The 112,349-nt window shown below is 69.3% G+C and carries 107 protein-coding genes, 2 tRNA genes, 1 pseudogene and 2 riboswitches (2 of these 112 cut by a window edge); of the genes and pseudogenes, 71 read left to right on the top strand and 39 right to left on the bottom strand.

What is annotated here, in order from left to right:
* Positions 1-985, bottom strand: the 5' portion of a protein-coding gene (locus ACZ6O0_RS27705; RefSeq protein ID WP_465767905.1) for a class I SAM-dependent methyltransferase. Its footprint begins 302 nt before the window's first position; 985 of the gene's 1,287 nt are visible here — the first part of the coding sequence; its start codon is at positions 983-985; its stop codon lies beyond the left edge, outside the window.
* On the bottom strand, positions 982-2,361 hold the full coding sequence (locus ACZ6O0_RS27700) for an FAD-binding oxidoreductase (protein WP_465767904.1): 1,380 nt from the start codon (positions 2,359-2,361) through the stop codon (positions 982-984). The genes ACZ6O0_RS27705 and ACZ6O0_RS27700 overlap by 4 nt, the downstream gene beginning before the upstream one ends.
* A 76-nt stretch (positions 2,362-2,437) precedes the next feature.
* On the opposite strand from ACZ6O0_RS27700, the gene ACZ6O0_RS27695 reads away from it, so the two are divergent.
* From ACZ6O0_RS27695 to ACZ6O0_RS27675, 5 genes are all read left to right on the top strand, one after another.
* Positions 2,438-3,370, top strand: a complete 933-nt coding sequence (locus ACZ6O0_RS27695; protein WP_465767903.1) for a 2-hydroxyacid dehydrogenase — start codon at positions 2,438-2,440, stop codon at positions 3,368-3,370.
* A 13-nt stretch (positions 3,371-3,383) separates the two neighbouring features.
* On the top strand, positions 3,384-4,478 hold the full coding sequence (locus ACZ6O0_RS27690; RefSeq protein ID WP_465767902.1) for a WD40/YVTN/BNR-like repeat-containing protein: 1,095 nt from the start codon (positions 3,384-3,386) through the stop codon (positions 4,476-4,478).
* On the top strand, positions 4,475-4,738 hold the full coding sequence (locus ACZ6O0_RS27685) for a MoaD/ThiS family protein (RefSeq protein WP_465767901.1): 264 nt from the start codon (positions 4,475-4,477) through the stop codon (positions 4,736-4,738). The genes ACZ6O0_RS27690 and ACZ6O0_RS27685 overlap by 4 nt, the downstream gene beginning before the upstream one ends.
* A gap of 58 nt (positions 4,739-4,796) precedes the next feature.
* Positions 4,797-5,330 carry an AAA family ATPase gene (locus ACZ6O0_RS27680; protein WP_465767900.1) on the top strand — a complete coding sequence of 178 codons (534 nt, stop codon included), beginning with the start codon at positions 4,797-4,799 and terminating at the stop codon, positions 5,328-5,330.
* A gap of 178 nt (positions 5,331-5,508) precedes the next feature.
* Entirely contained in the window at positions 5,509-7,770 is a 2,262-nt protein-coding gene (locus ACZ6O0_RS27675) for an MMPL family transporter (protein ID WP_465767899.1), read from the top strand.
* On the opposite strand, the gene ACZ6O0_RS27670 is transcribed toward ACZ6O0_RS27675, so the two are convergent.
* Both ACZ6O0_RS27670 and ACZ6O0_RS27665 read right to left on the bottom strand, forming a co-directional pair.
* Positions 7,767-8,669, bottom strand: coding sequence for a 5-aminoimidazole-4-carboxamide ribonucleotide transformylase (locus ACZ6O0_RS27670; protein ID WP_465767898.1), 903 nt, complete (start codon positions 8,667-8,669; stop codon positions 7,767-7,769). The two genes, ACZ6O0_RS27675 and ACZ6O0_RS27670, sit on opposite strands and share 4 nt — an antisense overlap.
* A gap of 16 nt (positions 8,670-8,685) precedes the next feature.
* A riboswitch (ZMP/ZTP riboswitch) is annotated at positions 8,686-8,768 on the bottom strand.
* 5 nt (positions 8,769-8,773) lie between these two features.
* Positions 8,774-9,145, bottom strand: a complete 372-nt coding sequence (locus tag ACZ6O0_RS27665; RefSeq protein ID WP_465767897.1) for a nuclear transport factor 2 family protein — start codon at positions 9,143-9,145, stop codon at positions 8,774-8,776.
* A 36-nt stretch (positions 9,146-9,181) separates the two neighbouring features.
* Between ACZ6O0_RS27665 and ilvD the strand changes: the two genes are divergently transcribed.
* The 7 genes from ilvD (at position 9,182) to serA (ending at position 18,916) form a co-directional block, all read left to right on the top strand.
* Positions 9,182-10,849, top strand: a complete 1,668-nt coding sequence (gene ilvD / locus ACZ6O0_RS27660; protein ID WP_465767896.1) for a dihydroxy-acid dehydratase — start codon at positions 9,182-9,184, stop codon at positions 10,847-10,849.
* Between the two features lie 280 nt (positions 10,850-11,129).
* The gene (locus tag ACZ6O0_RS27655; protein WP_465767895.1) at positions 11,130-12,878 is read left to right on the top strand and encodes an acetolactate synthase large subunit; all 1,749 of its coding nucleotides are present in this window, start codon (positions 11,130-11,132) and stop codon (positions 12,876-12,878) included.
* Positions 12,878-13,513 (top strand): acetolactate synthase small subunit, encoded by a 636-nt coding sequence (gene ilvN, locus ACZ6O0_RS27650; protein WP_465767894.1) that lies wholly within the window; start codon positions 12,878-12,880, stop codon positions 13,511-13,513. Before ACZ6O0_RS27655 ends, ilvN begins: the two co-directional genes overlap by 1 nt.
* Before the next feature lie 51 nt (positions 13,514-13,564).
* Entirely contained in the window at positions 13,565-14,584 is a 1,020-nt protein-coding gene (gene ilvC, locus ACZ6O0_RS27645; protein ID WP_465768290.1) for a ketol-acid reductoisomerase, read from the top strand.
* Positions 14,585-14,698: 114 nt separating this feature from the next.
* On the top strand, positions 14,699-15,889 hold the full coding sequence (locus tag ACZ6O0_RS27640) for a S1 family peptidase (protein ID WP_465767893.1): 1,191 nt from the start codon (positions 14,699-14,701) through the stop codon (positions 15,887-15,889).
* Positions 15,890-15,969: 80 nt separating this feature from the next.
* Complete coding sequence (locus tag ACZ6O0_RS27635) at positions 15,970-17,202, top strand: S1 family peptidase (RefSeq protein ID WP_465767892.1); 1,233 nt, start codon at positions 15,970-15,972, stop codon at positions 17,200-17,202.
* A gap of 115 nt (positions 17,203-17,317) precedes the next feature.
* Positions 17,318-18,916 carry a phosphoglycerate dehydrogenase gene (gene serA, locus ACZ6O0_RS27630; RefSeq protein ID WP_465767891.1) on the top strand — a complete coding sequence of 533 codons (1,599 nt, stop codon included), beginning with the start codon at positions 17,318-17,320 and terminating at the stop codon, positions 18,914-18,916.
* A gap of 109 nt (positions 18,917-19,025) precedes the next feature.
* Here serA and ACZ6O0_RS27625 read toward each other — a convergent pair whose 3' ends face one another.
* On the bottom strand, positions 19,026-19,592 hold the full coding sequence (locus ACZ6O0_RS27625) for an O-methyltransferase (RefSeq protein ID WP_465767890.1): 567 nt from the start codon (positions 19,590-19,592) through the stop codon (positions 19,026-19,028).
* 308 nt (positions 19,593-19,900) lie between these two features.
* Here ACZ6O0_RS27625 and ACZ6O0_RS27620 point away from each other — a divergent pair, with 308 nt between their 5' ends.
* The 7 genes from ACZ6O0_RS27620 (at position 19,901) to ACZ6O0_RS27590 (ending at position 25,910) form a co-directional block, all read left to right on the top strand.
* Positions 19,901-20,950: a 3-isopropylmalate dehydrogenase gene (locus ACZ6O0_RS27620; RefSeq protein WP_465767889.1), complete on the top strand. Its 1,050-nt coding sequence runs from the start codon at positions 19,901-19,903 to the stop codon at positions 20,948-20,950.
* A 71-nt stretch (positions 20,951-21,021) separates the two neighbouring features.
* A complete protein-coding gene (locus ACZ6O0_RS27615) occupies positions 21,022-22,113 on the top strand; it encodes a branched-chain amino acid aminotransferase (RefSeq protein ID WP_465767888.1) in 1,092 nt (363 codons plus the stop codon).
* Between the two features lie 83 nt (positions 22,114-22,196).
* Positions 22,197-22,604, top strand: a complete 408-nt coding sequence (locus ACZ6O0_RS27610; protein ID WP_465767887.1) for a hypothetical protein — start codon at positions 22,197-22,199, stop codon at positions 22,602-22,604.
* A 312-nt stretch (positions 22,605-22,916) separates the two neighbouring features.
* Positions 22,917-24,506 carry a citramalate synthase gene (gene cimA / locus ACZ6O0_RS27605; protein ID WP_465767886.1) on the top strand — a complete coding sequence of 530 codons (1,590 nt, stop codon included), beginning with the start codon at positions 22,917-22,919 and terminating at the stop codon, positions 24,504-24,506.
* Positions 24,503-24,739, top strand: coding sequence for a hypothetical protein (locus ACZ6O0_RS27600; protein WP_465767885.1), 237 nt, complete (start codon positions 24,503-24,505; stop codon positions 24,737-24,739). Before cimA ends, ACZ6O0_RS27600 begins: the two co-directional genes overlap by 4 nt.
* Positions 24,740-24,790: 51 nt before the next feature.
* Complete coding sequence (locus tag ACZ6O0_RS27595; protein ID WP_465767884.1) at positions 24,791-25,243, top strand: MarR family winged helix-turn-helix transcriptional regulator; 453 nt, start codon at positions 24,791-24,793, stop codon at positions 25,241-25,243.
* A 91-nt stretch (positions 25,244-25,334) separates the two neighbouring features.
* Complete coding sequence (locus ACZ6O0_RS27590; RefSeq protein WP_465767883.1) at positions 25,335-25,910, top strand: isochorismatase family protein; 576 nt, start codon at positions 25,335-25,337, stop codon at positions 25,908-25,910.
* A 112-nt stretch (positions 25,911-26,022) separates the two neighbouring features.
* Here the strand turns inward: ACZ6O0_RS27590 and ACZ6O0_RS27585 are convergent, their stop codons facing one another.
* From ACZ6O0_RS27585 to ACZ6O0_RS27570, 4 genes are all read right to left on the bottom strand, one after another.
* Positions 26,023-27,090, bottom strand: a complete 1,068-nt coding sequence (locus ACZ6O0_RS27585) for a ribonucleotide-diphosphate reductase subunit beta (protein ID WP_465767882.1) — start codon at positions 27,088-27,090, stop codon at positions 26,023-26,025.
* Positions 27,087-29,945 (bottom strand): ribonucleoside-diphosphate reductase subunit alpha, encoded by a 2,859-nt coding sequence (locus ACZ6O0_RS27580; protein ID WP_465768289.1) that lies wholly within the window; start codon positions 29,943-29,945, stop codon positions 27,087-27,089. The genes ACZ6O0_RS27585 and ACZ6O0_RS27580 overlap by 4 nt, the downstream gene beginning before the upstream one ends.
* A gap of 142 nt (positions 29,946-30,087) precedes the next feature.
* A riboswitch (cobalamin riboswitch) is annotated at positions 30,088-30,243 on the bottom strand.
* A gap of 78 nt (positions 30,244-30,321) precedes the next feature.
* Complete coding sequence (locus ACZ6O0_RS27575) at positions 30,322-30,903, bottom strand: DinB family protein (RefSeq protein WP_465685139.1); 582 nt, start codon at positions 30,901-30,903, stop codon at positions 30,322-30,324.
* Between the two features lie 88 nt (positions 30,904-30,991).
* Positions 30,992-32,278: a Fic family protein gene (locus tag ACZ6O0_RS27570; RefSeq protein WP_465767881.1), complete on the bottom strand. Its 1,287-nt coding sequence runs from the start codon at positions 32,276-32,278 to the stop codon at positions 30,992-30,994.
* A gap of 287 nt (positions 32,279-32,565) precedes the next feature.
* Between ACZ6O0_RS27570 and ACZ6O0_RS27565 the strand changes: the two genes are divergently transcribed.
* The 4 genes from ACZ6O0_RS27565 to ACZ6O0_RS27550 all read left to right on the top strand — a co-directional run bounded on the left by ACZ6O0_RS27565 (position 32,566) and on the right by ACZ6O0_RS27550 (position 36,092).
* Positions 32,566-33,471: a class I SAM-dependent methyltransferase gene (locus tag ACZ6O0_RS27565; protein ID WP_465767880.1), complete on the top strand. Its 906-nt coding sequence runs from the start codon at positions 32,566-32,568 to the stop codon at positions 33,469-33,471.
* A gap of 310 nt (positions 33,472-33,781) precedes the next feature.
* Complete coding sequence (locus tag ACZ6O0_RS27560) at positions 33,782-34,303, top strand: RNA polymerase sigma factor (protein ID WP_465767879.1); 522 nt, start codon at positions 33,782-33,784, stop codon at positions 34,301-34,303.
* Complete coding sequence (locus ACZ6O0_RS27555) at positions 34,300-35,409, top strand: hypothetical protein (RefSeq protein WP_465767878.1); 1,110 nt, start codon at positions 34,300-34,302, stop codon at positions 35,407-35,409. The genes ACZ6O0_RS27560 and ACZ6O0_RS27555 overlap by 4 nt, the downstream gene beginning before the upstream one ends.
* A 50-nt stretch (positions 35,410-35,459) precedes the next feature.
* A complete protein-coding gene (locus ACZ6O0_RS27550) occupies positions 35,460-36,092 on the top strand; it encodes a class I SAM-dependent methyltransferase (RefSeq protein ID WP_465767877.1) in 633 nt (210 codons plus the stop codon).
* 3 nt (positions 36,093-36,095) lie between these two features.
* Here ACZ6O0_RS27550 and ACZ6O0_RS27545 read toward each other — a convergent pair whose 3' ends face one another.
* From ACZ6O0_RS27545 to ACZ6O0_RS27535, 3 genes are read right to left on the bottom strand one after another with little or no spacing between them, the layout of a single operon-like run.
* Complete coding sequence (locus ACZ6O0_RS27545) at positions 36,096-36,290, bottom strand: hypothetical protein (RefSeq protein ID WP_465767876.1); 195 nt, start codon at positions 36,288-36,290, stop codon at positions 36,096-36,098.
* A 9-nt stretch (positions 36,291-36,299) separates the two neighbouring features.
* On the bottom strand, positions 36,300-37,151 hold the full coding sequence (locus tag ACZ6O0_RS27540) for a 3-methyladenine DNA glycosylase (protein WP_465767875.1): 852 nt from the start codon (positions 37,149-37,151) through the stop codon (positions 36,300-36,302).
* Positions 37,148-37,630, bottom strand: coding sequence for a GNAT family N-acetyltransferase (locus ACZ6O0_RS27535; RefSeq protein WP_465767874.1), 483 nt, complete (start codon positions 37,628-37,630; stop codon positions 37,148-37,150). The genes ACZ6O0_RS27540 and ACZ6O0_RS27535 overlap by 4 nt, the downstream gene beginning before the upstream one ends.
* A 41-nt stretch (positions 37,631-37,671) precedes the next feature.
* Between ACZ6O0_RS27535 and ACZ6O0_RS27530 the strand changes: the two genes are divergently transcribed.
* The 5 genes from ACZ6O0_RS27530 (at position 37,672) to ACZ6O0_RS27510 (ending at position 41,245) form a co-directional block, all read left to right on the top strand.
* Entirely contained in the window at positions 37,672-38,460 is a 789-nt protein-coding gene (locus ACZ6O0_RS27530; RefSeq protein ID WP_465767873.1) for a fumarylacetoacetate hydrolase family protein, read from the top strand.
* The gene (gene gltX / locus ACZ6O0_RS27525; RefSeq protein ID WP_465767872.1) at positions 38,453-39,976 is read left to right on the top strand and encodes a glutamate--tRNA ligase; all 1,524 of its coding nucleotides are present in this window, start codon (positions 38,453-38,455) and stop codon (positions 39,974-39,976) included. Before ACZ6O0_RS27530 ends, gltX begins: the two co-directional genes overlap by 8 nt.
* Positions 39,973-40,902 (top strand): lysostaphin resistance A-like protein, encoded by a 930-nt coding sequence (locus ACZ6O0_RS27520; RefSeq protein WP_465767871.1) that lies wholly within the window; start codon positions 39,973-39,975, stop codon positions 40,900-40,902. Before gltX ends, ACZ6O0_RS27520 begins: the two co-directional genes overlap by 4 nt.
* A gap of 117 nt (positions 40,903-41,019) precedes the next feature.
* A tRNA-Gln gene (locus ACZ6O0_RS27515) sits at positions 41,020-41,091 on the top strand.
* A gap of 78 nt (positions 41,092-41,169) precedes the next feature.
* Positions 41,170-41,245 (top strand) — tRNA-Glu (locus tag ACZ6O0_RS27510).
* Positions 41,246-41,311: 66 nt separating this feature from the next.
* Here ACZ6O0_RS27510 and ACZ6O0_RS27505 read toward each other — a convergent pair.
* Positions 41,312-42,400, bottom strand: a complete 1,089-nt coding sequence (locus tag ACZ6O0_RS27505) for a helix-turn-helix domain-containing protein (protein WP_465768288.1) — start codon at positions 42,398-42,400, stop codon at positions 41,312-41,314.
* 15 nt (positions 42,401-42,415) lie between these two features.
* Positions 42,416-42,775, bottom strand: a pseudogene (locus tag ACZ6O0_RS27500) (PucR family transcriptional regulator ligand-binding domain-containing protein); the annotation flags it as partial.
* Positions 42,776-42,890: 115 nt separating this feature from the next.
* Between ACZ6O0_RS27500 and gabT the strand changes: the two are divergent.
* On the top strand, positions 42,891-44,225 hold the full coding sequence (gabT, locus tag ACZ6O0_RS27495; protein WP_465767870.1) for a 4-aminobutyrate--2-oxoglutarate transaminase: 1,335 nt from the start codon (positions 42,891-42,893) through the stop codon (positions 44,223-44,225).
* 22 nt (positions 44,226-44,247) lie between these two features.
* Here gabT and ACZ6O0_RS27490 read toward each other — a convergent pair whose 3' ends face one another.
* Positions 44,248-44,430, bottom strand: coding sequence for a hypothetical protein (locus tag ACZ6O0_RS27490; RefSeq protein WP_465767869.1), 183 nt, complete (start codon positions 44,428-44,430; stop codon positions 44,248-44,250).
* Positions 44,431-44,610: 180 nt separating this feature from the next.
* Here ACZ6O0_RS27490 and ACZ6O0_RS27485 point away from each other — a divergent pair, with 180 nt between their 5' ends.
* Complete coding sequence (locus tag ACZ6O0_RS27485; RefSeq protein WP_465767868.1) at positions 44,611-45,822, top strand: serine hydrolase domain-containing protein; 1,212 nt, start codon at positions 44,611-44,613, stop codon at positions 45,820-45,822.
* 31 nt (positions 45,823-45,853) lie between these two features.
* Positions 45,854-46,921 carry an agmatinase gene (gene speB / locus ACZ6O0_RS27480; protein WP_465767867.1) on the top strand — a complete coding sequence of 356 codons (1,068 nt, stop codon included), beginning with the start codon at positions 45,854-45,856 and terminating at the stop codon, positions 46,919-46,921.
* Positions 46,922-46,940: 19 nt separating this feature from the next.
* Here speB and ACZ6O0_RS27475 read toward each other — a convergent pair whose 3' ends face one another.
* Both ACZ6O0_RS27475 and ACZ6O0_RS27470 read right to left on the bottom strand, forming a co-directional pair.
* Positions 46,941-48,509, bottom strand: a complete 1,569-nt coding sequence (locus ACZ6O0_RS27475) for an APC family permease (protein ID WP_465767866.1) — start codon at positions 48,507-48,509, stop codon at positions 46,941-46,943.
* Positions 48,506-49,951: a gamma-aminobutyraldehyde dehydrogenase gene (locus tag ACZ6O0_RS27470; protein ID WP_465767865.1), complete on the bottom strand. Its 1,446-nt coding sequence runs from the start codon at positions 49,949-49,951 to the stop codon at positions 48,506-48,508. Before ACZ6O0_RS27470 ends, ACZ6O0_RS27475 begins: the two co-directional genes overlap by 4 nt.
* 138 nt (positions 49,952-50,089) lie before the next feature.
* Here ACZ6O0_RS27470 and ACZ6O0_RS27465 point away from each other — a divergent pair, with 138 nt between their 5' ends.
* Positions 50,090-52,057, top strand: a complete 1,968-nt coding sequence (locus ACZ6O0_RS27465) for a primary-amine oxidase (RefSeq protein ID WP_465767864.1) — start codon at positions 50,090-50,092, stop codon at positions 52,055-52,057.
* 83 nt (positions 52,058-52,140) lie between these two features.
* Here ACZ6O0_RS27465 and ACZ6O0_RS27460 read toward each other — a convergent pair whose 3' ends face one another.
* Both ACZ6O0_RS27460 and ACZ6O0_RS27455 read right to left on the bottom strand, forming a co-directional pair.
* Positions 52,141-54,684 (bottom strand): ABC transporter permease, encoded by a 2,544-nt coding sequence (locus ACZ6O0_RS27460; protein ID WP_465767863.1) that lies wholly within the window; start codon positions 54,682-54,684, stop codon positions 52,141-52,143.
* Between the two features lie 3 nt (positions 54,685-54,687).
* Positions 54,688-55,437: an ABC transporter ATP-binding protein gene (locus ACZ6O0_RS27455; RefSeq protein WP_465767862.1), complete on the bottom strand. Its 750-nt coding sequence runs from the start codon at positions 55,435-55,437 to the stop codon at positions 54,688-54,690.
* Positions 55,438-55,654: 217 nt separating this feature from the next.
* On the opposite strand from ACZ6O0_RS27455, the gene ACZ6O0_RS27450 reads away from it, so the two are divergent.
* Both ACZ6O0_RS27450 and ACZ6O0_RS27445 read left to right on the top strand, forming a co-directional pair.
* Positions 55,655-56,944, top strand: a complete 1,290-nt coding sequence (locus tag ACZ6O0_RS27450; protein WP_465767861.1) for a GAF domain-containing sensor histidine kinase — start codon at positions 55,655-55,657, stop codon at positions 56,942-56,944.
* Position 56,945: 1 nt separating this feature from the next.
* Complete coding sequence (locus ACZ6O0_RS27445; protein WP_465767860.1) at positions 56,946-58,961, top strand: hypothetical protein; 2,016 nt, start codon at positions 56,946-56,948, stop codon at positions 58,959-58,961.
* On the opposite strand, the gene ACZ6O0_RS27440 is transcribed toward ACZ6O0_RS27445, so the two are convergent.
* From ACZ6O0_RS27440 to ACZ6O0_RS27425, 4 genes are all read right to left on the bottom strand, one after another.
* Entirely contained in the window at positions 58,921-59,295 is a 375-nt protein-coding gene (locus ACZ6O0_RS27440) for a response regulator (RefSeq protein WP_465767859.1), read from the bottom strand. The genes ACZ6O0_RS27445 and ACZ6O0_RS27440 overlap by 41 nt on opposite strands.
* A 92-nt stretch (positions 59,296-59,387) precedes the next feature.
* Positions 59,388-60,068, bottom strand: a complete 681-nt coding sequence (locus ACZ6O0_RS27435) for a response regulator transcription factor (RefSeq protein ID WP_465767858.1) — start codon at positions 60,066-60,068, stop codon at positions 59,388-59,390.
* Between the two features lie 43 nt (positions 60,069-60,111).
* Entirely contained in the window at positions 60,112-60,705 is a 594-nt protein-coding gene (locus tag ACZ6O0_RS27430; protein ID WP_465767857.1) for an HdeD family acid-resistance protein, read from the bottom strand.
* Between the two features lie 27 nt (positions 60,706-60,732).
* Positions 60,733-61,452: an IclR family transcriptional regulator gene (locus tag ACZ6O0_RS27425; RefSeq protein ID WP_012922430.1), complete on the bottom strand. Its 720-nt coding sequence runs from the start codon at positions 61,450-61,452 to the stop codon at positions 60,733-60,735.
* A gap of 108 nt (positions 61,453-61,560) precedes the next feature.
* On the opposite strand from ACZ6O0_RS27425, the gene leuC reads away from it, so the two are divergent.
* From leuC to ACZ6O0_RS27400, 5 genes are all read left to right on the top strand, one after another.
* Positions 61,561-62,991 carry a 3-isopropylmalate dehydratase large subunit gene (leuC, locus tag ACZ6O0_RS27420; protein ID WP_465767856.1) on the top strand — a complete coding sequence of 477 codons (1,431 nt, stop codon included), beginning with the start codon at positions 61,561-61,563 and terminating at the stop codon, positions 62,989-62,991.
* A 14-nt stretch (positions 62,992-63,005) separates the two neighbouring features.
* Entirely contained in the window at positions 63,006-63,605 is a 600-nt protein-coding gene (leuD, locus tag ACZ6O0_RS27415) for a 3-isopropylmalate dehydratase small subunit (RefSeq protein ID WP_465767855.1), read from the top strand.
* 256 nt (positions 63,606-63,861) lie between these two features.
* Positions 63,862-65,019, top strand: a complete 1,158-nt coding sequence (gene corA, locus ACZ6O0_RS27410) for a magnesium/cobalt transporter CorA (protein ID WP_465767854.1) — start codon at positions 63,862-63,864, stop codon at positions 65,017-65,019.
* 29 nt (positions 65,020-65,048) lie between these two features.
* Positions 65,049-65,234 carry a hypothetical protein gene (locus ACZ6O0_RS27405; protein ID WP_465767853.1) on the top strand — a complete coding sequence of 62 codons (186 nt, stop codon included), beginning with the start codon at positions 65,049-65,051 and terminating at the stop codon, positions 65,232-65,234.
* A 203-nt stretch (positions 65,235-65,437) separates the two neighbouring features.
* Positions 65,438-66,022, top strand: coding sequence for an HU family DNA-binding protein (locus ACZ6O0_RS27400; protein WP_465767852.1), 585 nt, complete (start codon positions 65,438-65,440; stop codon positions 66,020-66,022).
* A gap of 128 nt (positions 66,023-66,150) precedes the next feature.
* Here ACZ6O0_RS27400 and ACZ6O0_RS27395 read toward each other — a convergent pair whose 3' ends face one another.
* Positions 66,151-66,357, bottom strand: coding sequence for a hypothetical protein (locus tag ACZ6O0_RS27395; RefSeq protein ID WP_465767851.1), 207 nt, complete (start codon positions 66,355-66,357; stop codon positions 66,151-66,153).
* A 1-nt stretch (position 66,358) separates the two neighbouring features.
* Positions 66,359-67,030: a 2-phospho-L-lactate guanylyltransferase gene (gene cofC, locus ACZ6O0_RS27390; RefSeq protein ID WP_465767850.1), complete on the bottom strand. Its 672-nt coding sequence runs from the start codon at positions 67,028-67,030 to the stop codon at positions 66,359-66,361.
* Between the two features lie 16 nt (positions 67,031-67,046).
* Here cofC and ACZ6O0_RS27385 point away from each other — a divergent pair, with 16 nt between their 5' ends.
* From ACZ6O0_RS27385 to ACZ6O0_RS27375, 3 genes are read left to right on the top strand one after another with little or no spacing between them, the layout of a single operon-like run.
* Positions 67,047-67,841 (top strand): lysophospholipid acyltransferase family protein, encoded by a 795-nt coding sequence (locus ACZ6O0_RS27385; RefSeq protein ID WP_465767849.1) that lies wholly within the window; start codon positions 67,047-67,049, stop codon positions 67,839-67,841.
* Positions 67,838-68,842, top strand: a complete 1,005-nt coding sequence (locus ACZ6O0_RS27380) for an NAD(P)H-dependent glycerol-3-phosphate dehydrogenase (RefSeq protein ID WP_465767848.1) — start codon at positions 67,838-67,840, stop codon at positions 68,840-68,842. Before ACZ6O0_RS27385 ends, ACZ6O0_RS27380 begins: the two co-directional genes overlap by 4 nt.
* Complete coding sequence (locus ACZ6O0_RS27375) at positions 68,839-69,753, top strand: aminoglycoside phosphotransferase family protein (RefSeq protein ID WP_465767847.1); 915 nt, start codon at positions 68,839-68,841, stop codon at positions 69,751-69,753. The genes ACZ6O0_RS27380 and ACZ6O0_RS27375 overlap by 4 nt, the downstream gene beginning before the upstream one ends.
* On the opposite strand, the gene ACZ6O0_RS27370 is transcribed toward ACZ6O0_RS27375, so the two are convergent.
* Positions 69,729-70,856, bottom strand: coding sequence for an ROK family transcriptional regulator (locus ACZ6O0_RS27370; RefSeq protein ID WP_465767846.1), 1,128 nt, complete (start codon positions 70,854-70,856; stop codon positions 69,729-69,731). The genes ACZ6O0_RS27375 and ACZ6O0_RS27370 overlap by 25 nt on opposite strands.
* Before the next feature lie 74 nt (positions 70,857-70,930).
* Here ACZ6O0_RS27370 and ACZ6O0_RS27365 point away from each other — a divergent pair, with 74 nt between their 5' ends.
* Together ACZ6O0_RS27365 and ACZ6O0_RS27360 are read left to right on the top strand one after the other, a co-directional pair.
* On the top strand, positions 70,931-72,025 hold the full coding sequence (locus ACZ6O0_RS27365; RefSeq protein ID WP_465767845.1) for a Gfo/Idh/MocA family protein: 1,095 nt from the start codon (positions 70,931-70,933) through the stop codon (positions 72,023-72,025).
* Positions 72,026-72,043: 18 nt separating this feature from the next.
* Positions 72,044-73,051 carry a sugar phosphate isomerase/epimerase family protein gene (locus tag ACZ6O0_RS27360; protein WP_465767844.1) on the top strand — a complete coding sequence of 336 codons (1,008 nt, stop codon included), beginning with the start codon at positions 72,044-72,046 and terminating at the stop codon, positions 73,049-73,051.
* 2 nt (positions 73,052-73,053) lie between these two features.
* On the opposite strand, the gene ACZ6O0_RS27355 is transcribed toward ACZ6O0_RS27360, so the two are convergent.
* Both ACZ6O0_RS27355 and ACZ6O0_RS27350 read right to left on the bottom strand, forming a co-directional pair.
* Positions 73,054-73,515, bottom strand: coding sequence for a GNAT family N-acetyltransferase (locus ACZ6O0_RS27355; protein WP_465767843.1), 462 nt, complete (start codon positions 73,513-73,515; stop codon positions 73,054-73,056).
* 13 nt (positions 73,516-73,528) lie between these two features.
* Entirely contained in the window at positions 73,529-74,272 is a 744-nt protein-coding gene (locus ACZ6O0_RS27350; protein ID WP_465767842.1) for a MerR family transcriptional regulator, read from the bottom strand.
* Between the two features lie 48 nt (positions 74,273-74,320).
* Between ACZ6O0_RS27350 and ACZ6O0_RS27345 the strand changes: the two genes are divergently transcribed.
* Positions 74,321-74,572, top strand: a complete 252-nt coding sequence (locus tag ACZ6O0_RS27345) for a hypothetical protein (protein WP_465767841.1) — start codon at positions 74,321-74,323, stop codon at positions 74,570-74,572.
* Here ACZ6O0_RS27345 and ACZ6O0_RS27340 read toward each other — a convergent pair.
* Entirely contained in the window at positions 74,569-75,732 is a 1,164-nt protein-coding gene (locus ACZ6O0_RS27340) for an MFS transporter (protein ID WP_465767840.1), read from the bottom strand. The genes ACZ6O0_RS27345 and ACZ6O0_RS27340 overlap by 4 nt on opposite strands.
* A 52-nt stretch (positions 75,733-75,784) precedes the next feature.
* Here ACZ6O0_RS27340 and ACZ6O0_RS27335 point away from each other — a divergent pair, with 52 nt between their 5' ends.
* Positions 75,785-76,546 (top strand): DeoR/GlpR family DNA-binding transcription regulator, encoded by a 762-nt coding sequence (locus ACZ6O0_RS27335; protein WP_465767839.1) that lies wholly within the window; start codon positions 75,785-75,787, stop codon positions 76,544-76,546.
* Positions 76,543-77,712 (top strand): MFS transporter, encoded by a 1,170-nt coding sequence (locus ACZ6O0_RS27330; RefSeq protein ID WP_465767838.1) that lies wholly within the window; start codon positions 76,543-76,545, stop codon positions 77,710-77,712. Before ACZ6O0_RS27335 ends, ACZ6O0_RS27330 begins: the two co-directional genes overlap by 4 nt.
* On the opposite strand, the gene ACZ6O0_RS27325 is transcribed toward ACZ6O0_RS27330, so the two are convergent.
* Both ACZ6O0_RS27325 and ACZ6O0_RS27320 read right to left on the bottom strand, forming a co-directional pair.
* Complete coding sequence (locus ACZ6O0_RS27325; RefSeq protein ID WP_465767837.1) at positions 77,696-78,808, bottom strand: trans-sulfuration enzyme family protein; 1,113 nt, start codon at positions 78,806-78,808, stop codon at positions 77,696-77,698. The genes ACZ6O0_RS27330 and ACZ6O0_RS27325 overlap by 17 nt on opposite strands.
* Entirely contained in the window at positions 78,798-79,529 is a 732-nt protein-coding gene (locus ACZ6O0_RS27320; protein WP_465767836.1) for a TetR/AcrR family transcriptional regulator, read from the bottom strand. Before ACZ6O0_RS27320 ends, ACZ6O0_RS27325 begins: the two co-directional genes overlap by 11 nt.
* Before the next feature lie 228 nt (positions 79,530-79,757).
* On the opposite strand from ACZ6O0_RS27320, the gene ACZ6O0_RS27315 reads away from it, so the two are divergent.
* Positions 79,758-80,888: a D-alanine--D-alanine ligase family protein gene (locus ACZ6O0_RS27315; protein WP_465767835.1), complete on the top strand. Its 1,131-nt coding sequence runs from the start codon at positions 79,758-79,760 to the stop codon at positions 80,886-80,888.
* A 79-nt stretch (positions 80,889-80,967) separates the two neighbouring features.
* Here ACZ6O0_RS27315 and ACZ6O0_RS27310 read toward each other — a convergent pair whose 3' ends face one another.
* From ACZ6O0_RS27310 to ACZ6O0_RS27295, 4 genes are all read right to left on the bottom strand, one after another.
* A complete protein-coding gene (locus ACZ6O0_RS27310; protein ID WP_465767834.1) occupies positions 80,968-82,167 on the bottom strand; it encodes an RNA polymerase sigma factor in 1,200 nt (399 codons plus the stop codon).
* A gap of 5 nt (positions 82,168-82,172) precedes the next feature.
* Complete coding sequence (locus ACZ6O0_RS27305) at positions 82,173-82,589, bottom strand: YciI family protein (RefSeq protein WP_465767833.1); 417 nt, start codon at positions 82,587-82,589, stop codon at positions 82,173-82,175.
* 119 nt (positions 82,590-82,708) lie between these two features.
* Positions 82,709-83,164: a DUF3515 domain-containing protein gene (locus tag ACZ6O0_RS27300; protein WP_465767832.1), complete on the bottom strand. Its 456-nt coding sequence runs from the start codon at positions 83,162-83,164 to the stop codon at positions 82,709-82,711.
* A 28-nt stretch (positions 83,165-83,192) separates the two neighbouring features.
* Entirely contained in the window at positions 83,193-83,429 is a 237-nt protein-coding gene (locus ACZ6O0_RS27295; protein ID WP_184806149.1) for an Lrp/AsnC family transcriptional regulator, read from the bottom strand.
* A 138-nt stretch (positions 83,430-83,567) separates the two neighbouring features.
* Here ACZ6O0_RS27295 and ACZ6O0_RS27290 point away from each other — a divergent pair, with 138 nt between their 5' ends.
* Genes ACZ6O0_RS27290 through ACZ6O0_RS27280 form a run of 3 tightly spaced genes read left to right on the top strand, consistent with a single transcriptional unit; the run spans position 83,568 to position 85,970 of the window.
* On the top strand, positions 83,568-84,530 hold the full coding sequence (locus ACZ6O0_RS27290; RefSeq protein ID WP_465767831.1) for a thiamine-phosphate kinase: 963 nt from the start codon (positions 83,568-83,570) through the stop codon (positions 84,528-84,530).
* Position 84,531: 1 nt separating this feature from the next.
* Positions 84,532-85,335, top strand: coding sequence for a bifunctional hydroxymethylpyrimidine kinase/phosphomethylpyrimidine kinase (gene thiD, locus ACZ6O0_RS27285; RefSeq protein ID WP_465767830.1), 804 nt, complete (start codon positions 84,532-84,534; stop codon positions 85,333-85,335).
* On the top strand, positions 85,332-85,970 hold the full coding sequence (locus ACZ6O0_RS27280; protein WP_465767829.1) for a DinB family protein: 639 nt from the start codon (positions 85,332-85,334) through the stop codon (positions 85,968-85,970). The genes thiD and ACZ6O0_RS27280 overlap by 4 nt, the downstream gene beginning before the upstream one ends.
* Here ACZ6O0_RS27280 and ACZ6O0_RS27275 read toward each other — a convergent pair.
* The gene (locus tag ACZ6O0_RS27275) at positions 85,967-87,124 is read right to left on the bottom strand and encodes an ROK family transcriptional regulator (RefSeq protein ID WP_465767828.1); all 1,158 of its coding nucleotides are present in this window, start codon (positions 87,122-87,124) and stop codon (positions 85,967-85,969) included. The genes ACZ6O0_RS27280 and ACZ6O0_RS27275 overlap by 4 nt on opposite strands.
* Before the next feature lie 48 nt (positions 87,125-87,172).
* Between ACZ6O0_RS27275 and ACZ6O0_RS27270 the strand changes: the two genes are divergently transcribed.
* The 3 genes from ACZ6O0_RS27270 (at position 87,173) to ACZ6O0_RS27260 (ending at position 90,115) form a co-directional block, all read left to right on the top strand.
* Positions 87,173-87,799: an HAD-IA family hydrolase gene (locus ACZ6O0_RS27270; protein ID WP_465767827.1), complete on the top strand. Its 627-nt coding sequence runs from the start codon at positions 87,173-87,175 to the stop codon at positions 87,797-87,799.
* On the top strand, positions 87,796-89,091 hold the full coding sequence (locus ACZ6O0_RS27265) for an MFS transporter (RefSeq protein WP_465767826.1): 1,296 nt from the start codon (positions 87,796-87,798) through the stop codon (positions 89,089-89,091). The genes ACZ6O0_RS27270 and ACZ6O0_RS27265 overlap by 4 nt, the downstream gene beginning before the upstream one ends.
* Before the next feature lie 178 nt (positions 89,092-89,269).
* Positions 89,270-90,115 (top strand): SMP-30/gluconolactonase/LRE family protein, encoded by an 846-nt coding sequence (locus ACZ6O0_RS27260; RefSeq protein ID WP_465767825.1) that lies wholly within the window; start codon positions 89,270-89,272, stop codon positions 90,113-90,115.
* 50 nt (positions 90,116-90,165) lie between these two features.
* Here ACZ6O0_RS27260 and ACZ6O0_RS27255 read toward each other — a convergent pair whose 3' ends face one another.
* Both ACZ6O0_RS27255 and ACZ6O0_RS27250 read right to left on the bottom strand, forming a co-directional pair.
* Positions 90,166-91,743, bottom strand: coding sequence for a GxGYxYP domain-containing protein (locus ACZ6O0_RS27255; RefSeq protein ID WP_465767824.1), 1,578 nt, complete (start codon positions 91,741-91,743; stop codon positions 90,166-90,168).
* Between the two features lie 88 nt (positions 91,744-91,831).
* Entirely contained in the window at positions 91,832-92,446 is a 615-nt protein-coding gene (locus ACZ6O0_RS27250; protein ID WP_465767823.1) for an HAD family hydrolase, read from the bottom strand.
* Positions 92,447-92,601: 155 nt separating this feature from the next.
* On the opposite strand from ACZ6O0_RS27250, the gene ACZ6O0_RS27245 reads away from it, so the two are divergent.
* The 5 genes from ACZ6O0_RS27245 to rpmB all read left to right on the top strand — a co-directional run bounded on the left by ACZ6O0_RS27245 (position 92,602) and on the right by rpmB (position 98,007).
* A complete protein-coding gene (locus ACZ6O0_RS27245) occupies positions 92,602-93,879 on the top strand; it encodes an ABC transporter substrate-binding protein (RefSeq protein ID WP_465767822.1) in 1,278 nt (425 codons plus the stop codon).
* Position 93,880: 1 nt separating this feature from the next.
* Complete coding sequence (locus ACZ6O0_RS27240) at positions 93,881-94,876, top strand: carbohydrate ABC transporter permease (RefSeq protein ID WP_465767821.1); 996 nt, start codon at positions 93,881-93,883, stop codon at positions 94,874-94,876.
* Positions 94,866-95,693, top strand: coding sequence for a carbohydrate ABC transporter permease (locus tag ACZ6O0_RS27235; RefSeq protein ID WP_465767820.1), 828 nt, complete (start codon positions 94,866-94,868; stop codon positions 95,691-95,693). Before ACZ6O0_RS27240 ends, ACZ6O0_RS27235 begins: the two co-directional genes overlap by 11 nt.
* Positions 95,694-95,717: 24 nt before the next feature.
* On the top strand, positions 95,718-97,700 hold the full coding sequence (locus tag ACZ6O0_RS27230; RefSeq protein ID WP_465767819.1) for an aldo/keto reductase: 1,983 nt from the start codon (positions 95,718-95,720) through the stop codon (positions 97,698-97,700).
* Between the two features lie 85 nt (positions 97,701-97,785).
* Complete coding sequence (rpmB, locus tag ACZ6O0_RS27225; RefSeq protein WP_130449155.1) at positions 97,786-98,007, top strand: 50S ribosomal protein L28; 222 nt, start codon at positions 97,786-97,788, stop codon at positions 98,005-98,007.
* Positions 98,008-98,094: 87 nt separating this feature from the next.
* Here the strand turns inward: rpmB and ACZ6O0_RS27220 are convergent, their stop codons facing one another.
* The gene (locus tag ACZ6O0_RS27220; RefSeq protein WP_465767818.1) at positions 98,095-99,039 is read right to left on the bottom strand and encodes an SAM-dependent methyltransferase; all 945 of its coding nucleotides are present in this window, start codon (positions 99,037-99,039) and stop codon (positions 98,095-98,097) included.
* Between the two features lie 86 nt (positions 99,040-99,125).
* Between ACZ6O0_RS27220 and ACZ6O0_RS27215 the strand changes: the two genes are divergently transcribed.
* The 12 genes from ACZ6O0_RS27215 to ACZ6O0_RS27160 all read left to right on the top strand — a co-directional run.
* Positions 99,126-100,739: a DAK2 domain-containing protein gene (locus tag ACZ6O0_RS27215; RefSeq protein ID WP_465767817.1), complete on the top strand. Its 1,614-nt coding sequence runs from the start codon at positions 99,126-99,128 to the stop codon at positions 100,737-100,739.
* Positions 100,736-102,976 (top strand): ATP-dependent DNA helicase RecG, encoded by a 2,241-nt coding sequence (gene recG / locus ACZ6O0_RS27210; protein WP_465767816.1) that lies wholly within the window; start codon positions 100,736-100,738, stop codon positions 102,974-102,976. Before ACZ6O0_RS27215 ends, recG begins: the two co-directional genes overlap by 4 nt.
* A gap of 43 nt (positions 102,977-103,019) precedes the next feature.
* Positions 103,020-103,580 (top strand): 16S rRNA (guanine(966)-N(2))-methyltransferase RsmD, encoded by a 561-nt coding sequence (gene rsmD / locus ACZ6O0_RS27205; protein ID WP_465767815.1) that lies wholly within the window; start codon positions 103,020-103,022, stop codon positions 103,578-103,580.
* Positions 103,573-104,043 (top strand): pantetheine-phosphate adenylyltransferase, encoded by a 471-nt coding sequence (coaD, locus tag ACZ6O0_RS27200; RefSeq protein WP_465767814.1) that lies wholly within the window; start codon positions 103,573-103,575, stop codon positions 104,041-104,043. Before rsmD ends, coaD begins: the two co-directional genes overlap by 8 nt.
* 129 nt (positions 104,044-104,172) lie before the next feature.
* Positions 104,173-104,694 carry a YceD family protein gene (locus tag ACZ6O0_RS27195; RefSeq protein ID WP_465767813.1) on the top strand — a complete coding sequence of 174 codons (522 nt, stop codon included), beginning with the start codon at positions 104,173-104,175 and terminating at the stop codon, positions 104,692-104,694.
* A gap of 67 nt (positions 104,695-104,761) precedes the next feature.
* Positions 104,762-104,953: a 50S ribosomal protein L32 gene (rpmF, locus tag ACZ6O0_RS27190; RefSeq protein ID WP_077012766.1), complete on the top strand. Its 192-nt coding sequence runs from the start codon at positions 104,762-104,764 to the stop codon at positions 104,951-104,953.
* Positions 104,954-104,966: 13 nt separating this feature from the next.
* On the top strand, positions 104,967-105,698 hold the full coding sequence (rnc, locus tag ACZ6O0_RS27185) for a ribonuclease III (RefSeq protein ID WP_465767812.1): 732 nt from the start codon (positions 104,967-104,969) through the stop codon (positions 105,696-105,698).
* The gene (gene mutM, locus ACZ6O0_RS27180; protein ID WP_465767811.1) at positions 105,699-106,553 is read left to right on the top strand and encodes a bifunctional DNA-formamidopyrimidine glycosylase/DNA-(apurinic or apyrimidinic site) lyase; all 855 of its coding nucleotides are present in this window, start codon (positions 105,699-105,701) and stop codon (positions 106,551-106,553) included.
* A 189-nt stretch (positions 106,554-106,742) separates the two neighbouring features.
* Positions 106,743-106,898, top strand: a complete 156-nt coding sequence (locus ACZ6O0_RS27175) for a hypothetical protein (RefSeq protein WP_233712037.1) — start codon at positions 106,743-106,745, stop codon at positions 106,896-106,898.
* Positions 106,899-107,189: 291 nt separating this feature from the next.
* Entirely contained in the window at positions 107,190-110,753 is a 3,564-nt protein-coding gene (gene smc / locus ACZ6O0_RS27170; protein WP_465768287.1) for a chromosome segregation protein SMC, read from the top strand.
* A gap of 70 nt (positions 110,754-110,823) precedes the next feature.
* Positions 110,824-111,390, top strand: a complete 567-nt coding sequence (locus ACZ6O0_RS27165) for a TetR/AcrR family transcriptional regulator (RefSeq protein WP_465767810.1) — start codon at positions 110,824-110,826, stop codon at positions 111,388-111,390.
* A gap of 76 nt (positions 111,391-111,466) precedes the next feature.
* Positions 111,467-112,349: the 5' portion of a zinc-binding dehydrogenase gene (locus tag ACZ6O0_RS27160; protein WP_465767809.1), read on the top strand. The gene runs 140 nt beyond the window's last position; only the first 883 of its 1,023 coding nucleotides appear in the window; the start codon lies at positions 111,467-111,469; the stop codon falls past the right edge of the window.

Here is a 112,349-nt window from a genome sequence, read left to right as displayed (position 1 = left end):
GCTCGCCGTCGGGGAAGATGTAGCGGTCGATGAACGCGCCGGTCGAGCGGAAGCGGTTGTCCGGCCGGGTGATGCTGTGGTTCAGCAGCCGGCCACCGGGCTTCAGCCGGTCGAGCAGGAAACCGAAGTACGACGGGTAGTTGCGGACGCCGATGTGTTCGGTCAGCCCGATCGAGCTGATCGCGTCGAAGTCCCGCTCGGACACGTCGCGGTAGTCCAGGAACCGTACCTCGGCCCGGTCCTCCAGTCCCTCACGCTTGATCGCCTCGGCCGCCCACTCGGCCTGCGCCGACGACAACGTGACGCCCAGCGCGGTCACGCCGTATTCGCGGGCCGCGTGCCGGACCATGCCGCCCCAGCCGCAGCCGACGTCGAGCAGCCGCATCCCCGGCTTGAGGTCCAGCTTCCGCGCGACCAGGTCGTACTTCTCGTACTGCGCCTGCTCCAGCGAAGCGTCCGCCGTCGGGTAGACGGCACAGGTGTAGGTCATCGACGGCCCGAGGATCCACTCGTAGAACGCGTTGGACACGTCGTAGTGGTGGTGGATCGCGGCCCGGTCCCGGGCCTTCGAGTGCCGGAGCCCTTCGAACGTACGGCGCCACTTCGGCAGGTGCTCCTGCGGCGGTGGAGGCGGCGGCTTCAGGTGACTCCACCCGAGCCCGCGGACGATCCGCAGTGCCTCGGCCGTCGTCGGCCGCTCGAAGTGCAACTGGTTGAGCATCATCCGCATCAGTTCGTACGGGTTGCCCGGGTGGGCGCCGGTGATCTCCAGGTCGCCCATCACGTACGCGCGGACGAGCCCGAGGTCACCAGGGGCCGTGAGGACGTACGACAGGCCGCGCTCGGAGGCCAGGTGCATGTGGATCGGCGAGTCCTCCGGGCCGGTCGCACTACCGTCGTACGCCGTGAACCGGAACGGCAGGCCGTCCGGAGTCACCGTGGTCAGTGCGTCAGCGATCGATACCCGGGTCGCGAGCGTCGTCATCGGCGCGTCACCGCCTTCTCGTAGAGCCCGGTCAGCCGGGCGTTCGGGTCGTAGCGTTTCTTCACCTCGGTCAGGGCCGGGACGTTGTAGAGCCGGTCGAACGTGTCTCGGTCGTAGTAAGCGTCGGAGTACAGCGACTTGTGCCCGCCGAAATCGGTCACCGCCGTCTCGATGTGCCGGTTCACATCACCGTCCACAGCGCCGGGAGCGATCGGCACAGTGCCCCAGAAGCCCACATTCACGTAGGTCTGGCCGGGTTGGAGCGGGTAGAGCGGCCAGGCCGCCGAGCCGCGCAGCCGCAGGGGACACAGCCACACCGGCCGCATGCCCACGTGGGCGTCGAACCAGCGCAGGAAGCCGGCCAGCTTGCCGACCGGGATCTCCACATCCTGGACAACGCGTTCGCGATCCGGCTGGCCGCGGCGCCGGCTGATCCGCGCCGCGACGTGATGGCGGTTCTCGAAACCCACGATCTTGTGGAACACGTCGCTGCGCCGCCAGCGTTTGGGCCACAGCCGGCGTACCAGCGGCTTCTGGGCGCCGAACGCGGCCGAGCACCAGAACCAGTCGGTGTCCCAGCGCCACAGGTAGTCGTGCGCGGTGAGGAAGTCCGTCTGCCGGTGCTGGATCGAGCGGTAGTAGATCTGCTGCCCGGTGTAGTCGCTGGTCCGGACGGCCGCGTCGCTGTTGCGGCCGAGGGTCAGGTAGGCCTCGGCCGGGCTGAACGCGACCCCGTCGACGAAGTGCACCGGCTCCCCGTCGTACGTGCCGGAGGCAACGATCTCGTCGATCGCCGGGCCCAGCTCGTCCAGGCCCAGGCGGACGTGCCGGAGGGCGACGTATGGCGAGATCCGGTCGAGCTCGATCTTCAGCCGGGTCGCGTAGCCGAGGGTGCCGTAGGAGTTCGGGAACATCCGGAACAGGTCCGCGTGCTCACCGGAAGGCCGCGCGGTGACGAGGTCTCCGGCGCCGGTGAGGATGTCGAGCTCGAGCACGGACTCGTGCGGCAGGCCGGCCCGGAACGACGACGACTCGATGCCGAGCCCGGTCACCGCGCCGCCGAGGGTGATCGTCTTCAGTTGCGGCACGACCATCGGGGTCAGCCCGTGCGGGAGAGTCGCCGCGACCAGGTCCTCGTACGTGCACATGCCCTGGACGTCGGCGGTCCGCGCGGCCGGATCGACGCTGATCACCCCGGTCAGCTTCGACACGTCCAGCCCCGGGCGCTCGACCTCCGTTCGCGGCCGGAACAGATTCGAGCTGCGCTTCGCCAGCCGAACGGGCTCGCCTGCGGGGATGCGCTGGTACGACTCCCGCAACCGCCCTACGGCTTGATCATGCTCGAGTGTCGCCGCCAGATCCGATGTCGAAGGCACCGATCCAGAGTACGACGACGCCCAGCCTGTGGCACGGGAGTTCAAAACTGTCCTGGGAGCCGAGTAGGTTCGGGGCATGGCTGATGTGGTGAAGGCATGGCTGCCCTGGGAGGACCCCGGGACCTTCCTGGGCGGGTTGCCCGCGGGCTTCGACGTCGACTGCTTCGACGGTGGCGAGCTGCCGGCGTCGATCGGTGAGGTGGAGTTCTACGTGCCCGGCTACATGGGCGGCCCGAAGGTCGCCGAGGTGGTCCGGGACATGCCCGCGCTGAAGGTGGTGCAGCTCCAGACCGCCGGCTTCGAGAACGTGCTGCCATACCTGGCCGAGGGCGTCACCTTGTGCAACGCGCGCGGGGTCCACGACGCCTCCACCGCCGAGCTCGCCGTCGGCCTGATCCTGGCGTCGTACCGGCGCCTGCCGCGGGCCGTTCGCAACCAGGAGCGCCAGATCTGGCCCTCGTCGTACGACGAGGTCGACGACTCGCTCGCGGATCGGACCGTGCTGATCCTCGGGTACGGGTCGATCGGGGAGGCGCTGGAGCGGCGGCTGAGCGGGTTCGAGTGTGACGTGATCCGGGTCGCTAGGCGGGCGCGGGACGGCGTCCACCCGATCGCCGAGCTGCCGGAGCTGCTGCCGCGGGCGGACGTCGTCGTACTGCTGACGCCGGCGACGCCGGAGACCACCGGGATGGTCGACGCGAAGTTCCTGGCCCGGCTGAAGGACGGAGCCCTGCTGGTGAACGTCGCGCGCGGTGTCGTGGTGGACACCGAGGCGCTGCTGGCCGAGCTCGGCACGCGCCGGATCAGTGCCGCGCTGGACGTGACCGATCCCGAGCCGTTGCCCGCCGGACATCCGCTGTGGTCTGCTCCGAACGTGCTGATCAACCCGCACCGGGGCGGTGCCTCGACGGCGTTCCCGCCGCGGGTGGCCCGGCTGGTTCGTGCGCAACTGGAGCGCTACGCGGCGGGAGAACCGTTGATCAATGTGGTGGCGGGGCCGCCACGCTAAGAGGAGGACGACGATGTCCGAGGCCGTACTGCTGATCGGAACCAAGAAGGGGCTCTGGATCGGCCGGAGCGATGCCGCCCGGCAGCGCTGGACGCTGGACAGTCCGGTGCCGGAGTTCGAGATGCAGGGGGTGTACGCCGTCGGGATCGACACCCGGGGCGAGCGGCCGCGGGTGTTCGCCGGCGGGACCAGTGAGCACTGGGGTCCGGCGGTCTTCCACTCCGACGACCTCGGCGCGACCTGGGCGGAGCCGCCGGAGGGATCGATCGGGTTCCCGGCCGACGCCGAGGCCTCGCTCGAGCGCGTCTGGCAGATCCAGCCCGGTCCGGCCGGGCAGCCGGGCGTCGTGTACGCCGGGACCGAGCCGTCGGCGCTGTGGAAGTCGACCGACGGGGGTGTGACGTTCGAGCTGGTCCGTGGGCTGTGGGACCACCCGCACCGCAAGGAGTGGGGCGCAGGGTTCGGCGGGCAGGCGATCCACACCGTGCTGCCGCACCCGACCGACCCCGATCGGGTCAATGTCGCGATGTCGACCGGCGGGGTCTACCGGACCGCCGACGGTGGTGCGTCGTGGGAGCCGGCGAACCAGGGGATCCAGGCGAAGTTCTTCCCGGACCCGTATCCGGAGTTCGGCCAGTGTGTCCACAAGCTGGCCGCGCATCCCGACGTGCCCGAGCGGATGTTCGCGCAGAACCATCACGGCGTCTACCGCTCCGACGACGGCGGGGCGATCTGGAAGTCGATCGCGGACGGGTTGCCGTCGGACTTCGGGTTCCCGATCGCGGTGCATCCGCACGAGCCCGACACCGTGTACGTCTTCCCGCTGGTCGCGGACGCGAACCGGATCCCGACCGAGGGCAAGTGCCGGGTCTACCGCTCGCGGGACGCGGGCGCGACCTGGGAGCCGCTGACCACGGGCCTGCCCGACGTGTCGTACGTTCCGGTCCTGCGCGACGCGCTCAGCACCGACACGGCCGGCTCGGCTGGTGTGTACGTCGGCACTCGGGACGGCTGCGTCTACGCCAGCGCCGACGCGGGCGACACGTGGGTCGAGGTCGCGCGCCACCTGCCCGACGTACTCACGGTCCGCGCCGCGGTGGTCGGATGATCGCGGTCCGTCTGCCGACCGTGCTCCAGCCGTTCGCGTCCGGAGCCGACCGGGTGGAGGTCGACGGCGGCACGGTCGGCGAGGTCTTCGCTGCCCTCGACCCGGTGCTGCGCCGCCGCTTGACCGACGAGCAGGGCGCCCTCCGGCGCCACGTCAACATCTACCTCGGCAACGACAACATCCGCGACCTGGACGGCCTGCACACCAAGGTCTCCGACGGCGACGAACTCCTCGTCCTCCCCAGCGTCGCCGGCGGCTGACGCTCGCCGGAAAGAAAAGACTGCAGTTTGCCGCTGCGCTTGGTTAGCGTTCCGCGGCATGAGCGAAGTACTTCTCCTGACCGGTTCGCCCGGCGCGGGCAAGACGACCGTGGCCGCTCTCCTCGCCGGTGACGCGGCTCGCCCGACCGTGCACCTGACGACCGACGAGTTCTTCCGGGCGATCCGGACCGGCTTCGTGCCGCCGTACCTGCCGGGGGCTCAGCGGCAGAACGAGGTGGTTGTCGACGCGGTGGTGGCGGCGGTCGCGGTGTACGCGCGGGGTGGGTACGACGTGGTCGTCGACGGGATCATCGGGCCGTGGTTCCTCCCGCCGTACCGCGCGGCCGCCGCGGCGGGGGAGTGGACGATGTCGTACGTCGTACTCCGCCCGGATCTGGACACCACGCTGGATCGGGCCCGGCAGCGCGCCGACACCGAGTTGAAGGATGTCGACGCGATCACCGGACTGCACGGGGCCTTCGCGGACCTCGGGGAGCTGGAACCGCACGCGCTCGACACGAGCCGGTTGGACGCCGCCGGTACGGCGGAGGTCGTCCGGGAGGTGGTGCGCTCCGGGCGGGTTCGCCTGTGAGGACAGGCGGTTGGGCAAACGTTTGAGGGCCGTTGGCAACTGAGTGCGATGGGCCGGTGGCGGAGGGCGTGCACCGGGATCGAAGGGTTGTGACGGGGCAGGCCCGGCTTTACTGTCGGGCGGAGGGGCCGACGGCTCGGCCGTCGCCTGGGGGGCGCCTGGGGGAGGGGGCGCCTACATGCATGCGTTTCTCGATCGGCTCGGACGGGGGGCCGCTCGCCATCACTGGTTCGTGATCGCGGGCTGGGTGGTGCTGGTCGTCGGACTGTTCGTGCTCCGGTCGGCTTTCGGCGGCACGTACGTCAACAACTACACCGTGCCGGGCAGTGAGTCTTCGGCCGGTCTGAATCTGCTGAACAAGGACTTCGCCAAGGCCGGCGGCTACTCCGGCTCGATCGTGTTCCACTCGACGTCCGGAACGGTCTCCGCACAGGCCGACGCGGTCAAGACCACGATGGCCGACGTCGGCAAACTGCCCGACGTCGTCTCGGCCTCCGACCCGCTCGCGACCAACCAGACGGCCTATATCTCCAAGGACGGAACGGTCGTCAACGCACCGGTCTCGTTCTCCGTGGTGCCGGCCTCGCTCGACAAGAGCTACCTCGACTCGCTGAACGCCGCGGTCGAGCCGGCGCGGTCCGCCGGCCTCCAGGTTGAATTCGGTGGCGGCGCGGGCCAGATCGGCAAACAGGCCGACGACGCCGTCTCGGAGGCGATCGGTCTCGCGCTCGCTTTGCTGTTGCTGTTCTTGATGTTCCGCTCGATCGTGGCCTCCGGACTGCCGCTGGTCGCGGCGGTCTTCAGCGTGGGCGGCGGGTTGGCCGTTCTCGGCCTGCTCGCGGCCGTGAAGGACTTCCCGGTCTCGGCGCCGACCGTCGCGACCCTGCTCGGCCTCGGCGTCGCGATCGACTACGGGTTGTTCCTGGTCTCGCGGCACCGAGAACAACTGGACGACGGGATGGGTGTCGAGGAGTCCGTCGGCCGCGCGGAATCGACGTCCGGTGCTGCGATCCTGGTCGCCGGCGGGACAGTCGTGATCGCGATCCTCGGCCTCTACGTCTCCGGCGTACCGTTCGTCGGTGCTCTCGGCCTGTCCTCGGCGATCGTCGTCGCGGTCACCGTCCTCGCGGCCCTCACGCTGATCCCGGCCCTGCTCGGCCTGGCGAAGCTCCTCGTCCTCAACCGCAAGGACCGGCACCATCTGGCCGAGGAGCGCGAGCTCGAGGCCGGACTCCCGGACGAGCAGGCCATCGCGCAGCACCGCGCGGAGGAGCGCGAGCAGCGCGATCTCAAGCACGAGCAGAGCGCCTTCGCCCGGTGGGGCCGCAGGGTCAGCGACCGGCCGTGGCCGTACGGCATCGTCGCCACGCTGGTGCTGCTCGTCCTCGCCATCCCGCTGTTCTCGATGAATCTGGGCCAGCTCGACGCGGGCACCGATCCCGCCGCGGATTCGAGCCGGAAGGCGTACGACCTCGTCGCGCAAGGGTTCGGCCCGGGGGCCAACGGTCCGCTGACTGTCGTCGTACAACTCCCGTCCGGGAAGAGCGCGGCCGACAACCAGAACCTGCTGACCGGGCTGGCCTCGACGCTGCAGAAGACCGAGGGCGTGGCCGCCGTCCAACCACCGAGCACGAACGGGGCCGGTACGACGGCGATCATCAACGTCATCCCGACCACCTCGCCGTCGGCGGCGGAGACCGAGGACCTGGTCAACCGGATCCGCGACGACGTCCTCGCGGGGCAGCAGGAACCGACGTACGTCGTCGGGACGACGGCCGGGTACGTCGACTTCACCGAGAAGGTCGCCGGCCGGATGCTGTGGCTGATCGGCGCGGTCGTGCTGCTGGCGTTCCTGCTGCTCACGGTCGCGTTCCGTTCGCTGCTGATCGGGGTGAAGGCCGCGATCCTCAACCTGCTATCGGTCGGGGCCGCGTACGGCGTCATCGTCGCGGTTTTCCAGTGGGGCTGGGGATCCTCCCTGGTCGGGATCGACGAGAAGGTGCCGATCCCGTCGTTCGTGCCGATGCTGATGTTCGCGATCGTGTTCGGGTTGTCGATGGACTACGAGGTCTTCCTGCTGTCCCGCGTCCACGAGGCCTGGCTGGCGACGAACGACAGCCATCGCGCCGTGGCCATCGGGATCGGCGCGACCGCCCGGGTGATCACGACCGCGGCGGCGATCATGATCGTGGTCTTCCTGAGCTTCGTCCTGGACGACGATCCGACGGTGAAGATGCTCGCGGTCGGCATGGCCGTCGCGGTCCTGATCGACGCGAGTATCGTCCGGATGATCCTCGTCCCGGCGGTGATGACGCTGCTCGGCGACCGCGCCTGGTGGCTGCCGAAGTGGCTCGACCGCATCATCCCCGACATCCAGCTGGAAGGCGGCGAGCCGCCACCGGCCCCCGAACCCAAACCACGCGAGACGTCCCCCGTCTAGTGCCGGAACAGGCGTACGCCGGTCTGCGACAAGCTGATGCCGCGCTCGGCGCACGCCGCCATGACCTCGTCCGAGCGGATCGACCCACCCGGCTCGGCGATGTGGGTGACGCCGTACCGGTGCGCTTCCTCGATGTTGTCGACGAAGGGGAGCGCACCGTCGGACACCATCGACACACCCGTGAGTGGTTCGGCTGATCGGCGCGCCCACCACGCGGCGGCCTTCTCACCGGCCAGCCGCGTGCAGTCCACCCGCGACTGCTGCCCAGCGCCCACGCCGATCGTCATGCCGTCCTTGACCATCACCACAGTGTTCGACTGGGCGTAGCGAGCAACGATCAACCCCAGCACCAGGTCCCGGGCGGCCGCATCCGGCACCGCGGGATCCAGCAGCTCACGCGTCAGCGGTACGTCGTCCCGCCGCTGCGTCAGCCGCAGTCCGTAGAACTCGCGCACCTCCTCCACGGGTGGCTCGAACGCCGGGTCGGCCTCGAGCACCAGGTACCGCCCACCCTTCTTCGCAGCCAACGTGTCGACCACGCCCTCGTCGTACCCGGGCGCGATGATCCCGTCCGACACGACCCGCTTGAGCACCCCCGCGAGCTCCGCGTCGACCGGGTGCGAGACGGCAACGAAGTCGCCGTACGACGACTTCGGATCGGCATCGCGAGCCCGCACATAAGCGGTCTCACCCAACGCCACCCCGGCCGGCGACACATGCTTGTACGACGCGGCCGCCGGCACACCGAACGCCTGCGAAGCCTCCCGCACGAGCTGCCACCCGGTGAGCGCGTCCAGCACGTTGATGTACGACGGCGCCCCCGCAACAACGGTGAACGGAGCGCGCGACCCGATCACCGCCAGGCCCGCGGTCTGATGGGGATTCATGCCATAACGCATCAAGCACCTCCGAGATCGGAGGCGCCCAGGCGGACGACGCCTTACTGGTTGATTCCGCTCCCCGGTGGTACTCCACCCTCGCCAGTCGCGGTCTGCGCCACAGCTTAGTCCCGCCAGGTGCCGGTCCAGTCGTACAGCGGTGCGGTGGTCGCGTACTCGCGGAGATAGCCGATGCGCCCGTCATCGATCCGAGCGACGGTCGAGCCGTCGAACGCACCCGGCGAGCCCTTCCACGTGCACTCGAAATGCCACTCGGCCACCAATACCTCAGCCGCGGTCGCCGACGACGTGATCTCCCAGCCGTCCACAGTCCCACCGGCCCCGAACCACGCGTTCATCCACTCCTCGACCCGTGCCCGGCCGCGATAGACCGGCCCGTAGCACTCGATCACCACGCAGTCGTCGGTCAACGTCTCCAGGACGGCCGGGATGTCGTGCCGCCGCCACCCGTCGATGTACGCCTCGAGCTGGTTCACCTGGCACAGCGTAGGCCGGGGAATAGAGTGAGCGGCATGGTCGACGTGAAGCCTCGTAGCCGGACAGTGACCGATGGGCTGGAAGCCACCGCCAGCCGGGGGATGCTCCGGGCGGTCGGGATGGGGGACGACGACTGGGCCAAGCCGCAGGTCGGGGTCGCCTCGAGCTGGAACGAGATCACCCCGTGCAACCTGTCCCTCGACCGGCTCGCGAAGGCGGTCAAGGAAGGTGTGCACGCGGCCGGCGGCTACCCGCTCGAGTTCGGCACGATCAGCGTGTCCGACGGCATCTCGATGGGCCACGTCGGCATGCACTACTCGCTCGTCAGCCGCGAGATCATCGCCGACTCGGTCGAGACGGTGATGGAGGCCGAGCGCCTCGACGGCTCGGTCCTGCTGGCCGGCTGCGACAAGTCGCTGCCCGGCATGCTGATGGCCGCGGCCAGGCTCGATCTGGCGTCGGTGTTCCTGTACGCCGGCTCGATCATGCCGGGCCGCCTCGGCGACAAGGACGTCACGATCATCGACGCGTTCGAGGCGGTCGGCGCGTGTGTTCGCGGCCTGATCACCCGGGACGAGGTCGACGCGGTCGAGCGGGCGATCTGCCCCGGTGAGGGCGCCTGCGGCGGGATGTACACCGCCAACACGATGGCCGCGTCCGCCGAAGCACTCGGTATGTCGCTCCCCGGCTCGGCCGCTCCGCCGGCGGTCGACCGGCGCCGCGACGGCTACGCCCGCAAGTCCGGCGAGGCCGCGGTCGGCCTGCTGCAGAAGGGAATCACGGCCCGCCAGATCCTCACCAAGGAGGCGTTCGAGAACGCGATCGCCGTGGTGATGGCGCTCGGCGGCTCGACGAACGCCGTCCTCCATCTGCTCGCGATCGCCCGCGAGGCCGCGGTCGATCTCACCCTGGCCGACTTCAACCGGATCGGCGACCGGGTGCCGCATCTCGGCGACCTGAAGCCGTTCGGCCGCTACGTGATGACCGACGTCGACCGCGTCGGCGGCATCCCGGTGGTCATGCGGGCCCTGCTCGACGCCGGCCTGCTGCACGGCGACTGCCTGACCGTCACCGGGAAGACGATGGCCGAGAACCTCGCCGACATCGCGCCGCCCGATGTCGACGGCACGATCATCCGTGCGCTCGACAAGCCGATCCACGGCACCGGCGGCATCACGATCCTGCACGGCTCGCTCGCGCCGGAAGGTGCGGTGGTGAAGAGCGCCGGCTTCGACTCGGACGTCTTCGAGGGGACCGCGCGGGTCTTCGACGGCGAACGCGGTGCGATGGACGCGGTCGGCTCGCTGAATCCCGGCGACGTCGTCGTGATCCGGTACGAAGGCCCCAAGGGCGGTCCCGGTATGCGCGAGATGCTCGCCGTCACCGGCGCGATCAAGGGCGCCGGCCTCGGCAAGGACGTCCTGCTGCTCACCGACGGCCGCTTCTCCGGCGGTACGACGGGACTCTGCGTGGGACACGTCGCACCCGAGGCGGTCGACGGCGGCCCGATCGCGTTCGTCCGCGACGGCGACCGGATCACCCTCGACGTGAAGAACCGCACGCTCGACCTGCACATCACCGCCGCGGAACTCGAACGCCGCAAGCAGGGCTGGACCCCGAAGACCCCGGCGATCACCAAGGGCGTGCTCGGCAAGTACACCCGGCTGGTCCGTTCGGCGTCCGAGGGGGCGGTCTGTATCTAAAGACGGCCATCTCACAAAATGAGACAGCGTGGAGCTGAACTTGACCCGATCGCGGTCCCGAGGCGAATAATGCCTACATGCGATCGATTCTCCTCGTACTTGTGCGGCGCGCCGACTGACGCGACCACCGAGTCGAGCGCGCCCCTTCAGCCAACCCGGCGGAAGGGGTTTTTTGTTGCCAGGGCGACTACCTGAGACCCAGAGACGACCTGGAGACAACCACAAGCGAGGATGGATCGGTCGCCACAAGCCATCACGTGACAGGACAAGGAAGGCACTCATGAGTGAGCAGCTGACCGGGGCACAGGCTCTGATCCGCGCACTGGAACATGCCGGGGTGGACACCGTCTTCGGCATCCCGGGCGGCGCGATCCTCCCGGCGTACGACCCGATGCTCGACTCGACCCAGATCCGCCACATCCTGGTACGTCACGAGCAGGGCGCCGGCCACGCCGCCCAGGGGTACGCCGCCGCGTCCGGCAAGACCGGGGTGTGCATGGCGACCTCCGGCCCCGGCGCCACCAACCTGGTCACGCCGATCGCCGACGCCTACATGGACTCGGTCCCGCTGGTCGCGATCACCGGCCAGGTCGCGAGCGCCGCGATCGGTACGGACGCCTTCCAGGAGGCCGACATCCGCGGCATCACGATGCCGATCACCAAGCACAACTTCCTGGTCAACGACCCGAATGACATCGCCACCACGGTCGCCGAGGCGTTCCACATCGCCTCCACCGGCCGGCCCGGCCCGGTGCTGGTCGACGTGACCAAGGACGCGATGCAGGCCAAGGTCGACTTCCAGTGGCCGACCGAGCTCTCGCTGCCCGGCTACCGGCCGGTGACCCGCCCGCACCCCAAGCAGGTGCGTGAGGCGGCCCGCCTGATCGCCGTGGCCGAGAAGCCGGTCCTGTACGTCGGCGGCGGCGTGATCCGGGCCCAGGCCCACGCCGAGCTGAAGGAGCTCGCGGAGCTCCTCGGCATCCCGGTGGTCACCACGCTGATGGCCCGTGGCGCGCTGCCCGACACCCACGAGCTGCACTTCGGCATGCCGGGGATGCACGGCTCGGTGTCCGCGGTCGGCGCCCTGCAACGGTCCGATCTGCTGATCTGCCTCGGCGCGCGCTTCGACGACCGGGTGACCGGCAAGCTCGACTCGTTCGCCCCGGAGGCGAAGGTCATCCACGCGGACATCGACCCGGCCGAGATCGGCAAGAACCGGGCCGCCGACGTGCCGATCGTGGGTGACTGCAAGGAGGTCATCACCGACCTGATCGCGGCGCTCCGCACCGAGATCGCGAGCGCCGGCCGGACCCCGTCGTACGACAGCTGGCGCCACCAGCTCGAGGCGGTCCGGGCCAAGTACCCGGTCGCGTACGACGAACCCGAGGACGGCACGCTGTCCCCGCAGTACGTGATCGAGCGGATCGGCCGGATCGCCGGCCCGGACGCGATCTACACCGCGGGCGTCGGCCAGCACCAGATGTGGGCCGCGCACTACCTCCCGTTCGAGAAGCCCCGCCACTGGCTGAACTCCGGCGGCCTCGGCACCATGGGGTACGCCGTTCCGGCCGCGATGGGAGCCAAGGTCGCCCGGCCGGACAAGACCGTGTGGGCGATCGACGGCGACGGCTGCTTCCAGATGACCAACCAGGAGCTCGTCACCTGCGCGCTGGAGGGCATCCCGATCAAGGTCGCCGTGATCAACAACCAGTCGCTGGGCATGGTCCGGCAGTGGCAGACGCTGTTCTACGACAAGCGGTACTCCAACACCGACCTGCACTCGGCCCGGATCCCGGACTTCGCCAAGCTGGCCGAGGCGATGGGCGGCGTCGGCCTGCGCTGCTCCGACAAGGACTCGGTCGACGCCACCATCGACAAGGCGATGTCGGTCACGGACCAGCCGGTCGTGGTCGACTTCGTCGTACACCGCGACGCGATGGTCTGGCCGATGGTCGCGGCCGGCACCAGCAACGACGACATCCAGATCGCCCGCGACATGGCGCCCAAGTGGGACACCGAGGAACTCTGATGAGCAAGCACACATTGTCGATCCTGGTCGAGAACAAGCACGGTGTGCTGGCCCGGGTCGCGGCGCTGATCTCGCGCCGGGGGTTCAACATCGACTCCCTCGCGGTCGGCCCGACCGAGCACCCCGAGGTGTCCCGGATGACCATCGCGGTCAGCGTGGACGAGCAGCCTCTGGAGCAGATCACCAAGCAGCTGAACAAGCTGGTGAACGTGATCAAGATCGTCGAGCTCGAGCCCAGCCAGACGGTTCAGCGTGAACTGCTGCTGGTGAAGGTCAAGGCCGACACCCTGACCAGGGGACAGGTGCTGGAGACCGTCCAGCTGTTCCGTGCGAAGGTGGTGGACGTGGCTCCGGACGCGATCACGATCGAGGCGACCGGCAATCCCGAGAAACTCGAGGCCATGCTCCGGGTGCTGGAACCCTTCGGCGTCCGCGAGCTGGTGCAGTCCGGCATGGTGGCGATCGGCCGGGGCAGTCGCTCCATCTCCGACCGCACCCTGCGGCCGGTCCCGGTGCCACCGCCGCACGTCGCGCCGGGCACCCCGACCGTGCAGGCGCAGCCCGTCGACCGGGCCCACCACCCGGTCCCGGCGCCGCCGCCGGGCCGACCCGTGGCCCCGGCCCGCCAGGCCTGAACGCCGTACCCGAATCACTACAGAGGAGAAGAGCCCACAGTGGCAGCTGAAATGTTCTACGACGACAACGCCGACCTGTCGGTGATCCAGGGCCGCCACGTGGCCGTGCTCGGCTACGGCTCCCAGGGCCACGCCCACGCGCTGTCCCTGCGCGACTCCGGCGTCGACGTCCGGGTCGGCCTGCCGGAGGGCTCGAAGAGCCGGGCCAAGGCCGAGGCCCAGGGCCTGCGGGTCCTCACCCCGGCCGAGGCGGTCGAGGAGGCCGACGTCATCGTCGTCCTCGCGCCGGACCCGGCCCAGCGCAAGCTCTACAAGGAGGCCATCGAGCCGAACCTGGTCGACGGCGACGCGCTCGTCTTCGGTCACGGCTTCAACATCCGGTTCGGCTACATCAAGCCGCCGGCCGGTGTGGACGTGTTCATGGTCGCCCCGAAGGGCCCGGGCCACCTGGTCCGCCGCGAGTACTCCGAGGGCCGCGGCGTACCCGTGCTGGTAGCGGTCGAGCAGGACGCCACCGGCAAGGCGTGGGACCTGGCGCTGTCGTACGCCAAGGGCATCGGCGGCCTGCGGGCCGGCGGGATCAAGACCACCTTCACCGAGGAGACCGAGACCGACCTGTTCGGTGAGCAGGCCGTCCTCTGCGGTGGCGTGTCGGCGCTGATCCAGTCCGGGTTCGAGGTGCTGACCGAGGCCGGGTACCAGCCCGAGGTCGCGTACTTCGAGTGCCTGCACGAGCTCAAGCTGATCGTCGACCTGATCTACGAAGGCGGCATCGCCAAGCAGCGCTGGTCGGTCTCCGACACCGCCGAGTACGGCGACTACGTGTCCGGCCCGCGGATCATCGACGCGTCGGTGAAGCAGCGGATGAAGGAGGTCCTCGGCGACATCACCGACGGCACCTTCGCGGCCCGCTTCATCGCCGACCAGGACGCGGGCGGCCCGGAGTTCGCCGAGTTCCGCAAGCAGAGCGAGTCCCACCCGATCGAGGCGGTCGGCAAGGAGCTGCGCGGCCTGATGGCCTGGGTGAAGTCCCACGACGACGACTACGTCGAGGGCTCCTCAGCTCGCTGACACACGACCCGAAAGGGCCCGGTCCGTCCCTGGTGGATGGCCCGGGCCCTGTCTTTTGACACAATGTGTGACGATTGCGGTCTGGACAGGTGACGTTGGGGGAGGTGACCGGGGATGGGGGACGGCGGGAACACGCTGCCGCGTCCGCCTCGGCGAGTCCCTCCGGCGGCCGGCACACTCACCCAGCTGGAGACCGGCACCCCGCGTGCCCCGGAGCCGCCACAGCGCGGGCCGTGGATCTTCGGCCGGGTCCTGGCCGGCTTTGTCGTACTGCTGGTCATTGTCGCCGGCGGTGCGACCGCGGGCTGGTACCTCCGGGACCGGAGCCTGCAAGTCAATACCGCGGACGTTCTGAACACGACCGGTCACGCCGTCGTCCGCGTACTGGCCACGACCTGCGCCGGGACCGGCGAGGCCACCGGCGTACTGACCGACGGCGGGCGGATCCTCACCGCCGCCTCCGCGGTCGAACAGCCGCGGTCGATCGTGATCGTGACCCCGGACAACAAGATCCGGCGGGCCAATCTGTTCGGCACGAGCGCCGACGGGGTCGCCGTACTGCAGCTGATCGGGCAACTGGACGGCGATCCGCTCCCGCTCGCCACCGAGGAACCCGATCCGAAGGCGGAGCGCGCCTTGATCGGCTACACCCTGGCCGGCAAACAAACCATCCAGCTTGTCGGTACGGCGGATCAGCCGCGCGCGCTCGGCGAGGTCATGAACGCGGAGAAGCTCGGCGGCCCGGTCGTCGACAAGGCCGGTCAGGTGGTCGGGATCGTCGTCGGTGACACGGTCCCGGCCGCCACGATCGTCGGCGCCGACAAGCTGCGCGGGTATGTCGTACCGCGGTCGACCGGCATCACTGCCGGTGAGGGCCGCTGTGCGGCGTCGCGCGGGCCGCAGAACGGAGTGGTGCCCGAGCTGCAGGTCGGGAGCACCCCGCTGGGGGTCCAGGCCCAGAAGCTGCTCGCCGACTACTTGACCCTGGAGAACAAGCGCGACTTCCCGGCGCTGCAGGCGCTGTACTCGAAGCGGCTGAAGAAGACGCTGACCGAGGGCAGGGACCGCGACGGCCACCAGACGTCGTACTTCTTCGGCGCCAAGATCACTGAGGTGAGCCCGGACGGGAACGGCGCCTACGCGCGACTGGCGTTCAACGTGCTGTTCGCGCCGACCGCGTCCGGCGCGGACGGGCGGGTCTGCAACCAGCTCGACCAGCGCTACCACCTCATCCGGGAGGGCGGCGCGCTCGTGATCGACCAGGCGAAGCCGATGGCCACACCGCTGAGCTGCGACTCGGAGTGACCGGCATCCGGGTTCCCGGACCTATACTTCTTGGCACAATCGATGGGGGTTGTCGTTTGTGCAAGTGATGGGGGGAACTGATGGAGGGGCGCGAGTTGCCGCGGCCGCCTCGGCGGATCCCCACGCGCGACGACGCGCACACCCAACTGGAGAGCAGTACACCGCCTGACCCCCAGCCGCCACCCCGACCGCCATGGATCTTCGGCCGGATCCTGGCCGGTGTCATCGCGCTGCTGATCATCGTTGCCGGCGGTGTGGCAGCCGGATGGTGGATCCGGTCACAAAGCGTGCGCAGCGCAACACCAGAGGTCAGTGGAACGACCAGCCCGGACATCACGGACGCCGTCGGCCAGGATGTCCTGAAGACGGCCGGTCCGGCTGTGGTCCGGGTGCTCGGCACGACCTGCGCAGGCACCGGCGAGGGGTCCGGTGTGCTTGTCGACGGGGAGACAATCCTGACTGCGGCGTCCGCGATCAAGCAGCCGCTGTCGATCGTGATCGTCACGCCCGACCATCGGATCCGGCGAGCCAATCTGGTCGGCACCAGCGCGGACGGGGTCGCCGTACTGCGTATGGTCGGGCGGCTCGGCAACAGCCCGCTGCCGCTCGCGGGCACAGGCCCCGATCCGAAAGCCGATCGCGCGCTGATCGGCTACACGGCGGCCGCCAGGGAAACGATGCAGTCGATCGGCTCGATCGCCAAGCCGGTGGCGCTCAGCACGGTCATGAACACGGCCAAACTCGGCGGCCCGGTGCTCGACAAGTCCGGCCACGTGATCGGTGTGGTCGTCGGCGACAAGGTCAAAGACAGCAGGATCGTCGGCGTCGACAAGCTCCGTGGGTACGTCGCACGCGGCTCGACCGCGATCACCGCAGAACCCGGCTCCTGTCGCCGCTCTCGCGGCGCGCAGAGTCCGGTCGTGCCGGAGCTGCAGGTCGCGAGCACGCCGTTGGCGGCCGAGGCGCAGCAGCTGCTCGCCGGCTATTTCACGCTCCAGAACCGGCACGATTTCCAGGCTGTGCAGTCGCTGTACTCCAAGAAGCTTGCCAGGTCGCTGGACGTGGAACGGGACAGCAACGGCCACCAGACGTCGTACTTCTTCCTTCCCAAGGTCACTGATGTGGCCCCGACCGAGACGGACGGAGCGGCCGCGCGGGTCTCGTTCAACGTTCTGTTCTCGCCGCGCGCCAAGGGGGCCAGAGGCGAGGCCTGTCGCCGGCTGGACTACAAGTACGACCTGGTCCGGGAGGGCGGCAAGCTGGTGATCGACGACGTGGACTCGATGTCTCCGAAGCGGGGCTGCGACGAGTGACCGGGATTCGGGTCGCTGGGTGGGGGCTGGAGGGGACGCGGTACCATCGGAGGAGCGGGCACAGCGCGGTGCTCTGTTCACACGAGCCCCTACCGCTTCTGCAGGAGATTCCTCCATGACTGACGTAACCCGGCCCGTCGTCCTGATTGCCGAAGAGCTCAGCCCGGCCACCGTCGAGGCGCTCGGCCCCGACTTCGAGATCCGGCAGATCAACGGCGCCGACCGCGCCGAGCTGCTCCCGGCCATCGCCGACGTCGACGCCATCCTGATCCGCAGCGCCACCAAGGTGGACGCTGAGGCCCTGGCCGCCGCCAAGCGCCTGAAGGTCGTCGCCCGGGCCGGTGTCGGCCTGGACAACGTGGACGTGAAGGCCGCGACCCAGGCGGGCGTGATGGTCGTGAACGCCCCGACCTCCAACATCGTCAGCGCCGCCGAGCTCGCGGTCGCGCTGCTGCTGGCCGCCGCGCGCCGGGTCCCGGCCGCCGACCAGTCGCTGAAGAACGGCGAGTGGAAGCGCAGCAAGTACTCCGGTGTCGAGCTGTTCGAGAAGACCGTCGGCATCGTCGGCCTCGGCAAGATCGGCGTCCTGGTCGCGCAGCGGCTGGCCGCCTTCGGCATGAACGTGATCGCGTACGACCCGTACGTGCAGGCCGGCCGTGCCGCGCAGATGGGCGTCCGGCTCGCCACCCTGGACGAGCTGCTGGCCTCGAGCGACTTCATCTCGGTGCACCTGCCGAAGACCCCGGAGACGATCGGCCTGATCGGCGACGAGGAGCTGCACAAGGTCAAGCCCGAGGTCATCATCGTGAACGCGGCCCGCGGCGGCATCGTCGACGAGCAGGCGCTCTACACCGCGCTCAAGGAGGGCCGGGTGGCCGGCGCCGGCCTGGACGTGTTCGCGAGCGAGCCGTGCACCGACTCGCCGCTGTTCGAGTTCGAGAACGTGGTCGCCACCCCGCACCTCGGCGCGTCCACCGACGAGGCGCAGGAGAAGGCCGGGATCGCGGTTGCCAAGTCGGTCCGGCTCGCGCTGTCGGGCGAACTCGTGCCGGACGCGGTCAACGTCCAGGGCGGCGTGATCGCCGAGGACGTCCGGCCGGGGATCGCCCTGACCGAGAAGCTCGGCCGGATCTTCACCGCGCTGGCCGGCGGCGTCGCGCAGCAGCTCGACGTCGAGGTCCGCGGCGAGATCACGCAGTACGACGTCAAGGTGCTCGAGCTGGCCGCCCTCAAGGGTGTGTTCGCGGATGTCGTCGAGGACAACGTCTCGTACGTGAACGCGCCGCTGCTCGCGGCCGAGCGGGGTCTCGAGGTCCGGCTCGTCACCGACCACGACAGCCCGGAGCACCGCAACCTGATCACGCTGCGCGGCACGCTCGCCGACGGCGCGCAGGTGTCGGTGTCGGGCACGCTGGTCGGCGTCCGGCAGTCGGAGCGGCTGGTGGAGATCGACGGGTTCGACCTCGAGGTCGAGCTGTCGGCGCACCTCGCCTTCCTCACCTACGAGGACCGGCCCGGCATCGTCGGGCAGATCGGCCGCATCCTCGGCGACGCGGACGTGAACATCGCCGGCATGCAGGTCAGCCGTGACCGCAAGGGCGGCAAGGCCCTGGTCGCGCTGTCGGTCGACTCGGCGATCGCGCCGGCCGTGCTGGACGACATCGCGAGCGCGGTCCAGGCCGACACCGCTCGTACCGTGGACCTGGAGGCGTGAGTCAGTCCAACGACTGATTTACTGGAGGTGGTCAGCCGCCCGCAGGCGCATGGCGGCTGGCAAGGGCCCGAGCTCAATAGCTCGGGCCCGCTCCATGTCCGGGCCGGGTTTAGTGCCGGGTGGCGAGCAGTACGGCGGCGTCGGCGGCGACCATCACCTCGACGGTGGTGAAGCGCTTGTCCATCAGCCACTCCTGCCGCAGCGTGTCGACGCGGCCTTCGTACATCGGCGGCCAGACCGCCGACGGCGTGAAGTCGTCGAGGACGACGAAGCCGCCGGGCTCGACCACGTCCGCGATGATGTCGCGGGCCGACAGCTTGGCCTCGCGCGCGTCCACGAACAGCAGCGCGAACGGGCCGCGCTCGATCAGCGCCGTCCAGTCCGCTGAGACGACCTCGATCCGCTCGTCCGCGGCGAACAGCTCGGCGACCGCCTGGGCCAGCTGCGGGTCGCTCTCCGCGGTGACGATCCGGGTGCTCTCGCCGGCACCGCTGCGCAGCCAGGCCGACCCGACGCCGCAGCCGGTCCCGAGCTCACCGAGCAGGCCGGTCTTGGACGCCGCCAGCGACGCGAGCAGCCGGCCGGTCTCGTTCCGCGTGGAGCTGACGAATCCGCGCCGGCCGGACAGGCTGAGGGCCGCTGAGACCAGCGGCGGCAGTTCTGGAGGAGCACTCACCGGTTGAGAGTTGCACAGCTCCGGTCCAGCACCAGCACCGGGATCTCACATAGCGGGACAAGCTGCCCGCATAGTGGTGAAATAGTCGGACGTCAGAGTAAATTCGGTCGCACCCTGCCGCCCGCGACCCGTTTCGGGAGGAGCAGCATGTACGACATGTATCCAGCCAACTGGCCCGCGATCGACGCCCGGGAGCGGAAGGTGGCGCGCCGTCGCCGGCCGACCCGCCCGGCGAGTGAGACCACGTCCGAGGCCGGGGCTGTCCAAGAGGCCATGAACCGCCGTGACAATGGGGGAGAACCCAAGAAGTGAGCGACAACAAGAACTTCACGCTGGCCGTCGTTCCCGGCGACGGGATCGGACCCGAGGTGATCACCGAGGCCCTCAAGGTGCTCGACGCGGTCGCCGCCCAGCACGGCGTGACGTTCGACCGGACGGAGTACGACCTCGGCGCGCGGCGCTGGCACGCCACCGGTGAGACGCTGCCGGACGCCGAGCTGGAGGAGATCCGCAAGCACGACGCGATCCTGCTCGGCGCGATCGGCGACCCGACGGTCCCGTCCGGCACGCTCGAGCGCGGCCTGCTGCTGAAGCTCCGCTTCACCCTCGACCACTACGTGAACCTGCGCCCCTCGAAGATCTACCCGTCCGTCGGTTCCCCGCTGGCGAACCCCGGCGACGTCGACTTCGTCGTGGTCCGTGAGGGCACCGAGGGTCCGTACGTCGGCAACGGCGGAGCCCTCCGCGTGGGCACGCCGGCCGAGATCGCGACCGAGGTGTCGGTCAACACGGCGTACGGCGTGGAGCGGGTGGTCCGGGACGCGTTCGCCCGTGCCCAGGCCCGCACGCGCAAGAAGCTCACACTGGTCCACAAGAACAACGTCCTGGTGTACTCCGGTCACCTCTGGAAGCGGACCGTCGACAAGGTCGCCGAGGAGTTCCCGGAGATCGCGGTTGACTACCTGCACGTGGACGCGGCGACCATCTTCCTGGTCACCGACCCGGCCCGGTTCGACGTGATCGTCACCGACAACCTGTTCGGCGACATCATCACCGACCTGGCGGCCGCGATCAGCGGTGGCATCGGGCTGGCGGCGAGCGCCAACATCAACCCGGACAGGACCGCGCCGAGCATGTTCGAGCCGGTGCACGGCTCCGCGCCGGACATCGCCGGCCAGCAGAAGGCCGACCCGACCGCGGCGATCCTGTCCGCCGCGCTGCTGTGCGACCACCTCGGCCTGACCGAGGCGGCGCAGGCCATCGAGGCGGCCGTCACGGCCGACATCGAGGAGCGCACGGGCGCCGTCCGGACCACCGCGGAGATCGGTGACGCGATCGCCAAGCGCGCGGCCGGGTGACGCCCGATGACCCCGTGTGAGGTCCTGGCTGCTTCTCGCATGACCAGTCGGCCAAGAGGTACGGTGCGGCTATGAGCGCCGATCTGCAGTTCACCGTTGAGCCAACCACCCAACCGGCCAGCGACGACCAGCGCGCCACGATCCTGGCGAACCCGGGATTCGGGCAGTATTTCTCCGACCACATGGCGATCGCCACGTGGACCAAGGAGAACGGCTGGCACGACGCGAGGATCACCGCCTTCGGACCGCTGGAGCTGTCTCCGGCCACCGCGGTGTTCCACTACGCCCAGACCATCTTCGAGGGGATGAAGGCCTACCGGCATCCCGACGACTCGATCCACATGTTCCGCCCCGAGGCCAACGCGGCCCGGTTCGCCCGCTCCGCGCGGCGGCTGGCGCTGCCGGAGCTGCCCGAGGCGGCCTTCCTGGACTCGCTGCGCACGCTGGTCGAGCTGGACAAGGCCTGGGTGCCCGGCGGTGGCGAGACGTCGCTCTACCTGCGGCCGTTCATGTTCGGCTCGGACCCGTTCCTCGGCGTCCGCCCGTCCGCCCAGGTCACGTACTGCGCGATCGCGTCACCGGCCGGCTCGTACTTCTCCGGTGGTGTGAAGCCGGTCCGGATCTGGCTGAGCGAGGAGTACACCCGGGCCGCCCCCGGTGGCACCGGCGCGGCCAAGACCGGCGGTAACTACGCCTCCTCGCTGCTCGCGCAGGCCGAGGCCATCGAGCAGGGCTGCGACCAGGTCGCCTTCCTCGACGCGGTCGAGAAGAAGTGGGTCGAGGAGCTCGGCGGGATGAACCTGTACTTCGTCCTCGACGACAACTCCGTGGTCACCCCGGAGCTGTCCGGCACGATCCTCGAGGGCGTCACCCGGGACTCGATCCTCAAGCTCGTCACCGACCTCGGCTACCACGTGACCGAGCGGAAGATCTCGATCGACGAGTGGCGTGACGGCGCCGCCTCCGGCAAGGTCCGCGAGGTGTTCGCCTGCGGCACCGCCGCGGTGGTCACCCCGGTCGCGTCGCTGAAGTGGAAGGACGGCGAGACCAAGGTCGGCGACGGCAACGGCGGCCCGGTCACCGCGGCCGTCCGCGGCGCCCTCCTCGACGTCCAGTACGGTCGCACCGCCGACCCGCACGGCTGGATGACCAAGGTCTGCTAGGCCGCTTTCACAGCATCTTTTCAGGTGCCGGCTGTGGACGCGTGGTCGCTGTCCACAGCCGGTCACCGATAGGGTCGGGGATCATGAGCAGCTTCCCCGACGACGTCGAGGCCTACTACGCCGACCTCGCCGAGCGGCGCGACTGGTCGCCCGAGACGGTCCGGGCGATCCGCGCCACGGTCGAGCTGATCCGGGACCTCGATCGCGGCACCGCTCCCCGTACGTACGGCGCGCTCGCCGACGACAACGGCACCGACTGGCTGTACGAGGCGGTCTGGCACGAGCGGGAGTGGGTCGTCGTCCGCCAGCTCGGCGTCCGCGAGGACGGGGAGGTCACCAGGTACTGGTGGCAGCGGCTCGAGGACGACGAGGGTCTGCTCACCGACACGTCCCTGGACCGCGACGAATGGGGCCTGAGGCCCCTGTCCCGCGACGACTTCTACACCGCCTGGGACGACCCCGGCTGGTCCCTCACCACCCTGACCGCCTGAACGACCTCGTTCCTCCGCCTGAACGACCCTCTTCTCTCCTCTTCCCTTCACAACCGGCCACGGACGGTCGCCCGAGTGGACTGAGGAGTACGCGGCAGTACTGGTCGGCGTACTGGATGTTCGTGATGCGAGACAGTCCCGCCACGGTGTGGACGTTGTGTGGCAGACTGCCAAATGTCATGAAGATCTACCGGGTCATTATTTCTTAGGCGCGCTCAGCCAGCTGTACCTGAGCGCGCAGACCTCTCGCACCTTGCGGGAGGTTTTTTGTTTGCCCGAACCGAACACCGCCAGCCCCTCGGAAGGCCGATCATGAGCATCTCGGACGAGTTCCACGTCTACGACACGACTCTGCGCGACGGCGCGCAGCAGGAGGGTTTGGCGCTGTCCGTGGCCGACAAGATCGCCATCGCGCAGCACCTGGACGACCTCGGCGTGGGCTTCATCGAGGGCGGCTGGCCCGGTGCCGTGCCCAAGGACACCGAGTTCTTCGAGCGGGCCCGGACCGAGCTGCACCTGAAGAACGCGACCTTCGCCGCCTTCGGCGCGACCCGCAAGCCCGAGACCACCGCGGCCGACGACCCGCAGGTCGCCGCCCTCCGCGACTCCGGCGCCGGCGTGGTCACACTCGTTGCCAAGAGCCACGATGCGCACGTCGAGCGGGCGCTGCGGACGACGCTCGACGAGAACCTCCGGATGGTCGCCGACACGGTCCGCCACCTGCGCGAGAGCGGCCAGCGGGTCTTCCTCGACACCGAGCACTTCTTCGACGGCTACCGCGCCAACCGTGCGTACGCACTGGAAGTCGTACGGGTAGCCGTCGAGGCCGGCGCCGATGTGGTCGCGTTGTGCGACACCAACGGCGGGACGCTGCCGAGAGAGCTGCAGGACATCGTCCGCGACGTCCTCGACTCCACCGGCGCCCGGCTCGGCATCCACTGTCACAACGACGCCGGCTGCGCGGTGGCGAACTCGATCGCCGCCGTCGAGGCCGGCGTCACGCACGTCCAGGGCACCATCAACGGGTACGGCGAACGCACCGGCAACGCCGACCTGCTCGCGATCGTCGCCAACCTCGAGCTCAAGCGGGAGATGGAACTGCTCCCGGCCGGCAAGCTCGCCGAGTCGTTCCGGATCGCCCACGCGATCGCCGAAGTGACGAACGTGCCGCCGTCGACCCGGCAGCCGTACGTCGGTGTGTCCGCGTTCGCCCACAAGGCGGGCCTGCACGCCAGTGCCATCAAGGTGGATCCCGACCTCTACCAGCACACGGATCCGGCCCAGGTGGGCAACGACATGCGGATGCTCGTCTCCGAGATGGCCGGTCGCGCGAGCATCGAGCTGAAGGGCCGCGAGCTCGGCTTCGACCTCGGCGACGACCGTGATCTGGTCAGCCGGGTCGCCGACCGGGTGAAGGAGCTGGAGGCCCGCGGGTACACGTTCGAGGCCGCCGACGCGTCGTTCGAGCTGCTGCTGACCGAGGAGGTCACCGGGAAGCGGCCGAGCTTCTTCGACGTCGAGTCGTGGCGCGTGATCACCGAGTCCCGCGCCGACGGCGAGGCGGTCTCGGAGTCGACGGTGAAGCTGGTCGCGGGCGGGGAGCGGGAGATCGTCACCGGCGAGGGCAACGGTCCGGTGAACGCTCTCGACCACGCGCTCCGCACGGCGATCGAACGCGCGTACCCGGTGGTGAACAAGTTCGAGCTGGTCGACTACAAGGTCCGGATCCTCGACCAGGGGCACGGGACGGACGCGGTGATCAGAGTGCTGATCGAGACCGCCGACGGCGAGGGCTCGTGGGTGACGGTCGGCGTCGGGCACAACATCGTCGAAGCGTCGTGGGAGGCGCTCGTCGACGGCTTCACCTTCGGGCTGCTGCGTCACAAGGAGGTCGCGCGATGACTCTGCTCGCGGTCGAACGCACCGTCACCGTCTTCACCGCCGAGGTGGTCGAGACGGAGGGGATGCTCGCGCGGATCGCCGTACAGCTGAATCCGTACGACGTCCGCGAGCTCTCGCTGTCGCTGGACAAGGGGGAGCTGCGGGTGGTCGTCGAGGGCGAGGGCTTCGACGCCGGCCGGGTCGCGGCCCGGCTCGCGAAGGTCATCGGCGTGCTCACGGTCACCATCGACTGAGATAGACAGTCTGAACTGTTCAGTTGTTACTGAGCAGCCTATGCTGGCGATATGGGTCAGCAGGTCTCGGCGTCGGCGGTGCAGGCGGCCAGTGCGGTGCGGGTCGTGTTCGGGCGGGTCAAGCGGCGGCTGAAGGAGCTCGCGACCCAGGACGACCTGACGCCGTCGCAGTCGTCGGTGCTGAGCCGGCTCGACAAGGACGGCCCGGCGTCGGCCAGTGAACTGGCGGCCGCCGAGCGGGTCCGGCCGCAGTCGATGGCGGCGATCCTGGCTGCCCTCCGCGGCGCCGATCTGATCGAGCGCCACCCCGACCCGCAGGACGGTCGCCGGCAGGTCGTCTCGCTGACCACGTCCGGACGGCACCGGATCCAGGGCGACCGGAAGGTCCGGCAGGAGTGGCTGGCCGAGACCCTGCAGGAGCGCTGCACCGAGGCCGAACGCCAGACCATCCTCAAGGCCCTCGCCCTGCTCGACAACGCTCTCGAGTCGGCGACCACTCGGTGACCCCCGACCCGGCCAGGTTCGATCGACGGATGATCGCGCCAATGGTGGTGGGTGACCGTTCTGTACCTACTTCACGGAGAAAGGCCTTCGCGTGCCCGTCACCACCCTTGACCCCAAGACCGCGCTCGTCGTTGTCGACCTGCAGAACGGCGTGGCCGCGCTGCCTGGCGAGCCGTACAGCACCGCGGAGGTGATCAGCCGGACCGCGGAGCTCGCCGACGCTTTCCGCAAGCACGACCTTCCGGTGGTGCTGGTCCGCGTCAGCTTCAGCGCTGACGGTTCGGACCGCCCGACCGGTCGCGTGGAGCTGCAGCGCCACTCGACCGGTACGCCGCCCGCCAACGCCGACCAGATCGTCGACCAACTGGCCGGGCACCCGGAAGACCTCATCGTCACCAAGCGGAACTGGGGCGCGTTCCACGGCACCGACCTCGACATCCACCTGCGCCGCCGCGGCATCACCCAGGTCGTCCTGACCGGTGTCGCGACCAGCATCGGCGTCGAGTCGACCGCCCGCGCCGCCTACGAACACGGCTACCACGTCACCCTCGCCACCGACGCGATGACCGACCTCGCCGCCGACTCCCACCAGCACGCCCTCACCCGAATCTTCCCCCGCCTCGGCGAAACCGGCACCACAACGGAGATCCTCGCCCTGCTGAGGTGAACTTGGTGAGGAACCCTCACCCGCGCCCACAACCAGCGCTCACGTACTACGGCGGAGCGGGTGCGGTCAGGCGCACGCCCGCCGGAGTCCCGGCGGGCGTGCGTCACTGGCATCAGTCCCAGCTCAGCCCGCTGGCCGACTGGTACTCGATCACGCGGGTCTCGAAGAAGTTCTTCTCCTTCTTCAGGTCCATCACCTCCGACATCCAGGCGAACGGGTTCCGGGTCTCGCCGAAGATGGGGGCGAGGCCGATCTGCTCGGCGCGGCGGTCGGTGATGAAGTGCATGTACTGCTCGCACAACTCGGCCGTCAGCCCGAGCATTCCGTTCGGCATCGTGGAGCGTCCGTACGCGACCTCCAGCTCACACGCGTCGGTGAGCATCTGCCGGACCTCGGCCTGGAACTCGGCCGTCCACAGGTGCGCGTTCTCCTGCTTGATCTGGTTGATGCAGTCGATGCCGAAGTTCAGGTGGATCGACTCGTCGCGCAGGATGTACTGGTACTGCTCGGCGATGCCGACCATCTTGTTCCGCCGGCCGAGCGACAGGATCTGCGCGAAGCCGGTGTAGAACCACATCCCCTCGAACACCACGTAGAACGCGATCAGGTCGCGCAGGAACGCGGTGTCGGCCTCCGGCGTCCCGGTCCGGAAGTCCGGATCCTCGAGGTGCTGGGTGTACTTCAGCGCCCAGGCGTCCTTGTCCGAGATCGACGGCACCTCGCGGTACATGTTGAACAGTTCGCCCTCGTCCAGGCCGAGCGACGTACAGATGTACTGGAAGGTGTGCGTGTGCACGGCCTCCTCGAACGCCTGGCGCAGCAGGTACTGCCGGCACTCGGGGTTGGTCAGCTGCCGGTAGACGGCCAGGACGATGTTGTTCGCGACCAGGGACTCCGCGGTGGCGAAGAAGCCGAGGTTGCGCTTCAGCATCAGCCGCTCGTCCTCGGTCAGGCCGTCCTTGGACTTCCACAGCGAGATGTCCGCCTGCATGGACACCTCGGTCGGCATCCAGTGGTTGTTGCAGGCGGCAAGGTATTTGTCCCAGGCCCACTGGTACTTCAACGGCAGCAACTGGTTGACGTCGGCCCGCGCGTTGATCATCGCCTTGTCGGCGACCTCGACGCGGGACGCCCCGACGGCGAGCGAGCCGAGGCCGGTGGAGTTCACGGTGTTGGTCACTGGCAGGCCTCGCAGTCGGGGTCGTCGATGGAGCAGACGGCTCCGGTGGGTTCAGGAAGCGGCAGGTCGGCCGGCACCGGCGACGGCACCGAGACGGGTACGGCGTTCAGCCGGCCGTCGGTGCCCTTCAGCGTGGACTTCTCCACGTGAGTCGCTGACTGGGAACGCAGGTAATAAGTCGTCTTGAGGCCATAGCGCCAAGCCGACCTGTACAACTCGTCCAGCGCACGGCCGGACGGTGCAGCCATGTAGAGATTGAGTGACTGCGCCTGGTCGATCCACTTCTGCCGGCGCGACGCCGCCTTGATCAGCCAGAGCGGCTCGATCTCGAACGCGGTCGCGTACAGCTCGCGCAGGTCAGCCGGGATCCGCTCGATCCCGGTCAGGATGCCGTCGTGGTACTTGAGGTCCGACACCATCACCTGGTCCCACAGGCCCCGCGCCTTCAGGTCGGCGACGAGGTACGGGTTCGCGACGGTGAACTCACCGGACATGTTCGACTTCACGAACAGGTTGCTGTACGCCGGCTCGATCGACTGGCTCACGCCGCAGATGTTGGAGATCGTCGCGGTCGGCGCGATCGCCATCACGTTCGAGTTGCGCATGCCGTCGCGCAGCACCTTCTGCCGCAGCGCGTCCCAGTCCAACTGCTTGCCCTCATCAACGATCACGTCGCCGTCCCGGGCGGTCCGGAGCAGCTCGAGCGAGTCGATCGGCAGGGTCCCCTGGCTCCACAGCGAACCGTCATACGTCGAGTAGCGGCCGCGCTCGGCGGCCAGGTCGCTGGACGCCTCGATCGCGTGGTAGCTGATCTGCTCCATCGAGCGGTCCGCGAACTCGATCGCGGCGTCGGAGGAGTACGGGATCCGCAGCGCGAACAGCGCGTCGGCGAAGCCCATCAGGCCGAGGCCGACCGGGCGGTGCCGCTGGTTCGCCCGCTCGGACTCCGGGGTGGTGTAGAAGTTCACGTCGATGACGTTGTCGAGCATCCGGACCGCGGTCTTCACCGTGTCCCGGAGCAGCTCGGCGTCGAGGCCGTCCGCGGTCAGGTGGGCGACCAGGTTGACCGAGCCGAGGTTGCAGACCGCGGTCTCGTCGACGGTCGTGTTGAGCGTGATCTCGGTGCACAGATTCGACGAGTGGACGACGCCGTCGTGCTGCTGCGGCGAGCGGACGTTGCAGGCGTCCTTGAAGGTGATCCACGGGTGCCCGGTCTCGAACAGCACCGTCAGCATCCGGCGCCACAGGTCGACGGCCTTGACCCGCTTGAACACGTGGATCTCACCACGGTCGGCGGCCTCCTCGTACCCGACGTACGCCTCGGCGAAGGCCGCGCCGTACAGATCGTGCAGGTCGAGGACCTCGTTGGGGGAGAAGAGTGTCCAGTCGCCGCCGGCCTCAACGCGCTGGAGGAACAGATCCGGCACCCAGTTCGCCGTGTTCATGTCGTGGGTCCGCCGGCGTTCGTCGCCGGTGTTCTTGCGCAGGTCGAGGAACTCCTCGACGTCGATGTGCCAGGTCTCCAAGTAGGCACAGACGGCGCCCTTCCGCTTTCCTCCTTGGTTCACCGCGACGGCGGTGTCGTTGGCGATCTTCAGGAACGGTACGACGCCCTGCGACTCACCGTTGGTGCCGCGGATCTTGGCGCCGATCCCGCGGACCGGGGTCCAGTCGTTGCCGAGGCCGCCGGAGTACTTCGCGAGCAGTGCGTTGTTGCGGATGCCGTGGAAGATGCCGGCCAGGTCGTCGTCGACCGTGGTCAGGAAGCACGACGACAACTGCGGCCGGGTGGTCCCGGAGTTGAACAGGGTCGGCGTCGACGACATGAACCGGAACGAGCTGAGCAGCTCGTAGAACTGGATCGCCCGCGCCTCGCGGTCGTCCTCGCGCAGCGCCATCCCCATCGCGACCCGGAGGAAGAACGCCTGCGGCAGCTCGAAGCGAACCTTGTCGATGTGCAGCAGATACCGGTCGTAGAGGGTCTGCAGACCGAGGAAGGTGAAGTCCAGATCGCGCTCGGGCCGGATCGCGGCGGCGAGCCGGGCCAGGTCGAAGCTGGCGAGCTCCGGGTCGAGATGCCCGGCCTCGACGCCGACCTCGATGTAGCGCGGGAAGTACTCGGCGTACGCCGCGGTCATGTCGGCCTGGCTCGCCTGCCGGGGCTCACCGTGGACGCGGCCGAGGGCCTCGCGGCGGATCTGGTCCAGCAGCAGCCGGGACGCGGCGAAGCTGTACTGCGGCTCGGTCTCGACGTACGACCGGGCGGCCATCACCAGCGCGAGCTCGACCTCGTGCTGCGCGATGCCGTCGTAGCAGGAGCCGAGGGTCTCGTCGAGGATCAGCTCGGGGTCGACCGCGTCGAGCCCGGCGGCGGCCTCGGCCACGATCACCCGCAGCCGGTCGGTGTCGAGCGGTGCCCGGCTGCCGTCGGCCGCACGGACCGTCAGCGTCGGCTTCTCGGTGACCCCGGCGGGGTCGGCGGGTGTGCGGGCCCTGGTCCGCTCTTCGCGATAAAGGACGTACGCGCGGGCGACCTGGTGCTCACCGGCGCGCATCAGCGCCAGCTCGACCTGGTCCTGGATGTCTTCGACCTGGACGCTGCGGCGGGCGTCACCGCGGCTGGTCAGGGCGCCGACGACCCGGCCGGTCAGGTCGGCCACCAGGTCGCGGACCCGGTGAGTGGCGCCGGCCCCGGCGCCCTCGACAGCGAGGAACGCCTTACTCATGGCCACGGAGATCTTGCTCGGGTCGAACGCGGTGCTACTGCCGTCGCGGCGGACGACGGTCAGCTCGATCGGCAGGTCTGCCGAGAAATCAGGGCCGGCCTGGTCGGCGGCCCGGGAGGACGAGGCGATGGTCACAGAAGCTCTCTCCACACGAGTGTCGGAGGTCCTCGACCACTGCGCGGGCAGGCGCACGACGACACGGCCGCACCGGCCGGGAACACTGCCGTCACGCCCTGCGACCCACCCGCGAGGTCTCGGACCGCGCGCACCGGTGGTGCGCGCGCCGATGGCAGGTATCCGGACTCGCGGAAGGTCTCCGCTCACCGTTGCGGGGCAGCTCCGGAGTCGCACCGGATTCCCCTGTTGCCTCGGAGTGACCCACATCTTGTGGTGCCAGCCGCTCCGAACCACCAGCAGTAGTGATGCTAGGTGGTCGCTCCGACAATTCGTGGCATTGCCGCGCCGCGCCGCGCGTGTCGCGGCGTGTCGCGCCGGCGGCCGGTCGTCACGCGGCGACCGCATACAGATCCTGGAGCGTCATGATCTCCGAGCCGTGGTGGATGAGCTCGCGATTGAGCCGGAGAACGACGTGGCCGAACGGCTCGCCCGCGTCCAGCTCGGTCGCCTGGCTGAGCCCGACCGTCATCACTTGCTCCTCGTCGAGTGCGGCGATCGATTCCTGCCACGCGTCCACCCAGTGCGTCAGCCAGGCGACCGCATCCCGCGCGTTGCCGTGCAGGGTGATGTCGGCCCGGCCCTGCCGGCTCTCGCCGAAGGTCCACTCCCAGCGCTCGAAGAAGGTCTCGGTCAGGTGGGCGATCAGCCACGCGATCGTGCGCGGGCCGCGATGATCCGGCTCGTCCGGCCATTGCGCGACCCATTCGCCGGATCCGAGCGATCGGAACCGGCCGGCGTAGTGCCGCCGGACGACGGTCAGTGCCTCGCTGCTCGGTCGCCAGAAGTACTGCTCGTCGGTCAGTTGGGCGAGCCGGCCGGACAGCACCATCCAGCTGAAGCCGAGCTGGCCTCGCACCATCGCCATCGCCGAAGGGCGGTGCAGGATGTCCCAGTCGAACGGCTCCGGCATCACGGTTCTCACGCTCCCCGTCACGGCGCCTCGATTTGAGACGCGATCGAACATGTGTTCGAATTGTGTCCCGACGGGGAGGAGAAAGTCAATGCGGATGGTGTGTTGGTTCTGGCCTCGACGGCACGGGTCTGCTAGGCGGTTGGATCCTGGTATCGGCCGCAGGGCTGGCGAAGCGCCGCTCGAGCAACGTGAAGGCGTCGATCAGTTCCGGCGCCTCGTACACCCGGTTCCGGCGGCCGTCGGTGATCTCGCGCAGGACCTTCGCCTCGACCAGCCGGGTCAGTCCCTGGTTGGCGGCCTGCTGGGACCGGTCGATGAGCTGCGCGGCCGCGGTGAGGGTGAGGACTGGAGCCGCGGGCAGTGCCTCGATCAGCAGTTCGGTCGCGGAGCCCGCGCGGACCGGAGCGGCTCGCTCGCGCCAGGCGGTCTTGAGATCGGTGGCGGTCTGTTCGAAGCGAGCCGCCTCCGCGGTCGCATGACTGCACGCCATCGCGAACATTCGCAGCCACGGGTTCGCCGCCGAGCGAGCCTTGGCGGTGGTCGCCCGCCCGACGTAACGGAAGTCGGTGAGCGCCTCGATGTACCGCGCCGCGTGCGTGGCGAGCGACAACGACACCGGTGGCACGGTCCGCGAGACCAGGCCGTCGGCCCGCAGGATCAGGTGGATCAACGCGCGCCCGGTCCGGCCGTTGCCATCGGCAAAGGGATGGATCGTCTCGAACTGCGCGTGCGCGATGGCGGTCTTGGCCAGCACCGGCAGCCGCGACTCGCGGACGAACGTCATCAGATCGGCGAGCAGGTCGGGGATCAGGTGCGCCGGCGGCGGGACGTAGTACGCCTCGGCGGGGGAGCGGCCGCCGATCCAGTTCTGCAGGTAGCGGATCTCCCCGCCGAATTCGGGGGTGGGGGACTGGGCCATCAGCCGCCGGTGCGCTTCGAGCAGGTGGTCGACCTCGAGTTTGTCGCCGGCCTGGACGGAGTCGGTCACCCAGGTCATCGCGTCGACGGCGCCGAGCACCTCCTCGGCGGTGACGTCACTGGGTGTGTTGCCGGGTCGACCACGGAGGACGTCGGCTTTGAGGAGGCGGCGTGCACCGACGACCAGTCCTTCGATCTGCGAGGACCCGACAGCCTCGGCCCGCAGCAGCAGCCGGGCGAGCGCCTCGCTGTTGGTAAGCACAGCGGCAGTCGCGTCGAGCCGGGCGAGGTCGCCGGCGGCGTCCTCCAAGGCGGCCAGGACGTCGTCGCTCAGGTCGAAGGCGCGCCCGACCAGCGGATCCGGGAAGTAGAGCTCGTAGGACCCGCCCAGCCGTTCCGCCCGGGTGAACCCGTCCGGGTGCCCAGGCCACCGATGCAACTCGACCCGTGCCATACCTCTTATTCAAGCTTATCCACAAACCTTGAACAAGAGTCCACAGGCTGTGGACGGGCGGGAGCGAGATCGAATCGTGACTACACAGCGTGGCCATCGCCGGTAAAGTTACGCGGAGTGATGTGCCGGGGGACGACCCTGAGGTCGCGGCACGAGAGTGACTGTCTTTTGAGTGACTGTCTTCTGGGGGATTCATGACGCACCGAATCGCAGCACCATGCCCGGATCCAGCCGCGGCCGCCTGAGGGCGGGATCCGCAGCCGTGACTGCGCGTAAGGGTGCTTCGAATGAGCATTAGCGGCGAGGTGTGGACCCAGCTGTGGGCAGACTGGTCGGTGGCCGAACGCAGACGGACGGAGGCGCCGGTGACGTTGGACGTCGAGACTCGCGAGATGGTGGCCGCGAACGAGGCCGACTGGGACGCCCGGGCGCCGCTGCATGCGGCCAGCCGGTTCTACAGTCAGCCCGCGGAGTACTGGTTCGCCGACTACGAGTGGGTCGATCTCGGTCCACTGCGCGAGCGCGACGTACTGCATCTGCAATGCCATCTCGGGACCGAGACCATCGCGTTCGCCCGGCGTGGTGCGCGGACCACCGGGCTCGATCTGTCGGCGAAGTCGCTGGAGGAAGCACGCCGGATCGCTGCCGACGCCGGCCAGGACGTCGACTACGTGCATGCGGATGTGTACGACGCGGTCGATGCCCTGCAGGGGCGTCAGTTCGACGTCGTCTACACCGGCAAGGGCGCGCTCTGTTATCTGCCGGATCTGCAGCACTGGGCCAAGGTCGTCCATGAACTGCTGAGACCCGGCGGTGTGTTGTACATCGTCGAGTTCCATCCGCTGCTGAACGCGTTGCGCGAGGTGTCGCTGCCGGGGGAGACCGATGAGTTGGTCATCCGTGCGGACTACCTCGAAGGTCGCGGTGCGATCGCTCATGATTCGACGGTCACGTATACGGGCGACGAGGTGCCTGGCCGGCAGCGCAGTTATGAATGGCGGCACGGGATCGGTGAGCTCGTGAGCACGCTCGCCGGTGCTGGATTCCGTCTCACCTCTTTGCGGGAGTCCGAGGTGCTGCCGTGGCCGCGGTGGCCCTCCATGCAGCAAACACCGGAAGGCTGGTGGCGGTTGCCGGACGAGGCGCCCCGCATTCCCTTGCTGTTTGCGCTCAAGGCCATTCGCGCGGATTGACTCAACCTTTCGGCGCCGGGATCGTCATTCAGGTATGGGGCTGATCCTGGGAGACGCCGTGAGCGGCAACGACGCGGGACCAACGCCGGCACACCCGGCGCGGTCCACGACCGCGCTCGCGTCGCAGCAGGCACCAGAGCCGAGCTCCGAGGACCCGTCGCTGTCCGGGTCGGCGCCGCGGTCTGAGCCGGTATCCGGGCCCGGGTCGGGGCCGAGGTTTGAGCCGGTGTCCGGGCCTGGGTCGGAGGCGGGGTTGGGGCTGAGGTCTGAGCCGGCGTCCGGGTCGGAGGCGGTGTCCGGGTCGGGGCCGGTGGCGGGGCGAGTTTCCCGGGCGCCGGGGGTGGAGGCGGGGGATCCGCCGTTCGAGGGGTTCGAGGGGTTGTTTCGGGCGCATGCCGGGCGGCTGGTGCGGTTGGCGCATTTGCTGGGGGCGGAGGACGCGGAGGACGTGGTGCAGGAGGCGTTCTGCCGGCTGTACGTCGTTCGCAAGCGGCGTGAGATCGCGAACCTGCGGGGGTACCTCAACCGGATCGTGGTCAACGAAGTACGGTCCCGGCGCCGGCGCAAGGTTCTCGCCGACCGCAAGATCCTGCATCCCGGCACGGCCGCGCCCGCCGACGAACAGGTCGAGCTGGCCGAGTCCGTGCTCGGGCTGCTGCGTGCGCTCGACGACCTCGCGCCGCGGCAGCGCGAGGCTCTCGTCCTGCGCTACTGGCTCGACCTGCCGCTGGCCGAGATCGCCGACGCGATGCAGGTCCGCGTCGGCACGGTCAAGTCACTCGTGAGTCGCGGCCTGGCCAGACTCGCGGTAGAACTCGAGGAACTCCGATGAACCGCTCCGAGCGCCGGCTGACGCAAGAGCTCGATCGCGCCGCCTCAGCGGTGCAAGTCGACGTCGACCAGCTGTGGCAGTCGGTCCGCGAGCGCACCGCGGGGACCCCGGGAAGCGCGCCGCCCGCCCGCCCACCACGCTGGCGCCGACTCACGCCGTACCTGGCCGCCGCCTCGGTGGCGAGCGTCTTCGTCGTCGCCGCACTATTTGCCGATGGCAACAAATCGACAGGGCCGACGACGACACCGGAACCCGTGGTCCCGCAGAGCATCTCGCCGAGTGGACCGCTCTCCAGCGCGATCGGTGCCTGGGCCTGCCAGTACCGCCGGGAGATCGATCCGGGCATCAACAGCGTCACGGGCAAACGAGTTCGCGCCGTCCTCGATCCCGAGGAGACACCGCCGGAAGCGATCGCGTACGGCGTACCGCGGTATCAGTTCACGCTCCACGGCACGACCGGAGTGCTCGACTACGGTGACTCCTCCGGCCGGCGGATCGCCCGGACCGAGCTGACGTACACGACGAGCGGTTGGCTGGTCGGCCGGCGTACGGCGTGCTCGGGACCGGCGGGTCGACCGTCACCGGATCCGGCCGGGCTCGGTCAGTACACGTCCGCGCCGTTGCCGTTGGATGCGCAATCGGCCCAGGTCAAGGCGACGCCGCCGACCGGAGATCCGATCGTGCTCGACGACCGCAGGTACTACGACACGACGGGCATGCTGCGACATCGCACGCTGTACGTCTTCGCGATCGCGGGTGGGTACCAGTTCGCCAGCATGCCGGCCGACGGCTCGTACCGGACGGGCGCGGAGACCGAGGACACCATCGGCGCCGCCGACATGTCGCCACCGATGGGCACCAGCGACACGTACATCTACGGCGACAACGACAGCCTCGGTCTCGTCTTCACGTTCCTCACCGCGAAGAAGACCGTGGAAGGTCTGACCTCACGCGACGCCGCCACGGGGGCGGCCGGCGCAGCCCAGCAGTTCACGTTCCCCGGCGGACGCACGCTCTACACAGTCATCCCAGCACCTGCCCGGCAAGGAGGAACACTCGTCACCGTCCACCGCAGCACCGGCGACGACCCACCTCGACGCTTCTAGGGCTGACTAAATCAGTCGAAGGCGAGAGCCCGAGCTTCTAGCATCGGCGTGTGACAGAAGGCGGGCGTACCCAGCGCGAGAGCGACCTGATCGCGTACTACAACAACGAGGTCGAGGCCCGCGTCGCCCGCGAGCTCCCCGACCCGCGGGTCGAGCGGCGTACGGCGTACCTCCGGCAAATGGAGCGTGAGGACCGCAAGTCCGTCCTCGAGATCGGCTGCGGTCCTGGCCGCGACGGGCAGGCGATCGCTGAGGCAGGGTTCGACTACACGGGCGTCGATCTCGCGCCCGCCAGCGTCGAGACGTGCCGCTCGCTCGGCCTGAAGGCACAGGTCGCCTCGGTGCTGGACCTTCCGTTCGAGGACGCGACATTCGACGCCGGCTGGACGATGAGCACCCTCCTGCACGTGGCCGACGAGGACCTCGACCAGGCGCTCGCGGAGATCGTCCGAGTCCTCCGCCCCGGCGCCCCACTCGCCATCGGCCTCTGGGGCGACGCCACCGGCGGCGAGCACGTCTGGCAGGACGACTCTGGCTTCGGCCCCGGCCGCTTCTTCAGCATCCGCACCGACACCACCCTCCGCGAAACCCTCCACCACCACGCAACCGTCGAAGACTGGCTCACCTGGAACGACAGCGGCACCATGCACTACCAATGGGCACTCGTCCGCACGCCTGCCTGAACGTCAGCGTTTCTTGGGGCCTCGGAGGGCGACGTAGATCAGGGAGACGCCGGCGGCGGCGATGATGGGGCCGACGATGGCCCAGAAGGAGCTGCCGGTCATGGAGCTGCCTTTGAGGTAGCCGAGGCCCTGGAGGGTCCAGATCGCGCCGATGGCGAGGAGTAGGGCGCCCAAGGCGATGGCGACGATCTTTCCCATGGGGTGAGGCTAGCCGAGGAGAGCGTCGCAGAGGTCGACGAGTTGCCGGCGGAGCGGGCGGGCGCGCCCGGCGAAGGCGCGTTGGGCGGCGGCGTACTCGGCTTTGCCCGCCGGAGTTTCGATCAGCACCGGCTCGTAGTCCAGGGCTGACAGGTCGTACGGCGACGCGCGCATGTCGAGGGTGCGGATGTCGCGGGCCAACTCGAAACAGTCCAGCACCAGGGCGCTCGGAGTGAAGGGCATGAGCTTGGCGGCCCATTTGTAGAGGTCCATGTTGGCGTGCAAACAGCCGCCCTGTTCGAGCGAAGGCTGGGATTCGCGGGTCGGCTGCAGCACGTTCAACGGGCGTGCGGGCGACGTGAAGAAGCGGAACGCGTCGAAGTGGGAGCAGGCGATCTTGTGGGACTCGACCACCTGGTCGGTGCCGGCGGCGCCCAGCCGCAGCGGCCATTTCTCATGCCGTACGGCGGAAGTCCGGTAGACCATCGCCCATTCGTGCAGCCCGAAGCAACCGAACTGCGGTTGCCGATCCAGCGTCGTCGCGAGCAGCCGGCGAATCCACCGGATGCTGTCCGCGCGACGCGTGATCTCCGCCGGATCCAGGGACGCGGCCCCGTCGACGTACGTGTATCCGCGGCGACCGTCGTACTCGGCGGCGTTCTCGAGGAGAACCCCGGGGCCGGGGTGCCAGACGCGGAGCTGGTTCGGCCGGGTGGGGTAGTAGGTGAAGAGGAAGTCCTCGACCGGGTGCGGTTCGCGGCGGCTCCGGCGATCCAGGTGGTCAGCGACCAAGGCGTCCACCCGGCGGTGATGGTCCGCCGCGAGGGACGTCCACTCCGGAGAGGTCAGCGTGACAGTCACAGGTCCAGGGCGAAGGCCCACAGGTCGACGCCCGCGATCGGCGACCAGTCGCGGTCGGGGAGGCGGACGAAACCGAGGCGTTCGTACAGACGGTGGGCGGTGGTCATGTAGGTCGCGCTGCTCATGACCATGCGGGCCAGGCCCAGCTCCCGGGTGCGCTCGATGCACCGCTCGGTCAGCGCTGTCCCGATGCCCAGTCCGCGTGCTCGGCCGGCGACTCCGAGCATCCGGAACTCGCCCTCGTCGTCCAGACCGATCTCCCGGTAGACCGAGCCTGGCGGACAGTAGGTCACCGTGCCGAGCAAACCGGTGGCATCGGCTGCGACCCACACCTCCGCCTTGGCCGCCCGGTCCGCGGCCGCACGCAGCGTCATCGCGTAGTCGCCCCGGACGAAACCGTCGTGCGAATAGGCCTCCACGGTCAGCTCACCGACCGCGTCGTACTCGGCCGGAAGGGCCAGGCGGATATCAACAGTCACCGGATAACTGTCTCACTCCCGTGCGACGGTAGGCTCGGGCCGTGCGTATCGCCAGATTCTCCGTCGACGACGAACCGAAGTACGGCGTCGTCGAGACCGACGACCCCGAAGGACTCGTGGGCACCGTTGCCGTGCTCGACTCGGACCCGCTCTACCGGCCGGTCCAGTTCACCGGGGAGAAGCTGCAACTGGCCGACGTCCGGCTGCTCGCGCCGGTGATCCCGCGCAGCAAGGTGGTCTGCGTCGGCCGCAACTACGCCGCGCACGCCGCCGAGCTCGGCAACGAGGTTCCCAAGGAGCCGCTGATCTTCCTCAAGCCGAACACGAGTGTGATCGGCCCGCGCGACGGCATCATCTATCCCGAGCAGACCAACGACCTGCACTTCGAGGGCGAGCTGGCGATCGTGATCGGCCGGATCTGCCGGGACCTGCCCAAGGAGCGGGTCAACGAGGTGATCTTCGGCTACACGGTGGCCAACGACGTGACCGCCCGTGACCTGCAGAAGAGCGACGGGCAGTGGGCCCGGGCCAAGGGGTACGACACGTTCTGCCCGCTCGGCCCGTGGATCAGCACCGAGCTCGACGTGTCCGACGTCCGCGTCACGACGGTGCTGAACGGCGAGCCCAAGCAGGACGGGCGGACCTCGCAGTTCATCTTCGACATCCCGGAGGTGCTGGCCTACATCACCTCCTTCACCACGCTGCTGCCCGGCGACGTGGTGCTCACCGGCACCCCCGCGGGCGTCGGCCCGATGCTGCCCGGCGACGAGGTCGCGGTCAGCGTCGAAGGAATCGGAACTCTGACGAACAAGGTGATCGTGCGTGACTGACCGGCCCGACAACGACGTACTGGGCGACCTCGAGCCGAACCAGGTCCGGGTGCGGTTCCCACCGTCCCCGACCGGCCTGCTGACGGTCGGCAACATCCGCAGCGCGCTGTTCAACTGGGCGTTCGCCCGGCACTACGGCGGCACGCTGGTGCTCCGGATCGAGGACACCGACCAGGCCCGGAACACCCCGGAGGCCCTGGGCTACACGCTCGAGTCGCTGCGCTGGCTCGGCCTGAACTGGGACGAAGGCCCCGAGGTCGGCGGCGAGTACGGTCCGTACCAGCAGTCCGAGCGGATGGACATCTACGCCGATGTCGTCGCCAAGTTGCTCGCCGCGGGCAAGGCGTACCACTGCTACTGCTCGCAGGAGGAGCTCGACCAGCGCCGCGAGGCCGCCCGGACGGCCGGCCAGCACAGCGGGTACGACGGCCACTGCCGCAATCTCACCCCCGAGCAGGTCCAGGCGTACGTCGACGAGGGCCGCCGGCCCGTGGTCCGGCTGCGGATGCCCGACCGGCCGATCGTGTTCGACGACCTGGTCCGTGGCGAGATCACCTTCCTGCCGGAGAACCTGGGCGACTACGTCCTGGTCCGGGCGAACGGTTACCCGCTCTACCCGCTGGTGAACCCGGTCGACGACGCGCTGATGGAGATCACCCACGTCCTGCGCGGCGAGGACCTGCTCCCGTCGACACCGCGGCAGATCGCGCTGTACGAGGCGCTCGCCGAGATCGGCATCGGCTCCGGCCGGACGCCGCGGTTCGGGCACCTGCCGTTCGTGATGGGCACCGAGGGCAACAAAAAGCTGTCCAAGCGCGATCCGGGCGCGGGCCTCGGCGAGTACATGGAGCGCGGCTTCCTGCCCGAGGGCCTGCTGAACTACCTGGCCCTGCTCGGCTGGTCGATCGCCGACGACCGCGACGTGTTCACGATGGCGGAGATGGTCGAGGCGTTCGACATCCGCAAGGTGAACGCGAACGCGGCCCGGTTCGACCCGAAGAAGTGCGAGGCGATCAACGCCGCGCACATGCGGATGCTGCCGGCCGACGACTTCGGCCGGCGGATGATCCCGTTCCTGGCCAAGGCGGGCGTGCTCCCGGCCGCGCCCTCGGCGGACCAGCTCGCGCTGCTGCAGGCCGCCGTACCGCTGGTGCAGGAGCGGATGAACTCGCTGTCCGAGTCGGTCGACATGCTCGGGTTCCTGTTCGTCGAGGACGCCGCGTTCACGATCGACCCGGATGCCGCCGCGAAGGTGCTCACCGGTGACGCTGGTGCGGTCCTGGAGGCATCGGCCAAGGCTCTCGCGGACGTCGACTGGAGCACCGAGGCGATCGAGGCGGCGTTGCGGGCCTCGCTGATCGACGGGCTCGGGCTGAAGCCGAAGAACGCGTTCGGCCCGGTCCGGGTGGCGATCTCCGGACGCCGGATCTCGCCGCCGCTGTTCGAGTCGCTGGAACTGCTCGGCCGGGAGAAGTCGCTGCACCGGCTCGAGCAGGCCCGTCGTACGACGTCATGACCGTAAGCCCATCGGCTGACGCGGAAGCCCCGACGTACCTGCGGCTGCTGCGGAACCCGTTCGCACCGCGCGGGTACGTCGTCCTCGGGGCGCTCGCGATCCTCGTCGGCTGGATGTTCGCGAGCCTGATCATCCTTGGGTTCCAGCAGACCATCCGGAAGGATCCCGAGGGCACGGTCTCGTGGCTCGGGCTGCTGGCGACGAACCTGTCGCTGATCGTGCTGATCCCGCTGTGCATCCTGGTCGCGCGGACGCTCAACCGGCAGACCCCGGGGCTGTTGTCCTCGGTGGTCGGCCGGCTGCGCTGGAAGCCGATGGCCTGGTTCGCGCTGGCGGCGGTGGTGCTCGAGCTGGTGATGCTCGCGGTGATCCAGTTCGGTGGCGTCGAACTCGCCGGTGGCGAGCGTCATGGTGGTGGAGCCGCGCCGGACGCGGTTGCCGTGATCGCGGTCACCTTGCTGACGTCGACGTTCCAGGCAGCAGGGGAGGAGTACTTCTTCCGCGGCTACCTGCTGCAGGCGGTCGGTGCGCTGGTGCGGAGTTCGGTCGTGGCGATCCTGGTCACGACCATTCTGTTCACCTTCGCCCACGGGATCTGGCCGTGGCAGAGTCCGGCGCTGTTCCTGGACCGGTTCGCGTTCGGCCTGGTCGCCGGTCTGCTCGTCGTACGCACGGGTGGTTTGGAGGCCTCGATCGCGGCGCACGCGGCGAACAACGTGGTGACGTTCATCTTCGCGGCACTGACGGACAGCGTGGGGGCGAGCCTGGGTGTGCAGGACGCGCCGTGGCCGCTCGTGACGGTCGACGTGGTGAAGTTCGTGGCCTTCGGTGCGGTCGCGTTGTGGCTGGCCCGGAAGATCAAGCTGGAGAACGTCTGCACGCTGCCGCTGACCGGAGCGCCGGACCCCGGGAAGAGACTGGTGTGACGGGAGTGACAACCGGCCGGAGGGGGGCCGTTTTGGTGTCCGGGCCCTTGCTCGGGTACTCTCTTCGAGCCAGGTTGTGAGGGCGGAGACAAGCTCACAACGGTGGTGAAATGCCTTTGGGGTATGGGGTAATTGGCAGCCCGTCTGATTCTGGTTCAGTTAGTCTAGGTTCGAGTCCTAGTACCCCAGCGGATTGGACCGCACCGATGAAAATCGGTAGAGTTCAACCTCGTTGCCCGGCCCGGATGGGCCGGACGACAACCCTCTGGCCCCGTTGTGTAGCGGCCTAGCACGCCGCCCTCTCAAGGCGGTAGCGCGGGTTCGAATCCCGTCGGGGCTACCAGGTGGGAAACGCGTCCGGTCGGCTTCTCGGCCGGCCGGACGCGGAACACAGCGAGTGGATCTGGATCTAGGCCAGTCCCCGGCGGCGCAGGAGTAGCCACAGTTCTGCGCTGACGTCAGGATCAGCGAGCGTGACTCGAAGCGCCGTCTCGCAACGAGCGATCCGATGCCGCAGCGTGTTGCGGTGCACGCCGAGCACACGCGACGCCGGCTCCCATTGACCGTGATGCCGCAGGTAGCCGACCAGGGCTTGGCGCAAGGGCTCGGTCAGCTGATCAACAGCGCTGCCCAGTTGCGCGGCGAGATCGCGGTCGTACGGTCGCGCCGATGGCGACGTCAGCAGGCGCGTGCCTGCGCCAAGCGTGCCCAACGTCGAAGTGACCAGCACCCGGACAGGCGCCGCCTGCGTCACCGGCACCACCTCCGACAGAACCGCGGTCGTCGCAGGGTCGACCCGTCGGACCGCATCCTCCAGATCGTTGGCCGGCGGGTGGTCGACGGGTACCAGGAAGCAGGCCGTCCGCCGATCTATCCGCACTGCAATCGCGTCGGCGCACCAGCGGTGGACAACATCGGTGAGGACGCTGCTCTCCCGGCCTCGCAGCGCGAGTATCCGGAGGTGGTCCGGTGGACTCGGTGCCTGCACCGCGCCGGCCAGCCGTCGCGCGGGTTCCACGAACCCCAGGTCCACCAGGAGACCAACGCAGCGTTGCGCCTCGTCGCTGACGGACTCTGCGTGAGACCGTCGAACGGCATCCAGACTCAACAGCGCCCCCGCGGTCAGCACCACGCTCCGCTTGGTTGGCGCAAGAGGCGCCGATGTGCCCACGGCGAGGAACCCCACGATCGCTCCGCCGGCCGCCAACGGGTACACGATCACTGCCGCCGACTTGGTGGAGAAGGAAGCAGCCGAGTGCACGCCGGCGCCCTTCAGTCGGACGATGTCGCTGCGAACCTGCTCGGCCTCCTCGGCGGCCGCGGCGGGAAACACGTGGTCGACTTCACCCGTCGGCGTGAAGGCTGCCGCCCAGCCGTCCAGTGATCTGCCCAGGGTGCGCAGCACCGTGCGGATCGGACCGGGTGACGCGGCAGCATCGACCAGGGCCCGCTGCGTGGCCAGAACGTCCTTGAGTTGACGCTCGGAGGAGCGGGACACAGCGGCCCAGTACGCCTTCGTGACGCGAAGGAACGGAGTCGGCTCCGGGACGGTGAGAAGGGGTAGGTCGAGCTTTCGACACGCCGCCAGAAGCGGCGGTGGAATGTCGGCGTGCACCGGGCCCAGCCCGAGGCCGAGCGCGCTGAGGCCCGCCTCGGCCAGACGTCCGACGTACCGTTCGCATCCCAGCCTGCTCTTGGGAAGGGACAGGCCGGTCGTGAGCAGCAGCTCACCGCCGGTCAGGTAGGCGGTCGGGTCGAGAAGCTCGCTGATGTGGACCGCGGACAGCTCGCGCGCCGGAGCGGTGAACCCCGGAGCCGGCGCGAGGTCCGCGCCCAGGGACCGGCAGAGCGCGGCAACCGTAGGAGCGGCCACGAAGCCTCCATGTGCGATTCATCCCACAAGCGGCAATCTCTTGTGCATTTTATCCAATGAAGGGCGCCGATGGTCTCCGTAGGGTCGTGCTGTCCTGAGTGAATGGAGCAACTTCATGGCACAGCCCGAGCAGCGGCGCGTTCTCAAGACCGCGATCCCCGGACCGAAGTCGGTCAAGCTGCAGCAATACCGCGCGGCCGAAGTCGCCACCGGGTTCGGCGTCGCGCTCCCTGTGTTCATCGACCAGGCCGGCGGCGGTGTCCTGGTGGACGTGGACGGCAACCACCTGATCGATCTCGCGTCAGGCATTGCCGTGACCAGTGTCGGTTCCTCCGATCCGGAGGTCGCCCGTCGCGTGTCCGAGCAGGTGCAGCGGTTTACGCATACCTGCTTCCTCGTCACTGAGTACGAAGGCTTCGTGGATGTCGCCGCAGCGCTCAACCGGCTGACGCCCGGCGACCACGAGAAGCGCACCGCGCTGTTCACCACCGGCGCGGAGGCAGTGGAGAATGCCGTCAAGATCGCGCGCACCTATACCGGCCGGAACGCCGTGGTCGCTCTCGGCCACGCTTACCACGGTCGCACGCTGTTGACGATGACGATGACGGCCAAGAACGTTCCGTACAAGCAAGGCTTCGGGCCGTTCGCACCCGAGGTCTACCGGGTGCCCTCGCCGTACCCGTACCGCTGGCCGGGCGGTGCGGAGGTAGCCGCAAGCGAGGCGCTGACCCAACTGGACGAGATCGTCACCACCCAGATCGGTGCTGAGAACGTTGCCGCCATCGTCGCCGAGCCGATCCAGGGCGAGGGCGGATTCATCGTGCCGCCGGCGGGTTATCTGAAGGGTGTCGAGGAGTTCGCTCGCGAGCACGGCATCGTCTTTGTCGCCGACGAGATCCAGACGGGCCTGGGCCGCACCGGTGCCATGTTCGCCTGCGAACACGAGGGGGTTGTTCCAGACCTCATCACCACGGCCAAGGCGCTGGGAGGCGGGCTGCCGCTGTCGGCGGTCACCGGCCGCGCCGAAATCATGGATGCCGTGAACACCGGCGGTCTGGGGGGCACCTACGCCGGCAACCCGGTGGCCTGCGCAGCGGCCCTCGCCGCGCTCGAGGTCATCGAGCGGGACGGGTTGGTCGAGCGCGCGCGCCACATCGAAGAGGTACTCCGTCCGCGCTTGGAGGCTCTGATGGGGGAGGGCTCGCCGGTGGGCGAGGTGCGCGGTCGCGGCGCGATGCTTGCCATGGAGTTCGTACGACCTGGAACGACAAAGCCGGCGCCGGAGCTCGCGAAGGCTGTGACCGAGTCGTGCCACAGTCAGGGTGTCGTCACGCTCATGTGCGGGACCTACGGCAACGTCGTGCGGCTTCTCCCTCCACTGGTCATCACCGACGACCTCCTGCTCGACGCCGTCACCGTGATCGAACGGGCGGTGCAGGGCGTGAGATGAGCATGGTCCCTGGTTGCGCGGCCTACTTCACGTAGGCGATCGGCGCGACCGCAGGTGTGGGTTCGGTCAACTCGGACCGGTAGTGCTTCCGGACACCCTCGATGTAGCAGAGCTCCTCACTCGACTCGAACTCGACGTACGGCCCGGTTCCGTGGGGCGAAGACCCGGGGATGCGCACCGTCCCAGGAGTCGTAGTAGACGACATAGTGGAAAAGATTGAACGCCGTCGGTCCCACGAAGTAGCTGGGCTGCTCGTTGGTCCGGAAGAAGGTCCGGATCTCGGGGATACCGCGAAGGTGCCGGCGGCCGGTGCCTCAGCCGATCGGCCCTGCTCGGACCGACCCTGGCTCACCATCGCATCCTGGGTGTGCCTACTGTTCGCTCCATGCGCATGATGGCCGGATTCCCGCCACCTGAGGATGCTCGTGTCACGCTGTCCAACTGGCAGGATCCGACCAGTGTGCGCTGGGCCTTCCGGCACATGCGGGAGATCATGCCGACCCAGGTCATCCCCGCACGCCGCGGATCGGTCACGTCCTTGCCGACCGCCACCCCTCCCGACCTGGCCGGCATCGCGGTGACCGCGATGTCGGGTGCCGAGTCGAGCGTGGAGGAGGTCTTCGAGAGGACCTCGACCGATGCTCTGCTGGTGCTGCATCGTGGCAGCCTGCTGACGGAGCGCTACTATGCCGGCTGCACAGAGACGACCCCGCACCTGCTGATGGCGGTGTCCAAGTCGATCGTGGGTTGCGTCGCGGGCATCCTGGTGCATCGAGGGCTGCTCGACCCGGTATCGGTGATCTCGCGCTATGTCCCCGAGGTCGCGGGCTCCGCGTACGGCGACGCGACGGTGCGGCAACTGCTCGACATGCGGACAGGCGTGCGGTTCCGGGAGATCTACGACTCTGAGGACGCGGAGGTCCGGGTCATGGAACGCTCGATGGGCTGGCAGCCGCGCCTCGAGGGTGATCCGGTCGGCGCCTACGCCTATCTGACCACCCTCGGGCGGGCCGAGGCTCACGGCGGGCCGTTCACCTACCGGTCGGCGGACACCGACATGCTCGGGTGGGTCTGTGAGCGCGCCGGCGACCTCCGGATGGCCGACCTGGTCTCCCGCCTGCTGTGGCAGCCGATGGGTGCCGAACGCGATGCCGAGATCACCTGTGATGCCGCCGGCTCCGCCATCCACGACGGCGGCATCTCCGCGGTCCCCCGCGACCTTGCCAGGTTCGGACAGTTGCTACTCGACGACGGCCGGATCGGCGGCGCCGAGGTCGTGCCCGCGACCTGGCTCGAGGACTCCTGGCAGCGCCCGCAGGACGTCCGGGAGGCGTTCGCGGTAACGGACAACGAGGACGTACTGCCTGGTGGCTGGTACCGCAACCAGTTCTGGTTCGTGCCGACAGCCCGTGGCGTCGCCCTTGTCTGCCTGGGCATCCACGGCCAGATGGTCTATGTCAATCGGGGCACCGGCTTGGTCGGCGTGAAGCTGTCGTCGTGGCCGACCCCGCAGCACACCGCGTCGCTCGTCGACACGCTCCGTGCGTTCGGCGCGATCGGCGCTCACCTCGAGGTAGCGGCGACGGCCGAGTCTTGACGTGATGGTGGGTCGCTCCAAGACTCGATGCATGACCAGGTACGGGCAGCAGTTCGGCCCCGACTTCACCTTCCTCGGGGTCCCGATGTGCGACCTCGACGACCCGTCGACCTACAGCGACGCGGAAGCGGTGATCCTCGGCGCCCCGTTCGACGGTGGTACGTCGGCTCGCTCAGGCGCGCGCTTCGGGCCGATGGCGATCCGGATGCGCGACTATCTGCCGTTCGACGGTGAGCGGCCCAGCCTGGCGCTGCGCACAGATGGGCTCAAGGACTTGCGCGTGGTCGACGCCGGTGACGTCGAGATGTACTCCGGCGACATCGAGCAGGCCCTGCCGGCCCTCGAGGCCGCGGTGGAGACGGTCGCCCGGTCGGGGGCGATCCCGGTGATCCTCGGAGGAGACCATTCGGTCACCTACCCCGACGCCAAGGGTGTCGCCAACGTGCTCGGCCACGGACGGATCTCGATGATCCACTTCGACGCCCATGCCGACACCGGCGACATCGAGTTCGGGTCGCTGTGGGGACACGGCCAGCCGATGCGCCGGCTGATCGAGTCGGGCGCGCTCCGAGGCGACCGGTTCCTCCAGGTCGGCCTCCGCGGTTACTGGCCCCCACCCGAGACCCTGGACTGGATGGCAGGTCAGCGGATGCGTTCCTACGAGATGACGGAGATCGTGCACCGCGGCCTCGACGAGTGCTTGAGCGAGGCCTTCGTCATCGCCATGGACGACTGCGACGGCGTGTTCCTGTCCGTCGACGTCGACGTCTGCGACCCCGGGCACGCCCCGGGCACCGGCACGCCCGAGCCCGGGGGTCTGAGCGCCCGCCAGTTGCTCGACGCCGTACGCCGCATCTGTCTCGAGCTTCCAGTCGTGGGAATCGACGTCGTGGAGGTCGCGCCGCCCTTCGACCATGCGGAGATCACGGCCGCCCTGGCCAACAGGGTCGTCCTCGAGGCACTCTCGGCCGTGGCGCGCAAGCGGCAGGACGAGCGGGACGGGACCCGCTGGAACCCGGCTCAGCCGCTGCTCGACGACCGGACCCCGCCCGAGTCGGAGCCGCCACACCACGGCAGCCACCTGGGCCACCACGAGTGAGGTCGGCCCGGCCGGCCGGCTACGGCTCCTCGACAATCAGGGCGGGCGTGTCCTGGACCAGCGTCTCGCCGCGGAAGTACGCGCCATCTCTGGCGCGCTGCCACAGCATGAAGACGATGCCCACGAGGATCATGCCGAGTCCCAGGATCAGCACAAGGCCGACCCCACCGATGCTCGCGCCGCTCCCGTAGTCAGGGGAGGCGCTGTCGCGCAGCGTGATGATGAACACCCAGCCCAGCCCGAGACCACCCAGCAGCGGAAACACCAGCTTGAACACGATGCTGCTGAAGTCGGTGAGCAGTTCCTTGCGGAAGAACCAGATGCAGGCGAAGGCGGTCAGCCCGTAGTAGAAGCAGATCATGATGCCGAGCGAGTAGATCGTGTCGGTCAGCACCCGCTCGCTGACGAAAGTCAGCAGCGTGTAGAAGATCCCGGAGCCGACGCCGGCGGCAATTGTGGCGAAGGACGGCGTCTTGTACACCGGGTGGACGGTCGCGAACCGCTGCGGGAAGGCTCGGTAGATGCCCATGGCCAGCATCGTGCGCGAGGTCGGCAGGAACGTCGTGACCAGGCTGGCCGCGCTCGAGGCCAGCACCGCCAGGAACAGCACCAGGTGGAGTCGGCTGCCGAGGATCGGCTCTGCGAGCGCACCGAACACGTTGTCGGCGATCTCCTCGTTGGCCAGTCCGTTGCCCGTATCGCCGACGCCGGCATACATCTGCAGCGCGATCGCCACCAGCAGGTACGTCAGCAGGATCGACAGCACGCACAACAGAGCGGCGCGGCCGGGAGTCCTGTCGGCATCGACCGACTCCTCGTTGACGGTGAGTGCGGTATCCCAGCCCCAGAACGCGAAGATCGACCCGGAGAGCCCCGCGACGAAGGCCGACATGGTCAGGCCGGACGGGCTGAACCAGCTGAGATCGAACGGGATCCCGGTGGCGGAGTCGGCGGCCTTGGCGAACGCCGCGATGACGAAGATCGCGAGGACCGCGAGCTGGAACAGCACCAGGACGATCTGAACTCGCTCGGTCGTGGTGATCCCGCGGTAGGCGATCCAGGTCGCGATCGCGAGGAAGACCAGGCAGGTGGCGACGTTGACACCCCGGTTCTCCCACAGCGTGCCGATGTTGTCGGAGCTGAACGCGTCACCGAGGAACTGGTAGAAGAACTGGACCGCGACGCCGGCGAGGTTCGACAGGACAATCACCGTCGCGAGGATCGCGGCCCAACCGCCGAGCCACCCGATCCAGGGACCGAACGCCTTGGTCGTCCAGGTGAACGACGTGCCGCAGTCGGGCGCCACCTTGTTGAGCTCCCGGTAGGCGTAGGCCGCGAAGAACATCGGCAGGAAGCCGGCGATGATGACCACGGGCATCTTCTCGCCCGCGGCGGCGACGAGGATGCCGATCGTGGCCGTGAGCGCGTACGCGGGAGCCACCGACGAGATTCCGAGGATGGTGCCGCCGAAGAGTCCGACAGCACCCTCTGACAGGCCCTTGTCGACGAGGTCGGCTTCGGCCTCGTGGTGAGGATCGTGCTGGTCTGCGTGGAGACTGTGGTGGCCGTCTCCGGTCGGGGCGCTCATCCCTCGAACCCGTGGTAGAGCATCACGTGCTTGATGCGCGTGTAGTCCTCGAAGCCGTACATCGAGAGATCCTTGCCGTAGCCGGAGTGCTTGAACCCGCCGTGTGGCATCTCCGCGACGAGCGGAATGTGGGTGTTGATCCAGACACAACCGGCATCGATGCGGGCCGCCATGCGGGCCGCCCGGCCGACATCCCTGGTCCAGACGGATGCGGCGAGCCCGAAGCTGCTGCCGTTGGCGAACCGCAGCGCCTCCTCCTCGTCAGAGAACTTCTGGACCGTCAGCACCGGTCCGAAGATCTCGGTCCGGATCAGCTCGTCGTCCTGCCGGAGGTCGGCGACGACGGTCGGCTCGTAGAAGAACCCGGTACCACCGACCCGGTTGCCGCCGGTCGTGACGCGGGCGTGCTCGGGGGCCCTGTCGACCAGGCCGGAGACGTGGCCGAGCTGGGTGGCGTTGTTGATCGGCCCGTAGAGGATGTCCTCGTCCTTCGGGTCATAACCGGTCCTGGTGTTCTTGGCGGCCTCGGTGAGCTCGCTCACGAAGTCGTCGTACACGCCCTGCTGGGTCATCACCCGGGTGGCCGCGGTGCAGTCCTGCCCGCCGTTGAACAGGCCCCCCACGGAGATGCCCTCGACCGCGGCGGCGATGTCGGCGTCGTCGAAGACCACGACCGGTGCCTTGCCGCCGAGCTCCAGGTGTGCCCGCTTCAGATCCTGCGCCGCCGCGGTGGCGACCGCTATGCCCGCCCTGGTCGAACCAGTGATCGAGACCAACTGCGGGATCGGGTGCTTGGTCAACTCCGCGCCGGTGTCACGGTCGCCGCAGACCAGGTTGCAGACACCCGGCGGGAAGATCTCCTGCATCTTCTCCACCATCCAGTAGGACGATGCAGGGGTCGTGTCCGACGGTTTGAGCACCACCGTGTTGCCCGCCGCCAGTGCGGGCGCGAACTTCCAGACCGACATCATCATCGGGTAGTTCCACGGGGCGACCTGGCCGACCGGCCCGACGGGCTCGCGGCGGATGGAGGAGGTGAAGCCGCGCATGTATTCGCTGCTGGCCCGTCCCTCCAGGACCCTGGCCGCCCCGGCGAAGAACCGGATCTGGTCGACCATCGGCGGGATCTCTTCGGACATGGTCAGCGAGACCGGCTTCCCGGTGTTCTCCGACTCGAGGGCGACGAGTTCCTCGGCGTTCTGCTCGATCACGTCGGCGAGTTTCAGCAACGCGCGTTGCCGTTCGCTCGGGGTGGACCATCGCCAGGTCTCGAACGCCTTCGCCGCCGCCTGGAACGCCTGGTCGACGTCGTGCGCGTCCGAGTTCGGCGCCGATGCGTAGACCTCGCCGGTCGAGGGGTTGATGACGTCCATCATCGCGCCTGACGCGGATGCCTGAACCTCACCGTTGATGATGTTGTGGAAGATCTTCTTCTCGAACACGGCAACCCCTCCCCGGCCTGGTGTTCGTCCCTACTTCAAGCTAACCCCGCCACCGCCCGCGGTCGAGGCGGTGGCGCACCGAGTGCTGGCCGCGGACCGACGCGGAGTGGTTACATCGAAGAGCGCCTCCGGCACCCGATGGGGGCGGAAGAGGGGGAAACCATGGCGCAGCATCCACTCGAACCGCTGAGCGGCGACGAGTTCCGGCAGACGGCGGAGATCCTCCGCCGTGACCAGGGGGTCACCGACTCCTGGCGGTTCGCGTCCATCGAGCTGAAGGAGCCACCCAAGACCGAGGTGAACGCGTGGCGCCGGGGTGATCCCGTCCCGCGAACGTCGTTCGCGGTGCTGTGGAACCGCGCGGACAACCTCGCCTACGAGGCCACGGTCGACCTGACCGGCGACTCGGTCATGGCCTGGACGCACGTGCCTGGCGTCTGCCCGAACTTCACCGTGGACGAGTGGCACGAGTGCGACGTGGTCATGCGCGAGCACCCGGATGTCCTCGCGGCGCTGGCCAGACGCGGCGTGACGGACATGTCCCTGGTGCTGATCGACGTCTGGACCTACGCCAAGGCGCTGATGCCCGAGAAGTGGCGGGACCGCCGCCTGGGCTGGTGCGACGTCTGGCGCCGCGACACCCCTGCGGGCAACCCCTATGCTCACCTGATCGCCGGACTCAAGTTCGTTGTGGACATGAACACCATGGAGCTGCTCGAGATCGAGGAGGGCTCCGACCCCGGCTCGCCCGCTGTGCAGGCCGAGTACATCCCCGGGGTGTGGACGGGTGAACTGCGCACCGACCTCAAGCCGCTCCAGATCAGTCAACCCGAGGGCGTGTCCTTCACGGTCGAGGGGACCGAGCTGCGCTGGCAGAACTGGTCCATGCGGCTCGGCTTCAACTATCGCGAGGGGCCGGTCATCTACCAGGTCTCCTACGATGACCACGGTGAGGTACGCGACATCGCCTACCGGATGTCCTTCGCGGAGATGGTCGTGCCCTACCGGGACGGCTCGTTCGACCACTACCGGCGGACCGCGTACGACATCGGCGAGTGGGGGCTCGGCTTCATGACGACCTCACTCGAGCTCGGCTGCGACTGCCTGGGCGAGATCGTGTACGTCGACGCGACGCTGCACGATTCCAAGGGTGAGCCCTACACGATCAGCAACGCGATCTGCCTCCACGAGGAGGACAACGCCGTGCTGTGGAAGCACATCGACGGCACGACCGGCGCCGAGGTGCGCCGGATGCGCCGGATGGTCGTGTCGTGCCACGTCACCGTCGCCAACTACGAGTACCTCGTGTACTGGCGGTTCTACCAGGACGGCAACATCGAGTGCGAGGTGCGTGCGACCGGACTCATGGTCACGACGCCGTTCGCCGAGGGGGCGGAAGCGCCGGCTACCGGGACGGTGGTGGACAACCGCACCTATGCGCCGTTCCACCAGCACTTCATCGTCGCCCGGCTCGATCTTGACATCGACGGCGCCGGGAACACGGTGCTGGAGGTCGACTCCCAGGCGATGCCGGTCTCGGTGGACAACCCGTACGGACTGGACCTGGTGACCACAGCCACACCGGTCCGTTCGGAGGCGGAGGCCGGCCGGGACTACAGCTGGGAGCGGCAGCGGGGCTGGAAGGTGGTGAACCCCAACCGCACGAACCGCCATGGGACCAACACCGCGTACAAGCTCGTTCCGACTGCGTGCTTCCCGGCGATGATGGACCCCTCGACTGTCCAGTACGTCCGTTCCCCGGTCATCGGGCATACCGTGTGGGTCACCCAGAACCACGACGACGAGCGGTGGCCGGCCGGCGCGTACCCGACCCAGTCGATGACCGACGACGGCATGACCCGTTGGATCGCCGACGACGAGCCCCTGGAGAACACCGATCTCGTCCTCTGGTATGTCTTCGGCCTCCATCACGTCACCCGGGCCGAGGACTGGCCGATCATGCCTGCGGACGTGATCTCGTTCTGGCTGAAGCCGTTCGGCTTCTTCGATCAGAACCCCGCCATCGACGTCGCGCCGTCGGAGCGGACCGACGCGGAGGGACTCTGCCACACGGGCGTCGACGACGAGCACGCCCACCACCACTGAACATCGCCAACGGCGCCGCGTAACAGCGCGGCAGAGAGCACGAAGGCCCGGACCTCATGGTCCGGGCCTTCGTCTGTCACATCTCAGTCAGCCACCACCGCCTTCAGGACATCGACCTTGGCGGCGGACCTGGCCGGTCCGACGGCCGCCAGCACACCCGCGACCGCGGCCAGCACCACGTACAGCGCCACCTGCAGGCCGGGGATCGAGATGGCCTCGATGCCCTCGTCCGCGAGTGCCTGCGACAGTGCGAGCCCCAAGCCGATGCCGAGGGCGGCGCCGGCCAGTGCACCGATCAGGCTGATCACCACGGACTCCCAGCGCACCATCGCCCGGACCTGTGCCCGCGTCATGCCGACCGCCCGGAGCAGGCCCAGCTCACGGGTCCGCTCGAAGACCGACAGCACCAGGGTGTTGACGATGCCCAGCAGGGCGATGATGACCGCCAGCAGCAACATCACCGTGACGAAGGTGAGCAGCTTGTCGATGAAGCCGCTGGCCTCCTTCTCGAACCCCTTGCGGTCGAGCACCTTCGCGTCGGGGTGGTTGGCCAGGGCCGCGGTGATGGCCTTCTGGACGGTCGACCGGTCGGCGCCGGGGACGAGCGTGACCAGGCCGGAGGTGATCAGTTGCGGACCGGCCGCGGCGGTCTGAGCGGCGATGCTGATGACGAAGTCGTCGCTGATCCAGCCCTTGCTGTCGTAGATGCCGACGACCTTCATGGTGTGCTTGCCGGTTTCGGCGAACTCGGTCCCGATGGTGTCGCCGATCTTCCACCCGTGCGTCGTCGCGGCGGACTGCGCCACCACGATCCCGGTGGTGCCGAGGTCGGAGACGGAGCCGGCCGACAACCGCAGGTTCAGGCCCGCCGTCGCGGTGGCCGGGTCGACGGCGGAGTAGCTCGAGTCCGCGCCGTCGAACCGGGCTTGACCCCAGCCGCTGGCGGAGACCTTGTCGACTCCGGACACGCCCTGGACCGCCTTGATCGCCTCCGGGCTGTAGCCCGGGCCCTGGGAACTCGACGGGGTGATGAACAGGGAAGCGTTGGTCGAGTCCCCGATGATGTCCCCGAACGAGGCCTTCAGCGACGAGGCGAACACGCCCATGCTGACGACCAGGGTCAGGCCGACCATCAGCGCGGCGGCCGTGGACGACGTACGGCGGGGATTGCGCATCGCGTTCTGCCGGGCCAGTTCGCCGGGCAGGCCACGCATCCGCAGCGGTACGCCGATCAGTGACGCCAGCGGACGGGCGGCGGCCGGCAGCAGCATCAGGACACCGACGATGATGGCCAGCAGGCTCGGGCCGAACAGCTTCATGCTCAGGTCGGCGTACAAGGTCATGAACAGTCCGGTCAGACCGATGACGGTGACGACGGCCCCGCTGATCACCCGCTTCTTCGTCGGGTTGCCGGAGCCCGGCACTGCCTCACGCAGAGCCTCGACCGGCAGCACCTTCGTGGCCCGGTAGGCCGGGACGAGTGCCGCCACGACGGTGACCACGGTGCCGACCAGCAAGGAGACCACGATGGTGCGGGGTTCCACCTGCATCGACGTACTGGGCAGGCTGAAGCCGACCGCGCCCATCAGCAGGTGCAGGCCCTTGGCGACGAGGAGGCCGAGACCGATACCGACGGCCGACGCGACGAGGCCGAGCAGCAGCGCCTCGAGCACCAGGCTCCGGTTCACCTGGCGCCGGGTGGCGCCGATGGCCCGCAGCAGGGCGATCTCGCGGGACCGCTGGGTGATCGTCATGGTGAAGGTGTTCCAGATGATGAACGAGCCGACGAACAAGGCGATACCGGCGAAGATCGTGAACATCACGGTGACGACCCTCAGGTCCTTGTTCACCGCGTCCGTGGACTCCTGCACCACGGTCGCACCGGTGACTGCCTCGGCGCCGTCGGGCAGCACCGTGCTGATTCGCTGCACCAGGTCGGCCGGTGCCACGCCGGGCTCGGCGCTGACGCCGATCGAGTCGAAGAACCCGGGTGCTCCCAGCACCTGTTGCGCGGTGGCGGAGTCGAAGTAGGCCCCCGTCGTACCGCCGAGGTTCTTCTCGCCGCCGAAGCCGACGGTGCCGACCACGGTGAACTCCTGGGTCGGACCGCGGAACAGCACCTTGATCGTGGAGCCGAGGGCGATGTGGTGCTCCTCGGCGCTGGTGGCGTCGATCGCCACCTGGTGGGCACCTGAAGGCGCGGTACCGGTGAGCAGCTTGACGTCACCTCGCAGCGCCGGATCGGCCGGCAGGCTGTAGCCCATGGTGGGAGCTCCACCGCTGGTCAGGACGGCCCGGCCGCTGTTGTCGGTCAGCAGCGCGTAGCCACTCACCGAGCCCTCGGCGGTCCGGACCCCGTCGGCCTGCCGGACCTGGGTGAGGACGGAGGCGGGGATGGGCGCCCGGCTGGTGCTGATGCCTTCGGACTGGCTGTAGGCGGCCTCGGCGCGGACGACCGCGTCGGTGCCGGCGGAGACCTTGCCGAACAACTGGCCGAAGGCCAGATGCATGGTGTCGGTCAGGACGAAGGTGCCGGCCAGGAACGCGACCCCGAGCGCGATCGAGGCCACGGTCAGAGCGAGTCGCACCTTGTGTGCGAGCATGCCGCGCAGCGTTGCAGTGAACATGGCTCAGGCTCCTAGATGCTTCATGAAGTCGAGTACGGCGTCGGCCGTCGGCTCGAACATCTCGTCGACGACGTGCCCGTCGGCCAGGAACAGGACCCGGTCGGCGTAGCTGGCGGCGGTCGGGTCGTGGGTGACCATGACGACCGTCTGGCCGAGTTCCTTGACGGCCTTGCGCAGGAAGCCGAGCAGTTCGGTCCCCGACGCCGAGTCGAGTGCGCCGGTGGGCTCGTCCGCGAACACGATCTGCGGACGCGAGGCGAGCGCGCGGGCCGCGGCGACCCGCTGCTGCTGCCCACCGGACAGTTCGGTTGGGCGATGGGTCAGCCGCTCGGCGAGGCCCAGCTTGTCGACGATCGACTTGACCCAGATCTCGTCCGGCTTGCGGCCCGCGATGCGGATCGGAAGGACGATGTTCTCCGCGGCGGTCATCGTCGGCAGCAGGTTGAACGACTGGAAGATGAAGCCGATCTGGTCCCGGCGCAGCAGCGTCAGCGCCTTGTCGTTGAGCGTGGTGATCCGGGTGTCCCCGAGGAACACCTCGCCCGACGTGGGCCGGTCGAGCCCGGCGAGCATGTGCAGCAAGGTCGACTTGCCCGAGCCGGACGGCCCCATGATCGCGGTGAACCTACCGGCCTCGAGGCTGACGGTGACCTCCTCGAGCGCGGCGATGGTCGCGTCGCCGCTGCCGTAGAACTTGCTGACGCCCTCGGCCCGGGCCGCGGTCGTCGTCGGAGCGATGGTGGTGGCAGACATGTGATTCTCCCTGTGAACGGTTGCGATGTGCCCTGGTTCGACCCCCCGGTCGAGCGGCGTAGTCCCAGCAAAGGCGTTCCGGGCAGCCGATCCCATCGGGCTGGGCGCACGGCGCCGGGGCGCTGGCCGTGGGCAATCGGCGGTCGATCGTGCGGCTGACCCCACCCCGGGGGTTCGGGCTCTCCCATCCCGCAGTCGCTGGGCGCAGACTGCAGGGGTGAAGTTGTGGGGGCGACGGCGGACCCGCCGTGAACAACTCGCTGCGCTGCTGGTGCTGGGCGGGCTCGTGGTGTTCGTGGTGCTGGTGTACGTCGTCATCGTGCTGGGCGGCGGTGCGCTCATCGGCCACACCTCATCGCCGGATGCGGGACTTTCCGTCCTGGCGACCGCGGTGGTGGCTCTGTCCCTCGGGCGGGTGCAGGCACAGCTCGAGGTCGTCATGTCGCGGCTGGTGCACGGCGGATCGCAGTCGCCGTACGAGGTCTTGAGCCGGTTCTCGCCGGCGGTGACCGGCGGACCGGCGACCGATGACCTGCCCGCCCGGATGGCCGAGGTCCTGGCCGCCGGGACAGGTGCGAAGGCAGCGCAGGTGTGGCTGATGGTCGACGGCCGGTTGCGGCTCGCCGCCACCTGGCCCACGGACGGAGCGGCAGCCCGTGAGTTTCCCGGCCGGCGGCAGTTGCCGGTGCGCCAGGCCGGCGAACTGCTGGGCGTTCTGGTCGTGCAGGAACACGAGAACGTACCGCTGACGCCGGTCGAGGAACGGCTCTTCGCGGGACTGGCCGACCAGGCCGGGCTGGTACTGCGCGGCGTGCGCCTGCGGGCCGAGCTGGTTCATCGGCTCGCGGAGCTGTCCAGGCTCGCGACGGAACTGCGAAGGTCGAGGCAACGACTCGTCGACGCGCAGGACGCCGAGCGGAAGCGGCTCGAGCGCGACATCCACGACGGCGCTCAACAGCATCTGGTCGCGCTCGCGGTGAACCTGAGACTGGCCCACACCTTGGCCGGACGGTCACCCGAACGGGCCGATTGGCTGCTCGTGGAGCAGCGCGAGGCGGCCGCCGCGACCATCGAGACGATCACCAGCCTCTCGCGGGGCATCTACCCGACTCTGCTCGTCGACGAAGGACTTGCGGTCGCACTGCGATCGGCGGCCTCCCGGAGCCCGCTGCCGGCCGAACTGGTCGCGGCTGACATCGGCCGGTATCCGGCCGGCGTCGAAGCCGCGGCGTACTTCTGTGCTCTGGAGGCGATGCAGAACTCGGCCAAGCACTCGTCGGCGACGGCGATCCGGCTGGATCTGCGGGGCGGTCCCAGCGTCCTGGAGGTGACCGTCCGGGACGACGGTGCCGGGTTCGATCTCGGGGCGGCGCATGCCGGCGAAGGATTGGCCAACATGCGTGATCGGGTCGAGTCGGCCGGCGGCACCTTGACCATCGAGACGGCACCGTCGCGCGGCACCCTCGTGGCAGCGAGACTGCCTGCCGCACACCGGCCGGTGGCCTGACATGTACGCGCGGGTGGCCTGGGTGCTGGCGGCGCTCACCGTGCTCATCGCCGGCGCCGACGTCTGGGTCACGTCGGCCTACCGCGGGCTGCTGTCCGAGGAAGCCGTCGCCGTACACGGTTTCCCGTTCGTCTCCGGTGCGGTCGTGGGATGCTCGGTGATGGGCGCGCTGATCGTGGCACGCTGGGCCCGGCACCCGATCGGCTGGCTGCTCCTCCTGATCGGCTTCAGCGCGTCGATCTCGTTGCTGACCGAGGCCTACAGCGTGTGGGTGGCCACGGCCGACGGGCCGGGGTCCGCCGGCCTCGGCGGGATCGCGGGCTGGATCTCCGCACTGCTGGGCGGACAGCTCGCACTGGCTGCGCTGGCGATCGTCTTCCTGGTCGCGCCGGACGGCCGGCTGCTGTCCCGCCGTTGGCGCGCCGCGGTCGTCGTGACGTTGGTGGGGTACACCGGATACGCCGGGAGCCTGCTCACCCTGCCGCCGGCCCAGTTCGACATCGACCGGCAGGAGCTCGGGCCGATCGGCAGCGTGCTGTCGATCCTGGGGTTGCCTTTCATCACCGCTGGACTGGTCGCCGCGATGGTGTCCATCGTCCTCCGGCTGCGTCGTAGCCAGGGAGTGCAGCGGCAGCAGTTGCGGCTGATCGCGCTGTCGGCGGTGTTCGTTGCCCTGAGCTTCATCTACCTCATCGTCGCCCAGCTGCTCAACGGCGGACAGCAGACGTGGATCTCGAGCCTCCCGCTGTTCGCCTCCTTCTTCTGCCTCCCGCTGTTGTTCGCGGTCGCGGTACTGCGCTACCGGTTGTTCGACCTCGACCTGATCATCAACCGGGCCGTCGTACTTGCCCTGGGCACCATCTTTGCCGGGGTCGGCTACGTCGGTCTGGTCCTTGCGGTCGCCGCCTTGCTCAACACCCGGACCAGTGGGTTCTGGCTGTCGCTGCTCGCCACCGTGCTGGTCGCGATCGCCTTCCAGCCACTCCGCCAGCGGGTTGTCAGGTTCGCCAACCGGCTGGCCTACGGGGCCAGGGCGTTGCCCTACGAGGCACTCTCGGAGTTCAGCCGTCGCCTCACGGAGCCGCCGTCACCGGACGCGTTGCTGCCGGCTGTCGCCGAAGCGGCCGGGCGCGCGGTGTCCGCGGAGTCGTCCACCGCGGCCCTGCAGGTTCCCGGCCTGGTGGGAATCTCCGTTGCCTGGCCCGGGCCGGGCAACGGATCGCCGGAGTACCAGGTGCCCGTCCGCCAGGACGGCGACACCCTCGGCAGCATCGGCGTCACGATGCCGAAGGGGCACGGGCTCCGGGCCGCGGACGAGCGACTGCTGCAGGATCTGGCCGACCAGACCGCGCTCGCCTTCCGCAACGCCGCGATGGAGACCGAGCTGGCGGGGCACGTGGCTGCCCTCGATCACACCACCGAGGCGCTGGCGGAGTCCCGGCGAAGGATCATCGCGGCCGACGACGCCGCTCGCCGCCGTCTGGAGTCTGCGATCTCCCGCGACGTGCTGTCCCATCTGCGGCCGATGGCCGAGCGGTTGAACCGCCTCAGTGTAGCGAGATCGGGGAGTGCGGCGGCCGACGAGCTCGAGCAGCTGGTTGACGAGACCAATGCGGCACTCGAGTCGTTGCGCGAACTGACCCGAGGGCTGTTCCCCACCCAGCTCGGCCGGGCAGGGCTGGCCCGCGCACTCGGTTCACACCTGGCGCGCACCAATCAGGCGGTCGCTCTGCACGTCGAGCCGTCGGCCGACCGGCGATTCCCCTCCAGGGTCGAGGCGGCCGTCTATTTCTCCTGCGTCGAGGCGGTGCGGGCCGGGTCCGCGACGACCCGGATCGACCTCCGGATGGTGGCTGCGGAGCTCGAGGTGCAGATCCGTGGCGTGGCAGGCGATCAGATCGACGTACAGGCGCTGGTCGACCGGGTGGAGGCGGCGGGCGGACGGCTCGGGCTCGATGCCGCCGGTCTCCTGACGATCAGCATTCCGGTCGATCCCGGCGAGCCCACGCAGCAGTGAGCAGGTCCGGACCGAACGCGGCCTTGGCCAGGTACGAGGCGGCTCCGCAGCCGGCGAGGTCGAACTCGTCCCGGTCATAGGTCGAGAGCAGTACGACGACCGGCGGATCGGCGTCCCGGGTGATCTGCCGGGTGGCCTCGATGCCGTCGATCCCGGGCAGGTTGACGTCCATCAGCACCAGGCCCGGACGCAGCCGGGTGACGGCGAGCAGCGCCTCCTCGCCGGACGAGGCGGACGCGACGACGACGAAACCGTCCGTCTCCGACACGACCGCGGCGATCGCGCGCCGGAACGGCTCCTGGTCATCCACGATCAGCACGCGTACCTCGGCCACTTGCCCACCTCCTGACAGCCATCGTGGGGGAGAAGTCAGCGATCTGACATGGTGCTGTCCGCCCGGACCGGTGCGGCTGACCCCCACCGGCGTCAGCGGCCGGTCGGCCCACCGGTCGCTTCGAGGTAGGCGAGGACGGCCATCACGCGCCGGTTGACGTCGGACTCGTCGGCCAGGCCGAGCTTCTGGAAGAGCGAGCTGATGTGTTTCTCGACGGCCCGGGTGCTCATGAACAGGGCCTTGGCCGTCGCCTCGTTGCTGCGACCGGCGGCGAGTTCCTGGAGCACCTCGCGCTCGCGGTCGGTCAGGCCGGGCAAGGGTGACCGCGAATCCCGCGCCTTGCGCGCCAGCAGACCCTCGACCACCCGGGCGTCGAGGACGGAGCCGCCGCGAGCAACGTCGTACAGGGCTCGCAGCAGCTCGTCGCGTTGCGACACCCGCTCCTTCAGCAGGTACCCGAGGCCGGCGACGCCGTCGGACAGCAGGTCGAACGCGTAGTCCTCCTCGACGTACTGCGACAGCACGACGACCCCGATCGACGGGTGGTCGGCGCGGATCCGCTTGGCGGCGTCGATGCCCTCGGTCGTGAAGGTCGGGGGCATCCGGATGTCGGTCAGGACGGCGTCCGGCCGGTGCCGGTCCACGGACTCCAGCAGCGCGGCCGGATCGGTGACCACGTCGACGAGCTCGACGTCCTCGGTCTCGGTGAGCAGCGCGGAGATGCCTTCGCGCACGAGGAAGTTGTCATCCGCAAAGACAACTCGCAACGCCACAGCACTCACTGTAGGCCCGCCGTCCAGGCCGGGCCTGCAGTTGTCAGGCCGGGGACGGGCTGGTGTGTGCCGGACCGGACAGTTCGCGGCGTACTGACAGGCCCACGCCGATCAGGACGACGCCCCAGATCAGCGCGGTGACCCCGAGCAGTACGGCGATGCCGACCGCGCCGGCGCCCGGGTTCGCGGCGAACAGGATGCCCAGCAGGATCGAGAGAGCGCCGCTCAGCACCAGGAGCCAGCGCGGTGTCACCCGGTTGCTGCTGAACGCGCCGAAGAGTTCGAAGACGCCGCGGATGACCAGCCAGATGCCGAGGATCCAGGTCAGGGCCTTCGCGGTCAGACCCGGGCTGGTGATCGCGAAGAACGCGGCGATCAGGGCGATCACGCCGAGCGTGATCAGCCAGAGCCGGCTGCCGCGGGATTCCGGCTGGAAGGCCTGCATGATCGAGCCGATGCCGTCGACCAGGGCCCAGATGCCCCAGAGCAACGCGAGCGCGATCGCCGTGTTGATCGGCCAGACGATCGCGATGATCCCGAACACGATGCCGATCACGCCGCGGACGAGCAGCATCTTCCAGCCGAGAGTGAACCAGTCCCGCTCCATGTAGACCTCCTCGAGGCTTGTCAACCTCATGGTGATCCCAGCGTGACTGCTTGACAACTACTCAGAGGCGCGACGCAGTGCTTCGGAGAGACGCTCCGCAGCCGCCATGACGGCGGGGGCGTGCATCCGCCCGGGCTGGCGGGACAACCGCTCGATCGGGCCGGAGACCGACACGGCCGCGATCACCTTGCCGCTCGGAGACCGGACCGGTGCCGAGACGGAGGCGACGCCTTGCTCGCGCTCGCCGACCGAGTGGGCCCAGCCGCGACGCCGTACGCCGGCCAGTGCCGCGGCGTTGAAGGTCGCGTTGTGGAGGCCGCGGTGCATCCGCTCCGGGTCCTCCCAGGCCAGCAGTATTTGCGCTGCCGACCCGGCGGCCATGGTCAGCTGGCTGCCGACCGGCACGGTGTCGCGCAGGCCGGACGGACGCTCAGCGGCGGCGACGCAGACCCGGTACTCACCCTGGCGGCGGAAGAGCTGCGCCGACTCACCGGTGATGTCGCGCAGCCGCGCCAGCACCGGACCGGCGGTCGCGAGCAGCCGGTCCTCGCCGGCGGCCGAGGCCAACTCGCTGAGTCGCGGACCGAGCACGAATCGTCCCTGCATGTCGCGGCCGACCAGACGGTGGTGCTCCAGCGCCACTGCCAGCCGGTGTGCGGTCGGACGGGCCAGTCCCGTGGCCGCCACCAGGCCGGCCAGGGTCGCCGGCCCGGACTCGAGGGCGGACAGAACGAGAGCTGCTTTGTCGAGAACGCCGACTCCGCTAGAGTTGTCCATGAGACGATATTGCCGTCTCGAATCGTGGAACGCAAGTCGCTTCGGGACTCTGATCCGGAGCACTGTGAGCGATAAGCACCTGACCACATACCTCGAAGGAGCAGTCTGATGGGTAGGACGTTGTCGGAAAAGGTCTGGGATGCGCACGTCGTGCGCCATGCCGACGGAGAGCCCGACCTCCTCTACATCGACCTCCACCTGGTGCACGAGGTGACCAGTCCGCAGGCGTTCGACGGGCTCCGGCTGGCCGGCCGTCAGGTCCGCCGGCCCGACCTGACCATCGCCACCGAGGACCACAACGTCCCGACGTACGACGTGGACAAGCCGATCGCCGACCCGGTGTCGCGCACGCAGGTGGACACGCTGCGCAAGAACGCCGAGGAGTTCGGCATCCGGATCCACACCCTCGGCGACCCGGACCAGGGCGTCGTGCACGTGATCGGCCCGCAGCTCGGCCTGACCCAGCCCGGCATGACCGTGGTCTGCGGTGACAGCCACACCTCCACCCACGGCGCGTTCGGGGCGATTGCCTTCGGCATCGGTACGAGCGAGGTCGAGCACGTGCTCGCGACCCAGACGCTGATGCAGGCCCGGCCGAAGACGATGGCCGTCACGGTTGACGGCGTACTGCCCGACGGGGTCTCGGCCAAGGACCTGGTGCTGGCGCTGATCGCGCAGGTCGGCACCGGCGGCGGCCAGGGCTACATCGTGGAGTACCGCGGCGAGGCGATCCGGGCGCTGAGCATGGAAGCCCGGATGACGATCTGCAACATGTCGATCGAGTGGGGCGCCAAGGCCGGCATGATCGCGCCGGACGAGACCACGTTCGCCTACCTGCGGGACAAGCCGCACGCGCCGCAGGGCGTCGACTGGGAAGCCGCCGTCGAGTACTGGAAGAGCCTGGCCACCGACGCGGACGCGACGTTCGACCGCGAGGTCGTCCTGCGGGCCGAGGACATCGCGCCGTTCGTCACCTGGGGCACCAACCCGGGCCAGGGCATCCCGCTGTCGGAGAGCGTCCCGTCGCCGGACGACTTCGGCAACGAGAACGACCGGGTCGCCGCCGAGCGCGCGCTGGAGTACATGGGCCTGACCGCCGGTACGCCGATGCGCGAGATCCACGTGGACACGGTGTTCCTGGGCTCCTGCACCAACGGCCGGATCGAGGACCTGCGCGCCGCCGCCGGCGTGCTGGCCGGCCGGAAGGTTGCCGAGGGCACCCGGATGCTCGTGGTCCCGGGCTCGGGCCGGGTCCGGCTGCAGGCCGAGGCCGAGGGCCTGGACACGATCTTCAAGGACGCCGGCGCCGAGTGGCGGGGTGCCGGTTGCTCGATGTGCCTGGGGATGAACCCGGACCAGCTGGCACCGGGGGAGCGCAGCGCCTCCACGTCGAACCGGAACTTCGAAGGCCGTCAGGGCAAGGGCGGCCGCACCCACCTGGTCTCGCCGCTGGTCGCCGCCGCGACCGCGGTCACCGGAACCCTCGCGGCCCCCGCGGACCTTCCGCCGGTCGACGTCGCCGTACCCGAGAACGTCTGAGGAGCAGCAGAATCATGGAAGCCTTCACCCAGCACATCGGTACCGCGGCCCCGCTGCGCCGCAGCAACGTCGACACCGACCAGATCATCCCCGCGGTCTACCTGAAGCGGGTCACCCGGACCGGCTTCGAGGACGGGCTGTTCGCGGCCTGGCGCAACGATCCGGCCTTCGTCCTCAACCAGCCCGAGTACGACGGGGTCTCGGTGCTCGTGGCCGGACCGGACTTCGGCACCGGATCGTCGCGGGAGCACGCGGTCTGGGCCCTGCTCGACTACGGGTTCCGCGTGGTCGTGTCGTCGCGGTTCGGCGACATCTTCCGCGGCAACTCGGGCAAGGCCGGACTGCTCGCCGCGCTGGTCACCCAGGACGTCGTGGAGCAGCTGTGGACCACGATCGAGACCGACCCGGGCACCAAGGTCACGGTCGACCTGGAGAACAAGACGATCTCGGCCGGTGACGTCTCGGCGTCCTTCGAGATCGACGACTACACCCGCTACCGCCTGCTGAACGGTCTCGACGACGTCAGCATCACCTTGTCCCACGAGGCCGACATCGCCACCTACGAGGCGAGCCGTCCGTCCTTCAAACCGGCCACTCTGCCGGCGAAGGCCTGAACGAGCAGAGTTATCGCCGCCGTAACGCAACGCGGGCCGGCGGCGATAACTCTGGTGTTACCCTTGCGGGGTTGTCAGAACAAGGCTTGCGAGACCAGGGAGGTGAGGCGCTGATGAACAGCGATCCCTCCAGACATACCGGTCTCGCTCGACCTTGAGAGGCTGAAGTCCTCTGGTAGTTGCGGCTTGAGTGCCGTGGGGGTCGGGCAGACGCGTGCCCACCACTCACTGGCTTCACCGCACCTGGAGGACCCCAATGTCCGACCTGCGCCTGCGCACGCTCCGTGCCTTCGGTCGTACCCCTTCGCTGCGCGCCGCCGCGCGCCGGCACGCCGAGACCACGCCTGTTCTCGAGCCGGCCGAGAAGCCGCGCGAGCTCCCGAAGCCCAAGGGACACAGCGTCGTCGACAGCGCGATCTACTGCGGCGGCCGCCGGGTCGCGTCCCCGGGATCGCTGGCCGAGACCTATCGCGTATTGCACGACGCCCCGAAGAGCCTGGCCTGGATCGGCCTGTACCGCCCGGACAGCCGTGAACTCGCGTCGCTGGCGCAGGAGTTCGACCTGCACGAGCTGGCCATCGAGGACGCCATCCAGGCCCATCAGCGGCCGAAGCTGGAGCGCTACGGCGACACGTTGTTCGTGGTTCTGAAGGCCGCTCGCTACCGGGACGCGACCGAGGAGGTCGAGTTCGGCGAGGTGCACCTGTTCGTCGGCCCGGACTTCGTGGTGACGGTCCGGCATGCCGAGGCGCCCAACCTGGCCGCGGTCCGGCGCCGGGTCGAACGCGATCCCGAGCTGCTCAACCGCGGCACCGAGGCCGTGCTCTACGCGATCATGGACAAGGTCGTGGACGGCTACGCTCCGGTGGTCGCCGGTCTCGAGAACGACATCGACGAGATCGAGACCGAGGTGTTCCGCGGCGATCCGCAGGTGTCGCGGCGCATCTACGAACTGTCCCGCGAGGTGATCGAGTTCCAGCGCGCGACCCGGCCGCTGGTCGGCATGCTGGAATCCCTGCGCGGCGGCTTCGAGAAGTACGGCGTCGACGAGGAACTGCAACGTTCACTACGCGATGTGGCCGACCACGTCACCGAGGTGGTGGAGAAGGTCGACGGTTTCCGCGAACTGCTGCGCGACATCCTGACCGTGAATGCGACGCTGGTGGCCCAGGGACAGAACGAGGAGATGAAGAGCCTCGCGATCGCCAGCAGCGCGCAGAACGAAGAGGTCAAGAAGATCTCCGCCTGGGCGGCCATCCTGTTCGCGCCGACCTTGATCGGCACCGTCTACGGGATGAACTTCGACAACATGCCCGAGCTGCACTGGCAGTACGGCTACCCGTTCGCGGTCGGCCTGATGGGCATGGTGTGTGGCGGTCTGTACCTCATCTTCAAACGGCTCAGCTGGCTCTGACATGCTGTCTGCCAAGGAGGTGGACAGCCATGTGGGTGTTCCTGCGCAGAAAGCTGATCATGTGGGCGATCATCGCGATCGCGATCCCGTTGCTGGACTGGCTGCTCGGCAAGGTGGCCGCCGAGTTGCGCGCCAGGAAAGGTGACTCGGCCCTGACCAGAGGGCTCGACACAGCCCGGTCAGGGGTGCGAACACTGCGCGGAAAGCAGCGCTGACGGCGGTGACGGATGAGGACCGGATCGTTGCTCTGAAGGGATTCGGAGACCTCTGGAGGGCCGGATCGGGCCAAATTGTGGCACGAATCGCCCAAAACAAGGCCGAATTGCCGCGTTGGTGTTTGTGAACCGCCACTTGAGTCCATAACGTTCCTGTGAGATCGAGCGCTGTGCTCGACGCCTAGTGTTCACGGAGGGAAGCAGTGAACAAGAGCCAGTTGGTCGAAGCGCTCGCAGTGCACTTCGACGGAAACCGCCGCCAGGCCCAGCACGCTCTGGAATCGGTGATCGACACCGTGGAGCGCGAGCTGACCAAGAAGGGTGGCAAGGTCGCCATCACCGGTTTCGGTGCCTTCGAGGCCATCGAGCGTGGGGCGCGCATCGTGCGCAACCCGCGGACCGGTGAGACCAAGCGTGCCAAGAAGACCGTGGTTCCGAAGTTCCGCGCGGGTGCGGAGCTGAAGGCCGTTGTCTCCGGTGCGAAGAAGCTGCCGAAGCTGGTCGTCCCGAAGCCGGCCGCGACCGCCACCAAGGCGGCCGCCCCGGCGAAGAAGGCCGCGCCGGTCAAGGCCGCTGCAACCAAGACCGCCGCCGCGAAGAAGACGACGGCCACCAAGACGGTCGCGAAGAAGGCTCCGGCCAAGACCGTCGCGAAGAAGGCCCCGGCCAAGACCGTTGCCAAGAAGGCTCCGGTGAAGAAGGCCCCGGCCAAGACCGTTGCCAAGAAGGCGCCGGCCAAGAAGGCCCCCGCCAAGAAGGCTCCGGCGAAGCGCGCAGCCACTCGCTGACCTTCAAGCACTGCAGCACCGCAGTATCGCACTACAGCGAAGGCCGGTCACCCCACTCCAGGGGCGACCGGCCTTCGCCGTGTGCACAGGTTTTGTACCGAGCCGTGTCCGGGTGCCTCGGGCAACGGTCAGAGCTCGGTGGCGAACTCCACCTTGGTGACGGTCAGTTCGGCGCCGGAACCGGTGGTCTCCAGCCGCACCCGCTGGCCGACGCGCAGATGCCGGACCGGGGTGTCGGCGACGGCGTGCACGGTGAACGGCAGCTCGACGCCGCGATCGGTCAGCACCGCACCGGAGAAGGTCTCGGTGTCGTAGCGGCTCACAGTTCCTTGCATGTCAGCAGGCTAGACCCTCGGTGCCGGTCGCGGCGCCGAGGACCAGCGACATCACCTCCGCGGTCGCCGGACCCACACCGAGTTGTACGGCGTGGGCCAGATCGGCTGCCGTGTCGACATCACGACGTACCGACTCGATGCCGGTGAGCTCGATCGGCACCGCACCGGACGCCTGGTGGGCTAGTGCGGAACCGACGCCGAAGCGCGGATCCAGCGGCACCCCCGGAGCTGCCGCGAGCAACGTCGTCCCCGTGCCGGGAAGGTCGATCACGAACGAGCGCGGCGCCACACACGCCGCCAGGGCGGCGGTCAGCTCGGCCGGACGCAACGCGGGCAGATCGGCGGACAGAGCGGCCACCGCGTTGCCTGGGAACTCGGCAGCGGCCACAGTGGCTCCATGCAGCAAGGCTTCGTTCAGACCCTCGCCGGGGAGATCGGGGACGACGCGCGCGCCCATCGCGGTCACATCCGCGGCCACGACCGGATCGTCGGTGACGACCAGGACCGCGCGGACCAGGGGAGAGGCGAGCGCGGCCGCAGTAGTGTCGACAGCGAAGGCGCGGGCGAGCTCCGGACGGTGCTGAGGGTAGGCGGGGGCGAGCCGGCTCTTCGCGATCGCCGTACGCTTCACCGGGATCGCCAGGATCCAGGGAGCGACCTGTAGGTCTGCCATCAGGCAGGATTCTCCCATGACGGATGCCAGTGACGAGCACCAGGAGGCAGTAGTGGACGGCCAAGGCAGCGATCCCCGGCCACGGCGGGGCTTCTGGTTCGGCCTGGTGGTGGCGATCGTCAAGCCGTTCATGATCGTGTTCACCAAGTGCCGGTTCACCGGCCGGGAGAACATGCCGCGCTCGGGTGGCGTGGTGTTCGCGGCCAACCACATCTCGCACTTCGACCCGTTCGTGCTCGGGTACTACATCTGGGAGTGCCGCCGGATCCCGCGCTTCCTCGGCAAGGCATCGGTGTTCAAGCTGCCGATCCTCGGCCGGATCATCACCAGCGCCGGGCAGATCCCGGTGCATCGCGAGTCGGCGCAGGCCGCCGACGCGTTCCGGGACGCCGTCGCCGCGGTCGAGAAGGGCGAGTGTGTCGGCGTCTACCCGGAGGGCACCATCACGCGTGACCCGCAGATGTGGCCGATGACCGGCAAGACCGGCGCGGCCCGGATCGCACTGCAGACCGGGTGCCCGGTGATCCCGATCGCCAACTGGGGCGCGCAGGAGATCATCCAGTCCTACACCGGCAGGATCAGGTTCCGGCTGCTGCCGCGCAAGACCATCCAGGTGCGGGCCGGGCTGCCGGTCGACCTGAGCGCGTTCCAGGGCAAGCAGGTGACCAGCCAGCTGTTGCACGAGGCAACCGAGGTGATCATGGCCGCGGTCGCCGAGACGCTCGGCGAACTGCGCGGCGAGACCCCGCCCAAGGAACTCTTCGACCTGCGCAAGGACCGTAAGCCCGCAGACGGTGAGGAGAAGGCATGACAAAGGTCGCGGTGTTCGGAGCCGGCTCCTGGGGTACGGCGTTCGCCGTCGTGCTGGCCAACGCGGGCAACCAGGTGTCCGTGTGGGGCCGGCGTGAGTCGCTGTGCGAGGCGATCAACTCCCAGCACGAGAACGCCGACTACCTGCCCGGCCTGCGGCTCCCGGACGCGATCACCGCGACCCACGATCCGGCCGCGGCCGCCGACGGCGCGGAGGCCGTCGTCCTCGCGGTTCCGAGTCAGTCGCTGCGGGACAACCTGAAGGACTGGGCCGGCGTGCTGCCGAACGCCGTACCGCTGGTCAGCCTGATGAAGGGCGTCGAGGTCGGGACGACGAAGCGGATGAGCGAGGTGATCGCCGAGCTGACCGGCGCCGGGCCGGAGCGGATCGCGGTGGTGTCGGGTCCGAACCTGGCGCGCGAGATCGCCGAGGGCCAGCCGGCCGCGTCGGTGGTCGCGTGTGCGGACGAGGGGACGGCGACGCGGTTGCAGAAGCTCTGCCATTCGCCGACGTTCCGCCCGTACACGAACAACGACGTGATCGGCTGCGAGCTCGGCGGCGCGTGCAAGAACGTGATCGCGCTGGCCGTCGGGATGGCGGTCGGCCTCGGCTTCGGCGACAACGCCCGCGCCTCGGTCATCACCCGCGGCCTGGCCGAGATCGCCCGGCTGGGTACGGCGGTCGGCGCGGACGAGCACACGTTCTCCGGACTGGCCGGCCTCGGCGACCTGGTGGCGACCTGCTCGTCGCCGCTGTCGCGTAACCGGACCTTCGGCGAGAAGCTCGGCCAGGGCATGACGGTGGCCGAGATCGCCGGCGCCACCCGTCAGGTCGCCGAAGGCGTGAAGTCCTGCGCGTCGATCTCCGAGCTGGCCCATCACCACGACGTCGAGATGCCGATCGCCGAACACGTCACCAAGGTCGTCGCCGGCGAGATGACCCCGAAGGACATGCTCTTCAGCCTCGTCTCCCGCTCCGCCAAGTCGGAGCGGTGGGGATGATCCCGGCCGCTTTCGCACAGTCCACAGTCGATCGCGAAGGCTCATCGGGTGCGGCCTGGCTGGCCGAGCTGCCCGGGCTCATCGAGCGCCTGTTGTCGCAGTGGGACTGTGTGGCGGACGGCCCGGTCATGCATGGTCAGGTCGGGGTGATCGTGCCGGTCCGTTCCGCGGCCGGGCCGGCGGTGATCAAGGTGTCCTTCCCGCATCCCGGGAACGTGCACGAGCCGGATGCCTACGCAGCCTGGGAAGGTCGCGGGGCCGTCCTGCTGTACGAGCGGGACGACGAGCACTTCGCGATGCTGCTCGAGCGTGTGCAGCCGTCGACGCTGTGGGAGCTCGGCGACGGTGACCAGATCGTCGCGGTGGCTGGGCAGCTCAGCCGGCGGTTGTCGGTTGCGACGACCGCGGAGCTGCCACGGTTGGCGGATCAGGCCGACGGCTGGGAAGAGGAGCTGCGTCAAGGCGCGGCGGACTTTCCCGGTGCAGTGCCTGATGTGGCGTTGGATGCGGCGCTGGCGGTTGTCGACGAGTTGGGCCGTGACCAGCCGGAGCTGCTCGTGCACGGCGACTTCCATCCCCGCAACATCCTGCGCGGTGAGCGCGAGCCGTGGCTGGCCGTCGATCCCAAGGGCTACGTGGGCGATCCGGCGTACGACGGGGCGACGTTGCTGAAGCCTCGTGCGCTGGCGCTGATCGAGGCCGAGGACCTGATGAAGGCGCTGCGGCACGAGTTGGCCGTGTTCGCCGAGGCCGCGGGACTCGACCCGGAGCGTGTCCGGAGATGGGCTCACCTCCAGGTGGTGCAGGCCGCGTTCCACGGGAGACGGCACGGTTTCGGCCGGGCTCGCGGTGGTCCGCACCTCGAGCGGATCGTCGCGCTGGTGGATCAGCTCGTCGTCAGTTGGTGCTGAAGGACGAGGGTGGCCGCGCCGCGCAGAGCGGCGTCCTGACCGGAGCTCGCGGTGACCACCCGCAGGTCGGTGGTGGCCAGAGGCAACGATCTGGCATAGATCGCCTCCCGGATCCCGGCCAGCAGATTGTCGCCGGCCTGGGAGAGTGAGCCACCGACGACGATCACCGACGGGTTCAGCAGGCTGACGGCTGCGGCGAGCACGGTGCCGATCTCCCGTCCGGCCTGGCGAACGGCCGTGGTGGCGGCAGTGTTGCCCGCCCGGACCAGCTCGACGACGTCGCGACTTCCGTCGACTCCGAGCCGTCCGGCGATGGCCGCGGCCGACGCGACCGCCTCCAGGCAGCCGGTGTTGCCGCAACGACACAGCTCGGTGTGACCCGGTGCCTGGATGTGGCCGATGTCGCCGGCCGCGCCCTGCGCGCCGCGGTGCAGCCGGCCGCCGCTGATCACGCCCGCGCCGATGCCGGTGGCAACTTTCACGAACAGCAGGTGCTCGACGTCGGCGTACTCGGTCGCGTGCTCGCCGAGGGCCATGATGTTCACGTCGTTGTCGACCAGGACCGGGCCGGCGAGCTCACCGCTCAGCCGGCCGACGACGTCGTACGAGTCCCAGCCCGGCATGATCGGCGGATGGTTGGGCCGGCCGGTGCTGTGCTCGACCGGTCCCGGCAGGCCGACGCCGGTGCCCGCGAGGTCGAGGACGGACCGCCGGGCGGCGCGCAGCAGCACCCGTCCCATCCGCGCGACCTCGCTCAGGACCGCCTCGGGACCCTCGGCGATGTTCAGCGGGGTGGTCGACCGGTCCAGGATCTCCCCGGTCAGATCGGTGAGCGCGACGGACAGGTGCGTCGCGCCGACATCCGCGGCCAGGATCAGCCGCGCGGTCGGGTTGAACCGGAACCGCGCCGGCGGGCGCCCGCCGGTCGAGGCCGCCTCCCCGGACGGTACGACCAGACCCGACGCGAGCAACGCCTCGATCCGCCCGGTCACCGTGGACCGCGCCAGGCCGCTGAGGTCGATGAGTTCGGCGCGGGTCCGCGGTTGCCCGTCCAGGAGCAGGCGCAGTACGGCGTCGGTCTCAGCCGTCCCGAGTTCGCTCATGGCCGCACTTCCGTCGCTGAGTCGGTGGACTTTTGCTTGACAGGGTTCAAAAGTGTCACATAGCGTCCTTCGACGTGTCCACCAGTGCGCGCAAGCTCAAGGTCGGGATCGTCGGCGGCGGCTTCATGGGCCGCGTGCACGGCAGGTCCGCGCTGGTCTCCGGCGCTTCCGTGGTCGGTGCGGTCGGCTCGTCGCCCTCCCGGGCTGAGGCCGCGGCCGAGGCCACCGGTGCCGACCGCGGCTTCGCGACCCTCGACGAGCTCCTCGCCTCGGACGTCGACGTCGTGCACGTCTGTACGCCGAACAACACGCACCTCGACGTGACGCTGAAGGCGCTCGAGGCCGGCAAGCACGTGATCTGCGAGAAGCCGCTGGCGACCTCGGTCCACGACGCGGTCGGGTTGCACGCCGCCGCCGTCGAGGCCGGGCTGGTCGGTGCGGTGCCGTTCGTCTACCGCTACCACCCGATGGTCCGCGAGTTGCGCACCCGGATCGCCGCGGGCGAGGCCGGAGTGATCACCAGCCTGCACGGGTCGTACCTGCAGGACTGGCTGGCGGGTGCGGACGACCAGAACTGGCGGGTCGACGACTCCACCGGCGGTCCCTCCCGGACGTTCGCCGACATCGGGTCGCACTGGTGCGACCTGACCGAGTTCGTCACCGGCGACCGGATCGCCGCCATCAGTGCCCAGTTGCGAACAGTCCGGTCGCAGCGCGGCGGGGTCGCGGTCCACACCGAGGATCTGGCCACCGCGCAGTTCCGGACCGAAGCCGGAGTGGTCGGCACGATCGTGGTCAGCCAGGTGGCGGCCGGTCGGAAGAACCGCTTGTACCTCGAGGTCTCCGGCACCGAGTCGAGCTTCGGCTTCGACCAGGAGGACCCGGATCGACTCTGGGTCGGCCGGCGTACCGCTTCGCAGGTGCTGACCCGCGACCCCGAGACGCTGAGCCCGCCCGCGGCGCGGGTGAACCGGCTGCCGGCCGGGCACGCGCAGGGGTACCAGGACGCGTTCGACTCGTTCGTCGCCGACAGCTATGCCGCCGTCCTGGGCGACCACCCGGACGGCCTGCCCGATTTCACCGCCGGAGCGCGGTCCGCCCGCGTGGTCGACGCCGTACTGCGCTCGGCCGCGGACGACAGCGCCTGGACCACCGTCGACCACGCCTAATCGCTAGGAGCCAGTCAGATGCCTCGTCCGATCACTCTGTTCACCGGTCAGTGGGCCGACCTGCCCTTCGAGGAGGTCTGCGAGTTCGCGTCCTCGGCGGGGTACGACGGGGTGGAGATCGCCTGCTCGGGTGACCACTTCGACGTCCAGCAGGCCATCGACGACGACACGTACGTCCAGGGCCGCAAGGACATCCTGGCGAAGTACAACCTGCAGGTCTTCGCGATCTCCAACCACCTGGTCGGCCAGGCGGTCTGCGACAATCCGATCGACTTCCGGCACCAGGCGATCGTGCCGTCCCGGATCTGGGGCGACGGCGACGCCGAGGGTGTCCGGCAGCGCGCGGCCGAGGACCTGAAGAACACCGCGCGGGCCGCCGCGAAGCTCGGTGTGAACACCGTCATCGGCTTCACCGGCTCCTCGATCTGGCAGTACGTCGCGATGTTCCCGCCGGTGCCCGCCGAGCGGATCGAGGCCGGCTACCAGGACTTCGCCGACCGGTGGAACCCGATCCTCGACGTGTTCGACGCCGAGGGCGTCCGGTTCGCGCACGAGGTGCACCCGTCGGAGATCGCGTACGACTACTGGACCACCACGCTGGCGCTGGAGGCGATCGGCCACCGCGAGGCGTTCGGCCTCAACTGGGATCCTTCGCACATGGTGTGGCAGGACATCGACCCGGTCGCGTTCCTGTGGGACTTCAAGGACCGGATCTACCACGTCGACTGCAAGGACACCCGGATGCGGGTCGGCGGCGGCCGCAACGGCCGGCTCGGTTCGCACCTGCCCTGGGGCGACCCGCGGCGCGGCTGGGACTTCTACTCCACCGGTCACGGTGACGTGCAGTGGGAGGACTGCTTCCGCGTCCTGAACTCGATCGGGTACGACGGTCCGATCTCGGTCGAGTGGGAGGACGCCGGGATGGAGCGCAAGGTCGGCGCCGCCGAGGCGGTCAACGTCATCCGTGCCCTCGCCTTCGACAAGCCCGCCGCCGCGTTCGACGCCGCCTTCGCCACGGACAAGTAGCGTCAGGCCGGCTGTCGCACCATGAAGACGTCGACGGAGTCCTGAGACTCCACGGCGAACCCATGGCGCTCGTACAGGCGTTGTGCGGGGCTCCCCTGGAGTACGTTCAGCCGGACGGGAACGCCATCGGCATCGCTGTCCTGCAGCACTGTCTGCAGGACAGCTGATCCGAGCCCGCGGCCCTGGAGCTCCGGAGCGAGATAGAAATGCTCCAGCCATCGCCCGTCCTCGGCCGGTCGTACGGCGATGGAGCCGGCGAACGCGCCGTCGACCACAATGACGGACGTGTGGTGCGGGGCGTAAGCGTCCCGCAGCCGCTGCCGGACGCGGTGCGCGTCGTACCTCCCCAGCCGCTCCAGATCCGGGCGCATCACCACTGCCCGCAGCTCGACGATCGCCTCGACATCAGCCGGCTCCGCGGCCCGCAGCTCCCAGTGCAGGCGGCGGCTCTCCTCGACATCCACGGCTCGGAGTATCTCAGCCGGGCGGCACTCCCAGGTCACTCAGGCGGCGGCGGATCAGCGAATCGAGGTGCTGCCAGGCCGGTGACGACGCGTTGACGGTGGCCTGGAGGAGTTGCGGGATCGCGGTGTCGTCGGGCTGGACGGGGAGGTCGGTGCCGTAGCGGTCGATGCTTGCCGCAACGATGCGGTCGGCCAGCTCGGTGAGGAACGGATCGGCGGGGTCCAGATCGTGGGCCTGGTCGTAGGCGAGGTAGAGCCGCCGGAGCGCCGGGTCGGCCAAGGCCTGCGCCTGGTCGTGGAAGTAGGCGCCGGCGACCTCCGGATGGGTCGCGTAGACGACGATCCACAGGTCGCGTTCCATCGCGATCCACCGATCGGTGAACCCCAGCGTGCTCAGCCCCGCGAGGTGGCGGTCGACCTCGGCCGGGAGCAGGCGGATGTCTCCGGCGGCGAGCTGCCTGAGCCGTTGCTGGGTGGCGCGGAGCTGCCGGATGCGCCGGCTCAGGTCGGCATCGATCTGCTCGAGGGCGGGACCGAAGTCGTCCGGTGCGGATCCCAGCTCGCGAATCCGGGCGAGGGGGACGCCCGCCTCGGCCAGCGTGCGGATCCTGACCAGCTCGACGACGGCCTGGGCCGGGTAGCGGCGATAGCCGGAGGAGTCCCGCTCCGGCTCGGGCAGGAGGCCCTTCGCGTGGTACACACGGACGGTCTTCGTCGACACCCCGACGTACCTGGCCAGCTGTCCGATGGTGAGCACAGACCCATTCTTGACCTTGCCCCTGGGGCAAGGTCGCACACTCGACTCATGAGCGATTGGGAGACCCTGCGCGCCCTCGCGGACGAGGGCAACGAGAAGGCGATGGACCGCTTCGCCGACCTGGCCGACGAGCGCTCCGACATCGACGCGCTGAACGAGCTGCTCGACGAGGGCAACGAGCGCGCCGGCGAGCACCTCACCCGGCGCGCGGCCGCCGCCAAGGACCTGCTGGAACTCCAGCGGATCAGCGACGCCGGCTACGAGGAGGCCGCTGAAGTCCTCGACCGGCTGCTGAGCTAGGGCGTGCGCACGCGGGGCTTGGTGCGCAGGACCGGAGCGAACACAGCCAGGGCGGCAGCGAGGACGGTCACGACCAGGAACGAGACCGTCAGGTTGCTGGCCTGCGCGATGCCGCCGATGATCGACGGCGCGACCAGGCCGGACGCGTAGGTGATGGTGGCCACCCCGGCGATCGCCTGGCTGGCGTTGCTGCCACTGCGCGCCGCGGCCGCGAAGGCGAGCGGTACGACGACCGCGATGCCCACGCCGATCAACCCGAACCCGACCATGGCGACGACCGCGCTGGGAGCGACGACTACCAGTACGCCGCCCGCCGTCGCGATCACCCCACTCCAGCGAACCGTGCGTACGGCGCCGAACCGGTCGACTACCGCATCACCGGTGAGCCGCGCGATCGCCATCGTCAATGCGAACCCGGTCGTCGCACCGGCCGCGACTCCGGCCGAGCTGTCGAGGATGTCGCGCAGGTAGACCGCCGACCAATCCAGGCTGGCGCCCTCCGCGAATACTGCGCAGAACCCGACCGCCCCGATCAGCAGTGCCGACTTCGGTGGCAAGGCGAACCGCGCCGGCGGCTCCTCGTCGTCGTCGGGATGCAGATTCAGCACGAACTGACACACCACGGCCCCGACCACCGTCAGGACGACGGCGGCCACGGCGTGGTGGATCTGGGCACTCAATCCCGCGTGTGCCGCGACCGTCCCGACCGCGGCCCCGAGCAGTGCACCGACACTCCACATGCCGTGCAGCCCGGACATGATCGACTTGTTCAGCCGGTGCTCCACCTCGACCCCGATGGCGTTCATCACGACATCGGCCATCCCCGAGGTCCCGCCGTACACCAGCAGGGCCGCGCACAACGTCCACAGGTTCGGCGCCAGTGAGGGCAGGATCAGCGCCAGCGTCCAGAGGGCGAGCAGACCGCGGAGCGCCGTCCGGCTGCCGAGCCGATGGTTCACCCGGGCCGCGAGCGGCATCATCAGGGCCGCGCCGAGCGCCGGGAACGCCAGCGCCAGGCCGAGCTGCCCCGGAGACGCGCCGGTGTGTTCCTGGATCCACGGCACCCGGGTCGCGAACGACCCCGTCACCGCTCCGTGCACGCAGAAGACAGCGGCCACGGCGTACCGCGATCGCTTGACCAGCGTTGTGTCTTCAGCCACAAGCAAACACGCAATCTGTTTGAACGATCAGGCGGATGGTAGATTTCTGCGCGTGAGAAGTGCGGAACGGCATCAAGTGATCGTAGATCGACTACGGGCGATGGACCGAGTCTCGGTCCAGGAACTGGTCGAGGCGACCGAGGCCTCGGACATGACGGTCCGCCGCGACCTCGATTTCCTCGCCGCGCAGGGCGTGCTCAAACGCGTCCACGGGGGAGCTGTGTCGGCGATGCCGTCCGGTGTCGAGCCGCCGTACTCACTGCGCGCCCAGGCGGCGGTCGCGGCCAAGCGTGCGATCGCGAAGGCGGCGGTCGAGCACATTCACGACGGCGAGACGATCGTCCTCGACAGCGGTACGACGGCGCTCGAAGTCGCGCGCCTGCTCCACGACCGGGCGGTGACGGTCATGCCGCTCTCGTTGCACGTCGCCCACGAGTTGGCCGACGCGCCCCGGATCCGGTTGCTGATACCGGGCGGTGAGGCGCGCAAGGGCGAACTGGCTCTCGTCGGCCCGCTGACGGTCGCGTCGCTGCGCGCGCTGCGCTTCGACCTGGCCGTGCTCAGCCCGTGCGCGTTCAGCCTGGACGCCGGTCTGACCGCGTTCGACCTCGGCGACGCGGAGGTCAAGCAGGAGGCGCTGAAGGTCGCCACTCGGTCGATCGTGCTCGCGGACGCCGCCAAGTGGGATCGCGCGGCGCTCGCCTACGTGTGCCCGGCCGACCGTCCCGACGTGATCATCACCGATCCCGACGCACCGGAGGATCAACGGACCATGCTTGCCCAGCGCGGGGTCCTCGTCGAGGTGGCCTCTTGACCGCCACCGATCTGCGTCCGCAGACCGCACCGCCCCGAGCCGCCCGCGTCGCCACCTGGCTGTACTTCGGCCTCAACGGCTTCGCCGTCGGCATGTGGGTCGTCCACATCCCCAACATCGAGCACGCGACCGGCATCTCCCACAGCACCCTCGGCCTCCTGCTGCTGGTGCTCGGTGGCGCTGCCTTCACCGGCATGCAGGTCGCCGGCCCGCTGGTCGATCGGCTCGGTCAACGCCGGCTCGTCCCGGCGGCCGGCGTACTGCTCGGCATCGCGCTGGCCGGTCCCGGCCTCGCGCACAACTGGTGGACCCTCGGTCTCGCTCTCATCCTGATCGGCTTCGGCAACGGCTCGATCGATGTCGGCATGAACGCGCAGGCCGTCGTGGTCGAGCGCGGCTACCCGCGCCCGATCATGGCCGCCTTCCATGCAATGTGGTCGATCGGTGGGGCCATCGCCGCGGTCATCGGAGCCGCCACACTGCACGCCGGCGTACCGACGGAAGTCACGCTCGGCCTGTCCGGTGTGGTCTGCATCGTGATCGCGCTGGCCGCCCGTCCGTTCTTGCTTGAGGCAACTATCGAGGAGGAGCACGAGCCGGACCAGGAGCGGGCGAAGCCGCCGGCCAAGCTGGTCTGGGCGCTCGGCGGACTCGCCTTCGGCCTGATGCTGTCCGAGGGTGTCGCCAACGACTGGGCCGCGCTGCACTTCCGCGACATCCTCGGTACGTCGGTCAGCACGGCGGCCTATGCGTACGGCGCTTTCGCGGTGGCGATGACCGTCGGACGGTTCCTCACCGACCGGGTCGCCGCGGTCGTCGGGCCGGCCGCGATCGTGCGATGGGGTGCGGCCATGGCGGCCGTCGGTCTGACCATCGTGATCGTCGTACCGTGGGTGCCCGTGGCGCTGTTCGGCTGGGCGCTGTTCGGTCTCGGCCTGGCCGGCGGCGTACCGCAGCTCTTCACCGCCGCCGGCAACCTCGACCCCCGCGCGGCCGGTGCCTTGATGGCTCGCGTGGTCGGACTCGGGTACGTCGGCCTGCTCGCCGGCCCGGCGTTGATCGGCGGACTCGCGCACTGGATGCCGCTGAACATCGCGTTCATCCTGCCGGTCGTGCTGTGCGTCCTGACCTTCTTCGGTGGGCCGGTGCTCAAGTCCCGTTCGTGAGGGCCCGCTCGAGATCGGCCCACAGGTCCGCGGGGTGCTCGATCCCGACGGCCAGGCGGATCAGGTCCTCCGGGATCGTCGGGACCTCGATCGGCCATCGGCGGCGGCGTTCGAGCATCGACTCGACGCCGCCGAGGCTGGTCGCGTGCACCCACAGCTCGGTGCGTTCGCAGACCCGCTGCGCGGCTTCGGCGTCACCGCCGAGCTCGATGGACAGGATCGCGCCGAAGCCGGACATCTGCGCCTCGGCACGCTTGTGGCCCGGATCCCCGGGCAGGCCCGGGTAACGGACCCGGCTGACCTTCGGGTGGTCGAGCAGACGCTGCGCCAGGAACGCGGCGTTGGACTGCGCGCGCTCGAGCCGCAGGGCGAGCGTCCGCAGGCCGCGCAGTGCGAGCCAGGCCTCCATCGGGCCGGGGATCGCGCCGAGGCTGCGGCGGCGGAGCTCGACCGCGTTCCACAGCTCGTCGTCGGCGGTGACGACGGCACCCAGGATGACGTCGGAGTGGCCGGCGATGAACTTGGTGGCCGAGTGCATGACGATGTCCGCGCCGAGCGAGATCGGCTGCTGCAGCAACGGTGTCGCGAACGTGTTGTCGACGACCACGATCGCCTCGGCCGCGTGACCGGCGGCGGACAGTGCCGGGATGTCGGCGACTTCCATCGCCGGATTGGTCGGTGACTCGATCCAGAGCATGTCGGCGCCGTCGACCGCGTCGACGACCGCCTCGGTGTCCGCGACATTGACCCGGACCACGGTGAGCCGGCCGGCTTCGGCCTGCTGGTCGAGCAGCGCGAGTACGCCGGAGTACGCGTGCTGCGGAGCGATCACCCGGCCGCCGACCGGGACGAGGTCGACGATCGCCGCGACGGCCGCCATGCCGGAGGCGAACGTCAGCCCGCGGCCACCTTCGAGCGCGCCGAGCGTCTCCTCCAGCGCGGACCAGGAGTCGTTGCCGAACCGCCCGTAGCCACGATCCCCACCGGCGACGTACGTCGAGCTGAAGACGGGGGAGTCGCCGACCGGCGCGTTCGGCACCCGCTCGGGGCGGCCTGCGTGGACGACGACGGTGGACGGATCGAGATCAGGAGCCATACCGGGAATTGTCCCTGACCCGATCGGCCGCGGCCGGACGGGGGATCCCGGCCCCGGCCGGTCGGGGGATCCCGGCCCCGGCCGGTCGGGAGATCTCGGCCCCGGCCGGCTGCGGGATCTCCGCCGCAGCCGGGAGGGGGATGCCGCCGCCGCGGAGCAGGGTCATCGCGCGCCGGGCGAGCTTCTTCACCTCGGTCGCGTCCGGGTCCTCGACCCAGATCCGGACCACGGTCTCGATGATGTTCATCGCGATCCCGGCCGCCAGGGCGGCGGTGAACTCCGCGTCCCGTGGGTCCCTCGCCGGCAACCGGCGTACCAGCTCGTCGGTCAGGTCGTTGCGGAAACGCCAGCTCAGCTCGTTCAGGTGCGCGCTCACGGACGGGGTCTGGGCGGCCAGGTCGAACACGGCGCGGACCCGGTCCGGGTTGCGCTCCAGCTGCTCCAGCACGCGCTCGATCACCGCCTGCAGGCCGTCCGGCAGATCGAGCCGGGGCTGCTCGCGGAACCAGCTGACCGCGTCGACCAGGCAGTCCTCGACGAACTCCAGGACCAGGGTCTCCTTGGTCGGGAAGTACCGGTACAGCGTGCTCGGGCCGACCTCCGCGGCGGCCGCGATCTGCTCGACCGTGGTCCGGCCGAAGCCGTGGTCGGTGAACAGCTCGAACGCCTTGTCCGCGATCAGCCGACGGGTCCGTTCCCGCTTGAGTTCGCGCAGTCCCATCTCCACCTCCGCGGGCAGCGTAGCGGGTCACCGACCCGCCGGAGGCCGCGATGGAAAGGGCACGGATGACCGCCTCGTGTACGGCGTCACGGGGTTGCTGATCACCTGGGAGTGACGGAGTGATCACACTGTGATCAGGTGCTGTCCGACGGCTACGGACGGCGATCTGAAGAGCTCTTAACCGAGCCCCGATCGGTTCCTGATCTCCGGGCCGCTACAGTCGAGCCGGTGAGTGAGTACTCGAGGGAAGAACAACGCAAGCCCCGCGTCGCCGTCGTGTTCGGTGGCCGGTCGAGCGAACACGCCATCTCGTGCGTGACCGCGGCCAATGTGCTGCAGGCGATCGACCGGGACAAGTACGACGTGGTTCCGGTCGGCATCAGCACCAGCGGCCACTGGGTCCTGGAGAGCGGTGACCCGGAGCGGCTGTCGATCACCGACGGCAAGCTCCCCGAGGTCGACGTGACCGCGCTGCCGGTGCTGTTCGGCGCCAACCGCGAGCTCGTGGTGAGCGAACCCGGCCAGGTCCCGAGCACGCTCGGCGAGGTCGACGTGGTGTTCCCGTTGCTGCACGGCCCCTGGGGTGAGGACGGCACCATCCAGGGCCTCCTCGAGATGTCCGACATCCGCTACGTCGGCTCCGGCGTACTCGCGAGCGCGGTCGGCATGGACAAGCACTACATGAAGGTCGTCTTCCAGGCCGCCGGGCTCGAGGTCACGCCGTACGTCGTGATCCGCGACCGCGACTGGACCCGTGACCCGGCCGCGTGCCGCGCCGCCGTGGACGCGCTCGGCTACCCGGTGTTCGTGAAGCCGGCCCGGGGCGGGTCGAGCCTGGGGATCAGCAAGGTGAACAGCCTGGACGAGCTCGACGACGCGGTCGCCGAGGCGCGGGCGCACGACCCGAAGGTGATCGTCGAGGCGGCCGCGAACAACCCGCGCGAGATCGAGGTCGGCGTCCTCGACGGCCTGGACGGCACGCCGGAGGTCAGCGTCTGCGGCGAGATCGCGGTCTCGGGTGGCGGGCACGACTTCTACGACTTCGAGACCAAGTACCTCCCCGAGGGTGAGGAGTACCTCGCGTTGTCGGTGCCGGCCGACCTGCCCGAGGACGTGGCCGCCGACATCCGCGCGAAAGCCCTCACCGCCTTCGACGCCATCGAGGCCGAGGGCCTGGCCCGCGTCGACTTCTTCCTGGACGCCGACAACCGGGTCATCATCAACGAGATCAACACCATGCCCGGCTTCACCCCCACCAGCATGTTCCCCCGCCTCTGGGCAGCCTCCGGCGTCGACTACCCAGCCCTGGTGGAACGCCTCCTGACCCTCGCCAAAACCCGCCCCACCGGCCTCCGCTGACCCACTCGCCGCGAAAGCGACGTGAAAGCCTGCGGATCGGCCTGACCTCGGTGAAGGACCTGCCCGGTGGGCCTGACGCTCAGAGTCGGCTTGCTCGGGCGTGGAGGTAGCGCTGCTGGGGGAGGCTGGTTGTTCTGCTGGCGGCCTCTTCGTACGCGGCCCGGGCTCCGGTCGGATCGCCGGACATCTCCAGCAGGTGTGCCCGGACAGCCGGCAACCGGTGGTCCTTGGCGATCCTCTCGTCGTTCTCGATCGGACCGAGTAGCTCGAGCCCAGCCTCCGGCCCACGCGCCATCGCGACCGCGACCACGTGGTTGAGCGCGACCATCGGGTTGTCGGTGAGTCCCAGCAACACCTCGTACAGCGCGACGATCTGGGCCCAGTCGGTCTCCTCGGCCGACGGTGCCTCGTCGTGGAGGGCCGCGATCGCCGCCTGCAGTTGGTACTGCCCCACTGGCCCGCGAGGCAGCGTCGCGGTGATGAGGTCGACGCCCTCCTGGATCAGCTCGGGGATCCACAGTGACCGGTCCTGCTCGGCCATCGGCACCAGCTCGCCGAGCGGACCGGTCCGAGCGGGACGGCGCGCATCGGTCAGCAGCATCAGCGCCAGCATCCCCGCGACCTCGCTGTCGTCCGGCAGCAGCCGATGCAGCATCCGCGCCAACCGGATTCCCTCCGCCGCCAACTCGACCCGCTGCAGGCTGGGTCCCGTCGTACTCGCGTAGCCCTCGGTGAAGATCAGGTAGACGACCTTGAGCACCGCTCCCAGTCGCTCGTCCCGGTCGTCGGGCAGGGTGAACCGCGCGCCGCTGTCCTTGACGCTCGCCTTCGCCCGGGTGATCCGCCGTGTCATCGTTGCCTCGGGCACCAGGAAGGCGCGGGCGATCTCCGTGGTGGTGAGACCGCCGACCGCCCGCAACGTCAACGCGATCTGCGATGCGGGCGACAGCGACGGATGGCAGCACATGAACAGCAGCACCAGCGTGTCGTCGGTGTCCGCGACCGGCTCACCCGGCAGCGCCCACTGCGCCACCCGGTCCTCCCGCCGCTGACGGGCCTGCTCCCGGCGGAGCAGATCCGTCAGCCGCCGCGAAGCCACCGTGATCAGCCACCCGCGTGGGCTGTCCGGTACGCCGTCTTCCGGCCACTGCTGTGCCGCCGCGAGCAACGCCTCCTGCACCGCGTCCTCGGCCGTGTCGAAATGCCCGTACCGCCGGACCAGCGCCCCGAGAACCTGCGGCGCCAGCTCCCGCAGCAGATCCTCGAGAGCGCCGGTCATCGCGATCACTCCACCAGCTCGTCGCGACCTTCGACGATCGGGCGGACGTCGGCGTACGCGGTCGCGCGGATGAACTCGGGCGCCGGGATGTCGCCGAGCCGGGCCGCGATCTCGGTGGCCCGGTCGAAGGACTCGCACTCGACGATCCAGTACCCCGCGAGCACCTCCTGGGTCTCGGCGTACGGCCCGTCGGTCACCACCGAGGCGCCGTCCTTCGAGCCCAGCCGCCGGGTCAGCACCGGCGCCGCCAGCCCGCGGGTCTCGACCAGCTCACCGGACTCGGCCAGGTCGGCGTTGAACTTCTCCATGAACGCGCCCATCGCCGCGAAGTCCTCGCCCGTCCAAGCCGGCTTCCCGGTGTCCTTGCCCGCCATCCCGTCGTAGTCCTGCTGCGACGCGTAGGTCAGGATCATGTACTTCATCGGATTCTCCCGTCGTCCAGGCACCCACCACGGGCACCTCTCACCCGAGACGTCGCCCCCACCCGCCCGAACCGGACACGAACCGCGGAGCAACCCTCTCGACAGGGAGTATGCCGTCGTCAGGTACAGGGCGTGACGAGTTTGTTGTACCTGTGGACGACGTCGGAGACGTCGGTGAGGGCGTTGGCTTCGGGGGCGTACTTCGAGGGGACGGCGACCTCCAGGTAGAGGGCGCGGCCGATGGTGGTGAAGATGACGCCGTTGGTGACTTCCTTGGCGAACCAGCCGATGCCGTTGACCTCGAAACACTGCGACTGCGCCTCGGCCATGCCGGCCGGCGGGGCGACGCCGCAGGTGACCTCGATCGGCGGATCGCCGTACGCGGTGGTCAGCGGACTCTCCGGTGACGTCTTGCGGCGCTTGCCGTCCAGCACCTTCGCGGGCAGGGCCTTCACGAGGTCGGCGCAGGCCGCCGCGACGTCGGGCGCGGGGGAGGGGACGGGTACGGGCGCGGGACCGGCACTGCACCCGGCCAGCACGATCAGGCCGAGTGCAGCGAACAGGACTCTGGGCATGCGAAAGGAAGGCGGCACCGGACTCGGTTCAGATGTGGACGACAGGGCAGGTCAGCGTGCGAGTGATGCCAGGCACGTTCTGGACCCGGGCAACCACCAGTTTGCCCAGCTCGTCGACGTTGCGGGCTTCCGCGCGGACGATCACGTCGTACGGACCGGTGACGTCCTCGGCCAGGGTGACGCCCTGGACCTCGGCGATCTGTGCAGCGACGTCGGCCGCCTTGCCGACCTCGGTCTGGATCAGGATGTAGGCCTGGACCACCACGTCGTTCTCCACTCAGTCGTCCTCAGCTGGCTCCGGCTGTGCTACCGCAGGGGTACTGCGCGACGGCCGGGCGTACTCTTCGTTGCCCGGTCACGGTACCGCCTAGACTCCGGTTGGCGATATGGGAGGTCTGTTGACGTGACAGAGACGTTGGGGAGCACGGGTGAGTTCGGCCTGATCGCGGCCGTCACCAAAGGGCTGTCCACAGGTGAGGACGTCCTGGTCGGCCCTGGTGACGACGCCGCCGTGATGGCGGTGCCGGACGGGCGGATGGTGATCACGACGGACCTGCTGGTGGAGGGCCGCCACTTCCGCCAGGACTGGTCGTCCGCGTACGACGTGGGCCGCAAGGCCGCCGCGCAGAACCTGGCCGACATCATGGCGATGGGAGCCCGGCCCACAGCGCTCGTGGTCGGGTTCGGCGCGCCCGCCGAACTGCCGACGGCGTGGGCGCTGGAGCTCAACCAGGGCCTGGTGGACGAGTGCGAGCTGGTCGAGGTGAGCATCGTCGGCGGCGACACGGTCCAGTCGGACAAGATCGTCGTCTCGGTGACGGCGTTCGGCTCGCTGGACGGACGGCCACCGGTGCTGCGGTCGGGCGCGCAGCCGGGCGACGAGGTCGCTTATGTCGGCCGGCTGGGCTGGGCCGAGGCCGGCTGGGCGGTGCTGGCGCGCGGGTTCCGCTCGCCGCGTGCCGTGGTCGAAGCGCATCGCCGCCCACAACCGCCGTACGCCGAAGGTCCGCGGGCAGCCCTCGCGGGCGCGTCCTCGCTGTGTGATGTGAGCGACGGGCTGCTCGCCGACCTCGGGCACATCGCGGTCGCCAGCGAGGTCGCCATCGACGTGCACACGCACGCGTTGAGCGTGCCCGAGCCGCTGCAGGCCGTCGCGGCCGCGACCGGCGTGGACGCGCTGAAGTTCGTCCTGACCGGTGGCGAGGACCACGCACTGGTCGGCACGTTCGAGCCGGCCGACGTCCCCGAGGGCTGGACCGTCATCGGCTCGGTTGCCGAGGGCAACCAGGAGCGCCCGGCCGGGACCGTGACGGTGGACGGCGCGCCGTATGCTGCCGAGTCCGGTCACGCCCACTTCAGGAGTTGAGATGCTGCCCAGAGTGCTGACCATCGCCGGGTCCGACTCCGGCGGCGGAGCCGGGATCCAGGCGGACCTGAAGACGATGCTGGCCAACGGCGTGCACGGGATGAGTGTGCTGACCGCGATCACGGCGCAGAACAGTCTCGGCGTCCAGGGCGCCTGGGAGCTGCCGGAGGAGCAGGTCCGGGCCCAGTTCCACAGCGTGGTGGACGACATCGGTGTCGACGCGGTGAAGACCGGCATGCTGGCGTCGGAGTCGATGGTCCGTGTGGTCGCGTCGCTGCTGCGCACACTGCCACCGTCCGTGCCGATCGTGGTCGACCCGGTGTCGGTGTCGAAGCACGGCGACGCGTTGCTCGCCGCCGACGCGATGGACGCCGTACGCTCCGAGATCGTCCCGCTGGCCACCGTCCTCACCCCGAACCTCACAGAGCTCGGACCGGTCGCCGGAATCGACCTGGAGGCTGTGGAGGATCGAGAGTTCGCGGCCAAGCTCCTGCTGGACGCAGGTGCGTCGTGGGTCCTGGTGAAGGGCGGTCACGACGTCGGTACGGCGGCAGTCGACGTCCTGCACGGACCAGGGGTACGCCGGTCGTACAGTGCGGTCCGGGCGGACAACCGGCACACGCACGGCACCGGATGCACGCTGGCCAGTGCCATAGCGTCGTACCTGGCGCGTGGGTACGACGTACCAAGTGCGGTGGGTGCTGCGAAGGAGTACGTGACCGGGGCGATCGCGGCCGGGTTCGGACTCGGTGGTGGGATCGGTCCGGTCGATCACGCGTGGAGATTTCGAGGGAGTGGCAGTTGACGAACCAGCAGCCCCCGGTCGACGGGTACTGCGAGCAGTGCGGCTTCAACTACGACACGGGTGACCTGCAGGGCACGGTGACGCTGCTCGTCCGGCAGGCGGCCGAGTGCAGCATGGCGCTCACCAAGGCCGCGGCCGGTCCGGACCCGAACGTCGTACGGCTGCGGCCCAAGCCGGAGGTGTGGTCGGCGATCGAGTACGCGTGCCACGTGCGCGACGTCCTCGAGGTGCAGCGGCAGCGGATCGCGCAGTGCCTGGCGGAGGACCGGCCGGTGTACGCGCCGATGGACCGGACCGGCCGGGTCAAGCAGCTCAAGTACGAGGACCAGGACCCGATGGAGGTCGCAGCCGCGCTGATGCGGTTCGCCCGGGAGTTCGGTGCGGCGGCTCGGGTGCTCACGCCGCAGCAGCTCGGGAGGCTGGGTCTCTACAACTACCCGGTACGGGCGCCGCGCACGTTGGGCTGGATCATCCGGCACACCGCGCATGAGATCCAGCACCACCGTCTGGACCTCACGACGATACTGGCGGAGGTCGAACCCCCGATCATCCCCAAGCCCAAGCCGGAGCCGACCGCCGAGGAAGGCGAGCCGGACACGGACGCTCAGCAGACTGAGGCTGACACTACTAGCTAGTGCTGCGCCGCCCAGGCCGCGATGGCGGGCTCGCTGGTGAGGTGGTCGAGGGCGAGCGCCGCCGCACCCCGGAGCGGGCCGTCCGGCTGGTGGGTGGCGGAGAGGACCGGCGGGGGAGCGGCGCGGTGAAAGGTCATCAGCCCATCTAGATAGGCCCGCTCGAAGACCGGCGCGGCAGCAGCCCGGAGCGGGATCGCCAGACCGCCGAGCGTGACCACATCCGGGTCGTGCGCGTTGACGAGCCCGGCAATCCCCGTGGCGAGCGCGCTGACCACCTTGCCGACCGCGCGACTGGCAGCACGGTCAGTACGGCGGAGCACGGCCTCGGCGTAGCTGTACGGATCCTCCGGCGCCGGCTCCTTGAGGTGTCTGGCCAGCGCACGCCCGTCGATCTCCAAGTCCCAGCACCCGCGTGCACCACAGGGACAGGCCCGCGAGCGATCACCGAAAGGCATGTGCCCGTACTCGCCACCCGCCCCCGACGCACCCTGCGCCGGCACACCGTCGATCAGCAGCGTCCCACCGAGACCCACCTCGACGATGAGGTGCAGCGCCGTACCAGCCCCAGCCGCAGCGCCAGTGCGAGCCTCAGCCACACCACTGAGCGTTGCGTCGTTCCCGGCGAACAGCGTGAGCCCCATGCCGGCAGTGACGGTCCCGAGGTCCAGCTCGAACCACTCCAGCGTCGGCGCCTGCATCAGGAGGTTGTCACGGATGGTGCCCGGTACGGCGAGGCTCACCACGCGCAGGCGATCGCCGTACGCCTCCTGCACCCGCTTCACCTCACGCTGCAGGTTGCTGAGCACCACCTGCGGCCGCCTGCTGCGGTGACGCTTGTACTGCGGTTCCTGGAACGAACCGTCGAGCGTCACGACCGCACTGCGCCAACTGCCCTGCCGCAGGTCGAGTGCCAGCACCACAGGCCCCCGCGGATGCGCCCGCAGCAGCGTGGTGGGTCGACCACGCCCCTGACTCGGCGCAGGAACCTCGGTCAGCAGATGTACGTCGCGTAGCCGGGCGGTCACCTCCGTCGCCGAGCCCGTGCTCAACCGCAACGCCCGCGCGACCGCGGCACGTGTGATCCCGGGCTGTCGGCTGACCTGTGCCAGCACGTCCGCAGCCGTCTGCCACTGTCCCCGGCGCACTGGAGTCATAGCACCCTTCTACCTTATGCTCGGAGGACGAGTTTAATAGGAGGGGTGATGGGTCTTCCCGACATCCACGCCGTGCTGTTCGACATGGACGGCACGCTGGTCGATTCCGACGCCGTCGTCGACCGGACCTGGACGCTGTGGGCGAGGGAGTACGGCGTACCGGCCCCCGAGGTTCTCGCCGTCGCGCACGGGAGCCCGGCCGAGGCGACCATCGCCCGGTTGCGGCCCGACCTCTCACCGGAGGACCGGTCGGCGGCCGTCGCGCGCATCTTGGACCTCGAATGCGACGACCTGTCCGATGTCGTGCCCGCACCGGGCGCGCTCGAGCTGGTCAGCACGCTCGAACGGCTCGGTGTGCCGTGGGCGGTCTACACCAGTGCGTCCAGCCGGCTGGCGAAGGCCCGCCTTGATGCCGCGGGCATCTCGCCGTCGATCCTCGTCACCCTGGACGACGTCACCCGTGGCAAGCCCGATCCGGAGGGCTATCTGCGAGCCGCCGAGCTCCTCGGCGTACCTGCTGAGCAGTGCCTGGTCGTCGAGGACACGACGGTCGGCTTGACCGCCGGCCAAGCCGCCGGCGCCACCACGGCCGGCCTCAAGGGTGTTTCCGCCGACATCCGGCTCCCGGACCTCCATCACCTCGTCGCTCTGTTCCTGGAGGACCGCGCCGAATGACTCCGGAGGCCTCAGCCCGGGCTGACGAGGTCCGGATCGGCATCGGGCTGTCAGCGATGGGGTTCGTGCTGGCTGGGCTCGGTGCGTGCATCGCGATCCTGGCACGGGATCTGGACGAACCCACGAGCCGCATGGCGCTGCTGTCGTCGGGATTCGCGGCCGGGCTGCTGATCGTGGCGGTGGTCGGTCCGCGGCTGCTGCGGGCTTGGTCGATCCCCAATGTTCTCGCGATCGGCTCGGTCGGCTGCGCGGTGGGGACGGTGCTGCTCGCACTGGCTCCCGTGTACTCCGTCGCGGTCGCCGGCGGCCTGTTCATCGGACTGGGTGGCGCGCTGCTCGTGCTCGTCGCCCCGCTGATGCTGGACGGGCCGACCGCGGCGGCGCGACTGAGCCGGGTCAACGCGGTCGCCAGCGGCATGGGCATCCTCGCGCCCATCACCATCGGCGCGCTCGACTCCCTCGGCCCCACGGGCCGGCTGGCCATCCTCGCGGCCACTCCGCCGCTGCTTTTGCTGGCCGTCCTCACCCGACGCGTCAAGCCGGCTCACCAGATCGACGAGCCATGCGCTCCCGTGCTGATCGACTCCGCGCCCGCAGTAGGTCTCGGCCGGAAGTGGCTCGGCGGGATGGGACGAGTCAGGAAGGGCCCCCGGCGCCGAGTTGAGCGGCACGTGGTGATGGCGGTCGGGCTCGGTTGGCTGCGGGTCGTGCTGGCCGTGTCCGTCGAGTTCTGTTTCGTGGTGTGGGCAGTGGCCAGGCTGGTGGCGACAGGGGTGCCGACGGCAACGGCTGCGCTGCTGGGCAGTGCGTTCCCGATCGGCATGGCGATCGGGCGGGCGATCGGCCCGATCAACTGGCGCGGCTGGTCGCCCGTCGTACCTGCCGGTCTGTTCGCCGCCGTGGGGACCCTGCTCGTGAGCGGGTTCGACACGCCCGCGGCGGTCGGTGCCGGCCTGGTGGTGGCCGGCCTCGGTGTGGCCCCGCTCTACCCGGTGACCCTGGCCGCCTTGGTGGCAACCCCCGGCCTCAGCCCCGCCCGACTGGCCGCAATCGGAGCCTTGGCCTCGGGTACGGCGATCCTGGTCGCCCCAGCGGCCCTCGCCGTACTCGCCCGAGTCCTCGACCTGCGAACGGCGTACCTCATCACGCTTCCCCTGCTCGCCGTCCTCTTCCTCCTGAGCCGCCGCCCAAAATCCCGCTCGGACCAGACCCTCGACCGAGCTGACCTCCACCTCCGCCGGGACCCCGACAGCCCCCACCCCGTCGACGGCCTCGCGCCACGCGTCGACTGAGCAAGCGTCGACGCATCGGTCCGCCCGAGCATCGCCGGTGTGGACCTGCCTCACTCACCAACCCGGTGCTCAGCCGCGACTGACCCGAGCCGGCTGTCGATCGGACCTGTCCTCGTTCGTGTAGAGGGTGACAGGAGCCGGTCGACAGCCGGCGAGGCGCGAGGTGACGAGGTGACACATGTCCGAACCGAAGGTCCTGCTGCGTGGTCTGGGGATTCCCGAGTCGCCGCGGTGGCATGACGGCCGGTTGTGGTTCTGCAACTGGATCGACCAGGAGGTCGTCGCCGTCGCGATGGACGGTACGACGCAGGCCACGCCCGTACCGGTCGAGCGGTTGATGGGATGGTCCATCGACTGGCTGCCGGACGGCCGGATGCTGACGACTGGCGACAAGCTCCGGCGCTACGAGCCGGATGGGACGGTCAGCATCGTCGCGGACCAGGGTGGCAACGAGATCGTCGTGGACGCGAAGGGCGCTACCTACCTCAACGGCGCGGACTTCGACTTCGCCGGCGGCGAGGCGCCGAAACCCGGCTACATCAAGCTCGTCGGGCCGGACGGCGCCGTCCGCGAGGTCGCGAGCGACATCGAGTTCCCGAACGGCATGGTCATCACACCGGACAACCGGACGCTGATCATCTCCGAGTCGTTCGCCGGACGCCTGACGGCGTTCGACATCGAACCGGACGGAGGACTGTCCAACCGCCGGGTCGTCGCCGAAGGTCTCGGGCCGGACGGCATCTGCCTCGACGCCGAGGGCGCGGTCTGGGTCTCGACGGGAGGCTTCGGGGTCGTTCGCGTCGCCGAGGGCGGCGAAGTACTCCAGCGCATCGAGATCGGCGAGGACCGGGCCCCGTTCGCGCTCGCGCTCGGTGGTCCCGATCGGCGCACCCTGTTCATCATGACCGCCGAATGGCGCCCGGCCGACAGCGTCACCGACAACCTCGGCCGCCTGACCAACGGCCCCCGCACCGGCGAAGTCCTCACCCTCCCGGTCGCGGTCCCCGGCGCCGCCCGCCCGTGAGCCTGCTTTCCGGAAGATTCCGGTGATGGTTACCCGAAAGCCGAGGACCTCTAGGGCTTGGCGTACTTGCCGACCATCTTGACCAAGGTGTCCGGCGGGACGACCTTCACGTGCGGGGCGAGACCGTCGACGACGGCCAGGACGTTGTCGACGGACTTGCTCCACGCGTGCCACACGACGACCGAGTAGCCGGCGGTGGAGTATGGGTTGCGTGTGGCTGCGTTGAGCTCGGCCGTGACCGAGGCCTCGTCGGCGCCGTCGAGTCCGTCCCACAGCATCGTGCGGGCGGAGATGACCGGCTTGCCCTCCGACCAGACCACCTTGCCCTTGAGGCCGTCGTACCGGGAGTACTCGAGGTAGATGAGGCCGTCGATCTCGGGGCGCTTCAGGTACGACGACCAGAGGCCGGTGTTCTCGAACGCGTCGAAGTCGATGATCTGGGCAACGGAGAGGTCAGCCCGGCCCATCGATCGGGCGAGCGACGCGGTGTGCTTCTCGAGCGCGGCCGCCGGGTAGCGGCTCGGGTACATATAGCCGCCGCCGGAAGGGCCGACGACCCAGCGGTCCTTGCGGGACTGGTCGTAGAACCAGCGCATCACCGAGGGGGCGAGGTCGATCAGCGACGGCGAGATGCCCCAGCCGAGGTCGATCTCTCCGCGCCGCGGGCTGCCGAACCAGCGTTGGTCGGTCGGGAAGTCGCCCAGCATCCACTGGATGTTGTCCCCGTCGGTGATCAGGAAGGTGACGTAGTGGGCGTTCGGATCCGGTGTCGGGAGCTTCGCGGACACATGTTGAGAAAGCCGGTCCTCGCGGATGCCGGACAGGACGGACAGGTTGCGGGCGTGGTCGGCGGGCAGGGCCTTGACGCCGGCGGTCGAGTTCACGCCGATGAAGGCGTCCTCGCCGTTCGATGCGTCGCCCCAGCCGATCACCGTGGCGTCGTCGTCGAGCGCGGTGACCACCTCGGCGCGGAAGTCCGAGTTGCCGTCGAAGAAGGCGAGCGTCCCCGCCATCGTCACGTAGTCCCGCAGCCGTTCCGGCCAGGTCGGAGCCTGCTCGACTGCGACGTCGTGCCGCAGCCATGACCAGTAGTTGTCGAACACCCAGCGGTCGTCCTTGTCCCGCACGTCCAGGACCTTGCGCAGTCCGGCCTGGACCGCGGTCGCCTCCAAGCTCTCCTCGATCGCGACGGCACCCGTCAGGCCGGCCAGCGTGGTCGCCACGTTGACCGACGGCGTGCCCGTTCGAAAGAGAACATATCCGTCGGCGCCCGAGCGGCTGACGGTGTTCCACAGGTCACCGGTGCGGGTGCGGACGCCGTACCGGGAGACGAGGTCGTCGAGCCAGAACTGGTAGCCCAGCGACGGGATGTTCAGGTACAGCGACTCACCGCCGCGGCGCGCCATCAGGCCCTGGAGCGTGGTCGCGAGCGTCCGCTCGGCAGGGTTCAGGGAGTCTTCGGTCAGCACGTTCAGCAGCCGCGGCCGCTGCCCCTTGGGGTACGCCGCGGCGGGAGCGGATGACGGGGCGCCGAAGGCGAAGGAGGGTGCGAGTGAGCCGAGCCCGAGACCGGCGGTGAGGCCGAGGGCGCGGCGGCGGGTCAGCGTGAGACGTCGGCGATCGGACATGCGGTGCCTCCAGGGAGCGGCTGGTGGACTGTCCTACGTTGTCATCTGCCCGGCGACGATGCCACAGCCACCCGCGCGCCACAAGACCTCAGCCCGGAATCGGCAGCCCATAACGCCGAAGCAGCTCGACCAGCGCCTCGACGCCGGCCGACAGATCGAACAGCTCGGCCCGCAGTCCGACGCTCGCAGCCCCCGCCACATTGGCTTCGTTGTCGTCGATGAAGAGCACCGAGGACGCCGGTACGTCGATGGCCGCGAGGATGGCCCGGAAGTACGCCGGGTCCGGCTTGGCCAGCCCGAGATCGCAGGAGTAGAACGTCTCGTCGAACCACGCACCGTACCCGCGCTCGTCCTGCATGATCGCCCGCCGGTAGGCCTGCTGGTTCGTGGCGAGGTGGCAGCCGATCCCGGCCGCGCGCAGGTCACCGATCAGCGAGATCACTGCCGGCTCGGCCGCGAACCAGTGCCACGGTTCGAGCGCCTCCTCGAGTGAGGCCGGCGAGTTCCAGCGCGCGAGCACCTCGGCCACCGCGTCCCGGAAGTCGCCCTTCCCGACCAGACTCGGCCTCTCCGCCGCCATCAGTTCGGCCACGAAGGCGTCGGCGTCGGAGGAGGTGGGGACGAGCGCGGACAGCCGCGCCCACCAGTCCTGGCTGGGGCGCTGGATGACGCCGTCGGCGTCGAAGAGAACGGCGGAGACCATGCCGCCATCCTGTCAGCCTCGCCAACCGTTCACCTGCCGGGACCGGCCACGGCAACCCCTTGACCGGTTCAGTCGGTATGCGCTTACCTAATGGCTACGTCAACATATCTGGACACCTTCCGGCGAAATCCAACAGAAAGCGCCAGGTGAGGCGTATGACCTTGACCAGAAGGAAGTTCCTCGCGTTCGGCTCCGCCGCGGCCGCCGCGGGACTCACCGGATGCGGCTCGCGCAGTTCACTCGGCGGATCCGACGAGCTCAGCATGTGGACCTGGGTCGGCTCGGTGAACGACGGCCTGATCGGCCAGGCGGAGAAGGCGATCCCGGGGTACGACGGCATGAAGCTGGCGATGACCCGGATCGGGACCAACTACAAGACGAAGGTGCTGACCTCACTGGCCGGCAAGTCGCTGGTGCCCGACATCGTCGCGATCAACGACGACGTCGCGACCTACTTCCCGAACCAGGACCAGTTCATCGATCTCAAGACGCTCGGCGCGAACGACCTCGAGAAGGACTTCCTGCCCTGGAAGTGGAAGCTCGGGATCACCCCCGAGGGCCGGATGATGGCCTATCCGATGGACACCGGACCGACCGCGCTGTTCTACCGCACGGACATCTTCCAGAAGGCCGGCATCGACATCGACCCGGCCGCGGTCGCCGAGCTGGCGCCTGACTGGGACAGCTACATCCAGCTCGGCAAGAAGCTCAAGGCCGCCGTCCCCGGCTCGGCCATCACCGACAACATCACCGGCGTCTTCAGCTACGCGCTGGCCCAGCAGTCCAAGCGGTACATGACTGAGGACGGGCAGTACATCGGCGACCAGGACCACATCCGCCAGGCCTTCGACCTCTCGATCCGGGTGGTCAAGGAGGGGCTGTCCGCGAACGCACAGTCCGGTACGACGGATGCGAACGCCGTGGTCACCAACGGCAAGCTGGTCGCGTACAACGCCGCCGTCTGGTGGGCGCAGCTCGGGCCGAAGAACGCGGCCCCGAAGACGAAGGGACTCTGGCGGGTGACGGCGGCTCCTGGTGGCGCCGGCAACCGTGGCGGGTCCTTCCTCGCGATCACGAAGTACTGCAAGAACCCGCAGGCGGCCTTCGCGTTCATCAGCTGGCTGGAGTCGGCGAAGAACCAGGCCCAGGCGTTCCTCGACCCGGTGCTGTTCCCGTCCACCCCGGCCAGCTACACCGACCAGACGATGGCCGCACCGGATCCGTTCTTCGGCGGCCAGAAGATCGTCGACGTCTTCGCCGCGTCGGCCAAGAAGTACCCCGGCGCCTACTTCTCGCCGTACGACACGATCATCGGTACGCCGCTCGGCGCCGAACTCGTGAACGTCGAGGTGGCCGGGAAGTCACCGGACCAGGCCTGGGCGGACGCGCAGCGCCAGATCGAACGTGAACTCACCCGAGCGGGGGCGATCTGAGATGGCTGTCACCACCAAGACACTCCCGTCCACCATCAGCACCACGAAGGACCCCGGCCCGTCGAGGCCGCCGAACAAGTACCGCCAGGCGCTGCCGCAGTACGCGGCCGTCTCGCCGTTCTTCATCCTGTTCGCGGTGTTCGGCGCGTTCCCGGTGCTCTTCTCGATCTGGATCTCGTTCCACTCCTGGAACGGCATCGGCGCGATGAAGTGGGTCGGGCTGCAGCAGTACAGCTACCTGCTCAGCGACCCGAAGTTCTGGCAGTCGATCGGCAACACGCTGATCATCTGGGTGCTGTCGACCGTGCCGATGCTGCTGCTCGCGCTGGTGATCGCCAACGCGCTGCACAACGCGACCCGGTTCCGCAGCTTCTACCGGATCGCCTACTTCATCCCGAACGTCACCTCGGTGGTCGCCGTCACGATGGTGTTCGGCTCGATCTTCAGCAACAACTTCGGGCTGCTGAACGCGTTCCTGCAGTCGATCGGGCTGACCAAGATCGAGTGGCTGACCCAGCCGTGGGGGATCAAGATCGCGATCGCGAGCATCGTCACCTGGCGCTGGGTCGGGTACAACGCGATCATCTTCCTGGCCGGCCTGCAGGCGATCTCCGGCGACGTCTACGAGGCGGCCAAGGTCGACGGCGCGTCCTCGCGGCAGACGTTCTGGCGGATCACCGTGCCGCTGCTGCGCCCGGTGATCCTGTTCACCGCCGTCACCTCGACCATCGGCGGCCTGCAGATCTTCACCGAGTCCCAGGTGCTGGTCGGCGACACCGGCGGCCCGGGCGGCTCCGGGACGACGATCGTGTCGTACCTGTACCAGAGCGCGTTCCTGAACAACCAGTTCGGGTACGGCGCCGCCATCGGCTGGGCGCTGTTCATCCTGATCGTGCTGTTCAGCATCATCAACTGGCGACTGATCGGCGGTGGTGACGAGCGGATCGCCCGCCGCGCCGCGCGCCGCACTGGAAGGGAGCAGGCCGATGCGCGCTGACCGGGCCCGGAACATCGTCAGCCACGTGGTGCTGATGTTCGGCGTCGTCCTGTCGATCTTCCCCTTCTACTGGATGGTGGTGATGGCCTCCAACACCACCCCGGACATCTTCACCTACCCGCCGAAGCTGCTGATCGGATCGCACCTGTTCGAGAACATGGGCAAGGTGCTCGACAACATCGACTTCTTCGGCTCGATGCTGATCACCGTGATCGTCGCGCTCGCGGTGACGGTGCTGGTGCTGTTCTTCGACTCACTGGCCGCCTTCGCGTTCGCGAAATACGAGTTCCCCGGCAGCAAGTGGCTCTTCGGGCTGCTGCTGGCCACCTTCATGATCCCGGCCCAGCTGTCGCTGGTGCCGCAGTTCGTGACGCTGGCCGAGTTCGGCTGGATCGGGTCGCTGAAGGCGCTGGTCATCCCGGGCGCGGCGAACGCGTTCGGCATCTTCTGGATGCGCCAGTACGCCCGCGGCGCGATCCCCGACGAGCTCATCTCGGCGGCCAAGGTCGACGGCGCCGGCTTCTTCCGCCAGTACCTGACCGTCGGTATCCCGGTGCTGCGGCCCGGACTGGCGTTCCTGGGTATCTTCACGTTCATCAATGTCTGGAACGATTACCTGTGGCCGTTGATCGTGATGACCGACCCGAACAAGCTGCCGCTGCAGGTCGCACTGCAGCAGCTGAACGGCATCTACGGCACCGACTACTCGATGGTGATGGCAGGTGCCCTGATGAGCGTCATTCCGCTGATCGGCGTCTTCATCATCGGCGCGCGCTCCTTCATCGCCGACATCGCCGCCGGCGCCATGAAGTTCTGACCCCACAACCGAACGGGACTCCTCTTGACTGACACCAAGCTTCGCTGGGGAATCATCGGCACCGGCAACATCGCGTCGCGGTTCGCCAGCCAGGTGCCGACGTCGGCGGCCAACGCGGTCGTCGCCGTCGGCAGCCGGTCGATCGACTCGGCCAACGCCTTCGCGGACAAATGGAACATCGCCAACCGGCACGGTTCGTACGACGACCTGCTCGCCGACGAGACCGTGGACGCGGTGTACGTCGCCACTCCGCATCCGATGCACCCCGAATGGGCGATCAAGGCCGCCGAGGCCGGCAAGCACGTGCTGTGCGAGAAGCCGCTGGCGATCAACAAGGCCTGGGCCGAGGCGATGATCGAGGCCGCGGTGCGCAACGACGTCTTCCTGATGGAGGCGTACATGTACCGCTGCCTGCCGCAGACCAAGCTGGTCGCCCAACTGGTCCGCGACGGCGAGCTCGGCACCGTCCACCAGATCCAGGCCACGTTCGCGTTCGCCGCCGGGTTCCGGCCGGAGAGCCGGATCTTCGCCGACGAACTGGCCGGCGGCGGCATCCTCGACGTCGGCGGCTACCCGGTCTCGTACGCCCGGCTGATCGCCGGCGCCGCGACCGGGCAGCCGTTCGCCGACCCGGCCGCGGTGACCGCGGTCGGGACCGTCGGCGAGACCGGCGCCGACGAATGGTCGGTCGCGACGCTGTTCTTCGACGGCGGCGTGACCGCTCAGGTCAGCACCGGCGTACGGCTGCAGGACCAGAACCAGGTCCGCGTCTTCGGCAGCAAGGGCTACCTCGTCATCGAGGACCCGTGGTTCGGCGGCGACGGCAAGCCGACCCACGTCACGCTGCACAAGGTGGGGGAGGAGCCGCGGGACATCTCCGCGGAGCCGGCTCTCATCTACGCCGCGGAGGCCGAGGCGGTCGCCGCGGCGATCGCGCAGCGGCAGGCGCCGGAGATGAGCTGGGCCGACACCCTCGGCAACCTCACCGTCCTGGACGCCTGGCGGGCCGCGATCGGGCAGCAGTACGCCAGTGAGCGCGACGACGCGCTGATTCCGACCGCGACCGGCCGGCCGCTCAAGCGCCGCGACGACGCCCCGATGATCTACGGCACGGTGGCCGGCCTGGACAAGCAGGTGTCCCGGCTCGTCATGGGTGTCGACAACCAGCAGACGCTCACCCACGCGGCCGCGCTCTTCGACGACTTCGTCGAGCGCGGCGGTACGACGTTCGACACGGCCTACGTCTATGGCGGCGGGCGGGGCGAGAAGCTGCTCGGCCAGTGGATCACCTCCCGTGGCAACCGGGACGAGGTCGTTGTCATCGGCAAGGGTGCGCACACGCCGCACTGCGACCCCGAATCGATCACCCGGCAGCTGACCGAGAGCCTCGAGCGGCTGCAGACCGACCACGTCGACCTCTACCTGATGCACCGCGACAACGAGCAGATCCCGGTCTCGGAGTTCGTCGACGTCCTCGACGAGCACTTCAAGGCCGGCCGGATCAAGGCGTTCGGCGGGTCCAACTGGTCCACCGCCCGCTTCGACGAGGCCAACGCGTACGCCGGGGCGAGCGGCAAGCAGCCGTTCACCCTGCTGAGCAACCACCTCAGCCTGGCCCGGGCGTACGACGTACCGTGGGCCGGGTGCCGGCATGTGTCGGACGACGAGTCGCAGGCGTGGTTGCGGGAGCGGCAGGTCGCGCTGTTCCCGTGGTCGAGCCAGGCCCGCGGCTTCTTCACCGGCCGGGCCAAGCCGGAGGACCGGTCGGACGAGGAACTGGTGCGCTGTTTCTACTCCGACGAGAACTTCCGTAGGCTGGACCGGGCCCGGGAGCTGGCGGCCGCCAAGGGAGTCGAGCCGACGGCGATCGCGCTGGCCTGGCTGCTGCACCAGCCGTACCCGGTGTTCCCGCTGATCGGGCCGCGGCACATCAGCGAGACCCGGACCTCGACACCCGGTCTGTCGGTGACGCTGACCGACGAAGAAGTGGCCTACCTCACGGCCTGAAGTACTGACTGCCACGCGAATTGGTCGAGCGCTGACCCACATGTAACATGGTCTGTCGGTGTCACGACCCTGAACACGGAGAATCATGTCTAAGAAGTGCGATGTCTGCGGCAAGCAGCCGACGTTCGGCAACAGCGTTGCCCGCTTGGGTAAGGGCGCGATGATCCGCCGGGTCAAGGCTCGCACGCCCCGGCGGTTCAACCCCAACATCCAGCCGGTCCGGGCGCTCATCAAGGGCACCCCGACCAAGCTGAAGGTCTGCACGTCCTGCATCAAGGCCGGCAAGGTCCAGCGCGTCGTCGGCTGACCCCAGCTTTCACTCCGTGTAGGGCCTTGAAATAGGCGCCCGGGATCACCCGGGCGCCTATTTCGCGTTCTCCTGCAGTGCTTCCGGTCAGCGCTTCCGGGCCACCACGGTGATCTCGTTGCGGTTGTGATGCAGCTGCCGCGCGTGCAGTACGTCGTACTCCTGCCGCAGTACGTCCAGACCACGCCGGGCTCCGTCGAGCGGGTTCTTCCCGCCGCCCTTCAGCGTGACGATCGCCAGCCCGCCGCGACGCAGGTGCGCGGCCGCGTCGAGCATCATCCGGGCGCTCATCAGCTGGTCCATCCGCATGTCGTTCACCACCACGTCGAATCGCGTCCGGTTCGCCGCGAAGAACCGCCCGGCGGTCGTCGCCTCGTGGTGGATCCGGCGGTCACCGCGCAGCCGCGGGTCCAGCGAGCCGGGGTCCACCGACCACACCTCCTGCCCGTGCTGCCGCAGGATCCGCGTCCACCCGCCCGGCGAGGCGCCGAGGTCGACCGCCTTCCCGCCGGCCGGCAGCTCCAGCCCGAAGGTCGCGATCGCCTCCTCGAGCTTGAACTCCGACCGCGACACCCGCTCGTCCGCCCGGGCCAACCGCATCCGCCCACCCGGCCAGTCCGACAGGCTGTCCTCGAGCCGGTTGAGACCGAGCAGGGTCGCCCGGCGGCCGACGAAGCACGACACGACCAGCTCCTGGCCGGAGCGGGTCACGGTCACCCCACGCTCGGTGAGGGCTTGCTCGATCCGGTGGTACGCCGACCCGCCGGTGCCGGCGCCGTCCGTCCAGGCCTGCACCGCGAGCGCCTTCGGGTACTCGGGCAGCTCACCCAGCACCAGTTCGGCCAGCTCGTAGTCGGGCGGCAGCTCCTCGAAGCTCCCGATCTCGACGGTCAGGTGCCGCACGAACATGATCCGCCCGGAATCACACGCCTGAGCCACCTCGCGCACGGCCGGTCCGGTGACCCGCCCGAGGTCCCCGCCGACCCGCTGGATCGCGACGTCGCGGCCGAACTCACCGCGGATCTCGCGCACCGCCCACTCGTAACTATCTGCGGCAACCGAGAACAAGACCGGGGAGAGCACAGCACATGGTAAGCGGACCGGTTAGCCTTCCGGGCGTGGAGGAACTGACCGTCGAGGTGTTGCGGGCCTGGGCCCGGACCGCGCTGGCCGAGCTGGGGCGGGCGCGGATCGAGATCGACGAGCTGAACGTGTACCCGGTGCCGGACGGTGATACCGGGACCAACCTCTACCTGACCTGGGAGGCCGCCTGCGACGCCCTGCCGCGGGGTGAGCTGACCTTCGCGGAGGCGGTCCAGGCGTTCGGACGCGGGGCACTGCTGGGCGCGCGCGGCAACTCCGGCGTCATCACCTCCCAGCTCGTCCGCGCCTGCGGTCTCCGCCTCGCCGAGAACCTCCCGCGCGACCAGGCCGAGGGAGTACTCGCGGATCCCCGGATGAGCGAGTCCGTCGCCTTCGCCGATGCGCTGAAGTACGCCGCCGATGCCGCGTACGGCGCGGTCGCACAGCCGGTCGAGGGGACCATGCTGACCGTCGCCCGGGCCGCCGCGACCGGCGCGATGACGGCCGCGAACGACGGGAAGAGCCTGGCCGACGTGTGCCTGGCCGCGGTCGCGTCCGCGCGGCAGGCGCTCACCAAGACCACCGAGCAGCTCGACGTCCTGCGCCGCGCGGGTGTCGTGGACGCCGGGGGAGCGGGCCTGGTGGTGATCCTGGGCGCGATGGAGTCGGTGCTCACCGGGCGGCTCGTGCACGTCGACGTACCGGCTCGGGTGCCGACCGAGAGCACGGGCGACCTGAGCCCGGAAGGGCCGGCGTACGAGGTCATGTACCTGCTCGACGCGCCGGACGACAAGATCGGCGACTTCCGGCAGAACCTCGCGGGTCTGGGTGACTCGGTCGTCGTGGTCGGCGGCGACGGACTGTGGAACGTGCACGTCCACACCGACGACGTCGGCGCCGCCGTCGAGCAGGGCATCGACATCGGCCGGCCGCACCGGATCCGGGTCACGCACTTCGCCGACCAGGCGCACCACCACGAGCCGGTCCCGAGCCGGGCGGTGATCGCGGTCGTCGCCGGCGACGGGCTGGCCGACCTGTTCAGCGAGGCCGGCGCGCACATCATCAGAGGCGGCCCCGGGCGACGGTGTTCGACCGGGGAGCTGCTGCAGGCGATCGAGCGGTCGAAGGCACCGGAGATCGTGATCCTGCCCAACGACAACGACTCGATCGCGGTCGCCGAGGCCGCCGCGACCGCGGCCCGGCAGGACGGGATCCGGGTGGCCGTGATCCCGACCCGCGCACAGGTCCAGGGCCTGGCGGCGATCGCCGTCCACGACCCGGAGCGCAGCTTCGACGACGACGTCGTCCATTTGTCGGCCGCGGCCGGGCAGACCCGGCACGGCGCGGTCACGATCGCGGTCAAGGACGCCTGGACGATGGCCGGCCGATGCCGGGTGGGCGATGCGCTCGGCGTGGTCGACGGCGACTTCACGCTGATCACCGAGGACCTCGAGGAGGCCGCCTTCGGCGTCGTGGACCGGCTGCTCGGCGGTGGCGGCGAGCTGCTCACGATCGTCACCGGACGCGACGCCGACCCCGGCCTGGCCGAAGCTCTGGAGCGGCACGTCCGGCGGAACCGCAAAGATGTCGATGTCGTGGTGTACGACGGAGGGCAGGACAGGTACCCGTTGCTGATCGGGGTGGAATGAAGACCGACATCGACCGCAAGCTCCGTGACTTCCTCGGTGCCAGGACGGCGAAGATCTTCGCGGACGTGCTCGAGATCGAGACCGTCGGCGAGCTCCTGCGGCACTACCCGCGGCGGTACCTGAAGAAGGGTGAGCTGACCCCGTTCGACGAGCTGGAGGTCGGCGACCAGGCGACCGTGAACGGCCGGGTCAAGAAGGTCACCGTGCGGTCGCTGGACACCAAGGCCGAGATCCCGCTCACCGACGTGCAGAAGTGGGCCCGGCGCAAGACGCTGACCAAGGTCGTGGTCACCGACGGCAGGCGGGACCTGGAGCTCGCCTTCTTCAACCAGCCCTGGCTGGCGACCAAGCTGACGCCCGGCACCGCCGCCCTGTTCTGGGGCGAGGTGACGATGTTCCGCGACATCATGCAGCTGAAGAGCCCGGGCACCGAGATCCTCGACGAGGAGGATCTGTCCGAGGCCGAGATCGAGCGCCGGGCCCGGCCGTTCCGGCCGCTCTACCCGGCGACCGCGAAGTTGCCGACCGCAACGATCGAGCGGTCGGTGAAGATCGTCCTGGACAGCCTCGACGACAACCTCGACGATCCGGTCCCGGAGCTGATCCGGCGCAACGAGAAGCTGCTCGGGCTGCGGGAGGCCTTGCAGAAGGTGCATCTGCCGGACACCGAGAAGGACATCCGCGACGCGCAGCAGCGATTCCGGTTCGAGGAAGCGCTGGTGATGCAGACGATCCTGGCCCAGCGTCGCGCGGTCACCGACGCGCTCAACGCCGTACCGCGGCCTCGGACCGAAGGCGGTCTGCTGGACGAGTTCGACCAGCGGCTGCCGTTCCAGCTCACCGACGGGCAGGCCGAGGTCGGGGAGGAGATCTTCGCCGACCTGGCCCGTCCGCACCCGATGCACCGGCTGCTGCAGGGCGAGGTCGGCTCCGGCAAGACGGTGGTCGCGCTGCGAGCGATGCTGTCGGTGGTCGACAACGGTGGCCAGGCGGTCCTGCTCGCCCCGACCGAGGTGCTCGCGACCCAGCACCACAAGACGCTGACCAAGATGCTCGGTCATCTGGCCGAGCAGGGCATGCTCGGCGGCGCGGAGCATGCCACCCGGGTCGCTCTGCTCACCGGCTCTCTGAACGCGGCCGCCCGGCGGACGGCGATGCTCGACGCGGCCAGCGGGGCCGCGGGGATCGTGGTCGGGACGCACGCGCTGCTCGAGGACAAGGTCCAGTTCGCCGATCTCGGGCTCGTGGTGGTCGACGAGCAGCACCGGTTCGGCGTCGAGCAGCGGGCCGCGCTCAGTCAGAAGTCGGGCGAGAACACCCCGCACGTGCTGGTCATGACGGCGACCCCGATCCCGCGGACCGTGGCGATGACCGTGTTCGGCGACCTCGCAGTCTCGACGCTGACCCAGCTGCCGGCCGGGCGGTCGCCGATCCAGTCGTCCGTGGTCCCGGCGAAGGAGAAGCCGGACTGGCTGCAGCGGGCCTGGACCCGGGTCCGCGAGGAGGTCGGCAAGGGCCACCAGGCGTACGTCGTGTGCCCGCGGATCGGTGACGACGTGAAGAACGCGGCCGACGAGGAAGGCGAGTTCGTCGCCGGCGACGAGGACCAGCCGAAGAAGCAGGCCCGCCCGCCGATCTCGGTGCTGCAGGTGTCCGAGGCGCTGGCCGAGATCCTGCACGACCTCCGGGTGGAGATCCTGCACGGCCGGCTGCCCGCGGAGGAGAAGGACGCCGTGATGTCGCGGTTCGCGGCCGGCGAGATCGACGTCCTGATCGCGACCACGGTGATCGAGGTCGGCGTCGACGTACCGAACGCCTCGACGATGGTGATCATGGACGCCGACCGGTTCGGCATCTCCCAGCTGCACCAGCTGCGCGGCCGGGTCGGGCGCGGCCGCGTGCCGGGACTCTGCCTGCTGGTCACGGACCTGTGGCCCGGTTCGAAGTCGTACGGGCGGTTGGACGCGGTGGCCTCGACCACCGACGGGTTCGAGCTGTCCCGGATCGACCTGGAGACCCGGCGCGAAGGCGACGTCCTCGGCGTGGCGCAGTCGGGCCGGCGGAGCAGTCTGAAGCTGCTCAGCGTGCTGCGGGACGAGGAGGTCATCTTCGCTGCCCGGCACGTGGCCAACTCGATCGTCTCGGTGGACGCCGAGCTGGCCGAGTATCCGGCGCTGCGGTCGTTCGTCCGGAGCGCGCTGGAATCCGAGACGACCGAGTACCTGGAGAAGACGTGACCGTGTTGAATGCCGCGCCTCTCAGTCCAGACCGGGAGGCCCCGTGACCCGGATCGTCGGGGGAGCGGCCGGCGGCCGGCGGATCGCCGTACCGCCGGGGAGTGGGACACGCCCGACCGCGGATCGGGTCCGGGAGGCGCTGTTCTCGTCGCTGGAGTCGGAGTTCGGCAGCTTCCACGGGCTCGCCGTGCTCGACCTGTACGCCGGGTCCGGGGCGATCGGGCTCGAGGCGCTGTCCCGGGGAGCTTCCCGCGCCGTCCTCGTGGAGTCGGACCGGAAGGCGGCCGAGGTCATCGCGGCCAACATCAAGGTCGTGGGTCTGCCCGGCGCGACCCTGCTCACGCGCCCGGTCGAGAAGGTGGCCTCGGGGGACAGCCCGGCGACGTTCGACCTGGTCTTCGCGGACCCGCCGTACAAGCTGGAGACGGCCGAGCTGCAGGACGTGCTGACCGACCTGGCCGCGAAGGGCTGGCTGGCCGGCGACGCGGTGGTCGTGGTCGAGCGTGGCAAACGGGAGCCGTGGGAGTGGCCCGAGGGGTTCGCCGCGCTGCGGGATCGCAAGTACGGCGAGGCCCGGCTTTGGTACGGTCACCGCCATGGCTAAGGCGGTCTTCCCCGGCACGTTCGACCCGCCCACGAACGGGCATCTGGACATCATCGCCCGGGCCTCGGCCGCCTTCGACGAGGTGATCGTCGCGGCCGGGGTGAACCAGTCGAAGAACCGGCTGTTCAGCCCCGAGGAGCGGATCGAGATGCTCACCGAGCTCGCCGCGCCGTTCGGCAACGTGCGAATCGGGACCTTCGAGGGGCTGCTGGTCGACTACTGCCGGGCCGAGGGCGCCGGAGTGATCGTGAAGGGCCTGCGGTCGGCCGCCGACTACGACTACGAGCTGCAGATGGCCCAGCTCAACTTCGCCATGACCGGCGTGGACACCGCCTTCCTGCCGACCCGGCCGGAGAACGCTTTCATCTCCTCCAGCTGGGTCAAGGAGATCGCCCGCCTCGGCGGCGACGTCGCCTCGTTCGTGACCCCGGCCGTTCACTCCCGGTTACTGGCGAAACTCTAGAATCGCCCCGAATTGGGCGGTTGGCCGCGGAGTTGGTAATGTGGAGCACCGGTCTCGACGAGACCGAGATCTTGCCTGCCCACGCCTGAAAGGGATGTTCTGAGCGTCTTGGACCCGCGGTCCCCACTCGTGATCGACACGCACGAGCTGTCGCGCCGCGCCGGGTCCCAACGCGAAGTCACCTTCACGGCACCGGCACCGCAAGATCTCGGAATCGACGTGATCGGCGTCCCCGAAGGCGATCCGATCCAGTTCGATCTACGGCTGGAATCGGTTGTCGAAGGGGTTCTCGTCACCGGGACGGCCCGCGGCCGACTGGTCGGGGAGTGCGCGCGGTGCCTGGTCGATATCGAGGACGAGTTCCTCGCTGACGTCCAGGAGCTGTACGTCTACCCGGAAAGCGAAGCCGGACCGGACGAGGCCAGCCGGATGGAGGGCGATCTGATCGACCTCGAGCCGGTGCTGAGGGACCAGGTGGTGCTCGCACTGCCGTTCCAGCCGCTGTGTACGGACGACTGTCCGGGTCTGTGCCCCGAGTGCGGGGTACGCCTGGCGGACGAGCCCGGCCACCGGCACGAGGACGGCGTCGACCCGCGCTGGGCCGCCCTCGGCGGCCTGCTCCAGCAGGACGAACGACCGCAGGACAACTGAAGACCGAATACACGTCAGCTAGCCGGCCGGGTCATCCAGCCCCCGGCCGAACCGAGGAGTCATAACCGTGGCCGTTCCGAAGCGGAAGATGTCGCGCAGCAACACCCGCAGCCGCCGGGCCCAGTGGAAGACCACTGCCCCGTCGCTGGTGACCTGCGTGAACCCCGCCTGCCGCGCGAAGCACCTGCAGCACACCGTCTGCCCGACCTGCGGTCAGTACGGCGCCAAGGGCGAGCGTCGCCAGGTCGTCGAGAGCTAAACGGCACCAGGAAGTGAATTCGGTCAACGAAACGGGGCTCTACGCCGAGCTGAACCAGCGGCTCGGCGTATCGCTGGCTGACGCACTACTGGAGCACGCCTTCACCCACCGTTCGTTCGCGTACGAGAACGGTGGGTTGCCGACGAACGAGCGGCTGGAGTTCCTCGGGGACTCCGTGCTCGGCGTGATCGTCACGGAGTCGCTGTTCCGCAACCATCCGGACCTGTCCGAGGGCCGGCTGGCCAAGCTGCGCGCCGCCGTGGTCAACATGCGCGCGCTCGCCGGGGTCGCCCGCGACCTCAAGCTCGGCAAGTACCTGCGGCTCGGCCGCGGCGAGGAAGCGACCGGCGGCCGGGACAAGTCGTCGATCCTGGCCGACTGCGTCGAGGCGCTGATCGGCGCCGTCTACCTGGACCGCGGCTTCGAGACCGCCGGGCGGGTCGTGCACACGCTGTTCGACGACCTGATGGAGTCGTCGGCCCGGCTCGGTGCCGGCCTGGACTGGAAGACCTCGCTGCAGGAGCTGGTCGCCCAGCTCGGCGTCGGCGTACCGGAGTATGTGATCGCGGAGTCGGGGCCGGACCACGCCAAGACGTTCGAGGCGCGGGTCCGGATCGGTTCCGACACCTACGGTCACGGCATCGGCCGGAGCAAGAAGGAAGCCGAGCAGCAGGCCGCCGAGACGGCCTGGAAGGCCCTCCGGGCCGCCCACCCGGACAGCACGGACCCCTCACAGCAGCCCTGAGTGCCTGAGCTTCCCGAAGTAGAGGTCGTTCGCCGGGGTCTGGCGCAGTTCACCACCGGCCGGACCATCGACGCGGTCGAGGTCCTGCATCCCCGCCCGGTACGGCGTCATGCCGCCGGGCCGGACGATTTCGTCGCGCGGCTCAAGGGCCAGGTGTTCGCCGAGCCGGCACGGCGCGGGAAGTACCTGTGGCTCCCGCTGGAGTCGGGCGACGCGGTGCTCACCCACCTCGGGATGAGCGGCCAGTTCCGGGTCCAGCCGGTCGGCGCGCCCGACGAACCGCACCTGCGGGTCCGGTTCCGGTTCGCCGACGACGGCGGAGAGGTCCGCTTTGTGGACCAGCGGATGTTCGGTGGTCTGTCGTACTCCGACGGCGGCGCGGAACTGCCCGCGGAGATCGCCCACATCGCCCGCGACCCGTTCGATCCTCTGTTCGATCCGGAGGCCGTCGTGGCCGCGATCCGGCGCCGGAAGACCGGTCTGAAACGGGCCTTGCTGGACCAGACAGTGATCAGCGGAGTGGGCAATATCTACGCTGACGAAGCGTTGTGGCGCGCCAAGCTGCACTACGCCCGGGCCACAGAAACGCTGAAACCCTTACAAATAAGGGAGATCGTCCGGCACGCCCACGAGGTGATGGCGGCCGCGCTGGACGTCGGCGGGACCAGCTTCGACGCCCTGTACGTCAACGTGAACGGGGAATCCGGCTACTTCGAACGCGGCCTGAACGTCTACGGGCAAGAGGGATCGCCGTGCCCGCGCGACGGGCGCCCGATCCGTCGGGAGCCGTTCATGAACCGTTCGTCGTACCGGTGCCCGAAATGTCAGCCGGTTCCGCGCCATGTCCGCTGGTGAACGAGGTATCGTTAATAAATGTGGCCCAGGTTGACCGTCGGCCCCGCCGGTGTCACCCTGAAAGACGGCACACATTTTCAGCGCTCCGTTCGTGACCAGGACTCAGGGGCGCACCCGGCCAGAACCCTTCCGGAGGACAGCACAATGGCCAAGGCTCTTCTAGGGCACCTTGGAGGCACTGACCCGCGCATGCTCGAGCAGGTTCGTCTGCTCAACCGGCGTGTCGCCGATCTGGAGGCGCACGTGATGCGGCTTCAGGCAGAGAACGACCATCTCGTCGCACAGGTCCACGAGGGCCGGCTGCTCACCGTCGACGAGGCACTGCGCGCCCCTGCTTCGGTCTGAGGACCCGAGCCGCGACAACAGAGTTCCATCTCTACCGTCCGCATCACCACGGCGGTGGCCCCCGTCCGGGCCTCCGCCGGTTGTATGTTCACCGAATGTTGTGCTCCCTGACCTTTTGCCGGCCATTCTGATCGGTCGGCCTCCGCTGGATCGCGGCGATCTCTTTGTAGACTGCGATGCGGAACTACTTCCCCCGGGTAGCGGCAGCGTCACGAGCAGTACTGGCGTCATGTGCGGTTATGGCGGTTCCTTCGGTATCGTCTGTCCTTTCACGGGTTGGAGAGCTTCGCTTTGTACCTGAAGAGCATGACGCTCCGAGGCTTCAAGTCGTTCGCGTCGGCCACGACGATGAACTTCGAACCGGGCATCACCTGCATCGTCGGCCCGAACGGCTCCGGCAAGTCCAACGTCGTCGACGCCCTCGCCTGGGTGATGGGCGAGCAGGGCGCGAAGTCGCTGCGTGGCGGCAAGATGGAGGACGTCATCTTCGCCGGCACCTCCGGCCGCGCCCCGCTGGGCCGCGCCGAGGTGGTGCTCACCATCGACAACGCCGACGGCGCCCTGCCGATCGAGTACGCCGAGGTGACGATCAGCCGGACGATGTTTCGCAACGGCGGGTCGGACTACCAGATCAACGGCCAGAACTGCCGGCTGCTCGACGTCCAGGAACTGCTCAGCGACTCCGGGATCGGCCGCGAGATGCACGTCATCGTCGGCCAGGGCCAGCTCGACTCGATCCTGCGCGCCACGCCGGAGGGCCGGCGCGGGTTCGTCGAGGAGGCGGCCGGGGTCCTGAAGCACCGCAAACGTAAAGAAAAGGCGATCCGCAAGCTCGAGGCCACCGAGGGCAACCTGCACCGCCTCGGGGACCTGATCACCGAGATCCGCCGCCAGTTGAAGCCGCTCGGGCGCCAGGCGGAGGTGGCGCGCCGGGCGGTGACGATCCAGGCCGAGGTCCGCGACGGCCGGGCCCGGCTGCTGGCCGACGACATCGTCCAGGCGCAGTCCGCGCTGGAGGCTGAGCTGCGGGACGAGGCCGCGCTCACCCAGCGCCGGACCGAGACCGAAGCCAAGCTGCGCGAGGCCCGTGAGCTGGAGGCCGAGCTCGAGGACGCGCTCCGCGAGGACGCGCCGGCCCTGCAGGCCGCCCAGGACACCTGGTACCAGCTGTCCGGCTTCGGCGAGAAGATCAAGGGCACAGCGCGGATCGCGGCGGACCGGATCCGGTCGCTGAACGACGAGGCCGACGACGGCCCGCGCTCGGGGCGGGACCCCGACGAGCTGGAGCTGGAAGCTGCCCGGGTCCGCGAGACCGAGGCGCAGATCGAGGCCGAGGTCGAGGCGCACTCCGAGCTGCTCGCCGAGGCCGTCGAGCGCCGCCAGCAGTTGGAGTCGCAGGAGGCCGAGGAGGAGCGCCGGATCTCCGCGCTGATCCGGGCCGCCGCCGACCGCCGCGAGGGCCTGGCCCGGCTGACCGGCCAGGTGAACGCGCTGCAGAGCCGCGCGGCCGCCGCCGAGTCCGAGATCGGCCGCTTGGCCAGCAACATGCACGAGGCCGAGGTCCGGGCCGGCAAGGCGCAGCACGACTTCACCGCGCTGGAGACCCAGGTCGCCGGGCTGGACGCCGGCGAGAAGGGGCTCGACGACCAGTACGAGGCCGCCCAGGCGGTGCTCGACGAGATGGACGAGCGCCTGGCGAAGCTGCGGGCCGAGGAGCGCGACGCCGAGCGTGAGCGCACCGGACTGGCCGCGCGGAAGGAAGCGCTGGAGCTAGGCCTGAACCGCAAGGACGGCGCCGGCGCTCTGCTGGCCGCCTCCGAGCAGGTGAACGGCCTGATGGGTTCGGTGGCCGCCCTGCTGAGCGTGCGCTCCGGGTACGAGACCGCCATCGCGGCCGCGCTCGGTGAGGCCGCCGACGCGGTCGCTGTCACGCACACCGAGGCTGCTCTGCACGCGGTCGGGCACCTGAAGCAGCACGATCTCGGGCGGGCCGGGATGCTGCTGGGCGACGCCCCGGCCGACGACTACGCCCTGTGGCCGGCGTTGCCGTACGGAGCGTCGTACGCCGTCGATGTCGTGGACTGCCCGGAGACCCTCCGGCCCGCGCTGCGGCGGCTGCTGCGCAAGGTCGCCGTGGTCGACGACGTGGCAGCCGCTCGGTCGCTGCTGCGGAACCTCCCCGACGTCACGTGCACCACGCGCGGTGGCGACGTACTCGGGGCGCACTTCGCGTACGGCGGATCGGACGCGGCACCGAGCCTGATCGAGGTGCAGTCCGCGGTCGACGAGGCGACGGAGAAGCTGACCGAGGCGACGGCGCGGAGCGAGCGGCTTCGGTTCGAGCTGGCAGGCCTGGAGGACGAGCGGGCCCGGCAGAAGGAGTCCGTCGAGATCACGCTGGCCCGGCTGCACGAGTCGGACGCCGCGATGGCTGCTGTCGCCGAGCAGTTGGCGCACTTCGGGTCGCTGGCCAAGGCGTCCCGCGGTGAGGCGCAGCGGATGGCCGAGGCGATCGCCGCGGCCGAGGAGGAGCGCGACAAGAACCTGTCCGGCCTGGCCGAGCTGGAAGAGCGCCTGATGGACGCCGAGGCGTTCGACGACGACGGCGACGAGCCGGACGCGTCGGAGCGCGATCGGCTGGCCGAGGCGGCCAAGGCCGGCCGTGCGGCCGAGATGGAGGCGCGGCTCGCGCTGCGGACCACCGAGGAGCGGGCCCGGGCGCTGTCCGGGCGGGCCGACTCGCTGGAGCGCGCGGCGCGGCAGGAGCGCGAGGCCCGAGCCCGGGCGATTGCGCGGGCGGCACGCCGGGCCCGGCAGGCGGAGGCGGCCCAGGCCGTGCACCTGGCGGCCGGTCACGTGCTCGCCCGGCTGGAGTCCTCGCTGCAGCAGGCGGCGTCCGAGCGGGCGGCGATCCAGGCTCAGCGGGCGGACCGTGAGCAGGCGCTGGCGCAGGCCCGGTCCGCGACTCGGAACCTCAGCTCCGATCTGGAGCAGCTGACCAACACTGTGCACCGGGACGCGCTGGCCCGGGCCGAGCAGAAGATGCGGCTGGAGCAGCTGTACGAGAAGGCGCTCGGCGAGATCGGCATCGAGGTCGACGCCCTGGTCGCGGAGTACGGCCCGGACCAGCTGGTCCCACCGCTGCCCAAGGAGGGCGACGACGGCACGCTCGAGCTCGAGGGCGAGCCGTTCAACCGGACCAAGGTCGAGAAGCGGCTCAAGCAGGCCGAGCGCGCGCTCAACCAGCTCGGGCGGATCAACCCGCTCGCGCTGGAGGAGTTCGAGGCGATGGAGGAGCGGCACAAGTTCCTGTCCGAGCAACTCGAGGACCTGCGGAAGTCCCGGCGCGACCTGATGGACATCGTCAAGGAGGTCGACGAGCGGGTCGAGCAGGTCTTCACCGAGGCCTACCGCGATGTCGAGACCGCCTTCGAGCACGTCTTCAGCCGGCTGTTCCCCGGCGGTGAGGGCCGCTTGGTCCTGACCGACCCCGACGACATGCTCGCCACCGGCATCGACGTCGAGGCCCGCCCGCCCGGCAAGAAGGTCAAGCGCCTCTCGCTGCTGTCCGGTGGTGAGCGGTCCCTGGTCGCGGTCGCCTTCCTGGTCGCCCTGTTCAAGGCCCGCCCGTCGCCGTTCTACATCCTCGACGAGGTCGAGGCGGCGCTGGACGACACCAACCTCGGCCGCCTGCTGGAGATCTACGAGGAGCTCCGCGAGAACAGCCAGCTCCTGGTCATCACCCACCAGAAGCGCACCATGGAGGTCGCCGACGCCCTCTACGGCGTCACCATGCGCGGCGACGGCGTCTCCGCCGTCATCTCCCAACGCATCCGCGAACCCGAACCGGTCTGACCCGAAGGCCCCGGGAAACTCCCGGGGCCTTCTGTTTGCGAAATCTGAGACGACCGGTCATATTGGGGTCATGGCGCGGCGGAGTATGAAGGAAGAGATTCTGGGGGCCGGGGTGGACCTGTTCCTGGAGCGGGGGTTCAACGCGGCCGGGGTGAAGGACATCACGGATCGGGCCGGGGTGCCGAAGGGGTCGTTCTACAACCACTTCGAGAGCAAGGAGGCGCTGGCCGCGGTGGCTCTCGAGCGGTACGGCGACTCCCGCCGGCTCAGCGATCTCGCCGACCCGCGGGTGCCGCCGGTGGAGCGGATCCGCCGGCACTTCGAGTTCCTCCGGGACGAGCTGCCGGACTTCGCGCGCGGCTGCATGTTCGGCAACTTCAGTGCCGAGATCGTCGACCACAGTGAGCCGCTGCGCCTGCGGGTCAAGGGCAGCTTCGACGAGTGGTCGGGGATGCTGGCGGACGCGATCGCCGAGGGGCAGGCGGCGGGCGAGATCCGCGCGTCGCTCGACCCGCGGCAGACCGCGCACTACCTGACCAACGCCTGGGAGGGGACCCTCCTGCAGGCCCGGGCGGACAAGACCGGCGAGGCCTTCGACATCTTCTTCACCATCACCTTCGACGCGCTGCTGACCTGAGCCGACCAGCCGTCCCGGCCTCGGGACGGCTTTCTTGTTCCGACTTCAAGATGACCGACCGTCTTAAGGAGCACCCATGACCACCTACCGAGCGATCGAGGCCGTCGAGGACGGCACGTTCACGCTGGTCGAGCGTGAACTGACCGACCCGGGCGCCGGCCGCGTCCGGATCGCCGTCGAGGCTTGCGGCGTCTGCCACAGCGACATCGTCGGCGTGCACAACCTCTTCGGCAACCACCCGGCCGGTACGGCGATCGTCCCCGGCCACGAGGTGGTCGGCCGGATCGACGCAGTCGGCGACGGTGTGACCACCCGGTCCGTCGGCCAGCGCGTCGGCGTCGGCTACCTGGCCGGCCCTTGCGGCGTCTGCGCGAACTGCCGGCGCGGCGACTTCGTCTACTGCTCCAACCAGCCCATCACCGGCGACTCCATCGACGGCGGGTACGCCGAGTTCCTGACCACGCCGGCCAGTGGGCTGGTCGCCGTACCGGAGGAGTGGGACGCGGCTGAGGCGGCGCCGTTGTTGTGCGCGGGGATCACGGTGTTCAACGGTCTGCGCAAGGGTGCGGCGCGGCCCGGGGATCTCGTTGCCGTGCAGGGGATCGGCGGACTCGGGCATCTGGCGATCCAGTACGCCGCCAAGCTCGGGCTGCGCGTGGCTGCGATCGCGCGGGGCGAGGAGAAGCGCGAGCTCGCGCTGAAGCTCGGCGCGAGTGAGTACATCGACAGCGCCGCGGTGGATCCGGCGAAGGCGCTGCAGGAGCTCGGCGGTGCCCGGGTGATCGTGGCGACCGCGGCCAGCGGTGCCTCGATGACGCCGTTGGTCGACGGCCTGGGCCTGCGCGGCAACCTGATCGTGGTCGGTGCCGCGAGCGACCCGATCGAGGTGACGACCGGCTCGCTGATCTTCGGTGGTCGCTCGATCGAAGGCTCGCTCACCGGCACCCCGAGCGAGAACG

The organism is Kribbella sp. NPDC048837 (assembly GCF_055586945.1).
The sequence above is the reverse complement of the archived record's forward strand: the minus strand, read 5'-3'. Positions and strand labels throughout refer to the sequence as shown.

Excerpts from the sequence above, each read along its gene's own strand:
- ACZ6O0_RS27695 (WP_465767903.1), top strand. The coding sequence starts at position 2,438 with ATGGCTGATGTGGTGAAGGCATGGCTGCCCTGGGAGGACCCCGGGACC.
- ACZ6O0_RS27690 (WP_465767902.1), top strand. The coding sequence starts at position 3,384 with ATGTCCGAGGCCGTACTGCTGATCGGAACCAAGAAGGGGCTCTGGATC.
- ACZ6O0_RS27685 (WP_465767901.1), top strand. The coding sequence starts at position 4,475 with ATGATCGCGGTCCGTCTGCCGACCGTGCTCCAGCCGTTCGCGTCCGGA.
- ACZ6O0_RS27680 (WP_465767900.1), top strand. The coding sequence starts at position 4,797 with ATGAGCGAAGTACTTCTCCTGACCGGTTCGCCCGGCGCGGGCAAGACG.
- ACZ6O0_RS27675 (WP_465767899.1), top strand. The coding sequence starts at position 5,509 with ATGCATGCGTTTCTCGATCGGCTCGGACGGGGGGCCGCTCGCCATCAC.
- ACZ6O0_RS27670 (WP_465767898.1), bottom strand. The coding sequence starts at position 8,669 with ATGCGTTATGGCATGAATCCCCATCAGACCGCGGGCCTGGCGGTGATC.
- ilvD (WP_465767896.1), top strand. The coding sequence starts at position 9,182 with ATGGTCGACGTGAAGCCTCGTAGCCGGACAGTGACCGATGGGCTGGAA.
- ACZ6O0_RS27655 (WP_465767895.1), top strand. The coding sequence starts at position 11,130 with ATGAGTGAGCAGCTGACCGGGGCACAGGCTCTGATCCGCGCACTGGAA.
- ilvN (WP_465767894.1), top strand. The coding sequence starts at position 12,878 with ATGAGCAAGCACACATTGTCGATCCTGGTCGAGAACAAGCACGGTGTG.
- ilvC (WP_465768290.1), top strand. The coding sequence starts at position 13,565 with ATGTTCTACGACGACAACGCCGACCTGTCGGTGATCCAGGGCCGCCAC.
- ACZ6O0_RS27640 (WP_465767893.1), top strand. The coding sequence starts at position 14,699 with ATGGGGGACGGCGGGAACACGCTGCCGCGTCCGCCTCGGCGAGTCCCT.
- ACZ6O0_RS27635 (WP_465767892.1), top strand. The coding sequence starts at position 15,970 with ATGGAGGGGCGCGAGTTGCCGCGGCCGCCTCGGCGGATCCCCACGCGC.
- serA (WP_465767891.1), top strand. The coding sequence starts at position 17,318 with ATGACTGACGTAACCCGGCCCGTCGTCCTGATTGCCGAAGAGCTCAGC.
- ACZ6O0_RS27615 (WP_465767888.1), top strand. The coding sequence starts at position 21,022 with ATGAGCGCCGATCTGCAGTTCACCGTTGAGCCAACCACCCAACCGGCC.
- ACZ6O0_RS27610 (WP_465767887.1), top strand. The coding sequence starts at position 22,197 with ATGAGCAGCTTCCCCGACGACGTCGAGGCCTACTACGCCGACCTCGCC.
- cimA (WP_465767886.1), top strand. The coding sequence starts at position 22,917 with ATGAGCATCTCGGACGAGTTCCACGTCTACGACACGACTCTGCGCGAC.
- ACZ6O0_RS27600 (WP_465767885.1), top strand. The coding sequence starts at position 24,503 with ATGACTCTGCTCGCGGTCGAACGCACCGTCACCGTCTTCACCGCCGAG.
- ACZ6O0_RS27595 (WP_465767884.1), top strand. The coding sequence starts at position 24,791 with ATGGGTCAGCAGGTCTCGGCGTCGGCGGTGCAGGCGGCCAGTGCGGTG.
- ACZ6O0_RS27575 (WP_465685139.1), bottom strand. The coding sequence starts at position 30,903 with ATGCCGGAGCCGTTCGACTGGGACATCCTGCACCGCCCTTCGGCGATG.
- ACZ6O0_RS27570 (WP_465767881.1), bottom strand. The coding sequence starts at position 32,278 with ATGGCACGGGTCGAGTTGCATCGGTGGCCTGGGCACCCGGACGGGTTC.
- ACZ6O0_RS27565 (WP_465767880.1), top strand. The coding sequence starts at position 32,566 with ATGAGCATTAGCGGCGAGGTGTGGACCCAGCTGTGGGCAGACTGGTCG.
- ACZ6O0_RS27555 (WP_465767878.1), top strand. The coding sequence starts at position 34,300 with ATGAACCGCTCCGAGCGCCGGCTGACGCAAGAGCTCGATCGCGCCGCC.
- ACZ6O0_RS27545 (WP_465767876.1), bottom strand. The coding sequence starts at position 36,290 with ATGGGAAAGATCGTCGCCATCGCCTTGGGCGCCCTACTCCTCGCCATC.
- ACZ6O0_RS27520 (WP_465767871.1), top strand. The coding sequence starts at position 39,973 with ATGACCGTAAGCCCATCGGCTGACGCGGAAGCCCCGACGTACCTGCGG.
- gabT (WP_465767870.1), top strand. The coding sequence starts at position 42,891 with ATGGCACAGCCCGAGCAGCGGCGCGTTCTCAAGACCGCGATCCCCGGA.
- ACZ6O0_RS27490 (WP_465767869.1), bottom strand. The coding sequence starts at position 44,430 with ATGTCGTCTACTACGACTCCTGGGACGGTGCGCATCCCCGGGTCTTCG.
- ACZ6O0_RS27485 (WP_465767868.1), top strand. The coding sequence starts at position 44,611 with ATGCGCATGATGGCCGGATTCCCGCCACCTGAGGATGCTCGTGTCACG.
- speB (WP_465767867.1), top strand. The coding sequence starts at position 45,854 with ATGACCAGGTACGGGCAGCAGTTCGGCCCCGACTTCACCTTCCTCGGG.
- ACZ6O0_RS27475 (WP_465767866.1), bottom strand. The coding sequence starts at position 48,509 with ATGAGCGCCCCGACCGGAGACGGCCACCACAGTCTCCACGCAGACCAG.
- ACZ6O0_RS27465 (WP_465767864.1), top strand. The coding sequence starts at position 50,090 with ATGGGGGCGGAAGAGGGGGAAACCATGGCGCAGCATCCACTCGAACCG.
- ACZ6O0_RS27460 (WP_465767863.1), bottom strand. The coding sequence starts at position 54,684 with ATGTTCACTGCAACGCTGCGCGGCATGCTCGCACACAAGGTGCGACTC.
- ACZ6O0_RS27455 (WP_465767862.1), bottom strand. The coding sequence starts at position 55,437 with ATGTCTGCCACCACCATCGCTCCGACGACGACCGCGGCCCGGGCCGAG.
- ACZ6O0_RS27445 (WP_465767860.1), top strand. The coding sequence starts at position 56,946 with ATGTACGCGCGGGTGGCCTGGGTGCTGGCGGCGCTCACCGTGCTCATC.
- ACZ6O0_RS27430 (WP_465767857.1), bottom strand. The coding sequence starts at position 60,705 with ATGAGGTTGACAAGCCTCGAGGAGGTCTACATGGAGCGGGACTGGTTC.
- ACZ6O0_RS27425 (WP_012922430.1), bottom strand. The coding sequence starts at position 61,452 with ATGGACAACTCTAGCGGAGTCGGCGTTCTCGACAAAGCAGCTCTCGTT.
- leuC (WP_465767856.1), top strand. The coding sequence starts at position 61,561 with ATGGGTAGGACGTTGTCGGAAAAGGTCTGGGATGCGCACGTCGTGCGC.
- leuD (WP_465767855.1), top strand. The coding sequence starts at position 63,006 with ATGGAAGCCTTCACCCAGCACATCGGTACCGCGGCCCCGCTGCGCCGC.
- corA (WP_465767854.1), top strand. The coding sequence starts at position 63,862 with ATGTCCGACCTGCGCCTGCGCACGCTCCGTGCCTTCGGTCGTACCCCT.
- ACZ6O0_RS27405 (WP_465767853.1), top strand. The coding sequence starts at position 65,049 with ATGTGGGTGTTCCTGCGCAGAAAGCTGATCATGTGGGCGATCATCGCG.
- ACZ6O0_RS27395 (WP_465767851.1), bottom strand. The coding sequence starts at position 66,357 with ATGCAAGGAACTGTGAGCCGCTACGACACCGAGACCTTCTCCGGTGCG.
- cofC (WP_465767850.1), bottom strand. The coding sequence starts at position 67,030 with ATGGCAGACCTACAGGTCGCTCCCTGGATCCTGGCGATCCCGGTGAAG.
- ACZ6O0_RS27385 (WP_465767849.1), top strand. The coding sequence starts at position 67,047 with ATGACGGATGCCAGTGACGAGCACCAGGAGGCAGTAGTGGACGGCCAA.
- ACZ6O0_RS27380 (WP_465767848.1), top strand. The coding sequence starts at position 67,838 with ATGACAAAGGTCGCGGTGTTCGGAGCCGGCTCCTGGGGTACGGCGTTC.
- ACZ6O0_RS27375 (WP_465767847.1), top strand. The coding sequence starts at position 68,839 with ATGATCCCGGCCGCTTTCGCACAGTCCACAGTCGATCGCGAAGGCTCA.
- ACZ6O0_RS27370 (WP_465767846.1), bottom strand. The coding sequence starts at position 70,856 with ATGAGCGAACTCGGGACGGCTGAGACCGACGCCGTACTGCGCCTGCTC.
- ACZ6O0_RS27360 (WP_465767844.1), top strand. The coding sequence starts at position 72,044 with ATGCCTCGTCCGATCACTCTGTTCACCGGTCAGTGGGCCGACCTGCCC.
- ACZ6O0_RS27345 (WP_465767841.1), top strand. The coding sequence starts at position 74,321 with ATGAGCGATTGGGAGACCCTGCGCGCCCTCGCGGACGAGGGCAACGAG.
- ACZ6O0_RS27325 (WP_465767837.1), bottom strand. The coding sequence starts at position 78,808 with ATGGCTCCTGATCTCGATCCGTCCACCGTCGTCGTCCACGCAGGCCGC.
- ACZ6O0_RS27320 (WP_465767836.1), bottom strand. The coding sequence starts at position 79,529 with ATGGGACTGCGCGAACTCAAGCGGGAACGGACCCGTCGGCTGATCGCG.
- ACZ6O0_RS27310 (WP_465767834.1), bottom strand. The coding sequence starts at position 82,167 with ATGACCGGCGCTCTCGAGGATCTGCTGCGGGAGCTGGCGCCGCAGGTT.
- ACZ6O0_RS27305 (WP_465767833.1), bottom strand. The coding sequence starts at position 82,589 with ATGAAGTACATGATCCTGACCTACGCGTCGCAGCAGGACTACGACGGG.
- ACZ6O0_RS27300 (WP_465767832.1), bottom strand. The coding sequence starts at position 83,164 with ATGCCCAGAGTCCTGTTCGCTGCACTCGGCCTGATCGTGCTGGCCGGG.
- thiD (WP_465767830.1), top strand. The coding sequence starts at position 84,532 with ATGCTGCCCAGAGTGCTGACCATCGCCGGGTCCGACTCCGGCGGCGGA.
- ACZ6O0_RS27275 (WP_465767828.1), bottom strand. The coding sequence starts at position 87,124 with ATGACTCCAGTGCGCCGGGGACAGTGGCAGACGGCTGCGGACGTGCTG.
- ACZ6O0_RS27270 (WP_465767827.1), top strand. The coding sequence starts at position 87,173 with ATGGGTCTTCCCGACATCCACGCCGTGCTGTTCGACATGGACGGCACG.
- ACZ6O0_RS27265 (WP_465767826.1), top strand. The coding sequence starts at position 87,796 with ATGACTCCGGAGGCCTCAGCCCGGGCTGACGAGGTCCGGATCGGCATC.
- ACZ6O0_RS27260 (WP_465767825.1), top strand. The coding sequence starts at position 89,270 with ATGTCCGAACCGAAGGTCCTGCTGCGTGGTCTGGGGATTCCCGAGTCG.
- ACZ6O0_RS27255 (WP_465767824.1), bottom strand. The coding sequence starts at position 91,743 with ATGTCCGATCGCCGACGTCTCACGCTGACCCGCCGCCGCGCCCTCGGC.
- ACZ6O0_RS27250 (WP_465767823.1), bottom strand. The coding sequence starts at position 92,446 with ATGGTCTCCGCCGTTCTCTTCGACGCCGACGGCGTCATCCAGCGCCCC.
- ACZ6O0_RS27245 (WP_465767822.1), top strand. The coding sequence starts at position 92,602 with ATGACCTTGACCAGAAGGAAGTTCCTCGCGTTCGGCTCCGCCGCGGCC.
- ACZ6O0_RS27240 (WP_465767821.1), top strand. The coding sequence starts at position 93,881 with ATGGCTGTCACCACCAAGACACTCCCGTCCACCATCAGCACCACGAAG.
- ACZ6O0_RS27235 (WP_465767820.1), top strand. The coding sequence starts at position 94,866 with ATGCGCGCTGACCGGGCCCGGAACATCGTCAGCCACGTGGTGCTGATG.
- rpmB (WP_130449155.1), top strand. The coding sequence starts at position 97,786 with ATGTCTAAGAAGTGCGATGTCTGCGGCAAGCAGCCGACGTTCGGCAAC.
- recG (WP_465767816.1), top strand. The coding sequence starts at position 100,736 with ATGAAGACCGACATCGACCGCAAGCTCCGTGACTTCCTCGGTGCCAGG.
- coaD (WP_465767814.1), top strand. The coding sequence starts at position 103,573 with ATGGCTAAGGCGGTCTTCCCCGGCACGTTCGACCCGCCCACGAACGGG.
- ACZ6O0_RS27175 (WP_233712037.1), top strand. The coding sequence starts at position 106,743 with ATGCTCGAGCAGGTTCGTCTGCTCAACCGGCGTGTCGCCGATCTGGAG.
- ACZ6O0_RS27165 (WP_465767810.1), top strand. The coding sequence starts at position 110,824 with ATGGCGCGGCGGAGTATGAAGGAAGAGATTCTGGGGGCCGGGGTGGAC.